The sequence below is a fragment of the Achromobacter sp. genome (assembly GCF_050285565.1).
Taxonomy (GTDB): domain Bacteria; phylum Pseudomonadota; class Gammaproteobacteria; order Burkholderiales; family Burkholderiaceae_B; genus Achromobacter.
Genome location: NZ_JBLZXG010000001.1, coordinates 1 through 114,304 on the forward strand (window position 1 = coordinate 1; position 114,304 = coordinate 114,304).

The 114,304-nt window shown below is 67.1% G+C and carries 97 protein-coding genes and 2 pseudogenes (1 of these 99 cut by a window edge); 63 read left to right on the forward strand and 36 right to left on the reverse strand.

The window, feature by feature from the left end; genetic code table 11:
- Positions 1–53 precede the first annotated feature (53 nt).
- Positions 54–410 (forward strand): phage tail protein, encoded by a 357-nt coding sequence (locus tag ACN6O8_RS00005; RefSeq protein ID WP_427989056.1) that lies wholly within the window; start codon positions 54–56, stop codon positions 408–410.
- 2 nt (positions 411–412) lie between these two features.
- Here ACN6O8_RS00005 and ACN6O8_RS00010 read toward each other — a convergent pair whose 3' ends face one another.
- Positions 413–1,435, reverse strand: a complete 1,023-nt coding sequence (locus tag ACN6O8_RS00010; protein WP_427989057.1) for a tyrosine-type recombinase/integrase — start codon at positions 1,433–1,435, stop codon at positions 413–415.
- Between the two features lie 87 nt (positions 1,436–1,522).
- On the opposite strand from ACN6O8_RS00010, the gene ACN6O8_RS00015 reads away from it, so the two are divergent.
- Genes ACN6O8_RS00015 through ACN6O8_RS00030 form a run of 4 tightly spaced genes read left to right on the forward strand, consistent with a single transcriptional unit; the run spans position 1,523 to position 3,204 of the window.
- Positions 1,523–1,867 (forward strand): putative holin, encoded by a 345-nt coding sequence (locus ACN6O8_RS00015; RefSeq protein ID WP_421427048.1) that lies wholly within the window; start codon positions 1,523–1,525, stop codon positions 1,865–1,867.
- A gap of 1 nt (position 1,868) precedes the next feature.
- On the forward strand, positions 1,869–2,168 hold the full coding sequence (locus ACN6O8_RS00020; RefSeq protein WP_421427049.1) for a phage holin family protein: 300 nt from the start codon (positions 1,869–1,871) through the stop codon (positions 2,166–2,168).
- Positions 2,168–2,659, forward strand: a complete 492-nt coding sequence (locus ACN6O8_RS00025; protein WP_427989578.1) for a hypothetical protein — start codon at positions 2,168–2,170, stop codon at positions 2,657–2,659. Before ACN6O8_RS00020 ends, ACN6O8_RS00025 begins: the two co-directional genes overlap by 1 nt.
- Positions 2,656–3,204: a DUF2514 family protein gene (locus ACN6O8_RS00030; RefSeq protein WP_427989058.1), complete on the forward strand. Its 549-nt coding sequence runs from the start codon at positions 2,656–2,658 to the stop codon at positions 3,202–3,204. The genes ACN6O8_RS00025 and ACN6O8_RS00030 overlap by 4 nt, the downstream gene beginning before the upstream one ends.
- Here the strand turns inward: ACN6O8_RS00030 and ACN6O8_RS00035 are convergent.
- From ACN6O8_RS00035 to ACN6O8_RS00050, 4 genes and pseudogenes are all read right to left on the reverse strand, one after another.
- On the reverse strand, positions 3,168–3,779 hold the full coding sequence (locus tag ACN6O8_RS00035; protein ID WP_427989059.1) for a DUF6988 family protein: 612 nt from the start codon (positions 3,777–3,779) through the stop codon (positions 3,168–3,170). The genes ACN6O8_RS00030 and ACN6O8_RS00035 overlap by 37 nt on opposite strands.
- Positions 3,780–3,811: 32 nt before the next feature.
- Positions 3,812–4,105, reverse strand: a complete 294-nt coding sequence (locus ACN6O8_RS00040; RefSeq protein WP_427989060.1) for a hypothetical protein — start codon at positions 4,103–4,105, stop codon at positions 3,812–3,814.
- Positions 4,106–4,153: 48 nt separating this feature from the next.
- Positions 4,154–4,834, reverse strand: coding sequence for an SOS response-associated peptidase (locus ACN6O8_RS00045; RefSeq protein ID WP_427989061.1), 681 nt, complete (start codon positions 4,832–4,834; stop codon positions 4,154–4,156).
- Between the two features lie 390 nt (positions 4,835–5,224).
- Positions 5,225–5,460: pseudogene (locus ACN6O8_RS00050) on the reverse strand (transposase); the annotation flags it as partial.
- Positions 5,461–6,545: 1,085 nt separating this feature from the next.
- On the opposite strand from ACN6O8_RS00050, the gene ACN6O8_RS00055 reads away from it, so the two are divergent.
- Positions 6,546–7,517 carry a hypothetical protein gene (locus ACN6O8_RS00055; protein ID WP_427989062.1) on the forward strand — a complete coding sequence of 324 codons (972 nt, stop codon included), beginning with the start codon at positions 6,546–6,548 and terminating at the stop codon, positions 7,515–7,517.
- A gap of 270 nt (positions 7,518–7,787) precedes the next feature.
- Here ACN6O8_RS00055 and ACN6O8_RS00060 read toward each other — a convergent pair.
- Positions 7,788–7,961: pseudogene (locus tag ACN6O8_RS00060) on the reverse strand (IS256 family transposase); the annotation flags it as partial.
- 198 nt (positions 7,962–8,159) lie between these two features.
- Here ACN6O8_RS00060 and ACN6O8_RS00065 point away from each other — a divergent pair.
- Entirely contained in the window at positions 8,160–10,262 is a 2,103-nt protein-coding gene (locus ACN6O8_RS00065; RefSeq protein WP_427989063.1) for a PhoX family protein, read from the forward strand.
- Between the two features lie 138 nt (positions 10,263–10,400).
- Here the strand turns inward: ACN6O8_RS00065 and ACN6O8_RS00070 are convergent, their stop codons facing one another.
- Positions 10,401–10,706, reverse strand: a complete 306-nt coding sequence (locus ACN6O8_RS00070) for a hypothetical protein (protein WP_427989064.1) — start codon at positions 10,704–10,706, stop codon at positions 10,401–10,403.
- Positions 10,707–10,928: 222 nt separating this feature from the next.
- Here ACN6O8_RS00070 and ACN6O8_RS00075 point away from each other — a divergent pair, with 222 nt between their 5' ends.
- The 3 genes from ACN6O8_RS00075 to ACN6O8_RS00085 all read left to right on the forward strand — a co-directional run bounded on the left by ACN6O8_RS00075 (position 10,929) and on the right by ACN6O8_RS00085 (position 14,127).
- Positions 10,929–12,611, forward strand: coding sequence for a methyl-accepting chemotaxis protein (locus ACN6O8_RS00075; protein WP_427989065.1), 1,683 nt, complete (start codon positions 10,929–10,931; stop codon positions 12,609–12,611).
- 88 nt (positions 12,612–12,699) lie between these two features.
- The gene (locus ACN6O8_RS00080) at positions 12,700–13,299 is read left to right on the forward strand and encodes a nitroreductase family protein (RefSeq protein WP_427989066.1); all 600 of its coding nucleotides are present in this window, start codon (positions 12,700–12,702) and stop codon (positions 13,297–13,299) included.
- Between the two features lie 213 nt (positions 13,300–13,512).
- Positions 13,513–14,127 (forward strand): hypothetical protein, encoded by a 615-nt coding sequence (locus ACN6O8_RS00085; protein ID WP_427989067.1) that lies wholly within the window; start codon positions 13,513–13,515, stop codon positions 14,125–14,127.
- Positions 14,128–14,221: 94 nt separating this feature from the next.
- Here ACN6O8_RS00085 and ACN6O8_RS00090 read toward each other — a convergent pair whose 3' ends face one another.
- Positions 14,222–15,076: a hypothetical protein gene (locus ACN6O8_RS00090; protein WP_427989068.1), complete on the reverse strand. Its 855-nt coding sequence runs from the start codon at positions 15,074–15,076 to the stop codon at positions 14,222–14,224.
- Between the two features lie 416 nt (positions 15,077–15,492).
- On the opposite strand from ACN6O8_RS00090, the gene ACN6O8_RS00095 reads away from it, so the two are divergent.
- From ACN6O8_RS00095 to ACN6O8_RS00110, 4 genes are all read left to right on the forward strand, one after another.
- Positions 15,493–15,936 carry a CopD family copper resistance protein gene (locus ACN6O8_RS00095; RefSeq protein ID WP_427989069.1) on the forward strand — a complete coding sequence of 148 codons (444 nt, stop codon included), beginning with the start codon at positions 15,493–15,495 and terminating at the stop codon, positions 15,934–15,936.
- Between the two features lie 120 nt (positions 15,937–16,056).
- Positions 16,057–16,584: a sigma-70 family RNA polymerase sigma factor gene (locus ACN6O8_RS00100; protein WP_427989070.1), complete on the forward strand. Its 528-nt coding sequence runs from the start codon at positions 16,057–16,059 to the stop codon at positions 16,582–16,584.
- A gap of 5 nt (positions 16,585–16,589) precedes the next feature.
- Positions 16,590–17,540 carry a FecR domain-containing protein gene (locus tag ACN6O8_RS00105; protein ID WP_427989071.1) on the forward strand — a complete coding sequence of 317 codons (951 nt, stop codon included), beginning with the start codon at positions 16,590–16,592 and terminating at the stop codon, positions 17,538–17,540.
- A gap of 87 nt (positions 17,541–17,627) precedes the next feature.
- Positions 17,628–20,072, forward strand: coding sequence for a TonB-dependent siderophore receptor (locus ACN6O8_RS00110; protein WP_427989072.1), 2,445 nt, complete (start codon positions 17,628–17,630; stop codon positions 20,070–20,072).
- Positions 20,073–20,171: 99 nt separating this feature from the next.
- On the opposite strand, the gene ACN6O8_RS00115 is transcribed toward ACN6O8_RS00110, so the two are convergent.
- Positions 20,172–21,218, reverse strand: coding sequence for a M48 family metallopeptidase (locus tag ACN6O8_RS00115; RefSeq protein ID WP_427989073.1), 1,047 nt, complete (start codon positions 21,216–21,218; stop codon positions 20,172–20,174).
- 31 nt (positions 21,219–21,249) lie between these two features.
- Positions 21,250–22,476, reverse strand: coding sequence for a YjgN family protein (locus tag ACN6O8_RS00120; RefSeq protein WP_427989074.1), 1,227 nt, complete (start codon positions 22,474–22,476; stop codon positions 21,250–21,252).
- Positions 22,477–22,603: 127 nt separating this feature from the next.
- On the opposite strand from ACN6O8_RS00120, the gene ACN6O8_RS00125 reads away from it, so the two are divergent.
- The 4 genes from ACN6O8_RS00125 (at position 22,604) to ACN6O8_RS00140 (ending at position 27,596) form a co-directional block, all read left to right on the forward strand.
- The gene (locus tag ACN6O8_RS00125; protein WP_427989075.1) at positions 22,604–22,756 is read left to right on the forward strand and encodes a hypothetical protein; all 153 of its coding nucleotides are present in this window, start codon (positions 22,604–22,606) and stop codon (positions 22,754–22,756) included.
- A gap of 240 nt (positions 22,757–22,996) precedes the next feature.
- Positions 22,997–23,515, forward strand: a complete 519-nt coding sequence (locus tag ACN6O8_RS00130; RefSeq protein WP_427989076.1) for a sigma-70 family RNA polymerase sigma factor — start codon at positions 22,997–22,999, stop codon at positions 23,513–23,515.
- Between the two features lie 37 nt (positions 23,516–23,552).
- A complete protein-coding gene (locus tag ACN6O8_RS00135) occupies positions 23,553–24,560 on the forward strand; it encodes a FecR family protein (RefSeq protein WP_427989077.1) in 1,008 nt (335 codons plus the stop codon).
- Between the two features lie 126 nt (positions 24,561–24,686).
- Positions 24,687–27,596, forward strand: coding sequence for a TonB-dependent receptor domain-containing protein (locus ACN6O8_RS00140; protein WP_427989078.1), 2,910 nt, complete (start codon positions 24,687–24,689; stop codon positions 27,594–27,596).
- Between the two features lie 56 nt (positions 27,597–27,652).
- Here ACN6O8_RS00140 and ACN6O8_RS00145 read toward each other — a convergent pair whose 3' ends face one another.
- The 3 genes from ACN6O8_RS00145 to ACN6O8_RS00155 are packed head-to-tail and all read right to left on the reverse strand — an operon-like array spanning position 27,653 to position 30,837.
- Positions 27,653–28,738: an ABC transporter substrate-binding protein gene (locus tag ACN6O8_RS00145; protein WP_427989079.1), complete on the reverse strand. Its 1,086-nt coding sequence runs from the start codon at positions 28,736–28,738 to the stop codon at positions 27,653–27,655.
- Positions 28,728–30,134 (reverse strand): sensor histidine kinase, encoded by a 1,407-nt coding sequence (locus ACN6O8_RS00150; protein WP_427989080.1) that lies wholly within the window; start codon positions 30,132–30,134, stop codon positions 28,728–28,730. The genes ACN6O8_RS00145 and ACN6O8_RS00150 overlap by 11 nt, the downstream gene beginning before the upstream one ends.
- A 4-nt stretch (positions 30,135–30,138) precedes the next feature.
- Complete coding sequence (locus tag ACN6O8_RS00155; RefSeq protein ID WP_427989081.1) at positions 30,139–30,837, reverse strand: response regulator; 699 nt, start codon at positions 30,835–30,837, stop codon at positions 30,139–30,141.
- 291 nt (positions 30,838–31,128) lie between these two features.
- Here ACN6O8_RS00155 and ACN6O8_RS00160 point away from each other — a divergent pair, with 291 nt between their 5' ends.
- Both ACN6O8_RS00160 and ACN6O8_RS00165 read left to right on the forward strand, forming a co-directional pair.
- Positions 31,129–32,469 carry a CitMHS family transporter gene (locus tag ACN6O8_RS00160; RefSeq protein WP_427989082.1) on the forward strand — a complete coding sequence of 447 codons (1,341 nt, stop codon included), beginning with the start codon at positions 31,129–31,131 and terminating at the stop codon, positions 32,467–32,469.
- A 41-nt stretch (positions 32,470–32,510) separates the two neighbouring features.
- Positions 32,511–33,251 (forward strand): SDR family oxidoreductase, encoded by a 741-nt coding sequence (locus tag ACN6O8_RS00165; RefSeq protein ID WP_427989083.1) that lies wholly within the window; start codon positions 32,511–32,513, stop codon positions 33,249–33,251.
- Between the two features lie 31 nt (positions 33,252–33,282).
- Here the strand turns inward: ACN6O8_RS00165 and ACN6O8_RS00170 are convergent, their stop codons facing one another.
- On the reverse strand, positions 33,283–34,047 hold the full coding sequence (locus ACN6O8_RS00170; RefSeq protein WP_427989084.1) for an SDR family oxidoreductase: 765 nt from the start codon (positions 34,045–34,047) through the stop codon (positions 33,283–33,285).
- A gap of 327 nt (positions 34,048–34,374) precedes the next feature.
- Positions 34,375–34,833 carry a hypothetical protein gene (locus ACN6O8_RS00175; protein WP_427989579.1) on the reverse strand — a complete coding sequence of 153 codons (459 nt, stop codon included), beginning with the start codon at positions 34,831–34,833 and terminating at the stop codon, positions 34,375–34,377.
- Positions 34,834–35,259: 426 nt separating this feature from the next.
- On the opposite strand from ACN6O8_RS00175, the gene ACN6O8_RS00180 reads away from it, so the two are divergent.
- Together ACN6O8_RS00180 and ACN6O8_RS00185 are read left to right on the forward strand one after the other, a co-directional pair.
- Positions 35,260–35,463, forward strand: coding sequence for a cold-shock protein (locus tag ACN6O8_RS00180; RefSeq protein WP_006223700.1), 204 nt, complete (start codon positions 35,260–35,262; stop codon positions 35,461–35,463).
- A gap of 46 nt (positions 35,464–35,509) precedes the next feature.
- Positions 35,510–35,767, forward strand: a complete 258-nt coding sequence (locus ACN6O8_RS00185) for a hypothetical protein (RefSeq protein WP_427989085.1) — start codon at positions 35,510–35,512, stop codon at positions 35,765–35,767.
- Positions 35,768–35,966: 199 nt separating this feature from the next.
- On the opposite strand, the gene ACN6O8_RS00190 is transcribed toward ACN6O8_RS00185, so the two are convergent.
- Positions 35,967–36,137 carry a hypothetical protein gene (locus ACN6O8_RS00190; RefSeq protein WP_427989086.1) on the reverse strand — a complete coding sequence of 57 codons (171 nt, stop codon included), beginning with the start codon at positions 36,135–36,137 and terminating at the stop codon, positions 35,967–35,969.
- Positions 36,138–36,268: 131 nt separating this feature from the next.
- Entirely contained in the window at positions 36,269–37,789 is a 1,521-nt protein-coding gene (gene norR / locus ACN6O8_RS00195) for a nitric oxide reductase transcriptional regulator NorR (protein WP_427989087.1), read from the reverse strand.
- A 150-nt stretch (positions 37,790–37,939) separates the two neighbouring features.
- Here norR and ytfE point away from each other — a divergent pair, with 150 nt between their 5' ends.
- From ytfE to ACN6O8_RS00210, 3 genes are all read left to right on the forward strand, one after another.
- Positions 37,940–38,620, forward strand: coding sequence for an iron-sulfur cluster repair protein YtfE (gene ytfE / locus ACN6O8_RS00200; protein WP_427989088.1), 681 nt, complete (start codon positions 37,940–37,942; stop codon positions 38,618–38,620).
- Positions 38,621–38,764: 144 nt separating this feature from the next.
- The gene (gene bla / locus ACN6O8_RS00205; RefSeq protein WP_427989089.1) at positions 38,765–39,661 is read left to right on the forward strand and encodes a class A beta-lactamase; all 897 of its coding nucleotides are present in this window, start codon (positions 38,765–38,767) and stop codon (positions 39,659–39,661) included.
- A gap of 145 nt (positions 39,662–39,806) precedes the next feature.
- A complete protein-coding gene (locus ACN6O8_RS00210; protein ID WP_427989090.1) occupies positions 39,807–40,232 on the forward strand; it encodes an Lrp/AsnC family transcriptional regulator in 426 nt (141 codons plus the stop codon).
- A 162-nt stretch (positions 40,233–40,394) separates the two neighbouring features.
- Here ACN6O8_RS00210 and ACN6O8_RS00215 read toward each other — a convergent pair whose 3' ends face one another.
- Genes ACN6O8_RS00215 through ACN6O8_RS00225 form a run of 3 tightly spaced genes read right to left on the reverse strand, consistent with a single transcriptional unit; the run spans position 40,395 to position 46,188 of the window.
- Complete coding sequence (locus ACN6O8_RS00215) at positions 40,395–41,840, reverse strand: efflux transporter outer membrane subunit (protein WP_427989091.1); 1,446 nt, start codon at positions 41,838–41,840, stop codon at positions 40,395–40,397.
- Between the two features lie 2 nt (positions 41,841–41,842).
- Positions 41,843–45,016: an efflux RND transporter permease subunit gene (locus ACN6O8_RS00220; protein ID WP_427989092.1), complete on the reverse strand. Its 3,174-nt coding sequence runs from the start codon at positions 45,014–45,016 to the stop codon at positions 41,843–41,845.
- Positions 45,013–46,188 carry an efflux RND transporter periplasmic adaptor subunit gene (locus ACN6O8_RS00225; protein WP_427989093.1) on the reverse strand — a complete coding sequence of 392 codons (1,176 nt, stop codon included), beginning with the start codon at positions 46,186–46,188 and terminating at the stop codon, positions 45,013–45,015. Before ACN6O8_RS00225 ends, ACN6O8_RS00220 begins: the two co-directional genes overlap by 4 nt.
- 167 nt (positions 46,189–46,355) lie before the next feature.
- Here ACN6O8_RS00225 and ACN6O8_RS00230 point away from each other — a divergent pair, with 167 nt between their 5' ends.
- The 6 genes from ACN6O8_RS00230 to ACN6O8_RS00255 all read left to right on the forward strand — a co-directional run bounded on the left by ACN6O8_RS00230 (position 46,356) and on the right by ACN6O8_RS00255 (position 55,758).
- Positions 46,356–46,982: a TetR/AcrR family transcriptional regulator gene (locus tag ACN6O8_RS00230; RefSeq protein WP_427989094.1), complete on the forward strand. Its 627-nt coding sequence runs from the start codon at positions 46,356–46,358 to the stop codon at positions 46,980–46,982.
- Positions 46,983–47,138: 156 nt separating this feature from the next.
- Positions 47,139–49,109, forward strand: coding sequence for a BCCT family transporter (locus ACN6O8_RS00235; protein WP_427989095.1), 1,971 nt, complete (start codon positions 47,139–47,141; stop codon positions 49,107–49,109).
- A gap of 171 nt (positions 49,110–49,280) precedes the next feature.
- A complete protein-coding gene (locus ACN6O8_RS00240; RefSeq protein ID WP_427989096.1) occupies positions 49,281–50,411 on the forward strand; it encodes an efflux RND transporter periplasmic adaptor subunit in 1,131 nt (376 codons plus the stop codon).
- Between the two features lie 16 nt (positions 50,412–50,427).
- Complete coding sequence (locus ACN6O8_RS00245; RefSeq protein WP_427989097.1) at positions 50,428–53,547, forward strand: MexW/MexI family multidrug efflux RND transporter permease subunit; 3,120 nt, start codon at positions 50,428–50,430, stop codon at positions 53,545–53,547.
- 10 nt (positions 53,548–53,557) lie between these two features.
- The gene (locus ACN6O8_RS00250) at positions 53,558–55,042 is read left to right on the forward strand and encodes an efflux transporter outer membrane subunit (RefSeq protein WP_427989098.1); all 1,485 of its coding nucleotides are present in this window, start codon (positions 53,558–53,560) and stop codon (positions 55,040–55,042) included.
- 53 nt (positions 55,043–55,095) lie between these two features.
- Complete coding sequence (locus ACN6O8_RS00255; protein WP_427989099.1) at positions 55,096–55,758, forward strand: helix-turn-helix transcriptional regulator; 663 nt, start codon at positions 55,096–55,098, stop codon at positions 55,756–55,758.
- A gap of 45 nt (positions 55,759–55,803) precedes the next feature.
- Here the strand turns inward: ACN6O8_RS00255 and oprZ are convergent, their stop codons facing one another.
- From oprZ to ACN6O8_RS00270, 3 genes are read right to left on the reverse strand one after another with little or no spacing between them, the layout of a single operon-like run.
- Positions 55,804–57,195: a multidrug efflux RND transporter outer membrane subunit OprZ gene (gene oprZ, locus ACN6O8_RS00260; RefSeq protein ID WP_427989100.1), complete on the reverse strand. Its 1,392-nt coding sequence runs from the start codon at positions 57,193–57,195 to the stop codon at positions 55,804–55,806.
- Positions 57,192–60,329, reverse strand: a complete 3,138-nt coding sequence (gene axyY, locus ACN6O8_RS00265; protein ID WP_427989101.1) for a multidrug efflux RND transporter permease subunit AxyY — start codon at positions 60,327–60,329, stop codon at positions 57,192–57,194. Before axyY ends, oprZ begins: the two co-directional genes overlap by 4 nt.
- Before the next feature lie 6 nt (positions 60,330–60,335).
- Positions 60,336–61,511, reverse strand: coding sequence for a MexX/AxyX family multidrug efflux RND transporter periplasmic adaptor subunit (locus tag ACN6O8_RS00270; RefSeq protein ID WP_427989102.1), 1,176 nt, complete (start codon positions 61,509–61,511; stop codon positions 60,336–60,338).
- Between the two features lie 234 nt (positions 61,512–61,745).
- Between ACN6O8_RS00270 and axyZ the strand changes: the two genes are divergently transcribed.
- The 7 genes from axyZ (at position 61,746) to ACN6O8_RS00305 (ending at position 69,598) form a co-directional block, all read left to right on the forward strand.
- A complete protein-coding gene (gene axyZ / locus ACN6O8_RS00275) occupies positions 61,746–62,384 on the forward strand; it encodes a multidrug efflux transcriptional repressor AxyZ (RefSeq protein ID WP_427989103.1) in 639 nt (212 codons plus the stop codon).
- A 31-nt stretch (positions 62,385–62,415) separates the two neighbouring features.
- The gene (locus ACN6O8_RS00280; protein ID WP_427989104.1) at positions 62,416–63,312 is read left to right on the forward strand and encodes a LysR family transcriptional regulator; all 897 of its coding nucleotides are present in this window, start codon (positions 62,416–62,418) and stop codon (positions 63,310–63,312) included.
- A gap of 235 nt (positions 63,313–63,547) precedes the next feature.
- Entirely contained in the window at positions 63,548–65,050 is a 1,503-nt protein-coding gene (locus tag ACN6O8_RS00285) for an ABC transporter substrate-binding protein (protein ID WP_427989105.1), read from the forward strand.
- Positions 65,051–65,141: 91 nt separating this feature from the next.
- The gene (locus ACN6O8_RS00290; protein WP_427989106.1) at positions 65,142–66,941 is read left to right on the forward strand and encodes a gamma-glutamyltransferase family protein; all 1,800 of its coding nucleotides are present in this window, start codon (positions 65,142–65,144) and stop codon (positions 66,939–66,941) included.
- 58 nt (positions 66,942–66,999) lie between these two features.
- Complete coding sequence (locus ACN6O8_RS00295) at positions 67,000–67,989, forward strand: diacylglycerol/lipid kinase family protein (protein WP_427989107.1); 990 nt, start codon at positions 67,000–67,002, stop codon at positions 67,987–67,989.
- On the forward strand, positions 67,986–68,780 hold the full coding sequence (locus ACN6O8_RS00300) for a metallophosphoesterase family protein (protein ID WP_427989108.1): 795 nt from the start codon (positions 67,986–67,988) through the stop codon (positions 68,778–68,780). Before ACN6O8_RS00295 ends, ACN6O8_RS00300 begins: the two co-directional genes overlap by 4 nt.
- A 35-nt stretch (positions 68,781–68,815) precedes the next feature.
- Positions 68,816–69,598, forward strand: coding sequence for a phosphatase PAP2 family protein (locus ACN6O8_RS00305; protein ID WP_427989109.1), 783 nt, complete (start codon positions 68,816–68,818; stop codon positions 69,596–69,598).
- Here the strand turns inward: ACN6O8_RS00305 and ACN6O8_RS00310 are convergent.
- Genes ACN6O8_RS00310 through ACN6O8_RS00320 form a run of 3 tightly spaced genes read right to left on the reverse strand, consistent with a single transcriptional unit; the run spans position 69,569 to position 71,057 of the window.
- Positions 69,569–70,003 (reverse strand): NAD(P)-binding domain-containing protein, encoded by a 435-nt coding sequence (locus ACN6O8_RS00310; RefSeq protein ID WP_427989110.1) that lies wholly within the window; start codon positions 70,001–70,003, stop codon positions 69,569–69,571. The genes ACN6O8_RS00305 and ACN6O8_RS00310 overlap by 30 nt on opposite strands.
- Positions 70,000–70,446, reverse strand: coding sequence for a PaaI family thioesterase (locus ACN6O8_RS00315; protein ID WP_427989111.1), 447 nt, complete (start codon positions 70,444–70,446; stop codon positions 70,000–70,002). The genes ACN6O8_RS00310 and ACN6O8_RS00315 overlap by 4 nt, the downstream gene beginning before the upstream one ends.
- Entirely contained in the window at positions 70,443–71,057 is a 615-nt protein-coding gene (locus ACN6O8_RS00320) for a TetR/AcrR family transcriptional regulator (protein WP_427989112.1), read from the reverse strand. Before ACN6O8_RS00320 ends, ACN6O8_RS00315 begins: the two co-directional genes overlap by 4 nt.
- A 444-nt stretch (positions 71,058–71,501) precedes the next feature.
- Here ACN6O8_RS00320 and ACN6O8_RS00325 point away from each other — a divergent pair, with 444 nt between their 5' ends.
- The 17 genes from ACN6O8_RS00325 to ACN6O8_RS00405 all read left to right on the forward strand — a co-directional run bounded on the left by ACN6O8_RS00325 (position 71,502) and on the right by ACN6O8_RS00405 (position 90,500).
- A complete protein-coding gene (locus ACN6O8_RS00325) occupies positions 71,502–72,671 on the forward strand; it encodes a porin (protein WP_427989113.1) in 1,170 nt (389 codons plus the stop codon).
- A gap of 326 nt (positions 72,672–72,997) precedes the next feature.
- Positions 72,998–73,357 carry an NADH-quinone oxidoreductase subunit A gene (locus ACN6O8_RS00330; RefSeq protein ID WP_020924744.1) on the forward strand — a complete coding sequence of 120 codons (360 nt, stop codon included), beginning with the start codon at positions 72,998–73,000 and terminating at the stop codon, positions 73,355–73,357.
- A 52-nt stretch (positions 73,358–73,409) separates the two neighbouring features.
- Positions 73,410–73,886, forward strand: coding sequence for a NuoB/complex I 20 kDa subunit family protein (locus tag ACN6O8_RS00335; RefSeq protein ID WP_006217960.1), 477 nt, complete (start codon positions 73,410–73,412; stop codon positions 73,884–73,886).
- 75 nt (positions 73,887–73,961) lie between these two features.
- Complete coding sequence (locus tag ACN6O8_RS00340; protein ID WP_427989114.1) at positions 73,962–74,588, forward strand: NADH-quinone oxidoreductase subunit C; 627 nt, start codon at positions 73,962–73,964, stop codon at positions 74,586–74,588.
- 3 nt (positions 74,589–74,591) lie between these two features.
- Positions 74,592–75,848, forward strand: a complete 1,257-nt coding sequence (locus ACN6O8_RS00345; RefSeq protein WP_427989115.1) for an NADH-quinone oxidoreductase subunit D — start codon at positions 74,592–74,594, stop codon at positions 75,846–75,848.
- A 47-nt stretch (positions 75,849–75,895) separates the two neighbouring features.
- Complete coding sequence (nuoE, locus tag ACN6O8_RS00350; RefSeq protein WP_006389212.1) at positions 75,896–76,390, forward strand: NADH-quinone oxidoreductase subunit NuoE; 495 nt, start codon at positions 75,896–75,898, stop codon at positions 76,388–76,390.
- Positions 76,387–77,754, forward strand: coding sequence for an NADH-quinone oxidoreductase subunit NuoF (gene nuoF, locus ACN6O8_RS00355; protein WP_427989116.1), 1,368 nt, complete (start codon positions 76,387–76,389; stop codon positions 77,752–77,754). The genes nuoE and nuoF overlap by 4 nt, the downstream gene beginning before the upstream one ends.
- Before the next feature lie 15 nt (positions 77,755–77,769).
- Positions 77,770–80,097 (forward strand): NADH-quinone oxidoreductase subunit NuoG, encoded by a 2,328-nt coding sequence (gene nuoG, locus ACN6O8_RS00360; protein WP_427989117.1) that lies wholly within the window; start codon positions 77,770–77,772, stop codon positions 80,095–80,097.
- A complete protein-coding gene (gene nuoH, locus ACN6O8_RS00365) occupies positions 80,097–81,170 on the forward strand; it encodes an NADH-quinone oxidoreductase subunit NuoH (protein WP_427989118.1) in 1,074 nt (357 codons plus the stop codon). The genes nuoG and nuoH overlap by 1 nt, the downstream gene beginning before the upstream one ends.
- A 21-nt stretch (positions 81,171–81,191) precedes the next feature.
- Positions 81,192–81,680 carry an NADH-quinone oxidoreductase subunit NuoI gene (gene nuoI, locus ACN6O8_RS00370; RefSeq protein WP_427989119.1) on the forward strand — a complete coding sequence of 163 codons (489 nt, stop codon included), beginning with the start codon at positions 81,192–81,194 and terminating at the stop codon, positions 81,678–81,680.
- Between the two features lie 17 nt (positions 81,681–81,697).
- Entirely contained in the window at positions 81,698–82,354 is a 657-nt protein-coding gene (locus ACN6O8_RS00375; RefSeq protein WP_427989120.1) for an NADH-quinone oxidoreductase subunit J, read from the forward strand.
- Positions 82,351–82,659 (forward strand): NADH-quinone oxidoreductase subunit NuoK, encoded by a 309-nt coding sequence (gene nuoK / locus ACN6O8_RS00380; protein ID WP_006217969.1) that lies wholly within the window; start codon positions 82,351–82,353, stop codon positions 82,657–82,659. Before ACN6O8_RS00375 ends, nuoK begins: the two co-directional genes overlap by 4 nt.
- Positions 82,660–82,676: 17 nt before the next feature.
- Entirely contained in the window at positions 82,677–84,713 is a 2,037-nt protein-coding gene (nuoL, locus tag ACN6O8_RS00385; RefSeq protein WP_427989121.1) for an NADH-quinone oxidoreductase subunit L, read from the forward strand.
- Entirely contained in the window at positions 84,710–86,212 is a 1,503-nt protein-coding gene (locus ACN6O8_RS00390) for an NADH-quinone oxidoreductase subunit M (RefSeq protein WP_056321733.1), read from the forward strand. The genes nuoL and ACN6O8_RS00390 overlap by 4 nt, the downstream gene beginning before the upstream one ends.
- Positions 86,213–86,221: 9 nt before the next feature.
- Positions 86,222–87,706 carry an NADH-quinone oxidoreductase subunit NuoN gene (gene nuoN, locus ACN6O8_RS00395; RefSeq protein ID WP_427989122.1) on the forward strand — a complete coding sequence of 495 codons (1,485 nt, stop codon included), beginning with the start codon at positions 86,222–86,224 and terminating at the stop codon, positions 87,704–87,706.
- 13 nt (positions 87,707–87,719) lie between these two features.
- The gene (locus ACN6O8_RS00400; protein ID WP_427989123.1) at positions 87,720–88,049 is read left to right on the forward strand and encodes a DUF2818 family protein; all 330 of its coding nucleotides are present in this window, start codon (positions 87,720–87,722) and stop codon (positions 88,047–88,049) included.
- Positions 88,050–88,283: 234 nt separating this feature from the next.
- The gene (locus ACN6O8_RS00405) at positions 88,284–90,500 is read left to right on the forward strand and encodes a TonB-dependent receptor (protein ID WP_427989124.1); all 2,217 of its coding nucleotides are present in this window, start codon (positions 88,284–88,286) and stop codon (positions 90,498–90,500) included.
- A gap of 112 nt (positions 90,501–90,612) precedes the next feature.
- Here ACN6O8_RS00405 and serB read toward each other — a convergent pair whose 3' ends face one another.
- Both serB and mfd read right to left on the reverse strand, forming a co-directional pair.
- Positions 90,613–91,470: a phosphoserine phosphatase SerB gene (gene serB / locus ACN6O8_RS00410; RefSeq protein WP_427989125.1), complete on the reverse strand. Its 858-nt coding sequence runs from the start codon at positions 91,468–91,470 to the stop codon at positions 90,613–90,615.
- A 23-nt stretch (positions 91,471–91,493) separates the two neighbouring features.
- On the reverse strand, positions 91,494–94,976 hold the full coding sequence (gene mfd, locus ACN6O8_RS00415; protein ID WP_427989126.1) for a transcription-repair coupling factor: 3,483 nt from the start codon (positions 94,974–94,976) through the stop codon (positions 91,494–91,496).
- A 29-nt stretch (positions 94,977–95,005) separates the two neighbouring features.
- Between mfd and ispD the strand changes: the two genes are divergently transcribed.
- The 3 genes from ispD to ACN6O8_RS00430 all read left to right on the forward strand — a co-directional run bounded on the left by ispD (position 95,006) and on the right by ACN6O8_RS00430 (position 98,546).
- Positions 95,006–95,689, forward strand: a complete 684-nt coding sequence (ispD, locus tag ACN6O8_RS00420; RefSeq protein WP_427989127.1) for a 2-C-methyl-D-erythritol 4-phosphate cytidylyltransferase — start codon at positions 95,006–95,008, stop codon at positions 95,687–95,689.
- Entirely contained in the window at positions 95,686–96,171 is a 486-nt protein-coding gene (gene ispF / locus ACN6O8_RS00425; RefSeq protein ID WP_427989128.1) for a 2-C-methyl-D-erythritol 2,4-cyclodiphosphate synthase, read from the forward strand. Before ispD ends, ispF begins: the two co-directional genes overlap by 4 nt.
- A gap of 296 nt (positions 96,172–96,467) precedes the next feature.
- On the forward strand, positions 96,468–98,546 hold the full coding sequence (locus tag ACN6O8_RS00430) for a DUF4344 domain-containing metallopeptidase (protein WP_427989129.1): 2,079 nt from the start codon (positions 96,468–96,470) through the stop codon (positions 98,544–98,546).
- Between the two features lie 58 nt (positions 98,547–98,604).
- Here the strand turns inward: ACN6O8_RS00430 and ACN6O8_RS00435 are convergent, their stop codons facing one another.
- The 6 genes from ACN6O8_RS00435 to ompR all read right to left on the reverse strand — a co-directional run bounded on the left by ACN6O8_RS00435 (position 98,605) and on the right by ompR (position 103,194).
- The gene (locus tag ACN6O8_RS00435) at positions 98,605–99,168 is read right to left on the reverse strand and encodes a hypothetical protein (protein WP_427989130.1); all 564 of its coding nucleotides are present in this window, start codon (positions 99,166–99,168) and stop codon (positions 98,605–98,607) included.
- Between the two features lie 15 nt (positions 99,169–99,183).
- Positions 99,184–99,672 (reverse strand): CesT family type III secretion system chaperone, encoded by a 489-nt coding sequence (locus ACN6O8_RS00440; RefSeq protein WP_427989131.1) that lies wholly within the window; start codon positions 99,670–99,672, stop codon positions 99,184–99,186.
- Positions 99,673–99,829: 157 nt separating this feature from the next.
- Positions 99,830–100,348, reverse strand: coding sequence for a carboxymuconolactone decarboxylase family protein (locus tag ACN6O8_RS00445; RefSeq protein ID WP_427989132.1), 519 nt, complete (start codon positions 100,346–100,348; stop codon positions 99,830–99,832).
- Between the two features lie 74 nt (positions 100,349–100,422).
- Positions 100,423–100,971: a peroxiredoxin gene (locus tag ACN6O8_RS00450; protein WP_006389231.1), complete on the reverse strand. Its 549-nt coding sequence runs from the start codon at positions 100,969–100,971 to the stop codon at positions 100,423–100,425.
- A gap of 59 nt (positions 100,972–101,030) precedes the next feature.
- Complete coding sequence (locus ACN6O8_RS00455; RefSeq protein ID WP_427989133.1) at positions 101,031–102,425, reverse strand: ATP-binding protein; 1,395 nt, start codon at positions 102,423–102,425, stop codon at positions 101,031–101,033.
- Between the two features lie 34 nt (positions 102,426–102,459).
- Complete coding sequence (gene ompR / locus ACN6O8_RS00460) at positions 102,460–103,194, reverse strand: two-component system response regulator OmpR (RefSeq protein ID WP_003813882.1); 735 nt, start codon at positions 103,192–103,194, stop codon at positions 102,460–102,462.
- Between the two features lie 131 nt (positions 103,195–103,325).
- On the opposite strand from ompR, the gene tsaB reads away from it, so the two are divergent.
- The gene (gene tsaB, locus ACN6O8_RS00465) at positions 103,326–104,594 is read left to right on the forward strand and encodes a tRNA (adenosine(37)-N6)-threonylcarbamoyltransferase complex dimerization subunit type 1 TsaB (RefSeq protein ID WP_427989134.1); all 1,269 of its coding nucleotides are present in this window, start codon (positions 103,326–103,328) and stop codon (positions 104,592–104,594) included.
- Positions 104,591–105,529 (forward strand): uracil-DNA glycosylase, encoded by a 939-nt coding sequence (locus tag ACN6O8_RS00470; RefSeq protein ID WP_427989135.1) that lies wholly within the window; start codon positions 104,591–104,593, stop codon positions 105,527–105,529. Before tsaB ends, ACN6O8_RS00470 begins: the two co-directional genes overlap by 4 nt.
- Positions 105,530–105,567: 38 nt before the next feature.
- Here ACN6O8_RS00470 and lplT read toward each other — a convergent pair whose 3' ends face one another.
- On the reverse strand, positions 105,568–106,884 hold the full coding sequence (gene lplT / locus ACN6O8_RS00475) for a lysophospholipid transporter LplT (RefSeq protein WP_427989136.1): 1,317 nt from the start codon (positions 106,882–106,884) through the stop codon (positions 105,568–105,570).
- A 313-nt stretch (positions 106,885–107,197) separates the two neighbouring features.
- Here lplT and smc point away from each other — a divergent pair, with 313 nt between their 5' ends.
- From smc to ligA, 3 genes are read left to right on the forward strand one after another with little or no spacing between them, the layout of a single operon-like run.
- Positions 107,198–110,731, forward strand: a complete 3,534-nt coding sequence (smc, locus tag ACN6O8_RS00480) for a chromosome segregation protein SMC (protein WP_427989137.1) — start codon at positions 107,198–107,200, stop codon at positions 110,729–110,731.
- Between the two features lie 46 nt (positions 110,732–110,777).
- On the forward strand, positions 110,778–111,842 hold the full coding sequence (locus tag ACN6O8_RS00485; RefSeq protein ID WP_427989138.1) for a cell division protein ZipA C-terminal FtsZ-binding domain-containing protein: 1,065 nt from the start codon (positions 110,778–110,780) through the stop codon (positions 111,840–111,842).
- Positions 111,842–113,941, forward strand: a complete 2,100-nt coding sequence (gene ligA, locus ACN6O8_RS00490) for an NAD-dependent DNA ligase LigA (RefSeq protein WP_427989139.1) — start codon at positions 111,842–111,844, stop codon at positions 113,939–113,941. The genes ACN6O8_RS00485 and ligA overlap by 1 nt, the downstream gene beginning before the upstream one ends.
- Positions 113,942–114,016: 75 nt before the next feature.
- Here ligA and ACN6O8_RS00495 read toward each other — a convergent pair whose 3' ends face one another.
- Positions 114,017–114,304, reverse strand: partial view of a foldase protein PrsA gene (locus tag ACN6O8_RS00495; RefSeq protein WP_427989140.1) — the end only. It continues 489 nt past the right edge of the window; only the last 288 of its 777 coding nucleotides appear in the window; its start codon lies off the right edge, out of view; it ends in the stop codon at positions 114,017–114,019.

Sequence of the window (114,304 nt, forward strand, 5' to 3'; positions counted from 1 at the left end):
GCCAGCGCCCGCGCATTTGCAGTGCAAATATCATTTTTCTAGGAGAACGAAGTATGCAGAAAGACGTGTTCCAGACCGATGATGACGGTCTGTACCTGTACAAATCGGTGGCCAACGAGCTGGCGCTCACGCCTGGCGAGTTCAACATCCCTTATGGCGCGTATGAGGATGCGCCGCCTATGCCGCTGACCGGGAAATGGCCGAGGCGCGTGGGCGACGCATGGGTCATGGTCGAGGACTACCGCACCACGCCTCTTTGGGTGGTGGAAACGGGCGCGCCGTATTCGATCGGCGGCGAGCATGACGGCGCAACCGGAAAGGTCAGCTACCTCGGCTGGGGTCCATTACCGGCCTGGCTGACGACGGTAGAGCCGCCTCGCGAGGTCGGCGACGCCGACGCGGAGGGGTAGGGCTACGCGGCCAGCGGCAGGGCCTCCAGTTCGATCTCGCGTTCGCGACGCATTTCTTCAAGTTGCTTTCGGCCAAGTGGGCTGCGGGCCAGTTTCTGCGCGAGTTCGCGTCCGTGTGGATGGTAGTAGCGCAGCAGCATGCGGGTGTCGACGTTGCCGTTGACCTTGGCCAGTTCGTGGATCTGGAACACTGTTGCAAGCTGTGAGGTGCCTTCGTGCCGCAGGTCGTGAAAGCGCAGGTCTCGGAAGTAGGCCGCGTTGGGCCGGCGGCCGTGATGCCGGCAGATTCCCTCATAGCGAAGCCGGGCGCGCCGGCGGGCGCGAATGAAGGCGCGGGTAACGGAGCCAGGTTGCATTGTGAAGATGCGGCCCCGCATCGGTTTGCCTGTGACCCAGCGGCGCAGGGCCTCCCGCGCCCGAGGCGTCAGGGGTACATCGCGGGCACGGCCATTCTTCGTATGCGGCAGATGGACCACGCCGTGCATGAGGTCGAGGTGCTCGCGCTGGATGCCGACGACCTCGGAGCGGCGCATGCCGGTTTCCTTGGCGACGGTCAGGATCGTCGGCAGCTCAGCGGAGCGGGTGGCGCGAATGATCCACTCCAGCTCTTTGCGGGGACATTCGTCGTCGGAGAGGCCTCGCAGCGTGATCCGGTCGAATAGGCGCCGGTCGCGCGCGTCGTCCACCGCTGGCCGGCGCACCAGCTGTACAGGGTTGGCCAACTGGTCGAACCCCCAGTCCTTGCGAATCACCGTGTAGACGTGTGACAGGAAGGCCATGCGCCGCACTACGGTGGCGGGCGCGCGGTCCTTGAGCCATTCGTCGCGCAGTTCAGTCAGGTCCGAGCTGCGGATGCGGTCGACCGGGCGGATGGCCAGGCGCGTCGCGCGCCAGATGCGCGCTATCGACTGTTCGGAGACATGGCCCTTCTTTGTGGCGGAAACCTCGGCCAGATAGCGCGCGAGCGCGTCGGCAAGGGTCGGGGCGGGCTTTCTGCGAGGCTGACGGCGGGACCAGGGTTTCATCGGGGAAAAGCCCCAGGTTGTAACGCAATTCCAAATTTCTTTCATCGCGTCCGCCCTGGCGGGCGGTATCAAGGCTCGGGAGGGCAAATGGCAGAACCTGCAAGCACAGGTGTAGTGGCGGCAGCAGCGACGGGAGTAACGCTCGCTGGGCTGTTGCCGGGGATAGATGGCAATGCACTGATCGGCGCATTCGCCGGCGCGTCGCTGTTCGTAGTCTCGCGGAGAGAGGGCGGCGCGCTGTCACGCTTGGCGTATTGGGCAATCTCTGTCGTGATCGGCTACCTCGCGGCGCCCGATGTGGTGGCGCTGACGCCGATCAAAGAGACCGCGATCGCGGCCTTTGCCGCCGCCGCGCTGGTCGTTACCGTGGCGCTGACCGCGATCGAGAAAGTCAAGGCATTGGACTTTTCGGTATTCAGAAGGGGAGGCTGATATGCAAGCCGCAGCAGCGATCGATTCTGGCCACCAACTGTTGGTGGCCTTTCTTTTTGTCGTGGCGAATGTGGCATCGGCCATTCGCCTTCTGCTCTATCGACGCAACGGCGCGCGGTTCCGGCGGGGTATGTCGTGGCTAGCGTATCTGCTGATCGTCGGCACGGGTGGCCAAGCGCTTGATGTGCTTGTTCAACATGAGCAGGTGACCCTGTGGCAGACCGTAGTGGCTTTATTGCTGGCGGTCCTTGTCTATCGCGCGCAAGGCAATGTCGCGTGCATCGTAAGTGTGAGGCAATGATGGAGTTGAAGATGATCATATCGAGCGCGATCGCGCCGGCGCTGTCGCTGTTGCCGGGGCGCATGGACACGCCGGCGGCGCACGTCATGCTGCTGGCGATCGGCCTGCAGGAAAGTCGCTTCGTCCACCGGCGCCAGATCGGCGGCCCGGCGCGCGGCTTCTGGCAATTCGAGAAGGGCACGCGGGCTAGCCGAGGGGGGGTGTGGGGCGTATATCTGCACACGGCGAGCAGCGGACACCTGGCGGCGCTGTGTAAGGCCCGCAGCGTGACCTGCCACCCGGACGCAATCTATGCGGCGCTGGAGTATGACGACGTGCTGGCGGCCGGCGTGGCGCGGCTACTGCTGTGGACCGATCCGAAGGCGCTGCCGACTATCGGCGACGCTGATGCGGGGTGGGCGCTGTACCTGCGCACCTGGCGGCCGGGCAAGCCCAAGCCGGATACATGGCCGCCCCTCTACCGCCAGGCGGCTGCCGAGGTGCAAGGGTGAGCGCCCTGACTCGCGTCGCGGGCGCGCTTGCCGGTTGGAGGGGCCACGCGGTGGCGGCGCTAGTCGGCGGGGTTGCGCTCGGCGCTGCCGCCTGGATGGCGCAGGGCTGGCGCTACACGGCACAGTTGGCAGACATGCGTGCCGCCCACGCGCAGGAGCGAGATGCCCAGGCGCAGGCTACGGTTGCCGCCGTCGAGGCGATTAGAAATGAAGAAAGGCGGCGCATTGCCGCCGTGGAGTTTGCCCGTGATGATGCCCAAAAACAGGCCGCTGAGGCGGCTGCTGACGCTGTCGCTGCTCGTGGCGAGCGTGACCGCATGCGCGCCCGCGCCGACACGCTGGCTCGCTCCGCAGTCGGCCGAGATCCCACGCTTGCCGAAGGAGGCCCGGCAGGAGCCGCTGCCGCCGATCTGCTTGCCTACATGCTCGGCCGCGCTATCGACCGAGCTGAAGCGCTTGCAGGAATTGCGGACCGTGCCCGCATCGCTGGATTGACGTGCGAGCGCAGCTACGACGGGCTGATGAAACGCTCGAACGCTGACTGAAGGGCGCCGTGAATATTTCGAGCATCCACGATGCGCAGCATTTCTAGGCACGTGAAATATCGTAGCTCCGCGATAATTCTCAGCAGGACTGGAATATTCTCCGGAGTGCCTTGCAAGTCGCCCGTCAATTGATCGATGCTCGAGAGGAGCTGCTCGCGGCCTCCGTGGGTGAAATCGTGCTTGAGGTTGTGGGGCGCGGACTTTGCCAAGAACTCCCAAAAACGTATGTACTCCGGCGCCGTTGAGGAAACCTCGGCGGTCAGATCCCGATAGCCGGGGATGGCGACGCCGTGGTCGTAGAACTGCCGGAGTTGATCCTCCGACGCACAGTGATAGAGCCATATTCCTCGTATTTGGGCATCAATCGCCGGACGCAGCAGAGCAAGGGCGCTATGGTGGTGACCCAGCGCCGCCAGAGCGTGAATTCCATCCTGATGTTCAAGAGCAACGTTTAGCATCCCGAACGCCATATTCGCGCGCCCGCCGGCGATGCCATGGCCGGTACGCATCAATCGGCGGCTCGCGTCGAGCCAGTGTCCTGTAGAACGGAAGATTTCCTGTTGTGGCGCGTCCATGTCTCTCGTAGAGTGAGGGAGCAGGAATGAGCTTACCTCGGCCCCATGCCTTTGCGAAGCTTGCGGGGTTCTTCCAGCAGCTCGGCCGTCATCTGGTCGCGCTCGATCACACAGGGCTCGTCGGTCAGACCGGCCATCAGGTCGTCGTAGATCTGGCCCATCAGGCTGGGCGGCCGCTTCAGGTCGCCGGATACCTGGTGCAGGCGCAGCAGCACCGAGCGCAGGCGCTTGACCTCCCACAGCAGGGCAATCACATCGGGGTTCCAGGGCTGGCGCTCGCGGATGGCGCGCAGCTGTTCGGCGGATAGGGGGGCTTTGAACGGCATGGCGGAAAACACTGGTTGTGCATCCAGTATATTCCGCAATAATCGGGGTCACTTCATAGGGGTTGCCACCAGCCGGTCGGCGGGGAAGGGCACCAGGAAATCTCGTGTCGCATCCGCCGGCGCGGTGAGCCAATCGCCGTAGGCGCCCTCGGGCAGGATGACGACCATCCGCTTCTCCTTGCCTGCCTGGTGGTAGTCGCGGAACAGTGGATCCTCATCCGCGTTGATGGTGAGCATGGTGTAGCTCTCCTGCAGCTGGCCGGCGGTGTCGCGCCAGCGATCCCACAGGCCGGCGATGCCCAGCGGCGCGCCGTCGGTCCGGCTGATCCGGGTAGCGACCGAGGTCTTGCTTCGGCCTTCGTAGACCGGCCGCCAATCGGGCTCAAAGATTGCATCGGCCGGGATGATGCAGTGCTGCGCGCGGCGCCAGGCATGGCCGAAGGTGTAGGACTTGGCCGCCGTCTCGCTGCGCGCGTTGACGGTCGACAGCTTGGCAGCCTTATCCAGGCCGTCCGCCTTGGTCATGGCGCTGATCAGGCCCCAGCGGCCCACGACCGCCTCGCGCTCCGGCACCGCCTCGTCGCCGGCGTCATGCTCGGCCGGACGCCGGATAAACACGCCCGGGTAGCGCGGCCACATGTCGTACTTGCCGCCGGCTGGCTTGTTGGGCGCGCCGAACTTCTTAAGCAGCAGCTCGGCATCCTTTAAGGTCTGGTAGTGACTACACATGAGACGCTCCCATCGAGTTCCTCAGTATAGGATCCGCACGCCTACCCCAATCTCTCAAGCAGTGCAGCCGTCTGCACTTCCTGTTCGGGTCTTGCATGAGGCCCCGTCAAAGCGCCACGCGCAGGCCCCAAAATGGCCCCATATTTATCCGGAAGCCGCATAAACGTTAATGGTACGTTTCCCGCCGTCGGCACCAAGAATTTGTCCCAGGTTGTCCCTGGGAGTGTAAAGAACCCGCATCTCTCCTATGAGGATGCGGGTTTTTTGTTGCCTCCTCAGTCGTTAATCGTTGGCCGCGGCCACGCTGTAAGAGCCGCCGCCCAGACGCAACGTATCACGCTGCGCTGTATACGCAAGTTTGCCGTTCGAACAGGCGATGGTCTCGGCCATGACCTCGTCGGTGACCGGGCCATGCTCGGTCAGCACCGTCTTGCCGCTGGCGCCGTTGCGTTCGTTGGCCTGGCCATCGGGCTTGTCTTTGCCTGGCCGATAGCCCAGATGCAGGTTCCTCTCCGCGGTCATCGTCCGCTCGATCACCGCCTTCTGGAACGACAGGAACAGGTCTTGAACCTCGCTGGGGGGGGCATCGGCCCTATGACCAGAGGATCCAGCAACTCGGCCGGCACTTCAGGTAGCGGCTCGCGGGCCGGCCGTGCGTCTCTTCTTCATTGGCATAACCATGATCTTTAGTCCTCGTGATATGTCCCGCCCACAAAATCACGGATAGGCCCAAGGCCTCGGACGAGAGACCGCCATGCGACGCCGATCCGGCGGTTGACCTCCTTCATCGCCTCGATCTCCCGGCCCCGCGCTGTCAGTGCAGGTCACCGGGCCAAACCTTCGTGGTCAATTCAAAAACCTTGCACGAGAAATTAGAGGCTCGGCTTGCCAGGGTGGTAGATCATGGCTTTGGCTAAATGCAATGCCGATACGACGGTTCGGGGGGCATGAGCGGGATACGAGAGATGCTCTATGAGTCGGACAACTACAGTGTCACATTGCGCTGTGAACGCGTTTGCGGGCGGAACCCCGCGGATGAAGGTTATGGTTTACCGATTACTACAGCCGCGATGAGTTGACGTGGCTGATGTTCGCGACAGTGAAAAGCCAGTTCGATGCGCAATTATATAATGGAAGAAGTTCGGAGCCGGCTATGGATATGCCGCCTAATACGGGCATTGTTAATGGCGAGATTAACTTGACCTACTACGTCCCATACCCGGAGTCGAGGGTCTCTGCGGTAGATTGCGGATCCGACAAAACCGGCGCCGGAAGGGAATTGTTCACGACAGATTGATTACACATTCGGCTGGGCCGGGCCGCCTGCGGTTAAGTATGGCGCGCGCATCTGGGAGGCTCGAGTGGACAGAGCCCAATTCGCGGCGCTTAACGGGTACTGTGCCGGATACCGCGGCGAGTACCTATATATTCATGCAGCCTACTTCTGGCCGATGAACTTGAAGGATTTGGACGGTAACCCAATCACCGCCTCGGACGCGCGCGAATTTCCATTGGGTGAATACGAGGTTTACGCCTATGTGCCCGGAACAATGACAGGCAGAAAATAAACAAAGCCAGACGACATTCAAAGTCGGTAAATGATAGAAGAAGGGATGCTGAGCGTGTGCTCCTTGGATTATCGAAAACGATAGGTTGGTCGGGATCGATTTTCAAGGCGCATCAAATTTCTCACATCTACCGGAGTCTATCTGTGAAAACTCGCGCCGCCTTAGTTCTCGCGTTAGCGATCAGTTCGATCGCCTATGTAGAAACCCTCCCTGCGCAAGATGCTGCAAAAACGGTAATTGCAAAGTCTGCAAGTGTCTCACACCATACCGCTAGCGACATGATGCGGTTGTATGAGGACACTTCGGTGAATTGCGGGGCCGAAAATTCAAAGCCGGGTGATCAGCGTCCCGCTTTTCTCTGTTCCGGAATTATCATCCGTACTGCAGTGCCAGGAAACACCTGGAATGTATGGGATGTTTCTCCGGAAGATGAAAAAAGCGGGGGGGTCTCTTTTTCCTATCTGCGGCGTGACGTGAAGGTTGGCGAGTTGGGAGGGGTCAACGCCAGTGGCTTCACAATCTTTCCTTTGTACGGCGCGTATAACGCCCCAGTGAAAAAGCATGTCATGCAAGTCATGTGTTCATTCGTTGTGGATGGATGGAGCAACTTTAGAGACCTTAACGGGTGCGGGGAAACGTCGGTTGGCATGAGGTCAAGGGAATGCCAAGATCAAGGCATTACTACTGCTGATGAATGGGTGTCCAGTTATATGGCTGCGCCTCAGGGGAGCAACGCGGCGCTTTGGCAATGTGCGTGGGACGTCCACACTCATTCTAAATATCTGACGGGGCAAGCATTTTATGAGAGCATTAAGGCACGCGCCCTGCTTCGTCAGAGATCTGGAGGGTGGGTGTTTAGAGATCGAAATGAACTGCGCGTGGAAAAGTGGTCAGGCGTTGCGCCAGCTGACTTGCCCATTCAGTCGTTCTTTTATGTTGATGCGGAAGGTGGGACAGGAGCCGGCCTATTTTATGCGCAAGTTAGCCAAAAGCGGTATAAGGACTTGACCGGCATTTTTGTCCCCATTGTGCGTGTCCGGGTTCCTCGTGCCGAGAATGAGGATTACGACTTCCATGTGCTTCCTCAGGATCAAGTCATACCTTTCCCCGCGTAGCGAGAGTGCGCGCGAGTGTGGAGAAGCTAAGCCGAGGCGCTGAGATCTGGGTCGAGGATGACAAACCTCGATCCAGTCCGTATTTTTGTGGGCGAGGCATTTTAAAAGTTGTTATCCCCACGCCGCGGTAAACCGTTAGCCGAACAGAATAGCAAACTGGTTCATGGCGACTTTCCAGTCGACGGTCGCTCTAACGGACTTGGCCAGCACGTCGCGCTGGCCGTCGGCTTGCTCGCCCAGCGCCAAGTACATCGCCTTGTTGCTGACCCTGGCGCCGTTGCGTTCGTTGGCCTGGCCTTCGGGCTTGTCCTCGCCTGGCCGATAGCCCAGATGCAGGTTCATCTCCGCGCCTATCGTCCGCTCGATCACCGTCTGCTGGAACGACAGGAACAGGTCTTGATCCTCGCTGGGGGGCATCGGCCCTTTGACCAGAGTCCTCATGATATGCCCCGCCCACAAAATCACGGCTAGGGCCAGCCGATCGCATGGAGCGCCCCTAGGCCAGGTTCGTTTGCATGGTGGTGGAATTTTCTCCAACCTTTCATTTTGCTGTTATTTCCCCGTCATGTTCGGCAACGATCATGCCGTGAGGCTGGCCCGCGGGTGCGCCAGCCAAGAACACCGACAATGACAGGAAAACTGATGAGTGCTTCAGACCAGGACGACATCCCCTCCAACCCCTCCCAGGCACCGCATTTCAACGAAGTGGTGCGCCGCGCGGTGTCGCGCCGCGGCTTTCTCAAGGCCGGCTTGGGGGCTGGCGCGGTCGGCTTCATGGGGGCCGGCCTGACGGCCTGTGGCGGCGATGACGGCGATGATGCGTCTTCCGGCAGCAATTCGGGCACCAATCCCAGCGGCCAGACGCCCGCCAAGCCGGTGGAACTGAATTTCAAGGCCGTGCCCATCAGCACCGCCGATACCGTGGTGGTGCCGGAAGGTTATCAGTTCGCCGTGATCAACCGCTGGGGCGACCCGCTGTTCGCGGGCGCACCGGCCTTCAAGGCCGATGCCAGCAACGGTGGCGACGACCAGGCCCGCCAGCTCGGCTACAACCACGACGGCTTGCACTTCTTCCCGATCGACGGCACCGACAGCGTCAACGGCAGCAGCGTCGAAGGCCTGATGGTCACCAACCACGAATACACCACGCCGGAATATTTCTACCCCGTCGGCGTGCAGCCCGGCAATGCGCAATGGAACCTGGACTGGGTGCGCAAGTCGCAGCACGCGCACGGCGTGTCGGTGCGCCATCTGCGCCTGGCCAACGGCAAGTGGGAGCCGGTGCTGGACTCGCCCTTCAACCGCAGCGTGAATGCCAACGTCGCCATGCAACTGGTGGGACCGGCCGCGGGCAACCGCCTGGTGCGCACCAATGCCGATCCGACGGGTACGCGCTGCTTCGGCACCTTCGGCAACTGTGGCAACGGCTACACGCTGTGGAACACGTATCTGACGTGCGAAGAGAACTTCACCGATTACTTCGGCGTCGGCACGGCCGACCCGGCCACGGTGAACTACCCCGATGCCGAATACCGGGCGCACATGGAGCGCTACAAGGGCTCGGGCAAGACCTCCAGCAGCTCGTACCGCTGGGACCATTACGACAACCGCTTCAACTGGGCGATGGAGCCCAACGAATACAACCGTTGCGGCTGGGTGGTGGAAATCGATCCGTTCGATCCGAACTCCACGCCCAAGAAGCTGACCGCGCTGGGCCGCTTCAAGCACGAGAACGCCGCGCTGACGCTGGCCGACGACAAGCGCGTGGTGGTCTACATGGGCGACGACCAGGCCAGCGAGTACATCTACAAGTTCGTGTCCGACGGCAAGTACGACCCGGCCCGCCCGGCACTGAACCGCCTGCTGCTGGACAAGGGCACGCTGTACGTGGCGCGCTTCCTGGACGGCGCCGCGCAGGGCGACGCCATGGGCATCGGCGAGTGGATCCCGCTCAAGCTCGACACCCCGGCGCTGGCCGGCGGCACGCTGGGCGCGCTGTTCAACCAGGACATGGGCGAACTGCTGGTTAAGACCCGCCAGGCGGCCGACGCGGTGGGCGCGACGCCGATGGACCGGCCCGAGTGGATCACCACCCACCCGACCACCCGCGAAGCCTATGTCACGCTGACCAACAACAGCTCGCGCGGCAACGGCGCCGCGCGCTATCCGGGCGGCCCCAACCATCCGGGCGCCAACGATGCCAACCCCCGTACCGCCAACCAGTACGGCCAGATCGTGCGCTGGCGCGAGAAGAACGGCGACCCCGCTTCGCTCACCTTCGAATGGGACATTTTCGTGCTGGCGGGCAACCCGACGCTGTACCCGCGCACCGACCTGCGCAGCGGCTCGGCCAACGTCACCGCGGACAACACCTTCAACAGCCCGGATGGCCTGGCCTTCGACAAGCGCGGCCTGCTGTGGATTGAGACGGACGGCAACTACTCCAATACCGGCGCGTACGCCGGCCAGGGTAATAACCAGATGCTGGTCGCCAACCCGGCCACCAAGGAAATCCGCCGCTTCATGACCGGCCCGATCGGTTGCGAAGTGACCGGACTGACCTGGACGCCCGACCAGAAGTACCTGTTCATCAACATCCAGCACCCGGGCGAAGGGCCGAGCGTGACGGATGCGCAGAACAATCCGCTGATGGCGTCCAAGTGGCCCGACGATGCCACCGCCAGCCGGCCGCGTCCGGCCACCGTGGTGATCTGGAAGCAGGACGGGAGCGCCGTCGGTACCTGATGAGGCGTGCCGGATGGCGGCGGATGTCGGATCCGTCGCTATGGCGGGCGATCATGCATGGCCGGCACCCTTGGGTGCCGGCTTTTTTTCGCCGGTCGGATTCGCGCCGGAGCGCGGGGCGGCGAGCGGCGTCCGCCTTCAGTGCAGGTGGTGGCCGAAGGCGACGGCCGCGACCACGAAGGTCGCCGCGCCGATGCCCGCCAGCCAGTAGGCGCGCCGCGCCGCCGTGGCCTCATTGCGGCCGAAAGCCACTAGCAGCGCGATCAGCGACCAGAGGCCGCTGAAGCCGAGCAGCGTGAGCGTGTAGACGAACCCGGACAGGTCGTAACCGCCGCCGCCGATGGACGGATGTTCCGGGCGGCGAGGCCAGAGCAGCGCCACCTGCGGCACGACGACCAGCACGAACACGGCCAGCCAGATCTGGAAGCGGCGGTCTTTCAGCATGGGGGAGGTCCGGGTTGGGGAATTCGTAGTCTGCCACCATTTGTGCCGTCCCGGCGGCGTGTCCCGGGTCGCGGCTGCGTGTCGAATCATGCCCGCGCGCACCGGGGAAAAGGGCTGACGTTGCGGTAATAGATATATATAATTGAAATACTATATTTAATAGTTTTAATATATCAATTCGATAGGCATGCCGGCATCGCCCCGGCTGCCGCAGGAGGTTTCATGCAGGACTCCCATTCCCCCTCACGCAGCCTGCGCAGCACGGGCGGCCTGATCATGCTGGGCTTTACCGTCGTGCTGTGTCTGATGGTGCTGCTGACGGTGGTTGGCATCACCCAGGTCAACCGGATGAACGCCGCGCTGACCGCCATCAACGACGTCCATGGCGTCAAGCAGCGCTATGCCATCACCTTCCGCGGCAGTGTGCATGACCGCTCGATCGCGCTGCGCGACGCGGTGCTGGCCCCAGCCTCGGAATTGCGGGCGCTGGTGGCCGATATCGAGCGTCTCAAGCGCCAGTATGACGAGGCGGCGGCGCCGATGGATGCGCTGTTCGTCCAAGGCGCCGAGGTGTCGCAGCAGGAACGCGAAACGCTGGCCGGCATCAAGGACGTGGAGACGCGCACGCTGCCGCTGGTACAGCGGCTGTTGTCGGCGCTGGAGGCGGGCGACAGTGGTCAGGCTCGCCAACTGCTGGATCAGGCCCGGCCGCTGTTCGTGCAGTGGCTGGCCGCGATCAATCGCATGATCGACCTGGAAGAGCGGTTGATGAAGAGCCAGAGCGACATGGCCCGGCGCGTCGGCATCGACTTCCAGCAGTTGATGCTGGCGCTGACCGGCGCGGCCATTCTGCTGGGGGCCGGCCTGGCCTGGCTGATCGCGCGCCGCATCACCCGCGCGTTGGGCGCTGAACCGTCCGCGCTCAAGCATATTGCGCAAACCGTCAGCGCTGGCGATCTGGCCAGCCCGATCGAGGTGCGGTCCGGCGATGCGCACAGCATCCTGGCGACCCTGGCCGGCATGCAGCGCAACCTGGCGGCGGTGGTGGGCGGCGTGCGCCAGCATGCGGACGCGGTTTCGGTGGTCAGCGTGCAACTGGCCGAGGGCAACGCCGACTTGTCCGCGCGCACCCGCGACGAGGCCCGCGCGCTGCGTCAGACGGCGGAGTCGATGCAGGCGTTGACCGACGCGGTCAAGCGCAACGCAAACGAGGCGCGCGAGGCTGGGGGGATGGCGGGCCAGGCAATGGATGCCGCGCGCCAGGGCAGTCAGACCATGCATGCGGTGGTCGATACGATGCAGCATCTGTCGAAGGCGTCGGCGCAGATCTCGGAAATCACGTCCGTGATCGAAGGCATCGCTTTCCAGACCAATATCCTGGCGCTCAATGCGGCAGTCGAGGCGGCGCGCGCGGGCGAGCAGGGCAAGGGCTTCGCCGTGGTGGCCAGCGAGGTGCGCTCGCTGGCGCAACGCTCGGCCACCGCGGCCAAGGAGATCAACACGCTGATCGCACGGTCGGCCGACACGGTGCGGCAGGGCGTGGACCGGGTCGGCGCGGCGGGCCAGAGCATGGATCTGATCCTGGAGGCGATTACGCGCACCACCGCGACCATGGACGGCATCGTGCAGGCATCGGCCGAGCAGACTGGCCGCATCGAGCACGTGACCCAGGTCATCGCGCAGCTGGACGCGGACACGCAGAAGAACGCGCGCCGCGTCGCGGAGGCGTCGGCCGGGGCCGAGGCGTTGCGAGCCCAGGCAGCCGAGTTGCGGCAGGCGGTGGCGGCCTTCCGGGTGGGGGCGTCCGGCCCGGGGATGGGCCCAAATCGGTGCGTTCCTGGGGGTGGCGATTGCCATTCGCTACAAAACTGGAACAGTTTGTTCCGCGAAACGGCGCCGTTTTAGAGCCCGGAAAGGTGGCCGCCCGCGACGTCGGCCAGTAGAATTTGCTCACTCTCTACCCCTCTATCTACCAGTCGAAAGGCATATCCTCATGAGCAACGCATACCTCGACGCACTGAAGAAGCGCCGCACGCAGTATTCGCTGGGCCGTAACCTGTCCGCCTCGAAAGAGGAACTGGCGACCCTGATCCAGGAAGCGATCAAGCACAGCCCCTCGTCGTTCAATTCGCAAAGCTCGCGCGCCGTGATCCTGTTCGGCGCGGAAAGCGACAAGCTGTGGAACCTGGCCATCGAGGAAGTGCGCAAGGTCGCTCCGGCCGAAGGCTTCGACAAGACCGAGGCCAAGCTCAAGAGCTTCGCCGCCGGCGTCGGCACCGTGTTGTTCTTCGAAGATCAGGACGTGGTGCGCAGCCTGCAGGAGAAATTCGCGTTGTACGCCGACAACTTCCCGGTGTGGTCGGAACAGGCCGGCGGCATGGCTCAGTTGTCGGTCTGGACCGCGCTGGCCAACGCCGGCGTGGGCGCCAGCCTGCAGCATTACAACCCGCTGATCGACGCCGCCGTGGCGCGTGAATGGAACGTGCCCGCCAGCTGGAAGCTGCGCGCGCAGATGCCGTTCGGCTCGAACGAGAACGGCTTCGGCGAGAAGGCCTTCATGGACGACGCCGAGCGCTTCCGCGTATTCGGCTGATGTGGCGGGCGTCTGGCGCGTTGCGCCGGACCGCATCGCGAAACCCGCAGGCCCCCGGCATGGGGACTGCGGGTTTTTCATTGGGTGGGCGGGCCGCTACGAGCGCGGCGGCGGGCCGGCCAAGCCGCGCAGGCGGCGCGGCGCGGGAGCGCCTGTGCCGCAGGCAGGCATAATCGTGGGTTTTGTCCGTATATAGAACAGAAAGGCCCCGCCGTGACCGACGCGGTCCCCATCAGCCAAGCCGACTACGACCTGCCCCTCGAGACGCTGGAAGCCCATCTGCTGGCGCAGCGCCAGCGCGCCGCCGACGTGGTCAACGCCGCCACGCGCACTTGGACCTGGATCCGCCACGGGGCGTTCCTGGCGTCCATCGTCATCGTCGGCATCGAGAAGCTGACCACCGGCAAGGTGGGCGCCCATACCGCGGTGTTCGCCAGCGTGATGCTGCTGATGGCGCTGAGCTTCATTGCCGCCGCCAAGACCCGCCGCATCATCAAGGGCCTGGGCAACGGCCAGCCGACGCCCAAATGGGTGCTCAAGCGCATGATCCGCAAGACCATCTTCAAGGGCGCCAGCAGCCTGAAGGGATCGGCGCGTTTCTATCCGGAACGTTTTGTGCTGGATCAGAATGGCAGCCATTTCGAGTCCGGCTACGAAGACGACAAGATTTCGTTGATCGCGCTGACGCCGGATTATCTGCAAATCATCCCGGTGCAGCGCCCGGATGTGGCGGACGAGGTGTATTTCATTCCGCTGGCCCAGGTCAGCCAGCCCGAGGAACTGTTGAAGTTCCTGGGTGGCAAGCCGAATTATGTGGATGCGGCCTGAGCGCCGCGCCGCCGCCAGCGTCTTGGCCTCGCGGCGTTGGCCACCGGCCTGTCGATGATCGGCCACGCGAGCGCGGGCGGCCGTTATTCCCGGTTTATTTGTAGGCCTGTTTTTCCACCGACCACTTGAACGTGCGCTTCCACTTGCCGCCTTGCTGGCGCAATTGCAGGTCGAAGTAGCCGCCGGTCTTGGTCGGCAGGATCACCAGCGAATTGCTGGCGTCGGATTCATCGTGCTCGCGCGTGCCATCGGGGTTCCAGTCGCCGGCGATGGTCTTGACGAACGACATGGGCCGGGCAAACACGACGCGCAGCGCCGCGCCGTCGATGCGGAACAGATACAGGGCTTCGAAGTCGGCGCCGCCGCCCGCGTAGCCTTCGCTCCAACCGGCGCGCAGGCCGAACGCGGTGCTGTCGGGCGCAATTTTGTAGGGCGCGAGATCGAAGCGTTTCCAGCTGGCCGGCGTGGACTGCATGGGGGCGCCGGCGTCCTGCAGCGCCAGGTCGATGGGCGGGTCGATGTCGGTGTCGCTCCAGTCGGTTGGCGTGGTCACGGGGGCGTCGGTGCGCGCCACCAGCTTGGGCGCGGCGCCGGGCACGGCGTCGAAGACGCCGACCCAGATGTCGGTCCTGTCCTCGTCCTGGGACAGGCTGCTGCAGTCGCCATCGCCGAACTTCTTGAGCCGTTCCGCGCGTTCGGCGCTGGCCGCCAGGCACACCAGCGCCACATAGGCGCCGGGGCGCTGCGGCCAGGCCTTGGCGCCGGCCACCAGCAGGCGCTTGGGATTCTGGCCGGGGGCCAGTTGCTGCAGCAGGAAGGCGCTGCTGAAGCCCGCCGGCAATTGCGTGCCCAGGCCATCGGGCCGGGGCGCGCCGCTCATCTGGCTGTCGTACATCTTGCGGGCGTCCTGCGTCTTGATGGCGCCGGGCACCTGGTCCAGGGATTGCACTCGGGTGTCGGCCGGGGCGGGCGGCGCGTGCAAGGCAAGAGCCAACGGGCAAAGCAGCAAAGCGGCGCGGATACGCATCGGCGTGGCCAGGCGGTGAGCCAGGCGGTAGTGGAGTTGCCCGATTATCGCTGAATGCCGCTGACACCTTGCCGTCAGCGCAGCCCGCCTTCCCGCCCCACTCCACCTGCCGAGCCGGCCCTGGACCTGGTGGTCGAGCAGCACGCTTCCGGCAAGCACAAGCAAGCCCTGGCCGCGCCAGGGCGGCCAATCCCCCCTGGATCATGACGCGCTTGATGTGCGTCAGCCGCGCGCCGACAGCGCTGCCGGACAATCACATGCGCGGGTAAATGTTCCCCGCGTGGGCGGGGCGGGCGCGGTCATCGCGCCGTTCGCCCCGCCTTGATCCGGGCGCCGTCATGAACTCCTATCCTTTCCTGTTGATCCTGCATCTGTTGGCCGCCTTCGTCTTCGTGGGCACGGTGGCCTTCGAGGTGCTGTTCCTGGAGCCGGTGCACCGGCGCCTGTCGCCCGAGATGCGCAAGGCGCTCGGCGCGCAGCTCGGCCCGCGCGTGCGCGGCGCGGTGCCGTGGGCGGTGCTGGTGCTGTATCTGGCCGGCCTGGGCCTGGCATGGCAATACCGTGGCGTGCTGGCGCATCCGGCCGGGTCGCCGCTGGGCATTCTGCTGTCGGTCAAGATCGCGCTGGCCGTGAGCGTGGCGTTGCACGTCGTCACCGCGCTGGCGCTGGCCCGCAAGCGGCGGTTGACGCCGGCGCTGCAGCGGCGCGTGCATCTGAGCGTGTTCTGGCACATGGTCGGCATCGTGGTGCTGGCCAAGGCGATGTTTTATGTGACGTGGTGAGGGCGGGGAACCCGTGGGACGACGCGGGCCGAATGGGCGGATCGTAGATCATTGAATGTCCTCATCAATAATGATTACAATTCCCATTCCAAAAATTCCCCTAGCCCAAACGTCACGGCCATGTCGTCCATGGAATCCCTGCAGCACCGCGAGCTCGGCAGGCTGTATCGCGACCACCACGGCTGGCTGCGCGGCTGGCTGCTGCGGCGCCTGAACGTGCCGGCCGAGGCCGCCGACCTGGCCCAGGACACCTTCCTGCGGCTGCTGGCGTCGCCGGCCTCCATGGCGCAATTGCAGGGCGTGCGGCAACCGCGCAGCTTCCTGGCCACGGTGGCGCAGCGCACGCTGGTCGACCACATCCGCCGTCAGGTGCTGGAACGCGCCTGGCTCGAAACCCTGGCGCAGCAGCCCGAGGCCAGCGCCATTTCGCCCGAGACGCAGGCCATCCTGCTCGAAACCCTGCGCGAGATCGACGCCATGCTGCACGGCCTGGGCGACAAGGTGCGGCGCGCCTTCCTGATGTCGCAACTGGAAGGCGCCAGCTATGCCGAGATCGCCGCCCGCCTGGGCGTCACGGTCAGCTCCGTCAAGAAGTACATGGCGCGCGCCACCGAGCATTGTCTGGTGTACGCGCTGGCGCGGCAGTAGCGGCCATGGCGGACAAGACCATCGCCGTGGCGGCGCAATGGTACGCGCGCCTCTGTGCCGACGACGTCAGCGCGGCCGACCTGGCGGCGCATGGCCGCTGGCTGGCCGCCGATCCCGAGCACGCGCGCATCTGGCGCCAGGTCGAGCGGCTGCGCGGCACGCTGCAAGCGGCGCCGGCGCGGTTGGCCGCCGACACGCTGAACCGCGCCGACCAGCACTTCGCGCGGCGCCGCGCCGCGCTGCGCAACGGCCTGGGCGCGGTGGCGCTGTTGGGCGCGGGCGGGCTGATGGCCTGGCGCAGCCTGCCGATGGAGCGGATGCTGGCCGACTACCGCACCGGCGCCGGCGACCGCCGCGAACTGCGGCTGGCGGACGGCACCCTGCTGTGGCTCGACAGCGCCAGCGCGGTTGACGTGGCGGTCGATGGCGGCCAGCGCCGCATCGTCCTGCATGTCGGGGAAATCCTGATCGATACCGCAAACACCCGCCCCGGCCTGCCGCCTTTGCGCGTGGCCACCGTGCATGGCGTGGTGCGTCCCTTGGGCACGCGCTTTCTCGTCACCCGGCAGGGCGATCTGACGCGGGTCGCGGTGCTGCGCCATGCGGTGGCGCTGGAGCCCGCCAACGGCGGCCCGTCCGTGATGCTGAGCGCGGGCGAGCAGGGCACGCTGGGGCCCGCGGGCGCGCACGCGGCCGGCGCCATCATGGGTGAACCCGACGCCTGGACGCGGGGCCTGCTGGTGGTGGACAACTGGCGGCTGGGCGACTTCATTGCTCGTCTCGACCGTTACCGGCCGGGTCTGCTGCGATGTGATGACGCGGTGGCGGCGCTACGGTTGTCGGGGGCGTTTCCGGTCGACGACACCGACCAGGCCCTGGCCGCGGTGGCGCGCGCCTTGCCCGTGCGGGTGTCGCGCTACACCCGTTATTACGTCCGCATCGTCGCCCGCGATTGATTTATTTCCACGGCGCATTGTCCTTTTTCCGCGCTCGTCCGACTTAGCTGGGATTACGTCGGATCTGCCATACGGAAAACTGAGTCCATGCCTTCTGTACCCTTGCTTCGCTCCCGCGCCATGCTGGCGCCCCTGGCACGCGCCGTCCTGGCTGCGCTGACGGCTGCCTGCGCCGCGTCGCCCGCCCTTGCGCAGGCAGCCCCCAGCGCGCAGGCGGCGCGCCATTACGATGTGCCACCCGGTCCGCTGGGACTGGCCTTGAGCCGCTTCGCCGCCCAGGCGGGGGTGGTGCTGGCGTTCGACGCCACGCTGACCGAAGGCCGGCGGAGCGCCGGCCTGCAAGGCGACTATGGCGTGGCCGCCGGCCTGGCGGCGATGCTGTCGGGAACCGGCCTGGAGGCCGTCAACCAGGGCGGCAACCGCTACGGCCTGCGCGTGGCCAACGCGCAGACGCTGGCGCCGGTGCAGGTGCTGGGCGCGCGTGAACCCGGGCCCAGCGAAGGCACCGATTCCTACACGGTCGGCGTCTCGAACACCGCCACCCGGTTGCCGCTGACATTGCGCGAGACGCCGCAATCGGTCTCGGTGATGACGCGCCAGCGCCTCACCGACCAGGGCCTGAACACCCTGGAGGACGCCATCGTCAATACGCCGGGCCTGACCTTCAAGAAGAAGGGTTCGGCCGACGACAACGAAAAAGGGCTGTATGCCCGCGGCATGGAAATCACCAACATGCAGGTCGACGGCGTGCCGACCCACAAGGATTTCAACGCCCTGGGGCTGGATACCGCGCTGTATGACCGCATCGAGGTGGTGCGCGGCGCCACCGGCCTGCTCAGCGGCGCGGGCAACCCCGCCGCCTCCATCAACCTGGTGCGCAAGCGGCCGACGCGCGAGTTCGAGGCAGGCGTCGGCGCCAGCGTCGGGTCATGGGATTACAAACGCACCGAGTTCGATCTGGGCAGCCCATTGGATGCGTCCGGCAAGTTGCGCGGACGGCTGGTGGGCGCCTGGCAGGAGGGCGGGTCCTTCATCGACCGCGTCAAGCAGGATTCGCAACTGTTGTACGGTGTCATCGAGGCGGACCTGACCGAACGCACCCTGCTGACGCTGGGCGCGGAGTACCAGCGCAAGAAATGCACGGCCTGCTCGTACTTCGGTTTCCCGGCCTATTACGCGGACGGCTCGCAGACCGATTTTCGCCAGCGCTTCAATTCCGCCACCAACTGGAGCCGCCAGGAACGCACGCGCTACAACGTCTTCGCCACGCTCGACCACGAATTCGCGCCGTCATGGAAAGGCTCGCTGACACTGTCGCGCACCGGCGACGACAACGACCGCACTTACGGCTGGTTCAGCAGCAACGGCTGGGCCGATCCGCAGACCGGGCAGGGCGCGTCCGTGTGGGTCGCCAAGTGGCCGATCCCGAAAACCCAGAATGCGCTCGATGCCAGCCTGAGCGGCGCCTTCGACGCGCTGGGGCGTCGTCATGACCTGGTGCTGGGCGTGAGCCTTTCGCGCACCAAGGGCGACTACGACACCTATCCGCTGTGGACGGTCCCTGGCTACGACCCGGCCATCCCGGACGTGCGCGCCTGGGATGGCGACATGCCGCAGCCGCAGTGGCAGGCCACGGGCAAGCGCTACTACACCGAGAAGCAGAACGCGATCTATGGCGCGCTGCGCCTGCGTCCGACCGACGCGCTGTCGCTGGTGCTGGGCTCGCGGGTCACCTGGTGGGACCAGCAGGCGTCCTACACCTACAACGACGGCTCGGCCTATCCGGACGACATGCGCGAGCAAGGCGTGTACACGCCGTATGCCGGCGTGGTCTACGACCTGACGCCAACGCTGTCCGCCTACGCCAGCTACACCAGCATCTTTCTGCCGCAGCAGGCGCAGACCGTGTCGGGCAGCGGCATCGCGCCGATCAAGGGCGATACCTATGAGATCGGCCTGAAGTCCGCCTGGCTGGACGGCCGATTGAACGGCGCGCTGGCGCTGTTCCGCACCCGCCAGGACAACTACGCCATGCTGGACGGCGACAGGCTGGCGCCCAATGGCGACAGCGCCTACGTCGCCGCCAACGGCGCCGTGCTGCGCGGCGTTGAAGCCGAGCTCAGCGGCGAACTCATGCCCGGCTGGCAGATGCAGCTGTCGTATGCCTATGTGGATCGCCGCCTGCCCGCGGGCTTCTCGACCCAGGTCGGCCTGCCGCGTCACATCGCCAAGCTCTACACCACCTACCGACTGCCCGGCGACTGGAGCGCCCTGACTGTGGGGGGCGGGGTGCGCTGGGAAAGCGCCAGCGGCTTCACCAGCGGCGGCCCGGGCGGCCGGCAGTTGGAATCGTCGCAGGGCAGCTACGCCTTGCTCGACCTGATGGCGCGCTATCAGTTCAACCGCCAGTGGTCGGCCACGCTGAACCTGAACAACGTGCTGGACAAGAAGTACTACGCCAGCACCAATGTCTATAGCAACTACTACGGCGCGCCGTTCAGTGCGATGCTGGGGGTGAACTACCGCTATTGAGCGGCTTGCGGTGCTCGCCGAAGCGGCCGATCCGCGTGGCGCTGGCCTGGTTCAGCCCACGCCCCCGACCCGCACGCCGGCGCGCCGCGCCGGCTTTCGCTAGCGTCCTTCGAGGATGAAGCGCGTCCGCGCCTGCGTCGACGGATGGCTGGACAGCCAGTTCGGCATGGCGCCCGCCATCGCGGACTGCGCGCTCAGGCGTTGCAGTAATGCCGCCAGCAGCGCCGGATCCTTGCCCGCCTTGCGCAGGAGCGCGACCGCGGTGGCGTCGGCCTCGTGTTCGAAGGCGCGCGAGTAGGACAGATCCAGCAGTCCCGTGCCCAGCACGCTGGCCTCGTGCAGCAGACTGGATGCGTCGCCGCTGAAAAGAATCGTCACGGTCGACAGGCCAGCCAGGCGTCCCAGGCGTCTTATACCGTGGCGATGCTGTATGTGGCCGATTTCATGGGCCAGTACACCGGCCAGCATGTCGGGCGTTTCGGCCTGGCGCGCCAGTTCGTCCGTGACGATGACGCTGCCCCCCGGTAATGCCATGGCGTTGGCGCCGACCAGTGGACCTCCCTGGCGGAATAACAGCCGTGGCCGTTGCGGCGCCGCCTCGGCATTGGCCACCAATGCCTCGAACACCGCCTGGATGGCACGCTGGCGGTCGGGCGAGAGTTGGCTGGGCCGCAATACGGCCTGATCCAGCGTTCGCAGGACGTGGTTGCCAAGGCGGGTCTCGACAGTGGAGGGAACCGTTCGGGCGATGGCGTCCCCCAGCCACGGGATCGTCCAGCGCAGGCTGACGAGGAACGCCAGAGTGACCAGCGCCGCCAGCGCCAGTCCGGGCATGTTGAGACGTTCCAGACGGTGCAGCAGATGGCTGCGGCGGCCATGCAGGCGTTCCAGCCGGTCGACCTGATCGTTATCAGCGGTTTCGAAGGTGCTTTCGCCGGGCAACGCGGCACGCCGGGCGGCCGTACCGATACGGCTGGACCACCGCACGCTGCCGGCCGGCAGCGCCCGTTCCCGCTGACCGTACCGCAGGAGCAGACTGCCGTCCTCGCGCCAATGCAGGGTCGCGGGTTGGCTGGCCGCCGAGCGGGCTTCGAACAGTCGCCCATGGATCGCATGGCGCGCCGCGGTGTCCGCGGCGCTGGGCATGCCGCTGGCGCCTCCTGTGGGCCGGGCGCGGTCAGAGAGACGAGACAACGGCAAAGCCTTCAAGCTGGCTGAGTTCGGCGCCGAAGGCGCCGGGGGCGCGTGCCGGTTGCTGCGATACGAATTCGTCCAGGCCCGGCGCGGCCAGAACAATGATGCATTGCGCCACGTAGCGGTATCGGCGCACGCGCGCCCAAGGGTAGGCCAGGCCCACGCTGAACAGGCTGGCCGCGAGCCCGGACAGCGTGATCCAGATATAGCGCAGCGGCGCCATGTCGCTGCGCAGGCGATGACCGCCCGCCAGCGCGCAGCGGTTGATGATTTCGTTATGGGCGCAGGCGCTGTAGTACATGGCCGCAACCAACAGGGCGGCGTATAGCGTTGCGAGCATGACGGGCAGCACGGCCAGGAACATGCGCAGTCCGGGCGAGAGCGGGCGATGGCGGTTCGGCAGCGGCCCGAACAGTCCTCGCAGCATTTCTGGAAACGAGAATTCGGGGATCATCGCCGTTCCGACCAGTTGGGTGACCAACAGGCCAAGCAGGCAGACCGCGAGCAGCAGCGCCGCGCTGCGCAGCAACACGGCATACAGCGTTCTCAGGCGCGGCGCGCAGGTGAAGGCGGCGGCGCCAAAGCGGTAGCTCGCCGCCGCGTAGCGCGCCAGACGCTGTGTGGCCAAGGGCGCGAGCAGTCCGAGCGTGAAGACCGCAACCAGCGGGATGAGCACGAAGACCAGCAGTGCGCGCCCATAGCGGCCCTGGAAATCGAAGCGCACATTGCTCCAGGACGTCATGCAGGCGTTGAACCGCAGGCCGGCATTGATGGCCCAGGGCATGCCAGCCAGGAACAGAAGGGTGACCACTTTCTCGGCCAGCGGCCACAAGGCGCTGATGACCGAGATGCCGACGATCAGGACGATGGCGAGCAGGCGGCCTTTCAGTATCTGGCCCCCGGTGGCGTGATAGTCGAACCCGGCGCCCGCCAGGCGGGTATGGCCATAGAACCAGCGCTTCGTCCTGACCTTTGCCCAGGCCGACCAGATCCCCAGGGTGCACAGCGTCAACAGGACGTTGACGAGCCAGACGCCGAAGTAATCGCGCGCGGCGCCGTCGAACTGAAGGGGCAGCGCTTGCGGCGCGGTATTGCGGGAGAACCGTGGGGGGGATGCATCCCCGGCATCCGGAACCGCTTGGACTGGCAACTGTGGCATCTGACTATCTCGGGAGCGACGAACGGACGGATTCGCAAATCCTAGCAACACGCGAGCGGCGCAGATATGGGATAGGTCTGGTAACTGGTCGGGATCCCGCGCGCACCGACGCCAGCCTCGCGTTCCGTGCCGGGCTGTTGCGTGGCTGGCGTCGCGCATCAGCTACGAAGATGAGCGGGTGCTGCTGCTGCCCGCCTCGGGCACGGCCTTCGTGGCGCGGGCGCATGGCATCAACAACAATTTCCATGCTTTTACGCTGTTGCAGAACCTGATGCGCGACCACGTCCAGGCCTTGGGCGTGCGCCGCGAGATCGCCTGGCGCGATCCATGACGCGCGGCAACCGTCGATCACGTTCACGCGCTATCTGACGCCGGGCCAGGTGGCGGCCTACCTGGCTTGATCTGATGGGGGCGGGGCCTTGCGCGGGCAGACCGCCGCGCGTTGCAACAGATGAACCTCGTATGTTTCTCTTGTCTTGCCCGGCCGTTTCAGCCGACCTAGTATCGAGTCTCATTTTTATTTGGTTCATCGAGACGCCGGCTCGCGGGTCGCGTCCGCATGACATGGATCGTGACTGCAGCTCATCCCCTGGTGTCGGCCGTCAAGGCGCTCTACGTCGATCATCACGGCTGGCTCACGGCATGGCTGCGGCGCCGGCTGGGCTGCCCCGAGCAGGCGGCGGACCTGGCCCATGACACGTTCCTGCGGCTGCTCACGGCCAAGGTGCCGCCGGCCGAACTGGCGCAACCGCGGGCCTACCTGGTCACGGCCGCGCGCCGCCTGATGCTCGACCGCCTGCGGCGCCAGCGCGTCGAGCAGGCCTATCTCGACGCCATGGCGCAGGCGGCGGCGGCCTTGCCGCAACGGGCGCCTTCACCCGAGGCGCTGATGAGCGCGATTCAGGCGGTGGAGCAGTTGGCGGCGGCGCTGGCGACGCTGGCCCCGAAAGGCCGCGAGGCGTTCCTGTTGCATTACCTGGAAGACCTGAGCCAGCCGGTGGTGGCGGCGCGCCTGGGCATTTCCGTGCGGATGGTGCAGAAGTATCTGGCGCAGGGGCTGCTGCGCTGCCATCTGGTGCTGGCTCCATGATGACGGGGGGAGGCTCGTGGGGCCGGGAGCCGCCGGCATGACGCAGGCGCCGATCCCCGATGCCATCGCCGAGCAGGCGGCCCTGTGGGTCGTGCGCCTGAGCGCGGCCGATGTGACCGAGCGCGAGGCCGCGCGGCGGGAGCTGGCGGCCTGGGCGCGGCAAAGCCCGGCGCACGCGGCCGCGGCGCGGGGCATGCGGCGGGTGGTCGCGCAGATGCGCGAGCTGCGTGGCGCGGCGGCGCATGCGGCGGGGCCGGCGCGGGCAGGGTTCGACGCCGCCTTCGCGCATGCGGGCAAGCGCCGCGCGCACCGGTTGCGCGTCGCGATCGGCGCCTTGCTGTTCGCGGCGGTGGCGGGGTGGCCTGTCTTGCAGGCCTATCCCGTGGCCTATCTGCTGGCGGATGCGCGCAGCGCGCCGGGGCAGTGGCGCAGCCGCGTTCTGGAGGATGGCTCGCGGATCACGCTGGCCGGCAGCAGCGCGGTGAACCTGGCGTTCGATCCGCGGCGCCGGGAACTCGAACTGGTGCAGGGCCAGGTGCTGGTCGAGGTGGCCAAGGACGCCGCGCGTCCCTTCGTGGTGCGTACCGGCGAGGCGCGCCTGACCGCGCTGGGCACGCGGTACGTCGTCGCGCGGCACGACGCGGTGACCACCCTGACCATGATCGAGTCCCAGGTACGGGTCGACGCCGTCCATGGCTCCCAGACTCAACCCGTGGTGGTGCGGGCCGGGCAACGCGTGTCCGTGTCGGCGCAAGGCGTGGGGCCGGTCACGACGGTCGACGCCCGCGAGGTGGCGCAGGCCTGGCGCTTGCATCAACTGGTGGCGCACGACCGGCCGCTGACGGACGTGCTGGACGAACTGAATCGTCACCGGCCCGGCTGGATTCTCTATGACGGGGCCGCCTTGGCCGGTATCCGCATGGCGGTGGTGCTGCCGCTGGACGATCCTGACCGGGCGCTGCGCCTGCTGGCGGAAAGCGTGCCCGGGCTGACGTTGCGATTCGCATCGTCCTATCTGGTGTGGGTTGGGCGGACGGTGAATTGATCCGCGATTCCACGCGGTTTCGCCCGCGCGGTTCGTGTTCCGCGTGCTGACACGTCATGGCTTTTGAAAGGCGATGACCCGGCGCGTATCGATCGACCCCGGGCGCCCCATCCGAGGACCACGATCATGCACCAGATTCACGCGGCAAGCCCGCGCCGCCGTTCTCCGTTTTCCGCCCCGCGCGCCATCGCCGGCCTGGCTTTGCTGTCGCGCCTGATGCTGGCCGGGCTGGGCGTATCCGCCGCGCCCCCGACCCTGGCGCAGCAGGCCGACCCGCAGTACGACATTCCCGCCGGGCCGCTGGCGGATGCCTTGAGCCGCTATGCGCAGCAGTCCAACGCCGCGCTGTCGCTCGTTGCCGGCCAGGTGGCCGGTCTCCAGAGCCCGGGCCTGCATGGCCGCTACGGGCTGGACGATGGCTTCGCCGCGCTGTTGCGCGGCACCGGCCTGCAGGCCCGGCGGGGCGCGTCCGGGTATGTGCTGGTGACGGCGCCGGGAGTCACGGCGCTGGCGCCCGTCGTGGTCAAGGCCGACGCGCTGGCCGAAAAAGAGGTCTACCGCGCGCCCCGTTCATCGGTGCACCTGTCCAGCCAGGACCTCGACCGGTTCGGCCGGGTGTCGGCGGGTGATCTGCTTGCCGGCATTCCCGGCGTGCAGGTTGGCGACAGCCGCAATGGCGGCGGCCTGGATGTCAATATCCGCGGTATCCAGGGGCAGAGCCGGGTGGCCGTGCGGGTCGACGGTTCGGAGCAGGCGCTGGACGTGTACCGGGGCTACGCGGGCACGCAGCAGCGCAGCTACATCGACCCCGACCTCATCAGCACCGTGACGGTCAACAAGGGCCCGTCGGTGACATCCGGCGCCATCGGCGGTTCGGTGGAAATGCGCACCCTGGGGGTGCAGGATATCCTGCCGGAAGGCCGCCACATCGGCCTGCGCCTGAAGGGCGAAGCGTGGGACAACGGCGTGGCGCCAGCGCACCGGACCGGCAAGGCGCCCGCCGCCGTGGGGGACGCCGAGGAAAGCCTGAACGCGGTGCCCCATGATGACCAGGGCAGCCTGTCCGGCTCGCGCGCCAGATCGGGCAGTGCGGCGTTTGCCTACACCAACGCGCATCTCGACATCGTGGCGGCCTACGCCCACCGCAGGCAGGGCAATTATTTCTCGGGCAGGAAAGGGCGCGAGCGCTATCGCACCTACTACTCGAACGGCTACGAGCGCAACAGCGTGGCCAAGGTCTACAACCCGGGTGACGAGGTGCTGAACTCCTCCGCCGAAACCGAGTCGACGCTGTTCAAGCTGATCCTGCGGCCGGCGCAGGGCCACACGCTGGAGCTGGGCTATCGCCGCTACGGCGGCACCCTCGGCGAGATCATGCCATCGGATATCTTCCGGTCGGGCACGGCGGGTATCAGCCAGTATCCGCTGGGCCAGACCGACATCGACACCTACACCGCGCGCTACCAGTTCGAACCGGCGGACAACCCGCTGGTGGACCTGAGCGCCAGCCTGTGGCTGACCGACGCCAAGACCAGCCAGTTGACCTCGGTGTGGGCGCCCGCTACCCAGGCCTATCGGACGGACCGCAACTGGACGCGCCAGGCCGACCGCCGCATCGGTGGCGACCTGTCCAATTCCTCGCGCTGGCGGACGGCGCGCGGTGACTTCAAGCTCGACCTGGGCGGCTCGTTCCAGATCGAGGACATCCGCCCGCAGCGCGGCGTCGTGACGACGCAGCAGGACGTCGACGGCAACCGCACGCTGCGGGATGCCTCGCGCCAGGAGTTCAGCCTGAACGGCAAGCTGCAATACCAGCCGGTGCAGGCGCTGACGCTGTGGGGCGGGGCCCGCTACAGCCATTTCAGTGTCAGGGACAATGGCGTGTATTCCACCGCGCGCCGCGAAGCGCGCAACTTCCGTCACATCATGCTGTTCAAGCCGGGGGACGCGGCGTGGGTGCCGGGCGGTATCGGCTACCTGATGTGGTTCCCCGACGCGAGCGGCCGCTATACCGATGGCACCGACCCGCGCCTGCACGGCGGCACCGTTTTCTTCGACAGCAATCGCCCGGAGGTCGGCGTGCCCTACGACGGCTTCGGCGCGGACGAAACCCGCACGCGGGTATTTCCCGAGGATGAAGTGGAGATCGTCACCGGCTACGACCACGCGCCCCAGCAGCGCAGCGGCGGGGGCGCGTTCTCGCCGTCGCTCGGCTTGAACCTGGAGCTGGTGGCGGATACCTTCGTCTATGCCTCGTACACCCAGGGCTTGCGCCTGCCGTCGCTGTTCGAGACCAGCCTGGGCACGCTGCAGCTCACGCCCGGGCGCGGGCTCAAGCCGGAACGCTCCAACAGTTGGGAGGCCGGCGCCAGCACGCTGCGCGGCAACCTGTTCGTGGACGGCGATTCGATCGCGGCCAAGGTGGCGTATTTCAACAACCACATCAAGCACTACATTACGCGCTATTACGACCAGGGAGTGATGCAGTTCCGCAATACCGACAGCTACCAGACCAGCGGGTTGGAATTCCAATCCCACTACGATGCCGGGCGCGTGTTCGCGGATCTGGCGGCCACGTACTACCTGAAGACCGAAACGTGCGATGCGGCCTTCGCGCGGAAACTGCGCGACAACGCCGGGCCCTATCAGCGCACGGAGAACACGCCCGAGTGCACGCCGGGCAGCTTCATGGGGTCGTACGCCAACACGCAGAACCCGCCGCGACTGGCGGTGAGCCTGACATCCGGCCTGCGCCTCTTCAACGAAACCCTTACCCTGGGCGGGCGCATGACCTACACGTCGGGGCCCACCGCCACCGCCGACCGGCCGTGGCAGACCGCGCCGACCACGCCGCAACTGGTCTATCAGCAAGTCACCTTGTTCGACCTGTTCATGGCCTATGCGCTACGCCCGCAGACGCTGATCAGCCTGTCGGTGCAGAACCTCACGAACCGCTACTACCTGGATCCGCTGGCGTCGAGTTTCATGCCGGCGCCCGGCCGCACCCTGCGCGTGGGCTTGCAGGCGCGCTTCTGACAAGGCCGCCCTGCCATGTGCCCGGGGCCGCCCCGCCCGGCGGCGGCCCCGGGGATTCAATTCCGCTGCGGGCCCGGCGGGCGCGCGGCCGCGCGCCACAGGTCGAGGAAGTGGCGCTTCTTGAGTGGGTCCAGATACACCAGCAGCCCCACCCCCAGCGCCACCGGGCGCACGCCCGCGGCCGGGACCACCGACGCGCCGACCGGCCGCATGCCGGACTGGCGCGCGATCATCTCCTGGCCGCGCGCTGACAACAGGTAGTCCAGAAAGCGGCCGCCCAGGTCCGGGCGCGGCGCCTGCCGTGGAATGATCGCCGAGCGCGACAGCATCAAGGTGTAGTCCTGCGGATAGACAATCGCCAGCGGCGCGCCGCGCTCGATGCGATGGCGCGTATACGACTCCAGCAGGTTGTGGGCCAGCGTGATCTCGCCGCGCTCGAGCTTGTCCAGCGCCTGCTCGGTCGATTCGTGCACGCTGGCGCGGTTGCGGCCGAACGCGGCCAGCAGCGCGCCGGCCAGGCTGTCCAGGCGCGCGTCCTGGGTGGCGGCCAGGTAGCCGATGCCGCTGCCCTCGACGTCGTAAGTCGAGATGCGGCCGGCCAGCGGCTGGTCGGCGGCCTGCAGCAGCGCCAACAGTTCGCGCCGGGTGCGCGGCGCACGCGGGGGGGCGAGCCGGCGGGTGTCGTAGACCATCACGATCGGATCGGTGCCGATGCTGAAGACCTCGTCGCGCCAGTTGGCCCAGGCGGGCAGGGCGCGGGTCTCGGGCGACACGTGCGGCTGCGCGTGGCCGTCGTTGACCAGCTTGGTCTGCAAGTCCATGGCGCTGCTGATGATGAGGTCGGGGCCGGCCGGCGCGCCCGGCGCGCGGCGGGCGCGATCGATCACATCGCTATAGAGCGCCTGGGTCGACAGCTCCGTGTACTCCAGCCGGACGCCGGGATTGAGCCGGCTGAAGTCCTCCAGCACACCGCGAAATACCTGCACGCTGTTGGACGCATGCAGCACCAGCACATTCTTGCTGTCCGCCGGGCCCAGCGTCAGGCCAGCGGCGCGGGTCTCGGCGCAATGGCCGATGGGGCCCGACAGCAGGGCCGCGCCGGCGATGAGCAGGCGCGCGAGCAAGGCGCGTCTAGTCGTCATGGTCGTAGGCCGGCAGGCGCATGACGGCTTGCAGGCCGCCGCCAGGCCGGTTGCTCAGGTTGAGGTCGCCGCCGTGGCTGTCGGCCACGCGCTTGACGATCGACAACCCCAGGCCGGCGCCGGGCGTGCGCGGATTGGGGCCGCGCGAGAAACGCTCGAAGGCGCTTTGCGCCAGCGCCGGCGCGATGCCGGGGCCATGGTCGGCCACCGTGACGCGCCAGCGGCTTTCTTCACGGTCGAGGAGGATATCGATGGGGCCGCCCTTCGAGGCGCCATGGCGCAGGGCGTTGTCGATCAGGTTCTTGAAGGCCTCGCGCAGCATCAGGCTGTCGCCCGCAATGCGGCAGGGGCCGCCGTGACCGCTGTCGGGCAGGTGCAGGCGGACATCCGGCCGCGGCTCGGCCTGGGGCACGGTGTCGTAGACGGCCTGGCCGAGCAACTCCGCCAGATCCACCGGCTCGAACCTGCGCAGGTTGCTGCGGTGGATGACGCTGGCGTCGCTGAGCAGTTGGTTCACCAGGCGCGACAGTTTTTCGGCGTTGCGCAGCACCGCCAGCAGGCTGCGGCGCTGTTCGGAGGGATCGTCCTCGTCCAGCGCCACTTCCATCTGCGCGTGCAGCGCCGCCAGCGGTGTGCGCAACTGGTGCGCGGCCTCGGCGATGAACAGGCGCAGCGTGTCCAGGTTTTCCGACAGCCGCGCCATGAAGCCGTCGAGCGTCTGCACCAGGGTGTCGAGTTCCTCCGGTACCGGCGCGCCAATGGGATGCAGGTCGGACGCGCTGCGCGCGGCCAGCTCGCGCTCGATGCGCTGGATCGGCGCCAACGAGCGTTGCAGGCCCCAATACGCCAGCGCCAGCGCCGCGGCGGTGAAACCGATCAGCGTCAGGGTGCCGCGCCACAGGATGCTCGCGGCCAGCGCATTGCGCGCCTCGCGCGTCTGTGCCACCTGGATCCGCGCGGCTTCCGTGGCGCGCGGGCCGGCGATCTTGCGTTCCATCCAGGCCACCCGCACCGGCTGGCCCTGGTAAGTGGCGGTGAATAGCTGCGTTTCGGCGCTGGCCTCGGTGTTGCGGCCGGGCGGCGCGGGCAGGTCGGCGTAGCCGGAAATCAGCGCGCCATCGGCCGCCGTCACGCGGTAGAACACGCGGTCGCGCGGTGCCTGTTCCAGCAGCGCCAGGGCAGCGTAGGGCATGTCCATCTGCCATTCGCCCTGCACCAGTTGCAGGCTGTCGGCCAGCGACAGCACCGAGGCGCGCAGCAGTTGGTCGTAGGTGGTGTCGGCGGTCTGCTGCGCATAGCCGCGCACCAGCAGATAGAGCGCGCCCAGCCCCGCCACGAACAGCGCCAGCAACATCGCCAGCAGGCGCCGGCGCACGGAAATGCGGCGGGGCGACACCGGCTCAGTCCCGTGTCGGCGCGGCCGCGTCGGGCTCCCCGGCCGCCGTCAGCAGATAGCCGGTGCCGCGCTGCGTCTCGATGCGCAGCGGCGACCCTTCCAGTTTCTTGCGCAACCGCGCGATATAGACCTCGATCGCATTGGGCGCGGCCTCGTCATCGAACGCGAACAGCTTGTTGGCGATCTCGGCCTTGCTGACCGCGCGGTTCATGCCGGCCAGCAGGATCTCTAGCAGGCTGTACTCCCGCTTGGGCAAGTCGATGCGCCGCCCCGCCAGGCTGACCTGCCGCGCCGCGCTGTCGATCACCAAGTCGCCAAACCGCAGCACCCCCGCCGCCTGCACGCTGGGCCGCCGCAGCAACGCCCGGCAGCGCGCCTCCAGCTCGCGAAAGTCGAACGGCTTGGCCAGGTAATCATCGGCCCCCGTATCCAGCGCATGCACCCGATCCTCGATATCGATCCGCGCCGTCAACGCCAGCACCGGCGTCTTGCTGCCCCGATCCCGCAACCGGTGCAGGATCTCGAACCCCGACAGGCGCGGCAGCCCGATATCCAGAATCACCAGGTCAAAGGTCTCGTACTGCAACACCCCATCCGCGCTCAACCCATCATTCTGGCAATCGACGGCATGACCGAGACGACGCAGTCGGCGTACGAGCGCGTCGGCCAGGTCCTCATCATCTTCGATCACCAGAATCCGCATGCGCGAATTGTCGCATAGCGCCCCGCGCCACCAGTGTGCCCCCCGCCGCCACATCCGTCCCCGTGTAACGCCCTGTCATAGCGCCCCGCTACTCCCACCAGCGCGCAGCGCACACCGCCACGCAATCCCCCACCCCGCCCCGGACGGCCTACATCCCTTCGTTGCTCAACGATCAATCCCCCACCCGACCCCGGCCCCCAAAAAACGACAGGTTCCAGACAGCTTTTATTCCTAGTCTTGCGCCCCAGCGCCCCCCAAGCGCACATAACAACGAGTCCGGAGATACCCCTCATGCTATTGACCCTGCTTGGCTTCGGCATGGTGATCACGTTCATGACGCTGATCATGACCAAGCGCCTGTCGCCGCTGGTGGCGCTGATTCTCGTGCCCATCCTCTTCGCCCTGCTCGGCGGCTTCGGTGGCGGCATCGACAAGATGATGCTCGACGGCATCCGCAAGATCGCGCCCACCGGCGTCATGCTGATGTTCGCCATCCTCTACTTCGGCGTCATGATCGACGCCGGCCTGTTCGACCCCATCGTCGGCCGCATTCTGCGCGCGGTGAAAGGCGACCCGCTCAAGATCGTGATCGGCACTACCGTGCTGGCGCTGGTGATTTCGCTGGACGGCGACGGCTCCACCACCTACATGATCGTGGTGGCCTCGATGCTGCCGCTGTACCGTCGCCTGAAGATGAACGCGCTGTCCATGACCTGTCTGGCGATGCTGGCCAGCGGCGTCATGAACCTGACGCCGTGGGGCGGGCCGACCGCGCGCGCCGCCAGCGCCCTGCACGTGGACGCCGGCGACATCTTCGTGCCGCTGGTGCCGGTGATGGGCGTGGCTATCGTCGCGATCCTGGTGCTGGCCTTCTTCCTGGGCCTGCGCGAACGCCGCCGCCTGGGTGTGCTGTCGCTGCCCGACGGCGCCGCGCTGCACGCCGGCTATGACGAGGACGGCCCCAAGAACCTGCCCGAGATCGAGGTCGACCACGACCTGCGCCGCCCCAGGCTGCTGTGGGTCAACGCCGGCCTGACGCTGGCGCTGATGGTGAGCCTGGTGATGGGCGTGCTGCCGCTGCCGGTGCTGTTCATGATCGCTTTCGCGGTGGCGCTGATCATCAACTATCCGAACCTGGCCGAGCAGCGCCGCCGGGTGGCGCAGCATGCCGGCAACGTGCTGTCGGTGGTGTCGCTGATCTTCGCCGCCGGCATCTTCACCGGCATCCTGTCGGGCACCGGCATGGTGGAAGCCATGTCGCGCAGCCTGCTGGCGGTGATCCCCGACGCGCTCGGGCCCTACCTGGCCGGCATCACCGCGCTGGTCAGCCTGCCGTTCACCTTCTTCATGTCGAACGATGCCTTCTACTTTGGCGTGCTGCCGATCCTGAGCGAAGCCGCGCAGGGCTATGGCATTTCGCCGGTGGAAATGGCGCGCGCCTCGCTGATCGGCCAGCCGGTGCACCTGCTCAGTCCGCTGGTGCCGTCGACCTACCTGCTGGTGGGCCTGGCCGGCGTCGAGTTCGGCGACCACCAGCGCTATTCGCTCAAGTGGGCGACGATGGTATGCCTGGTGATGCTGGCGGCCGCGCTGGCGTTCGGTCTGTTCCCCCTGGTCGGTGCCGTCGCCTGACGGCGGCGCTTTCCCCGACATTACTTGAAAGGAGCACGTTCATGGCTTTGCGCATTGCTTACGTCACCAGCGGCATGGGCCACACCGGCACCGCGATCTGCCAGGCGCTGCACCACGCGGGCCACCGCGTCATTGCCGGCTGCGGGCCGCGCTCGTCGCGCAAGGACCACTGGTTGAAGGAACAGAAGTCGCTGGGGTACGACTTCATCGCCTCGGAAGGCGACGCCACCGATTGGGCCTCGACCGAGGCGGCTTTTGCCAAGGTGCGGCGCGAGGTCGGCGAGATCGACGTGCTGGTCAACAACGCCGGCGCCATGCTCGACATGCGCTTTCGCCAGATGAGCCATGCCGATTGGTCGGCGGTGCTGCGCAGCAACCTGGACACGCTGTTCAACAGCACCAAGCAGGTGGTCGACAGCATGGCCGAGCGCGGCTGGGGCCGCATCATCAACATCGGCTCGGTCGCTGCCGAGAAAGGCCAGATCGGCCAGATCAACTACGCCACCGCCAAGGGCGCGGTGATCGGCTTCACGCGCTCGCTGGCGCAGGAAGTGGCGGCGCGCGGCGTCACCGTCAACCTGGTGTCGCCGGGCTTCATCGCCGACGACACCGTCAAGGCCTTCCCGCCCGCGCTGCTCGACCGCATCATCGAAAGCGTGCCGGTGGGCCGCCTGGGCACCGCTCAGGACCTGGCCGGGCTGTGCGCCTGGCTGGCATCGGACCAGGCGGCGTTCGTGACCGGCGCCAACTACGCCATCAACGGCGGGGTGTACATGAGCTGAGTCGGCGGCGCGCATGGCGTGCCGCGCCGGTTCAGCCGCGATGGATCGACACGCCGCCATCCACCAGCAACGCCGTGCCGGTGGTGAAGCTGGAGGCGTCCGAGGCCAGGTACAGCGCCGATCGGGCGATCTCTTGCGGCGCGGCCAGGCGCTTGAGCGCATGCAGGTTTTCGACGTAGCGGCGCGCCTCGGGCGAGGGCATGGAGGCGCGCCCCATCGGCGTGTCGGTGCCGCCGGGCAGCAGCGCGTTGGCGCGGATGCCTTGCGCGCCATACTCCGAGGCGATGGCCTGGGTCAGGCCGATCAGGCCGGCCTTGCTGGCGGCGTAGGCGCCCATGCCGGCAAAGGCCGCGGTATGGCCCACGAAGGTGGCGGTGAAAATCAGCGACCCGCCGCCGCGCCGCAGCAGGGCCGGGATCTGGTGGCGCGCGCCGAGGAAGGCACTGCCCAGGTTGGTGTCCAGGATCTGGCGCCAGGCCTCGGGCGAGACCTGGTGCAGGGGCTGGGCGTCGCCGGTCATGCCGGCGTTGTTGAAAGCGATGTCCAGGCCCCCGTAGCGCGTTTCGGCCAGGCTGACGGCGGCCTCGGCCAGGGCGTCGTCGCGCACATCGCCGGCCAGCGCCACGGCCCGGCCGCCAGCGGCTTCGATCTGGGCGACCTGTTTTTCCAGTTCGGCCTGGCGCCGCGCCACCAGCACGAGGCTGGCGCCCTCGCGGGCGAACAGTTTGGCCGCTTCATAGCCGATTCCCGAGCTGGCGCCGGTGATGATGGCGACTTTGCCGGTCAGTTGCTGCATGATCGTTCCTGTGGGTGAATGACGCGGCCACGATAGGCAGATCCGGCCGGCCCGGCTATCCGTTTCTTGCCGTGGCCGTGGCCGTGGCCTGCCGGCCGCCATTCCCGCCAGCGAGGTGGCAAGCAAGTCCAAGGGCTATTGCCAGTGCGTGCGGGACGGCCTGCAATCGAAAGTGCCCGAAAAGGACTTCCTGCGCTACGACCCGTCGCTGGCCGCCCACGCCACCGGCGTCGAGGCCGACAGACCGCGCGATCAGGTGATGGGCGTGGGGAACGTCTGCCTGCGGCGGATGCCGGACTTACAGCCGCGACGCGCTAAGGTTGGCGATCAGCGCGCCAGTTTCATTGATACGTCGGTGTGCGAGCCGCGATCCAGATCGGCGCCCAGGGGCATGCTGCTTGCGGGCAGCGAGAGCAACTCGCGTCCGACTTCCCCTGTTTCGATCCGGCGCGCGATATCGTCGAGCAATTGGGTGCGGGAGACGAATCCCTGGCCCTTGAGGTTCTTGGCATAGAGGCGGTAGCTGAGATTGGGCTCGCTGCCTTTCATGACGCCAAGTTCGTGGATCTCGCCCTGCTCGTTGCGGATCAACAGGTGGCCCGGGCGGGCATAGATACGGTAGATGCGCCAGGGGGAGGAAATCGCCGCATGGCCCGGACGAACCGCGCCGGCGCCGCCGCGCGATGCGTCGCGCGGCAAGGGGCTGGCGGGCGGCCCGGACGGCCGGGGCAGCAGCTTGACGCAGGCGTTGGCAAAACGCGCGATCGACCGCTTGAACGCGCTCACGCGCGCGCTGCCGAAAGCCCGTGGCAAGGGCGGGTGGTGTGGAGATGATGCGAGGTCATGGCCGTGCTCCTGTGCATGGCGATGCGGCGAGGATCGCGCGGTCAAGCACCATCCGGACAGCATACGCGCTTTGGCGTGCCGACGCGGGAAAACACACCTGGTGTTACGCGCAAGCGCCGCTTTTCGTGGAAATCAGCCGGTTTCCCGGCCGGAAAGGCGCCGTCCGGCGTGCAGCGGCGACCAAGGTGCTATTTGGAAACGGTGGTTGACTTTGCCGTGTCTTGCACCCATAGTGGGATTGAAGCTTTTCGAGCATCGTGATCATCGTCCGGTATTGCTCCTCTTTCGGGGAGCCTCATTGTTCGCCGTCCTTTCCTTGACTGGCTCACTTCGCGGGCAGTGCCCGCTATCTACAAGGAAAGAATCATGGAAACCGGAATCGTCAAATGGTTCAACGACGCCAAGGGCTTTGGCTTCATCATGCCCGAGAACGGCGGCAAGGATCTGTTCGCCCATTTTTCCGAAATCGTCAGCGACGGTCACAAGGTGCTGCTGGAAAATCAGCGCGTCAGTTACGTCACGGCGCAGGGCGCGAAAGGGCCGCACGCGACCCAGATCCGCGCATTGTGATGAAAGGCCCGCGCAAGCGGGCTTTTTGCTTATTGACGGAGGGCTTATGCTTCACAACAACATGGTTTACAAGGGCTACCGGCTGACCGCGAGCGTATCGCGCGTTGCCGTGGGCGGATCGAGTCGTCCCGCCTTCACGGCGACGGTCGCGGTGGAACTGGCTGGCGACCAGGACCGGCTCGGCGAACCCTATGCCGTGCCGCTGTTCGCCTCGGGCGGATTCGTGTCCAGTCCCAGCATGGCGGTGGACGCGGCGATCCATCACGGCCGCATCGTGGTCGATGCGCATGCCAGGCCCGCTTGAACGCCGGACCCGGCGACGGGTCCGCGCGGTAATCGCCAGCACAAACAACATGGCCGCCCAGGGCAACCGGGCGGCCTTCTTGTTTTCAGCGGTGCCTGGGCCAGGCCAAGTCTGTTGGCGGGAAGGCATCGGGCGCTGTGGGCGATTTGCCCGTCATGCTAAGGAAAAACCGGGATCGCGACAGAGGCCGCGGACCGTGTCAGGTGCGTTGCGGGTCGGAGGTGGAGGGCTTCTTGTCCTTTTCCGTTTGCGCTTGTTTGCGCGCGGCGTCTTCCTTCTGCTGCTGGGTTTGCTGTTCCTGCTGCTTGTTCGGCGACTGATTCTGGTCGGGTTGGCTGGACGATGCCTGGTAGCGTGTGGGGAAAGCCATGATAGGTACCTCTTGGTTGGACGCGGCGAGATGCCACCAACCCACGGTAGTCCGTTGTGGCCTCATTCCCTAACCTTCATTTGAAACAAAGAAAACGGCGCACCAATAACGTCCTGAACGCCCCGGCCGTCTCAATCCTTCAAGCCGAGCCGCCGCGCCAGCTTGTGCAGGTTACTGGAGTCGACTTCCAGCGCGCGCGCGGCGGCGGCCCAACTACCCTGGTGCGCGTCCAGCGCCTGGCGGATCGCCTGGCGCTGGCAGGCATCGACCGCGGCGCGCAGCGTCGGCGCGCCGCCCGCTGCCAGTACCGCGGCCGTGGGCGGCGGCGCGGGCAGGGCGCCGTCCTCCAGGTCGAGCAGGCCGGCGCCGAGCGTGACGATCTCGTTGCGATGCGCGCCGTGGCTGACGGCCTTGATGGCGGCGCGGCTGATGACGTGTTCCAGTTCGCGCACATTGCCGGGCCAGCGGTAGCGGCTCAGCATGTCTTCGGCCTCGGGTGACAGGCGCAGGCTGCGCAGCCCCAGCCGCGCGCGGTTCTGTTCCAGGTAGCGGCCCGCCAGCAGCAGCACGTCGCGGCCACGCTCGCGCAGCGGCGGAATGGGCACCGGATACACCGAGAGCCGGTGATACAGGTCGGCGCGGAAATCGCCCTGGCGCACCCGGTCGCGCAGGTCGCGGTTGGTGGCGGCGACGATACGCACGTCCACGGTGCGCGGGCGATCGTCGCCGAGCCGCTGGATTTCGCCATTTTGCAGGGTGCGCAACAGCTTGGCCTGCACCGCCAATGGCAATTCGCCGACCTCGTCCAGGAACAGCGTGCCGCCGTTGGCGGCATCGAAGCGGCCGGGCCGCTCGGTCAGCGCGCCCGAGAACGCGCCCTTGGCGTGGCCGAACAACTCGCTTTCGGCCAGCGATTCGGGCAGGGCCGCGCAGTTCACGTGCACCAGCGGCTTGCCGCGCCGGCGCGACTGGCGGTGCACGCGGTGCGCGAACAACTCCTTGCCCACCCCTGTCTCGCCCAGCAGCAGGATCGGCAGTTCGGAATCGGCCACCACCTCGATCTCATGCAACAGGCGCGCGATGGCCTCGCTCTGGCCCAGGATTTCGCTGTCGTCGGCCACCGCGCTGTCGGCCGGCGCCGGGCCGCGCGCCAGCCGCAGCGCGCGGATCTCGGTTTCCAGCCGGGTCACGCGCAGGGCCGCCTCGACCAGCGCGATCATGTCGCGCAGGTCGGACTGCGCCTCGCTGTCGAAGGTGCCGACCTCGAGCGCGTCCAGCGTCAGCACGCCCCAGGGGCGGCCCTCGAGATGCAGGCTGGTGCCCATGCAGTCGTGCACCGGCAGCGGCGCGCCCGCCATGCCGTTGATCAGGCCGTCGTACGGATCGGGCAGGGTGCTGTCGTGATGGAAACAGGTGACGCCGCGGCGCGCCAGGATGGCCGCCAGGCGCGGATGCTGTTGCACCGCGAAGCGCCGGCCCAGCGCGTCCTGGGTCAGGCCGTCCACGGCCACCGGCCGCAGGTGGTCGGCTTCCAGTTGCAGCAGGGCCACCGCGCCGCAGCGGAAATGGGTGCGCAGGCCGGCCGCCAGGCGTTGCAGGCGGACAGCGGCGGGCAGGTCGACCACCAGGTCGGTCAGGAGCAGGTTTTGCATGGGTCGATCGTACCCTTGCGGGTGATTAATACCGCGCATCGTCCGGGTGGTTCTTACCCTTTAATTTCCAAGTTATTGATTTGACGCAAGCTTTTCCTGGCACGGATCTCGCTTTGTCTTTCTTGCCCTCATCCCGCATGGAGAAACGCAATGAGCATGGTTGAGCAATCCCTGGGCCAGTTGGCCCGCAGCATTCCGGGCGCCACCGAGGTGTTCCACGAGTACCAACTGGATTTCTGCTGTGGCGGCAAGAAAAGCCTGGCGCAAGCCGCCGCCCAGCGCTCGCTGGACGCGGCCCAGATCGAAGCGCGGCTGCTGGCCCTGGCGGGCGCGGCGTCGGACGAGCGCGACTGGAACCAGGCCAGCCCGGCCGACCTGATCGACCACATCCTGGCGCGCTACCACGAGGTGCATCGGCGGCAATTGCCCGAACTGATCCGGCTGGCGTTGAAGGTGGAACAGGTGCATGCCGACAGCCCCGCTTGCCCCGCCGGCCTGGCCGACCACCTGCGCGAGATGAGCCAGGAACTGGAAAGCCATATGCAGAAAGAGGAACAGGTGCTGTTCCCGATGCTGGCGCGCGGCCATGGCGCGATCGCGGTCATGCCCATCACCATGATGCGCATGGAGCATGACGACCATGGCGTGGCGCTGGAGCGGCTGATGGCGCTGACCCATGACTTGACGCTGCCGCGCGCGGCCTGCAACACCTGGCGCGCGTTGTACCTGGGCCTCGGCACCTTCAAGCAGGACCTGATGGCCCACATCCACCTGGAGAACAACATCCTGTTCGAAAACGCCGAGACCGAAGCGATCCGGCCACGCGGTTAAGGGCGCGCTCCGCGCTGCCGCCGCCGGGCGGTACGCGGCCGCCTGGTTCGGCCGGCGCATCGCGGCGGCCGCGGCCGGCAGTGGCTTGTTGCCGGCGCGCTCGTCCAGCCTTTAGCATGCAAGCGTTTTTTCGAGGAGAACGCCTTGCTGACGAGAAGAACCTTCATGGCTTCGGCGGTGCTGGCCGGATCGATGCCCCTTCTGGCACACGCCCGGACTGATAAGAAAATCCGATGGACGCGCGAACGTCTCGCAACCTTCCAACAAGGCCTGGCCACGTTGGAGGCGGCCAGCCGCGGACGGCTCGGGGTGGCCGTGCTCGACACGGCCAGCGGCCAGGTCGCCGGCTATCGCGCCGACGAACGCTTCCTGATGCTCAGTTCCTTCAAGACACTGGCGGCGGCCTATGTGTTGGCGCGCGCCGACCGTGGCGAGGAGCCGTTGTCGCGCCGCATCGCCATCGCCGCCGCCGATCTCCAGGAACACGCTCCGGTCACGCGGCGGCATGTCGGGGCGCAGGGCATGACGCTGGCCGAGCTCTGCGAAGCCACCATCACCACCAGCGACAATGCGGCGGTCAACCTTATGCACAAGAACTACGGCGGCCCGCAGGCCTTGACCCGCTACGTGCGCAGCCTGGGCGATACCGTCACGCGCCACGACCGCTACGAACCCGAATTGAACCGTCCGCATCCGAGCGAGCCGCAGGACACCACCACACCGCAGGCCATGGCGCGCACGCTGGGACTGCTGCTGTTCGGCGACGCGCTCAAGCCGCAATCGCGGCAGCGGCTGCAAGCCTGGCTGCTGGCCAACACGACGGGCGACAAGCGCCTGCGCGCCGGCATTCCCGCGGATTGGAAAATCGGCGAGAAGACCGGCACCGACTCGAAGGTGGGCAGCAACGACGCCGGCTTCGCCCAGGCGCCGGGCAAGGCGCCGGTCATCATCGCGGCCTATCTCGAAACCACCGCGGTGCCGATGGCGGCACGCGACCACATCCTGGCGGAGGTCGGCAGGCGGGTGGCGGCATTGGGCTAGTGACGGGCGGTAAACGCGGTAAATTGGGGCCGTGAACAAAACACGCCACGGCCGGGCAAGGCGCAGCGCGCCCGCGGGCGCGCCAGCCACGCACCGAATCCGTATAAGATTTGAAAGTGCCGCCAATTTTCAGGCGGGAACCACCATGGACACACTCGATCAACAATTGCTGGGCCTGTTGCGCGCCGACGCGCGCGCAACCGTCGCGACCCTGGCCAAGAAGCTCGACGTATCGCGGGGCACCATCCACAACCGCATCGCGCGCATGGAAGACGAGGGCATCATCGTCGGCTACACCGTCAGGCTGCGCCCAGAATCCCAGCCCGATCAGATCGGCGCCTGGATGAACATCGCCGTCGACGGCAACGAAACCCGCCGCGTCGTCAGCATCCTGCTGGGCGACCCTGCCGTCGTCGCGCTGCACGACACCAATGGCCGCTGGGACCTGCTGGCCGAACTGCGCGTCGCCAACATCGAGGAAATGTCCCGCGTCCTGGATCGCGTCCGCCTCATCAAGGCCATCTCCGCCACCGAAACCAGCATTCACCTGAAAAGCTACAAGCTCGACTGATCCGGGCGCAGCCTCTCCCGCTTTCCCCCCGGTGCGGCAGATTCCCGCGTCCCCTCCCTGTTGACGACGCCTTCAACGTCCTCACGCCCGAACGTCTCTCCAGCACCACCGCACGCCCAAAACGGCCGCCCGTGAACTGACCCCAGGAAGTGGGACTGCAGATCAGCGCGCCGGCGACCCCATCGCCTGGAACAGCGCCGCCGTCTCGGTCAGGCGGGCATTGGCATATTCCACTTCGCGCACCCGCGCCGCGACGTAATGCTGTTCGCTGGCGTAGGCCGTGTCGGGCGCCAGCGCACCCAGCCGCACGCGGTTGGCGGTATTGCGGTACGACTGCTCGGCGGCGCGGCGCGAGGCCTCGGCCGAGGCCAGCGCCTGGCCATCCGCCTCCAGCCGCGCCAGCGTGTCGGCGACGTCGCGCAGCGCGGTCAGCACGGTCTGCTTGTATTGCAGCACCGCGGCTTCGTAGCGCTGCTTGGCGGCGCTGCGTTCGGCCAGCAGCGCGCCGCCATGGAAGATGGGTTGCGTCAGCGACGCGCCGACCGCCCAGATCGACCCCGCGCCGGACAGCGCCTGGGCCCAGCCAAAGCCGCCTTTGCCCATCGAGGCCGACAGCGACAGGCTGGGGAACAACTGCGCGGTGGCCACGCCCACGTCGGCCGCCGCCGCGCGCAGCACGGCTTCCGCCATGTGGATGTCGGGCCGCGCCGCCAGCAGTTCGGACGGCACCAGCACCGGCACTTCCGCGGGCACCGCCAGCGTGGCGAAGGCCAGGTCGGGCGGCGCCTGGTCGGGACTGCGGCCCATCAGCACCGCCAGCGCGTGGCGCGTGGCCTGCCACTGGGCGCGCAGGCCCGGCAGCGCGGCTGCCAGTGTGGCGGCGTCCTGATCGGCCTGCAGCGCGTCGTTCTGCGAAGCCGATCCCAGTTCGTAGCGGCGCTGCGTGTCGCGCGCCACCTGGCGCGCCAGCACCACCTGCTTTTCGGTCAGCGCCACGCGTTCGGCCAGGGAGGCCGAGGTGATGGCGCCAGTGACGATGTTGCCCGCCAGCGAACGGCGCGCCGACTCCAACTGGAACGCTTGCCGCTCCACCTGCGCCGCGCGCGACGCGTTCTCGAAGCGCGCCGCGCCGAACAGGTCCAGGTCGTAGCGGGCCTGCACCTGTCCGGTGAAGACGTTGTAGAGCGCCGTCGGCTCGGGCAGGTTGGGCATGGTCAGCGCGCGCTTGCGCGACACGTCGGCGCCGGCATCGACCGACGGCAGCAGCGAGGAATTGACCTGCCCGCGCAGTTGCTCGCGGGCGGCGGCCAGGTTGCGCTCGGCCGCCGCCAGGTCGGGGCTGTTGGCCAGACCTTCCTCCACCATGGCATTGAGCGCATCCGAGCCGTAGCGTTTCCACCATTCGGGCACGGCACGGGCATCGCGCGCATAGCGTTGCGCCACGCCCTGCGCGGCGGGGCCGGCAGCCGGTAACGGTTCGACGCCGTATTGCGCCGGCTGCGCCATGGCCGGCGGCTTGCTGTCGGGGGCGAAGGCGCAGGCGCCCAGCGCCAGCAGCAGCGGCAGGGTGGCCAGGCGCCAGGCCGGGGGCGGGAGACGGAGGGACATTGTCAGGCTCCTCGTTCGACGTTGTCGCCAGCGTGGGCGCCGGGCGGCACGCCTTCGGGTTCTTCACGCTCGTCATGGCGCACGCGGAACCAGGCGGCGTACAGCGCGGGCAGGAAGAACAGTGTCAGCACCGTGGCGCTGGTGATGCCGCCCATCAGGGCGGTGGCCATGGGGCCGAAGAAGTTGCTGCGCAACAGCGGGATCAGCGCCAGCACCGCGGCCGCGGCTGTCAGGGTGATGGGGCGGAAGCGCCGCACGGTGGCGCCGACGATGGCGTCGACGCGCTTGTGCCCGGCGCCGATGTCCTGCTCGATCTGGTCGACCAGGATCACCGAGTTGCGCATGATGATGCCGAACATCGCGATCACGCCCAGCATGGCGACGAAGCCGAACGGCTTGCCGAACAGCAGCAGCGCGGCCACCACGCCGATCAGGCCGAGCGGCGCGGTCAGCACCACCATCAGCACGCGGGCGAAGCTCTGCAGCTGCACCATCAGCAGCGTCAGCACCGCCACGATCATGATGGGCATTTGCGCGTTGATGGACGACTGGCCCTTGGCGCTTTCCTCCACCGGGCCGCCGACCTCGATGCGGTAGCCCACCGGCAGCTCGGCGCGCAACGCGTCCAGCTTCTTGTCGATGGCATGGGTGACGTCGATGCCCTGGGCGCCGGCCTTGACGTCGGCCTGCACGGTGATGGTGGGCTGGCGGTCGCGTTCCCAGATCACGCCGTATTCCAGGCCGTAGCGCACCTGGCCCAGGCTGCCCAGCGGCACCGGGCCGTTGGGCGTGGGCATGGCCAGGGTCGCCAGGCGGCCCGGATCCACGCGTTCGTTCGCGGGCGCGCGCAGGCTGACGTTGATTAGCTTGTCGCGCTCGCGGTACTGCGTCACGGTGTAGCCCGACAGCGTCATCGCCAGGAAGCTGGAGATGTCGTTCGAGCTCACGCCCACTTCGCGCGCCTTCTGCTGGTCGATGTCAAAGCGCACCGAGCGCTCGGACGGTTCGTCCCAGTCGAATTGCACGTTGACCGAGCGGCTGTCGGCGCGCACCTCGGCGGCGACTTTCTCGGCCACCTGGCGCACCTCGGGGATCTTGTCGCCGCTGACGCGGAACTGCACCTGAAAGCCCACCGGCGGGCCGTTCTCCAGCCGCGACAGGCGGCTGCGGATCGCCGGGAACTGCTCGCGCAATACCGGCGCGAGCCAGTGCGCCAGCTTCTCGCGGTCGTCCACCGAATTGGCGGTGATGACGATCTGCGCGAAGTTGGGCGTGGCCAGTTGCTGATCCAGCGGCAGGTAGAAGCGCGGCGCGCCGGTGCCGACGAAGCTCACCGAATGGGCGATCTCGGGCCGGCCGTCCAGCACCTTCTCGAGGCGTTCGACCTGGCGCAGCGTGGCGGCGAACGAGGCGCCTTCCGGCAGCCGCACGTCCACCAGCAACTCGGTGCGGTCGGAACTGGGGAAGAACTGCTGCGGCACCAGGCGGAAACCCGCCATCGCCACCACGAACAGCGCCACGGTCGACAGCAGCACGCGCCAGCGGCGGTCCACGCACCACGCCACCCAGCCGCGCAGGCGCTGGTAGAAGCGGGTGTTGTAGATGTCGTGTTCGTGGTCATCGGGCAGGTGCGCCGCGCGCTTGCGCTCGGGCAGCATGCGGTAGCCCAGCAGCGGGATTAACACCACCGCGGCGAACCACGAGGTGATCAGCGCGATCGCCGACACCTGGAAGATGGAGCGGGTGTATTCGCCGGTGCTGGATTCGGCCAGCGCGATCGGCAGGAAGCCGGCCACCGTCACCAGCGTGCCGGTCAGCATCGGGAAGGCGGTGCTGGTGTAGGCGAAGGCGGCGGCGCGCGCGCGGCTCCAGCCCTGTTCCAGCTTCACCGCCATCATCTCGACCGCGATGATGGCGTCGTCCACCAGCAGGCCCAGCGCCAGCACCAGCGTGCCCAGCGAGACCTTGTGCAGGCCGATGCCGAAAATCTCCATGAACAGCGCGGTTACGGCCAGCACCACCGGAATCGAGATCACCACCACCATGCCGGTGCGCAGGCCCAGCGACACCAGGCTGACGATCAGTACGATGGCCACGGCTTCGGCCACCGAGCGCAGGAACTCGTCCACCGAGAACGACACCGCCTTGGGCATGCTCGACACTTCGGTCAGCGTCAGGCCGGCCGGCAGGCGCGCCTTGAGTTCCGCGAACTTGGCCTCCAGCGCCTTGCCCAGGTGCACCACGTCCCGGCCCGGCTGCATGGTGATGCCGATGCCCAGCACCGGCTGGCCGCGCGCGCGCATCTGCTCGGCGGGGGGATCGTCGTAGCCGCGGTGGATGGTGGCGATGTCGCCCAGGCGGATCGACTTGCCGTTGACGCGGATCAGCGTCTCGGCCAGCGCGCGGGTGTCCTGGAACTGGCCGCTGGGGCGCACGAACACGCGGTCGTCGGCCGTGGTCAGGGTGCCGGCGCTGGCGACCGCGTTCTGACTGTTGATGGCCTCGGCGATCTGCTGCGGCGTCACGCCCAGGCGCGTCAGCTGGGTATTGCCGATCTCGATGTAGACGTGCTCGGGCTGCTCGCCGAAGTAGTCGACCTTGGCCACGCCCGGCACCCGCAGCAGCACGGTGCGCAGGTTGTCGGCGTAGTCGCGCAATTGCGCCGGCGAGAAGCCGTCGCCCGCCAGGGTGTAGATGTTGGTATAGACATCGCCGAATTCGTCGTTGAAGAATGGCCCCTGTACGCCCTGCGGCAGGGTGGCGCGGATGTCGCCGACCTTCTTGCGCACCTGGTACCACTCGTCGGCCACTTCGCTGGCCGGCGCCGAGTCCTTCATCGTAAAGAAGATCATCGATTCGCCGGGGCGCGAGTAACTGCGCAGGAAGTCCGTGGACGGCGTTTCCTGCAGCTTCTTGGCGATGCGGTCGGTGACTTGTTCCTGCACCTGCTGCGCGGTCGCGCCGGGCCACCGGGTCTGGATGACCATCACGCGGAAGGTGAAGGGCGGGTCTTCCGACTGCGCCAGACGCGAATACGACAGCACCCCGAACAGCGTCACCAGCGTGATCAGGAAGATCACCAGCGGCTGGTGCCGCAGGGCCCAGGCCGACAGGTTGAACTTGCCTTCCTCGTGCCGCTGCGACGCGCCTTGATTCTCCGGAACCGGCGCGCTCATGATGCGAAGTCCTCGGGGTGCAGCGGCGGCACCGCGCGGACTTTCTCGCCGGCCGACACAGCGTGCACGCCCTGCCAGACCACGCGCTCGCCGGCCTGCACGCCCTGCGACAGGGTGACGCTGCGGGCGTCGTAGCGCAGCACCTGCACGCGCCGCAGTTCCAGCGTGTCTTCCCGCGGCTTGACGATCCAGACGGCCGGTTCCTTGCCGTCATGGAACAGCGCGGTCGCCGGCACCGTGTAGGTGGTGGCGCCGTTGGCCTGGCGGTTGTCAAAGCTGATGTTGGCCGTCATGCCCAGCCGCACCTCGGGCGGGGGCGATTCCAGCGTCAGCTTGGCGCGGTAGGTGCGGCTCTGCGGATCGGCCGCTGGCGCGATCTCGCGCAGCACCGCGTTGACGGTCTTGCCGGGCAGCGGCGCCAGCGTCACGGTGGCGCGCTGGCCGATGGCCAGGCCCGCCAGCACGCTCTCGGGCACGTCGCACAGGGCGTCGACGTCGCCCGACCAGGCCAGGTTGTAAACCGCCTGGCCGGCCGCCACGTTCTGGCCGGTGTCGGCCTGTTCGGCGGTGATGACGCCGGCATGGTCGGCGACGAGCGTGGTGTAGTTGAGCTGGTCGGCCGACAGGGCGGCCTGTTGCGCCGCCTGGTCGCGTTGCGCGAGCGCCGAAGCGTAGGCGTTGCGGGTCTGTTCGAGCTGGTTGGCGGCGATCAGGTTTTCCCTGGCCTGGGCGCGGTCGCGTTCCAATTGCTGCCTGGCGTAGTCCAGTTGGTGCTGGGCGGCCGACAGTTGGGCGCGGGCGGCGGCGGCGTTCTTGGTGGCGTCGGCGGGATCGAGCCGGGCGAGCACCTGGCCGGGCTGGACCGTGTCGCCCAGGCGCACGCGGCGCTCGATGATCTTGCCGCCCACCCGGAACGACAGCGGCGTGCTGTAGCGCGCCTGAACTTCGCCGGGCAGGGTCCAGGCCGGCAGCACGGCGTCGGCCTTGGCGGGCATGGCCACCACAGGGCGCGGCGGCGGCGCGTCGGCTTCCTTGCTGCCGCAGCCGGCCAGCGCCAGCGTCAGGGCCAGCGCCAGGGCCGGCCAGGGACGAGTCGGGAGGAGACGGGACGAGACCGCGGCGGCGGCGGGATTGCGCGCGGCGGCGGGCGCGCAAGAACCAGGAGAATTCACGAAACACCTCGCGACGCGGGCTGGAGGAGGGAGGCGGGATGCGCGCCGCGCGGCCGTGGCCGGCCGGCGCGGCAACCGCGTAATCCGATACGGGATGGATTCTAATTCGCGAATGTATTCAAATACAAGTATGAATTTGGAATTGCCGGCGGTGCTAGAATCGCCGCATGTCAAAAGTCCGCCTTACCCGAGAGCAAAGCCGTGACCAGACGCGCCAGCGTCTGCTCGACGCCGCGCAATCGATCTTCCTGACCAAGGGCTTCGCGGCCGCCAGTGTCGAGGACATCGCCGAACTGGCCGGCTACACCCGGGGCGCCTTCTATTCCAATTTCGCCAGCAAGTCCGAACTGTTCCTGCAACTGCTCAAGCGCGACCACGCGAACGTGATGGGCGACATGCGCGCCATCTTCGAGGCCGGGGAAACCCGCCAGCAGATGGAAGACAGTGTGCTGCGCTACTACAGCACCCATTTCCGCGACAACGAGTGCTTCCTGCTGTGGATGGAAGCCAAGCTGCAGGCCGCCCGCGACCCGGAGTTCCGGGTCGGCTTCATGGCCTGCATGGGCGAACTGCGCGACGCCACCACCGAATACATCCGCCAGTTTTCCGAGCGCGTCGGCACGCCGTTGCCGCTGCCGGCGCGCGAACTGGCCATCGGCCTGCTGGCGCTGTCCGACGGCATGCAGTTCAGCTTCGCCTTCGATCCGCAAAACGTCAGCGCCGCGACCACCGAGGCAGTCCTGGCGGGATTCTTCCGCCGCGTGGTGTTCGGCGAACGCGAGCCCGGCCAGTAACGATCGGCCAGGGGGAGCGGCCGTCCGTCCCGGCAGGCGGAGACGCGCCCTGTCGCGGCAGCCGGCGGCATGATAGTAATAACGGCGGCGCGCCGGCTGGACTGAGGGGGCCAGCGCCGCGGCCTTCGACATCCCTCGGGCGAAAGGAGCGGCAGCATGTCTTCAGAAACCCGACCATCCACCATCAATCGCCCGGTCTTCTATCCGGCGGCGGTGTTCACGCTGCTGCTGGTGGGCTTGGCCATCGCGGCGCCCAAGGCCGCCCAGGGCCTGTTCGAGACCGTCCAGTCCTGGATCCTGGGCCACGCCAGCTGGTTCTACATCCTGGTGGTCGCCATCATCCTGTTGTCAGTGGTGTTCCTGGCCGTCAGCCGCTACGGCGACATCAAGCTGGGCCCGGATCACAGCGAACCGGACTACCGCAATTTCACCTGGTTCGCCATGCTGTTCTCGGCCGGCATGGGCATCGGCCTGATGTTCTTCGGCGTGGCCGAGCCGGTCATGCACTTCATGGCGCCGCCGGTGGGCGCGGGCGGCAATGCCGCCGCCGCCCGCGAGGCCATGAAGATCACCTTCTTCCACTGGGGGCTGCACGCCTGGGCGATCTATGCCATTGTCGCGTTGATCCTGGCCTTCTTCAGCTATCGCCATGGCCTGCCGCTGACGCTGCGGTCCGCCCTGTATCCATTGATCGGCAACCGCATCTACGGGCCGGTGGGGCATGCGGTCGACATCTTCGCGATCCTCGGCACCGTGCTGGGCGTGGCCACTTCCTTGGGGCTGGGCGTGGCCCAGATCAATAGCGGCCTGAACCATCTGTTCGGCGTGCCGGTGGGCGTGCCGACCCAGATCATCCTGATCATCATCACCTGCGGCCTGGCGACGTTGTCGGTGGCAAGCGGGCTGGACAAGGGCATCCGCATCCTGTCGGAGACCAACCTGGTGCTGGCGGCGGTGTTGCTGGTGTTCGTGCTGGTCGCCGGGCCCACCGTGTTCCTGCTGCAAACCTTCGTGCAGAATACCGGCGCCTACCTGTCGGACATCGTCAACAAGACCTTCAATCTCTACGCCTACGAGCCGACCGACTGGATCGGCGGCTGGACCCTGTTCTATTGGGGCTGGTGGATTGCCTGGTCGCCGTTCGTCGGCCTGTTCATTGCCCGCATCTCGCGCGGGCGCACCATCCGCGAATTCGTCAGCGGCGTGCTGCTGGTGCCGGCCGGCTTCACGCTGTTCTGGATGACCGTGTTCGGCGACACCGCCATCCACCTCATCCTGGTCGACGGGGTCAAGGACTTCGCGCAGACGGTGCAAGCCGACAGTTCGCTGGCCTTGTTCGCTTTCTTTGAGCAATTGCCCTGGAGCGGCGTCGTGTCGCTGGTGGCGATCGCCATGGTGGCGGTGTTCTTCGTCACGTCGGCCGACTCCGGCGCGCTGGTGGTGGACTTGCTGGCCTCGGGCGGCAGCGACCGCACGCCGGTGTGGCAGCGCATCTTCTGGTCATTGTTGATGGGCGCCGTGGCCATTGCGCTGTTGCTGGCCGACGGGTTGACCGCCTTGCAGACCGCCACCATCGCCAGCGCCCTGCCATTTTCCGTGATCCTGTTGTTGTCGCTGTGGGGGCTGTTCAAGGCCTTGAAGCTGGATGCGACCAAGCGCGGCATCCGCTACCAGTCTTTGACGCTGTCGCGCCCGGCGCGCGGCGGCCAGTCATGGGAGCGGCGCCTGCGCAACATGGTGATGATGCCGCGCCGCGCGCATGTGATGCGGTTCATCGCGGACGTGGTAAAGCCGGCGCTGGAGGACGTGGCCGACGAATTGCGCAAGCAGGGCTACGCGGTCGCGGTCAAGGAAGACGAGGGCGAGGGCGGCGTGGTGCTGGAGGTGAACCATGGCGAGCACCTGGACTTTTTCTATTCGGTGCAGCCGCAGGCCTTTGTGCGGCCCAGCCTGACGCCGGAGGAGGCCGCCGACGAAGAGGAACGCAAGTACTTCCGCGCCGAGGTCCACCTGCGCGAGGGCGGGCAGGACTACGACATCATGGGCTGGAGCCGCGATGCCGTCATCGGCGACATCCTCGACCAGTACGAACGCCATCGCCACTACCTGCACATGGTGCGCACCTAGCGGGCGCGAGCCTGTTTTCCCCGCAAACCGCCGGCCGTTGCCGGCGTTTTTTTTACCTGTGGGGCGTCGATAGCTTCGTTCAATCCTCGACATTACTTTAGGTTTTTTGACTTCGTCCGATTTTTCGATGATTATCCAAGCTGTTGCTTTGATAAATAGCGAGAGAGAATCATGAAGGCGAAATCGGGCGCATGGGCCGCCGGGGTGCTGGTGCTGGCGGTGGTGGCGGGGGGCGGGCTGTACGGCAAATGGCGTGGCGCGCGGCAGCCCGGCGGCTGGGCCATGGCGCCGGTCAAGGTGGCGGTGGCGCCGGTGTTGCAAGCGGACTTCCCGGCGGCGCTGGCGGGCATCGCCTCGCTCGAAGCGACACGCCAGGTGCTGGTGCCGGCCGAAGTCGACGGGCGCGTGGCGCAGATCCTGTTCACCCCTGGCGAGCGGGTACGCGCGGGACAACCACTGGTGCAGTTGAATGACGCGCCGGAGCAGGGCGAACTGGCGCGCGTGCAGGCCCAGGCCCGCAATGCCCGGGCGCTGCTGGAGCGCACCCGCCGCCTGGTGCCGCAGCAGGCCGCCACCCGCGAACAGTTGGACCAGGCCCAGGCCGACTACGACCAGGCCGCCGGTGAGATCAAGCGCATCCAGGCGCTGATCGAGCAGAAGCGCATCAAGGCGCCGTTCGACGGCGTGCTGGGCGTGCGCCGCGTCAATCTTGGCCAGTTCGCCCGCGCCGGCGAGCCACTGGTGTCGTTGACCGACGCGGCCAGCGTCTTTGCCAACATCACCTTGCCGGAACAGGCGCTGGGCGCGCTGCGGGCCGGCCAGCCGGTGACCGTGACGGTCGACGCCCACCCCGGCCGGGTGTTCGAGGGCGCCGTCACCACCATCGAGCCGCAAGTCGATCCGGGCTCGCGCACGGTGCGGGTGCAGGCCACGCTGGCCAATGCCGACGGCGCGCTGGCGGCGGGCATGTTCGCGCGCGGCCAGGTCGTGCTGCCGCCACGGCCGGGCGTGCTCACCGTGCCGGAGACCGCGATCAGTTACAGCGCCTATGGCGATTCGGTCTTTGTCGTGACGCCACCCAAGGCGGGCGACGCCTCGGCCCCGCCGACGGTGACCCAGGCCTACGTGCAAACCGCCGAGCGCGTGCGCGGCCGGGTGGTGGTGACCAAGGGCCTCAAGCCCGGTGACCGCGTGGTGACGTCGGGCCAACTGCGCCTGCACAACGGCGCGCCCGTCCAGATCAGCGCCCAGGACACCGTGGCGCTGGACGCGGCGCCACAATCCGTGGCGCAAGCCCGCTGAGCCCGCGGAGCCGATCATGAAGTTCACCGATCTGTTCGTGCGCCGGCCGGTGCTGGCGCTGGTGGTCAGCACGCTGCTGCTGTTGCTGGGGCTGCGCGCCCTGAGCGGCCTGCCGATCCGCCAATACCCGCTGACCGAAAGCACCACCATCACCATCACCACGCAATACCCGGGCGCCTCGCCCGACCTGATGCAGGGCTTCGTCACCCAGCCCATCGCGCAGTCCGTCGCCACCGTCGAAGGCATCGATTATCTGTCGTCGTCCTCGACCCAGGGGCGCAGCGTGATCACGGTGCGCATGAAGCTCAACGCCGATTCCAACAAGGCCATGACCGAGGTCATGGCCAAGGTCAACGAAGTCAAATACCGCCTGCCGCGGGACGCCTACGACCCGGTGCTGGTCAAGTCGGCCGGCGAGGCGACGGCCGTGGCCTACGTGGGTTTCTCCAGCTCGACCATGTCGCTGCCGGCGCTGACCGACTACCTGTCGCGCGTGGTGCAGCCGCAACTGTCGTCGATCGACGGCGTGGCCAGCGTGGAACTGTACGGCGGCCAGAAGCTGGCGATGCGGGTCTGGCTCGATCCCGACCGGTTGGCCGCGCGCGGCATTTCGGCCGGCGAACTGGCCGAGGCCCTGCGCCAGAACAACGTGCAGGCCGCGCCCGGCCAGGCCAAGGGGATGTATGTGGTGTCCAACATCAAGGTCAACACCGACCTGGTCAACGTGGCCGAATTCCGCGACATGGTGGTCAAGCGCGAAGGCGACGCCATCGTGCGCCTGGGCGACGTGGCCACTGTCGAACTGGGCGCGGCCTCGGCCGATTCCAGCGGCCTGATGGACGGCGAGCCGGCCGTGTACTTCGGCCTGAACGCCACGCCTGCCGGCAACCCGCTGGTGATCGTCAAGCGCCTGAACGAACTGCTGCCCGACATCAAGCGGAACCTGCCGCCCGGCACCCGCGTGCAGGTGCCGTTCGAGCTGGCGCGTTTCATCAGCGCCTCGATCGACGGCGTGGTGCACACGCTGATGGAGGCCGTCGTCATCGTGGTGGCGGTGATCTTCCTATGCCTGGGGTCGCTGCGCGCGGTGCTGATTCCGGTGGTGACGATTCCGCTGTCGATGCTGGGCGGCACCGCCATCATGGCGCTGTTCGGCTTCAGCGTGAACCTGCTGACGCTGCTGGCCATGGTGCTGGCCATCGGCCTGGTGGTGGACGACGCCATCGTGGTGGTGGAGAACGTGCACCGCCATATCGAGGAAGGCAAGTCGCCGGTGCGCGCGGCCCTGATCGGCGCGCGTGAAGTGGCCGGCCCGGTCATCGCCATGACCATCACGCTGGCGGCGGTGTACGCGCCGATCGGCCTGATGGGCGGCCTGACCGGCTCGCTGTTCAAGGAATTCGCCTTCACGCTGGCGGGGGCGGTGGTGGTGTCGGGCGTGATCGCGCTGACGCTGTCGCCGGTGATGAGCTCGTTCCTGCTCAATAGCCAGGTGTCCGAGGGCTGGATGGCGCGCCACGCCGAACATTTCTTCGGCCGCCTGGGCCAGGCCTACGGCCGGCTGCTGGATGTGTCGCTGCATCACCGCTGGGTCACCGGCCTGCTGGCGGTGGCGGTGATGGCCAGCCTGCCGTTCCTGTACAACGCCGCCCAGCGCGAATTGGCGCCGGTCGAGGACCAGTCCACCGTGCTTACCGCGATCAAGTCGCCGCAGCACGCCAACATCGACTACGTCGAGAAGTTCGGCAAGAAGTGGGACGAGGTGATGGCGACGCTGCCCGAGCAGAAGGGCCGCTGGCTCATCAATGGCTCGGACGGCGTGTCCAACAGCATCGGCGGCGTCGACTTCGTCGACTGGCACGCGCGCCAGCGCTCGGCCGACCAGATCCAGGCCGACATGCAATCCATGGTCAACCAGATCGAGGGCAGCAATATCTTCGCCTTCCAGTTGCCGCCGCTGCCGGGCTCGACCGGCGGCCTGCCGGTGCAGATGGTCATCATGAGCGCGGCCGACTACCCGGTGGTGTACGAGGCCATGGAGAACCTGAAGCAGGCGGCGCGCGCCAGCGGTCTGTTCATGGTGGTCGACAGCGACCTGGACTACAACAACCCGGTGGTGCAACTGAAGGTGGACCGCGCCAAGGCCAACAGCCTGGGCATCACCATGAAAGCGGTGGGCGACACGCTGGCGGTGCTGGTGGGCGAGAACTACGTCAACCGCTTCGGCATGGACGGCCGCTCGTACGACGTGATTCCGCAGAGCCTGCGCGGGCAGCGCATCTCGCCCGAGTCGCTGGCGCGGTATTACGTCAAGAGCGCCAGCGGCGCGCAGGTGCCGCTGGCGAACATCGTGTCGGTGTCGATGGGCGTGGAGCCCAACAAGCTGACCCAGTTCAACCAGCTCAACGCCGCTACCTTCCAGGCCATCCCCATGCCGGGCGTGACCATGGGCGACGCGGTGCAGTTCCTGACGCGCCAGGCGCGGCAGTTGCCGGCCGGCTTCAGCTACGACTGGCAATCGGACGCGCGCCAGTTCAGTCAGGAAGGCGCGGCGCTGATGATCACCTTCCTCTTTGCCATCATCGTCATCTATCTGGTGCTGGCGGCGCAGTACGAAAGCCTGCGCGATACGTTCATCATCCTGGTGAGTGTGCCGCTGTCGATCTGCGGCGCGCTGATCCCGCTGGCGCTGGGCATGGCGACCATCAACATCTACACCCAGATCGGGCTGGTGACGCTGATCGGGCTGATCAGCAAGCACGGCATCCTGATGGTGGAATTCGCCAACGAGATGCAGGTCAGCCACGGCCTGGACCGGCGCGGCGCGATCGAGCACGCCGCCCGCATCCGCCTGCGCCCGATCCTGATGACCACCGCCGCCATGGTGATGGGCCTGATCCCGCTGCTGTTCGCCAGCGGCGCCGGCGCCCACAGCCGCTACAGCCTGGGCCTGGTGATCGTGGTCGGCATGCTGGTCGGCACGCTCTTCACGCTGTTCGTGCTGCCCACCGTCTACACCGTGCTGGCGCGCGACCACCGCGCCGCCAACGACACGCCGCGCGCCCGCGAACTGGCGCAGGCGCGGGCCGAGGACGCGCCGCCGGCAACCGCGCCGCGCCCCGCCGCATCGCATTGAGGAACCGATCATGAAACACCCCGACCTGACCCTGCGCCTGCGCCTGCGCCGCGGCGCCACGGTGCTGCTGGCCGCGCTGGCCACCGCCGGCTGCGCCGTCGGCCCCGACTACCGCAAGCCGCGGGCCGCGCCGGTGGCGCTTGCCAGCCCCGAGCAGGCGCTGTTTTCCTCCGACCGGGTGCAGCAGGATTGGTGGACGCAGTTGCGGGATCCGCAACTGGATCGCCTGATCACGCTGGCGCTGCGACGCAACCCCGACATCCGCATCGCTCAGGCGCGCCTGGCCGAATCGCGCGCGGTGCTCGACGAGAAGGAACTCGACCAATTCCCCACCGTGACGCTTGGCGCGCGCTTCGAGCGCAGCCTGTCGCAGGCCAATCCCGGCGTGGCGGGCGAGCGCAACCTGGCCAAGAGCTACCGCGCGGGCTTTGACGCCACCTGGGAAATCGACCTGTTCGGCCGCCTGCGTCGCGCCGCCGAAGGCGCGGCGGCGCGCAGCGAAGCCCAGGCCGCCGACCTGGCGCAGGCCCGCATCGTGGTGGTGGCCGAAGTGGCGCGCAACTACTTCGAACTGCGCGGCGCCGAGCAGCGCCTGGCGGTGGCGCGCGCCAACCTGGACAGCCAGCGCGACAGCCTGCGCGTGATCCAGGCCATGGTGGCGGCCGGCCGTGGCGATGAAGGCGACCTGGCCAGCGCCCGCGCCGACCTGGAAACGGTGCAGGCCAGCGTGCCGCTGCGGGAAACCGCCCGGCGCCTGGCGCTGTACCGGCTGGCGGTGCTGGCCGGGCTGCGGCCGGTGGAACTGGGCGAACTGGACGCGGCCACGCCGCAGCCGCCGCTGGCCGCGCGCCTGCCGATCGGCGACGTCGGCGCCTTGCTGGCGCGCCGTCCCGACGTGCTGGCGGCCGAGCGCAACATGGCAGCGGCCAATGCCGACGTGGGCGTGGCCACCGCCGAGCTGTATCCGCGCATCGACCTGGGCGGCTTCCTCGGTTTCGTGGCCTTGCGCGGGGCCGACGTCGGCAACGCGGCGAGCCGCGCCTTCAGCGTGGCGCCCGGCGCCAACTGGCCGGCCTTGCACCTGCCGACCGCGCTGGCGCGCAAGCGCGCGGCGCAGGCCCGTTCGCAGGGCGAGATGGCGCGCTACGAGCAGACCGTGCTGCAGGCGGTCGAGGAATTGGAAGGCGCGCTGACGCAGTATGGCCAGACCCAGCAGCAGCTTGGCAACCTGGCGCAGGCGGCCGCCCACAGCGGCCGCGCGGCGGAACTGGCGCGCCTGCGCTACCGCGAAGGCAGCGCGTCGTACCTGACGGTGCTGGACGCGCAGCGCACGCAGCTGCGGGCGCAGGACGCGGTGGCGCAGGCCGAAACGGCGTCCTACACCAGCCTGGTCGCGCTCTACAAGGCGCTGGGCGGCGGCTGGGAGGCGCCTGCGGAAGCGGGCGCATCGCCCGCGGCATCGCCTTCGGCCGCCGCGTCCGCGCCGGCCGGCTGACCGATGGACGCGGTTCGTGGCACCATAAGGGCTTAGCGCCCATCCGACCTTCCATGTCCGAAGACAGCCTGTTCCATCCCATTTCCTGGCAACCGCACCAGCCGGCGGACCGCGTGCTCATGACGCTCAAGACGCGCGGCCCGCAGTCGGTCGCGGTCATCGCCAAGGCGCTCGACGTCACGGCCGAGGCGGTGCGCCAGCAGATGGCGCGCCTGCACGCGGACGGCCTGGTCGATTCGGAAAGCCGCAGCGCCGGGCGCGGCCGGCCCACGCAGATCTGGTTCCTGACCGAGGCCGGCCACCGCCGTTTCCCCGACACGCACGCCGACATGACGGTGCAGATGATCAACGCCGCGCGCCAGGTGTTCGGCGACGACGGTGTCGACAAGCTGATTTCGGCGCGCGAGGCCGCCATGCTGGCCACCTACCAGCAGGCGCTGGCGGACGCCGGCGATCTGCCGCAGCGGCTCGAAAGCCTGGCGCGGGTGCGCTCGGCCGAAGGCTACATGGCTGAGATGCGCCGCGACGGCGACGACTTCCTGTTCATCGAGAACCACTGTCCCATCTGCGCGGCGGCCCAGGCCTGTATGGGCTTTTGCCGCAGCGAGCTGGAACTGTTCCGGCAGGTGCTGGGCCCGCAGGTGCGGGTCGAGCGCGAAGAGCACATCCTGCAGGGCGCGCGCCGCTGCGCCTACCGCGTCAGCGCGCGCGCCTGACCTGCCCGGGCGGCGCGTCCCGCATGACCCCGGACGGGCCTTGCGTCAGGACGCCGGCGACGAACCGTCGTCCCAGCCGCCCAGCGCCTTGTACAGATCCACCGCGTTGACCAGCCGGCGCTGCTGCAGCCGGATGAATTCCTGTTCCGACTCGAACAGGCTGCGCTGCGCCTCCAGCATCTCCAGGTAGTTCGCCACCCCGCGCGCATAGCGCCGCTCGGCCAGCCGTTGGCGTTCGCGGTCGGCGTCGCGCACCTTGCGCTGGGCCTCGATCTGGTCGCGCAGCGCGTCGCGCGCCGCCAGGGCGTCGGCCACGTCGCGGAACGCCGCCTGGATGCTGCCTTCATACTGGGCCACCGCGATGTGCTTGCGGGTCTCGGCCAGCGACAGGTTGGCGCGGTTGCGGCCGGCGTTGAAGATCGGCAGCGTCAGGCGCGGCGCGAAGCTCCAGCCGCCGGTGCCGCCGCTGAACAGATCCGAGACGCGGTCGGCGGTGGTGCCGAGGTCGGTGGTCAACTGCACCGACGGGAAGAACGCCGCGCGCGCCGCGCCGATGTCGGCGTTGGCCGCCCGCAGCGCCTGCTCGGCCTGGCGCAGGTCGGGGCGCCGCGTCAGCAGTTCGGATGGCAGGCCGGCCGCCAGCGGCGTCAGGGCCTGGCTTTCCAGCGGCGCCGGGTCGACGCCCAGCGGCAGCGCGAAATCGCCCGCCAGCAGGCCCAGCGCATGCCGCGCCAGGCTGGCCTCGCGGGTCAGCTCGGCGCGCGTGGCGCGCGAGCTTTCCACCAGCATCTGCGCGGTGCGCAGGCCGATGGCGGTCTCCAGCCCCGCGTCGTAGCGGCGTTGGGTCAGCTTGAGCGAGGTCTCGCGCAGCGCCAGCGTATCGTCGGTCAGGCGCAGTTGCTCGGCCAGCGAACGGTGGTTGAAGTAGGCGGTCGCCGTTTCCGCCACCAGCGCCAGTGTGGCGGCGCGGTGCGCTTCCTCGCTGGCCAGGTAGCGCGCCAGCGCGGCGTCCGACAGGCTCCTGACGCGGCCGAAGAAGTCCAGCTCGAAGGCGGTGATGCCGACAGCGGCGCGGTAGCGGTTGGACACCGGAGGGCGCGGCTGGCCCGGTTCGATCGCGCGGCCGCGGCTGACTTCGCCGCTGGCGTCGACCGTCGGCAGACGCTCGGATTGCTGCACGCCGTACAGCGCGCGCGCCTCCTCGATGCGCAGCGCCGCCACCCGCAGGTCGCGGTTGTTGGCCAGCGCGGCCGAGATCCAGGCCTGTAGCGCGGGGTCGTTGAAATAGGCGCGCCAGTCCTGCGGCGCCGCCGCCTGGCCGGGTTGCGCCGGCGTGTCATACTGTGCCGGCACCGGCGCGGCGGGGCGCTCGTGGATGGGCGCCAGCGAGCAGCCGGACAGCGCCAGTGTCAGCAGGGTGATTGCCATAGGCTTCATGGCGTCGTCTCCAGCGGTACGCGGCCCTCGGGGCGCGCAGGGCGGGCGCGCATGCCGACCATGCGCCCCACGATAAGGAAGAACAGCGGCACCAGGAACACCGCCAGCACGGTGGCGGTGATGATTCCGCCCAGCACGCCGGTGCCGATGGCGGCCTGCGCGCCGGAGGCAGCGCCGCCGGCCAGCGCCAGCGGCAGCACACCCACGCCGAAGGCCAGCGAGGTCATCACGATCGGCCGCAGCCGCAGCCGTGCCGCCTCCAGCGTGGCCGCCAGGATGCCGTGGCCGTCGCGCACCAGGTCCTTGGCCACTTCCACGATCAGGATCGCATTCTTGGCCGACAGGCCGATGGTGGCGATCAGGCCGACCTTGAAGTAGATGTCGTTGGGCATGCCGCGCACGGTCACCCCCAGCAGCGCGCCGATCACGCCCAGCGGCACCACCAGGATCACCGCCAGCGGAATCGACCAGCTTTCATACAGCGCCGCCAGCGCCAGGAACACGATCAGCACCGACAGCGCGAACAGCACCGGGGCCTGGTTGCCGGACAGCCGCTCTTCGTACGACTGGCCCGACCAGTCGAAGCCGATGCCGCGCGGCAGCTCTGCCGCCAGCGCTTCCATGGCGCGCATGGCTTCGCCGCTGCTGCGTCCCGGCGCCGCCGAGCCGTTGATGGTGAAGGAAGGGAAGCCGTTGTAGCGGTTCAACTGCGGCGGTCCCATCGACCATTTCAACGTGGCGAAGGCCGACAGCGGCACCATCTGGCCCTGCAAGTTGCGCACGTGCAGGCGCGAGATGTCGTCCAGGTCCACGCGGCGCTTGCCGTCGGCCTGCACCATCACGCGCCGCACCTGGCCGTTGAGCATGAAGTCGCCGATGTAGTCCGAGCCGTACATCACCGCCAGCGCGGTGTTGATCTCGTCGATCGGCACGCCCATCGCCTGCGCCTTGTCGCGGTCGACGCGCAGTTGCAGTTGCGGCGCTTCCTCCTGGCCGGCGAACACCACGTCCGTCAGCGCCGGATGGTCGGCGGCCTTGGCCAGCAGTTGCTGGCGCGCCCGCGTCAGCGCTTCGTGGCCGACGCCGCCGCGGTCCTGCAGCCGGAAATCGAAGCCCGAGGTCGAGCCCAGGTCCGGCAATGGCGGCGAGTTGAGCGCGAACACCATCAGGTTCTTGCGCGCGGCAAAAGCCTGGTTGATGCGCTTGACCACCGCGTCCACGTGCAGCGCGGGGTCGCGCCGCTCCTTCCAGTCCTTGAGCGTGACGAAGAACATGGCCGAGTTCGGGCCGCTGCCGTACTGGCTGAAGCCATTGACCGAGTACACATACTGCACCGGCTCGTGTTCCATCATGTAGCGCTCGACATCCTTGACCACCGCCATGGTCTCGGCCTGCGGCGAGCCCTGCGGCAGAATCACCATGGCCATGAAACTGCCCTGGTCCTCGTCCGGCAGGAACGACGACGGCAAGCGCGCGAACAGCAGCGCGGCCACGCCGATGACCAGCGCGTAGGCCAGGCCAAAGCGCACCGGCCGCGCCAGCACCGCCGCCACGCGCGCGGTATAGCGCGTGGTCAGGCGCGCGAAGGCGCGGTTGAACCAGCCGAAGAAGCCGCGCTTTTCGTGGTGGCCGGCCGGGACCGGCTTGAGCATGCTGGCGCACAGCGCCGGCGTCAGCGACAACGCCAGGAAGGCCGAGAAGGCGATCGACACCGCCAGCGTCACGGCGAACTGGCGGTAGATGTTGCCCACCGCGCCGTCGAAGAACGCCATCGGCACGAACACCGACACCAGCACCACCGTGATGCCGACGATGGCGCCGCTGATCTGGCCCATGGCCTTGACCGTGGCGTCATGCGGCGACAGGCCTTCCTCGGCCATGATGCGTTCGACGTTCTCGACCACCACGATGGCATCGTCCACCAGGATGCCGATGGCCAGCACCATGCCGAACATCGTCAGCACGTTGATCGAGTAGCCCAGCCCCAGCATCACCCCCAGCGTGCCCAGCAGCGCCACCGGCACCACCAGCGTCGGGATCAGCGTGGCGCGCAGGTTCTGCATGAACAGGTACATCACGCAGAACACCAGCGCCACGGCCTCCAGCAGGGTCATCAGCACCTTCTTGATCGAAATCTCGACGAAGGTGGAGGTTTCGTACGGAATGTCCCAGCTCACGCCCGGCGGGAAGTATTGCGCCAGCTCGCGCATGGTCTCGCGGATGCGGCGGGTGGTCTCGACCGCGTTCGAGCCTGGCGCCAGCTTGATGCCCAGGCCGGTGCCGGTCATGCCGTTGACACGCGACAGGTACATATAGTCGGTGCCGCCCAGTTCCACCCGCGCCACGTCCTTCAGGCGCAGCGTGGCGCCATCGGGTTGCGCGCGCAGCGGGATGTTGGCGAACTGTTCCGGTGTATGCAGCGATTCGCCCGCCACGATGCTGGCGTTCAGCGGCGCGTCCTGGGGCACGGCCTGGTTGCCCAGCTCGCCGATGGTGACGCGCGCATTGTGGCTGCGCAGGGCCGAGACGATGTCGCCCGGCGTCAGCGACAGGGCGGTGAGCTTGGCCGGATCCGGCCAGATGCGCATCGCCGCTTCGGCGCCGAACGACTGCACCTTGCCCACGCCTTCGACCCGCCGCAGCGCCTGCAGCACGTTGGAGGCCGCCAGCTCGCCCAGTTGCATGTCGTCCAGGCTGCCGTCCGACTTCAGCGACACCACCAATTGGATGTTGTCGGCCGCCTTTTCCACCCGCACGCCGTCGCGCCGCACCGATTCGGGCAGGCGCGGCTCGACCGCCTTCAGGCGGTTCTGCACTTCCACCGCCGCGATGTCGGGGTTGGTGCCCTGCTTGAAGGTCAGGTTGATGCTGGCCCAGCCGGTCGAATCGCTGCTGGACGAGGTGTACATCAGGCCCGGCGCGCCGTTCATCTCGCGTTCGATGATGGCGGTGACGGCTTCCTCGACCACCTTGGCCGAGGCGCCGGGATAGCTGGCGCCGATGTTGACGACGGGCGGCGCGATGTCCGGATACTGCGCCACCGGCAGCGCGCGGATCGACAGCAGGCCGACCAGCGCGATCAGCAGGGAGATCACCCACGCGAAGACGGGGCGATCGATAAAGAAACGCGCCATGGCGGTTTACCTTTTTGCTTGATTTCCCACGGCCGCCACGGGCGCGCTCGGCGCGGCCCGCTCGACCGGTTTGATTTTCTGGCCGGGGGCCAACTGCGCGGCGTTTTCCACCACCACGCGTTCGCCGCCTTGCAGTCCCTCGGTGACGACCCAGTTCGGGCCCAGCAGGCGGTGCGCGGTGACCGGCACGCTGCGCAGTGCGCCATCGTCGCCGGCCACCAGCAGATGGGCGCCGTCGGCATTGCGCAACAGGGCATCGCGCGGCACCAGATAGGCGTCGCGGTTGACGGCCTGCTCCAGGCGCACCCGCACGTACATGCCCGGCAGCAGCGCGCGGTCGGGGTTGGCGAACAGCGCGCGCATGGTCACGTTGTCGGTGCCCGGGTCGACCGCCAGGTCGGCGAACGACAGCGTGCCGCCCTGGCCGTACTCCGAGCCGTCCGGCAGCAGCAGGCGCACCCGCATTTTGTCGGGCGCGACGCCTTCCAGCGCGCCGGCGCGGATCTGCTTTTGCAACTGCATGACCTCGGCCGCGGGCTGCGCGAAGTTGACGTAGATCGGGTCGAGCTGCTGCACCACCGTCAGTGGCGTGGCCTGGCCTTCGCCCACCAGCGCGCCCTCGGTGACCAGGGCGCGCCGCGCGCGGCCGTCGATCGGCGAGGTGACGCGGGCATATTCCAGCCGCAGTCTGGCGCTTTGCAGATTGGCCTTGGCCAGGGCCACCTCGGCGCGCGCCTGGCGCTCCTCGGCCACGCTTTCGGCGTGGTCGCGTTCGCTGATGGCGCGGTCCGACACCAGATCGGCATAGCGGCGCAGCTTGTCGGCCGCGGCTGCCAGGTTGGCCTGGGCGCGGGCCAGCGCGGCGGCCTCGGAATCGTAGGCCGCCTGCAGCGGCGCCGGGTCGATCTGGAACAGCGGCGCGCCGCGCGCCACCTCCTGGCCTTCTTCATACAGACGCCGGGTGACGATGCCGGCCACGCGGGCGCGGACCTCGGCCTCGCGGTAGGGCTCCAGCCGGCCGGGCAGTTCGCTGGCCACGGCGGTGGGCGTGGCCCGGGCCACGATGACGCCGATTTCGGCGGGCGCCTTGACGGTCTCGGTGGCTTCCGGCTTGGAACAAGCTGAAACAAGAAGCAATACAGATACGGATGCGAGCGTTCTGAGGGGGACTCGGTGCGACATTTTTTAGAAATTATTGTGGGGTGCCCGGAGCGGGCGAGAAGGGAACGTGCGCGGGTTTTCCCTGTGGGGTTCGCAGTCTATCATTTAATCCGTCATGCTTGATTAATTGTTTTGTTCAAAAGTATGCTGCGGACTGCATACTTTTTCACAGTGCGCAGACGGCGGCTTCCGCGAGACGGGGCCGCCGTTTTCTCGTTCCCCCGTTCAACCCATTTTCCACAAGGAGATCTTGGTATGGCCCGCAAGACGAAAGAAGAATCCCAACGCACCCGCGATCGCATCCTGGACGCCGCCGAGCACGTGTTCCTGTCCAAAGGGGTGGCCAGCACCACCATGAGCGATATCGCCGATTTCGCGGGTGTGTCGCGGGGCGCCGTCTACGGCCACTACAAGAACAAGATCGACGTCTGTATCGCCATGTGCGACCGGGCCCTGGGCGAGGCGGTGTCGCTGACCCGGGTCTCCACCGATGGCCAAGCGCTGGAATCGCTTTACGCCTCGATGCGCCAGTACGTGCAGATCTACGCCGAGGAAGGTTCGGTGCAGCGCGTGCTGGAAATCCTGTACCTCAAATGCGAGCGCAGCGACGAGAACGCGCCGCTGCTGCGCCGCCGCGACCTGTGGGAACGCCACGCCCTGCGCACCTCCGAGAAACTGCTGCGCGCCGCCGTCAGCCGCGAAGACCTGCCGCCGGCCCTGGACGTGCGTCTGTCCAATGTCTACCTGCACTCCCTGATCGAGGGTGTGTTCGGTACCATCTGTTGGTCGGATCGCCTCAAGGGCGATATCTGGCCGCGCGTCGAGCGCATGCTCCGCGCCGCCATCGACACGCTGCGGCTGTCGCCGCAACTGAGGATGCCGCAGTCCGCGTAGCGCGCCACGGCCATGCCCCTACAATCCGGGCATGACCCTCAAGCAACTCGAAGCCTTCTACTGGGCCGCTACCTGCGCCAGTTTCGCCGTGGCGGCCGAGCGCCTGCACCTGTCGGTATCGTCACTGTCCAAGCGCATCGTCGAACTCGAAGAGGCCCTGGGTCAACGGCTGTTCGACCGTAGCGGCCACAAGGCGGTGCTGACCGATGCCGGCCAGCGCTTGCTGCCGCAGGCCCGCGCGCTGCTGGCCGCTGCCGACCAGATCCGCGCGTCCCTCGCCGCAACCCCCGGCCTGCGCGGCCGCTGCCGTTTCGGCGTGGGCGAACTGACCGCGCTTACCTGGCTGCCGCGCCTGATCGGCGTGGTGCGCGCCGCCTATCCCGACCTGGTGCTGGAACCTTACGTCGATATCGGCCAGGTGTTGGAGCAGCGGGTCGCGGACGGCGAACTGGACTTCGCCGTCATCGCCGGGCGTTCGTCGCGTCCCGGCATCGCCTCCACGCCGATCGGCGAAGCCGCGTTCGCCTGGGTCGCGGCGCCGGCCGTGCTCGATGGCGACACCGGCCTGTCGCCCGCGCTGCTGGCGCGGCTGCCCTTGGTGACCCTGCCGGCGGGCGCCGGCACCACCCGCATCGTCGACGATTGGCTGGCCGGACGCGACGTGGCCGGCGAACGCCTGTGCTGCAACAACTGGGGCGCCATCGCCGGTTTGCTGATCGAGGGTACCGGCGTCGGCCTGCTGCCCCGCCATTGGGCGCAGGCGCTGCAGGCCGAGGGCAGCCTGCGCGTGCTGCACTGCGATCCCGAGCCGGCGGCGTTGCCGTATTCCTTCCAGTACCGGCGCGACGACACCCGGCCGTTGGTGGCCCGGTTGCGCGAATCGGTGCTGGCGGCGGTGGACTTCTCGGCGCCTTGCCGGCTGCCCTGAGGTCTGGAACGCGCCGCACCGTCCGCGAGGCGGTCGCCCCGGGGCGCGGCGCGGGCGCCCGATGGCCGCTGCTCTATACAATCGCCGCGCGCCTGGCGCAGAATCCAACAAGAACGTGCGCAACGGGGGGATGGGCCCGGCGATGCAGCACGGCTCCGGGTCTGTTCCCTCATTGCCGGGCGGCGCGCCGCTGGCGCGCGGGGAAGCCGACCCCCTGAATCGACGGAGATCATTCATGCGTAAACTCTGCCTCGCCATGGCCATGGCGGGAATGCTGGCCAGCGGGCTGGCCCACGCCCAATCGACCCTGCGGGTCGGTTTGCAGGACGACCCGGACGTGCTCGATCCGACCCGCGCCCGCACCTTTGTCGGCCGCATCGTGTTCGCCTCGCTGTGCGACAAGCTGGTCGACATCACCCCGGACCTGAAGTTCGTGCCGCAGTTGGCGCAATCCTGGAGCACCAGCCCGGACAACAAGACGCTGACCTTCAAGCTGCGCCCCGACGCCGTGTTCCATGACGGCACGCCGATCGACGCCGCCGCGGTCAAGGCCAACCTCGATCGCGCCCGCACGCTGCCCGACAGCAACCGCAAGAGCGAACTGGCCACCGTGGCCAGCGTCGACGCGCCGGACGCCAGCACGGTCGTGCTGCACCTGTCCGAACCCGACGCCTCGCTGCTGTCGCAACTGTCCGACCGGGCCGGCATGATGATTTCGCCCGCCTCGTTCGACAAGGACCCCGGCGGCAAGCCGGTGTGCTCCGGCCCGTACCAGTTCAAGGAACGGGTGCAGAACGACCGCATCGTGCTGGAGAAGTTTCCCAAGTATTGGGACGCCGCCAACTATCACTTCGACCGCGTGGTGTTCACGCCGATCCCCGACAACACCGTGCGCCTGAACAATCTGCGTGCCGGCGACCTCGACATCATCGAGCGCGTGGCGCCCAGCGATGCCAAGGCGGTCAAGGACGACGCCAACCTGCGCCTGGCGCCGGTCACCGGCCTGGGCTTCCAATCGATCTCGGTCAACCTGGGCAACGGCGCGCGCGCCAACAACCCGTTGGCCAAGGACAAGCGCGTGCGCCAGGCGTTCGACCTGGCGATCGACCGCGACGTGCTCAACCAGGTCATCGGCGAAGGCCAGTACCAGCCGGCCTACCAACCGTTCCCGCCGGCCAGCTTCGCCTACAACAAGTCGTTCGAGCACGCTGGCCGCGATCCCAAGAAGGCCCAGGCCTTGCTCAAGGAAGCGGGTTTCGACCGCGTCAAGTTCGAGATCACCTTCGGCAACAACACCACCATGCAGCAGGTGTTCGAACTGGTGCAGGCCATGGGCGCCGAAGCCGGCTTCGACATCACCCTGCGTCCGGTCGAATTCGCCTCGCTGCAATCGTCGCTGGCCCGCGGCGATTTCGAAGTGGGCCAGAGCGGCTGGTCCGGCCGGGTCGATCCCAGCGGCAACATCCACCAGTACCTGAGCTGCAAGGGCAACCTGAACGACGGCAAGTTCTGCGATCCGCAGGCCGACAAGCTGCTCAACGATGCCCGCGCCGAGCCGGATCCCGCCAAGCGTCGGGCCATGTATGACCAGGTGCTGACGGTGATGCAGGAACAGCGCCCCATCATCTACCTGTTCTACCTGCCCTGGACTTTCGGCACGCAGAAGAAGCTGGAAGGCTTCGTGCCGTATCCCGACGGCCTGATCCGCCTGAAGGGCGTCAGCCTCGCCCGGAAGTAGGCGCCAAGCCAGACGCGGGACCCGCTTGCGGGTCCCGTTTTACTTGTTCTTGCGGCCACCGGCCCCGCGCCGTCCGCGACAGGATCGCATCATGTTTACGACTCGCCCGGAAATCCTCGGCACCTTCGGTGTCGTGACCTCCACCCATTGGCTGGCCAGTTCGGCCGGCATGTCGCTGCTCGAGCGCGGCGGCAACGCCTTCGACGCCTGTGTCGCCTCGGCCTTCGTGCTGCAGGTGGTCGAGCCCCACCTGGTCGGCCCGGCCGGCGAGGTGCCGGCGGTGTTCTATTCCGCCCGCACCGGCCGCGTCGAAGTGCTGTGCGGCCAGGGCGCCACGCCCGCCGCCGCCACGCTCGAGCGCTACCGCGCCGAAGGCCTGAAGCTGATCCCCGGCAATGGCCTGCTGGCCACCGTCATCCCCGGCGCCTTCGACGCCTGGATGCAGTTGCTGCGCGACCACGGCACGATGCGCGTGCGCGATGTGCTGGAACCCGCCATCTACTACGCCGAGCACGGCCACGCGCTGATGCCGCGCATCGCCAACACCATCGCCGGCCTGAAGGACTTCTTCCAGACCCACTGGCCCACCACGGCCCAGGTCTACCTGCCCGGCGGCAACGTGCCCGAGGCCCGCAAGCTGTTCCGCAACCCGGCGCTGGCCGCCACCTGGACCCGCGTGCTGCAGGCCGCCGAGCAGGCCGGCGGCGACCGCGAGCGCCAGATCGAGGCGGCCCGCGACGCCTTCTACCGCGGCTTCGTGGCCGAGGCCATCGACAAGTTCGCGCGCGGCACCGAGGTCATGGACGAAAGCGGCGAGCGCCATCGCGGCGTGATCACCGCCGACGACCTGGCGGGCTGGTCGGCAAGCTACGACCAGCCCGCCACCTATGACTACCACGGCTACACCGTGGCCAAGGCGGGCGCCTGGAGCCAGGGGCCGGTGTTCCTGCAGACCCTGGCGCTGCTCAAGGACATGGATCTGGCCGGCGTCGGCCCGACCAGCGCCGCGTTCGTGCACCGCGTCACCGAGGCCATGAAGCTGGCCTTCGCCGACCGCGAGGCCTACTACGGCGATCCCGCCTTCGTCGACGTGCCGCTGGCGCAACTGCTGTCCGACGAGTACAACGACGCGCGCCGCGCCCTCATCGGCGAACAGGCCTCGCAGGAGCTGCGGCCCGGCGGTATCCCGGGTTTCGAGGCGCAGGTGGCGCGGGTGATGGACACCCTGCAACGCCTGTCCAAGGTGTCGGCCCCCGGCAGCGTGACCAACGAGCCGACCCTGGCCGACATGCGCGCCTCGGTCAAGCGCGGCGACACCACCCATGTCGATGTCATCGACCGTTGGGGCAACATGATCTCGGCCACGCCGTCGGGCGGCTGGTTCCAGTCCTCGCCGGTGATTCCCGAACTGGGCTTCGGCCTGAACACCCGCGCGCAGATGTTCTGGCTGGAAGCGGGCCTGCCGGGCACGCTGGCGCCGGGCAAGCGTCCGCGCACCACGTTGACGCCGTCGCTGGCGCTGCGCGAGGGCCGGCCCTACCTGGCCTTCGGCACGCCGGGCGGCGACCAGCAGGAACAATGGCAACTGCTGTTCTTCCTGCGGCATGTTCACCACGGCCTGAACCTGCAGGAAGCCATCGACCTGCCAATGTCGCACACGATGCACTTCCCCTCGTCGTTCTACCCGCGCGACCGCAAGCCGGGGCACCTGGCGGTGGAAAGCGGCTTTGGCGCCGAGACCATCGCCGCCCTGCGCGCCCGCGGCCACCAGATCGAGGAAGTGCCGCAGTGGTCGGTCGGCCGCCTGACGGCCGCGTCGCGCGACGCCGACGGCCTGCTGCACGCGGCTGCCACGCCGCGCCTGATGCAGGCTTACGCGGTCGGCCGCTAACGCGGCTGCCGGCGCGCCGGCCACGCGCGCGCCGGCCCGGTTGCGGCGATTTGCCGCCATGGGCTATCTTTTGTCCATGACGCTCATCCAGCAGAGCCCGGCGACCGGGGCTCGTCCCCTCGCGGGACACGAACCTCTCTTCATCGTCCTGAACACAGGCTCCGGGCGCGGCGACGCGCAAGTGCTGCAGGACATCATCCGTCGCGTGCTCGACGAGGCTGGCCGGCGCTACCAGTTGATGCCGGTCGACGATCCCGCGCGCCTGGTGAGCAACGCCCGCGAGGCGGTGGCGCAGGCGCGCGCGGCCGGCGGCATCGTGGTCGCCGCCGGCGGCGACGGCACACTCAACGCCGTCGCCGGCCAGGTGTTGGGGCAGGGCGTGCCGTTCGGCATCCTGCCACAGGGCACGTTCAATTATTTCGGCCGGCGCTACGGCATCTCCCAGAACACCGAGTCCGCGCTGCGCGGCCTGTTGGGCGGCGAGGTGCGGCCGGTGCAGGTCGGCCTGCTCAACGGCCGCCTGTTCCTGGTCAACGCCAGCCTCGGCCTCTATCCGCAATTGCTAGAAGACCGCGAAGCCTACAAACAACGCTTCGGCCGCAGCCGCCTGGTGGCGCTGTGGTCCGGGCTGGTGACGCTGCTGCGCGCGCCGCGCCAGCTCAGCCTGCGGCTCGATCACGAAGGCCGTCCGCGCGACCTGCGCACGCCCACCCTGGTTGTCGGCAACAACCGCCTGCAGTTGGAACACATCGGCATCGACCCCACCGGCCTCGACCGCAGCCGCCTGGTGGCCATGGCGACCAGGCCGGTCGGCACGCTGGCGCTGTATGGCCTGCTGCTGCGCGGCCTGTTCAGCCGCCTGGGCGATGCGGAACATGTCGTCAGTTTCGCCTTCGACCGGCTGATGGTCTCGATCCGGGGGCGGCGCCGCGTCAAGGTCGCCATGGACGGCGAAATCTCCTGGATGGATACCCCGCTGGAGTTCAAGGTATCCGACACGCCCCTGCCCCTGGTGGTGCCGGTCGACGCCGACGAGGAGCGCCCATGACGCGCATCCTGCAGTTCTCGGACACGCACTTCGGCACCGAGCGCAAGCCGGTGGTCGAAGCCGCGCTGGATCTGGCGCGCACGCTGGCGCCGGATTTGGTCGTGATCAGCGGCGACATCACCCAGCGCGCCCGTCGCGGCCAGTTCGCCGCCGCCCGCAAGTTCATCGAGCGCCTGGCGCTGCCGGTGCTGGCGGTGCCGGGCAACCATGACATTCCGCTGTTCAACCTGTTCGCGCGCGCGCTCAATCCCTATGGCAACTACAAGCGCGCGCTGGGCGCCGTGCTCGAACCCGTCTACGAAACCCGCGGCTTGCTAGCCATCGGCGTCAACACCACGCGGCCGCGCCGCCGCAAGGATGGCGAGATCTCCGACGCGCAGATCGCGCGGGTGGCGCAGCGCCTGCGCCAGGCCAGGCCCGGCCAGTTGCGGGTGGTGGTGGCGCACCATCCGGTGCGCGCCAAGGTCGAATCCGACCGTCTCAACTTGCTGATCGGCCGCGAGCGCGCCCTGGCGGCATGGGCCGACGCCGGGGTCGATCTGATCCTGGGCGGTCACATCCACCTGCCCTATGTGCTGCCGGCCAGCGCCGATCCGGCCCTGGCGGCCGGCTGGGTGGTTCAGGCGGGCACCACCTGCTCGCGCCGGGTGCGCGGCCACATTCCCAATTCGGTCAACGTGATCACGCGCGAAGGCGAAGGCCAGACCCGGGTCTGCCATGTCGAGCGCTGGGACTACGCCGCCGCGGCCCATGCCTTCGCGCCGGTCGACAAGACCCTGGTGGCGGGGTAGGGCGTGGCCGTGTTGACCGTGATGGAGCCCGCGCGATGATCGACACCGCTGCGGCCTGGGTCTCGTCCCACGCGCTGCTGTTGTTCCTGTTGTTGCCGCTGGGCGCGGCCGCCTTGGCGGTCGCCGTGGCGGTCGCCGTGGCGTGCGCCGGCGAGCGGTTCACGCCCGCCGGGCGCCTGGCCGGCGGCGCCGCGATGGCGGGGCTGGCCGGCGCGCTGTTCCTGGCGCTGGCCGCCGCGGTGGGGCGGCCGGGGGCGGTGGTCGAATTCGACAGCGCCCTGGCCGGCGCGCTCGGCATGTCGATGGGCGATTCCCTGTTGTGGCTGTTGTCCTGGTTCACCACGCTGGGCAATCGCGGCTTCCTGACCGTGATCGCGGTGCTCATGACTGCCGCGCTGCTGGCGCGGCGCCAATGGCGGCTGGCGGTTTTCTGCGCGGCCGCCACCGCGGGCGGTGGCCTGCTCAACCGCTTGCTCAAGCACACCTTCGAACGCGTCCGGCCCGAGCACGACCACGGTTTCGTCACGGCCTTGGGCTGGAGTTTTCCCAGCGGCCATGCCTCGGCCGCGATGGCGGTGTACGGCGCCGCCTGCTATCTGGCCTGGCGCCTGGCGCCGAAGCCCTGGCGATTGCCGGGCGTGGCGCTGGCGGCGGCGCTGGTGATGGCGATCGGCCTGAGCCGCGTCTTGTTGCAGGTGCATTTCGCCAGCGACGTGGTGGCCGGTTTTGCCATCAGTTTCGCCTGGCTGGTGCTGTGTGTCGCGGCGGTCGAACGCGCGGGCGGCGGTTCAGCGCGGCCCGATCAGGGCGTTCAATAGCCGGGCCTCGGGCCCGCCGGACGCGGCCGGCCGCAATGGCGCGCAGGCGTAGCGACCGCCGGCGGTGGCGATCGCCTGATCCAGCCGGCGCGCCCGGTCGGGCGGTGGCGGTTCCAGGTCCACGATCAGCTTGCCGGCCACGGGCGCGCTGACCTCGCCGTCGCTGAAGCGCTCCAGGGTCCGGTCGATTTCGCGTTCGCGCGGCAGCGCCAGCACGATGGTGTCCGACTCCGCCAGCGCTTCGCGCGCCGAGGTCGCCAGGGTGGCGCTGCCGCGAAAATCCTCGCACCGGCCCGGGTCGATGTCGTAGACCGTCAGGGCGATGTCCGGCTCGGCCGCGAGCAGCCGCCGCGCTGCCTGGGTGCCGGTGCGGCCCATGCCGACGACGCTGATGCGCAGGCTCATGACTTGGGCACTGACCAGGTGCTGACGATATGGGCCAGCGGTTCATCGGAACCTTCGGCGGTCAGAATGACCTCGCCTGCCGACAGGCGCCCGACCTTGAGCAGCCGCGCGTCGGCGTGGATCGCGCCGGCGGGGCTCTTGCGCAGGAAGTTGATGGTCAGGCTGGCGGTCACCGCGTGCGCCTGGCCCGTGGCGCCGACCACCGCGGCGTACATGGCGAGGTCGGCCAGCCCCATCAGCATCGGCCCGGCCACGATGCCGCCCAGCCGCTGGTGGCTGTCGCGCGCGGGCAGCACGGCCAGCGCGGTGCCGCGGCCGATGCGCCGCACCTCGATGCCCAGCAGCAGCGAAAAGGGATGCTGCTCGGCCAGCAGTTGCCGGAAGTCGTCCAGGCTGATCAGCGGCGCGCCGGGGACGGCGCAGGGCAGGGTCGTGGCGGTCATCGTTGTTCCAGCGCGTGGCAGTAGTGGTCCAGCAGGACATCGGCCTGCTGGCCCAGCGATTTCAGGCGGCGGGTGTGCAGCAACAGCAACAGGCCGATGAGGTAGGTGAAAACGTTCATTTGTTCGACCCGCACCGTCGCTTCCGGCCAGGATGTGGTTCGGGCCAGGGCGTGCCCCAGCAGATCCACGCACTGCCGCAGCCGGCCGTTGAGCCGCTCGTCCATGTCGCGGCCCAGCCCGCGCGGCCCCAGCCCCTGGAACAGGTACAGCCCCAGCGAGAAATCGGTGCGGCGCTCGGCGTAGTAGCCGAAAAATGCCTGGATGGCCTGGCGCGCCGCCGTGGCGGCGGCCCCGCCGGAGGTCGCGGCCAGCAGGTGGGTATGCAGGCGTTGCAGCGACGCGTCCAGCAGGGCGCCGTACAGCGCCTCCTTGCCCGCGAACCACGGATAGATCGCGCCCGTGGTGCAGCCGGCTTCCTTGGCGATGGCGCGCAGGGTGGTCTTTTCCAGCCCGTCGCGCTCGAACACCCGCTGGGCGGCGTCCAGGATCATCTGCCGGCGCAGGGCGCTCAAGCGTTCATTGCGATCGGTGCGAGGGGGGACGGCCGGCATGGGGCGAGACCAAAGGATGACCCAGGGAGCATGCATGTGTTGCGGAATAATATCGCTGCTTTATTTTAATAACAACGTTATCGGGCTGGCATCCACGAACCGGGCGCGCGCCTCGCCATGCCCCCGCCGCTGGGCGGTGATTTGGTCTTGAAAGCCGTATGGAAGAAACCCCGGCTGCGTCAGCGAATTATTGGGGCCAGGGCTGAAAGTCGCATGGATACGTGGTCATTTGTAAAACGCCGGGTTAGCCCTATGGGGAGTTGGTCTGATGTTGCAATATCCCAACAAGGCTGTCGCAAACCTGCACTTTTCTGGTGTCGACCATAGCCAGCCCCCCCGATTTTTGATGCAATAGCGTCAACTTCCCTTCGCGGAGTTAGGGGGGCGGCAGGCTGGTTTGCTGGATTGCTGCTCTTGTCACTCAAATCAACGGAGATTTCTTAAATGAAAAAGACTCTGCTCGCTGCCGCCCTGCTCGCCGGTTTCGCCGGTGTCGCCCAGGCAGAAACGTCTGTCACCCTGTACGGCATCATCGACACGGGCCTCGGCTACAACAAGATCAGCGGTGCTCCCGACGCGGCCAACAAGAATGGCAGCAAGATCGGCATGATCAACGGCGTGCAAAACGGTTCGCGCTGGGGTCTGCGCGGTTCGGAAGATCTGGGTGACGGCCTGCGCGCTGTTTTCCAGCTGGAATCGGGTTTCGACTCGGGTAACGGCAAGTCGGGCCAAAACGGCCGTCTGTTCGGTCGTCAAGCCACCGTCGGTCTGGCCAGCGACAGCTGGGGTCAACTGGACTTCGGCCGCCAAACCAACATCGCGTCGAAGTACTTCGGCTCGATCGATCCGTTCGGCGCCGGCTTCAACGTTGCCAACATCGGTACCGGCATGAGCGCTGCCAATACGCAACGCTACGACAACATGGTCATGTACCAAACCCCGTCGTTCAGCGGCTTCCAGTTCGGCGTTGGCTACTCGTTCAGCGCTGACGAAGGCAATGCCGACAGCTCGACCAAGGCTGACCCGGCTCGCGTTGGCTTCAAGACCGCCGACAACGTCCGTGCCATCACGACCGGTCTGCGTTACGTCAATGGTCCCCTGAACGTCGCTCTGTCGTACGACCAGCTGAACGCTTCGCACAACCAAGCCCAAGGCGAAGTCGACGCGACGCCCCGTTCGTACATGATCGGCGGTTCGTATGACTTCGAAGTGGTCAAGCTGGCCCTGGCCTATGCTCGCACCACCGACGGCTGGTTCGCCACGTCCAACCCGGCTGGCGCTTCGGGCTCGATTACCGTTGACGGTACGTCGCGCAAGCTCGGCTTCGGTGCCAACCAGTTCGCTGATGGCTTCAAGGCCAACTCGTACCTGCTGGGTCTGTCGGCTCCGATCGGCGGCGCTTCGAGCCTGTTCGGTTCGTGGCAGCGCGTTGATCCGTCGAACAACAAGCTGACTGGCGACGATGCCACGATGAACGTGTTCTCGGCCGGCTACACCTACGACCTGTCCAAGCGTACCAACCTGTACGCCTACGGTTCGTACTCGAAGAACTACGCGTTCAACGACGGCGTCAAGGCGACCGCTGTTGGCGTGGGCCTGCGTCACCGCTTCTAATCGAAAGCGGGGCGCAAGTCCTGCCTAGATTCGTAGTGCATGAGCGGGCTTTGGCCCGCTCATATGAAGCCACCCTTTTGGGTGGCTTTTTTGTTTGCGGTGAGTCTGCTTTTTTACGGAATTCGCGACCGCTGTGCGGGCGTTTTGCCTTGCAGGCGCCAAATATTGACGCGCGTGGCGGTAAGCTTGCGCGTCCATCTTGAAAGCTGCGATTGTTCCGCCAGAGAAATGCAGTCTTTCACCCGCTGTTCACGCTACAGAGTTCAGCCGGAAGTAACCGCGCGAATGCTACAATCCTAAGGTTTGCGCATTTGACGGACGCCTGAATGAACCTGCAACAGTATTTCCCCGTCCTGCTGTTTATCGTAGTGGCCACCCTTATCGGGTTCGCGCTTCTGACGGCCGGCTCCCTCCTTGGCCCGCGGCGTCCCTACGCCGAGAAGCTATCCCCCTATGAGTGCGGCTTCGAAGCCTTCGAAGACGCGCGCATGAAGTTTGACGTGCGCTACTACCTGGTGGCGATTCTGTTCATTCTTTTCGACCTGGAAATCGCGTTCCTGTTCCCGTGGGCCATCGCTCAGGGTACGGTGGGAATCGTCGGCTTCTGGACGGTCATGGTTTTCCTCGCCGTGTTGACCGTCGGCTTCATCTACGAATGGAAAAAGGGCGCGCTGGACTGGGAATGACCCGCCGCCGGGTTATTTCACTGCATTTCACCGCACGCTATCAGAGACGAATATGGCTATAGACGGCATTCTCAAGCAAGGGTTCATCACAACCAGCGCCGACAAGTTCCTTAATTGGGCGAAAACCGGCTCCATGTGGCCCATGACCTTCGGCCTGGCCTGTTGCGCGGTCGAGATGATGCACGCGGGCGCGGCCCGCTACGACCTGGACCAGTTCGGCATCATCTTCCGCCCCAGCCCGCGTCAGTCCGACCTGATGATCGTCGCCGGCACGCTGTGCAACAAGATGGCGCCGGCGCTGCGCAAGGTCTACGACCAGATGCCCGAACCGCGTTGGGTGGTGTCGATGGGTTCCTGTGCCAATGGTGGCGGTTACTACCACTACTCGTATTCCGTGGTGCGCGGCTGCGATCGCATCGTACCGGTAGACGTCTACGTGCCGGGCTGCCCGCCCACGGCCGAGGCGCTGGTCTACGGCTTGCTGCAAATGCAGAACAAGATCCGCCTGACCAACACGATTGCGCGCTGATTCTTCGCCTCGCCCGCGGCGCATTCCGCCGCCGGCCTCGCGAAGCCAGCGTATCGGTTCACCTAAGCGTACAAGATGATGACCAGGCTCGAAACCCTGAAAAACAATTTGCAGACCACCCTCGGCGCGGACATCGCGCTGACCGAGGCGCTGGGCGAGCTGACGCTCGAAGTGCCCGCGCAGCAGTGGTTCTCCGTCTGCAACAAGCTGCGCACCGAAGCCGGCCTGCGCTTTGAAATCTGTATCGACCTCTGTGGCGTCGACTACCTGACCTGGGGCAACGGCACGCGCCAGCTGCCCGAGGAAACCAACGCCAAGGTGCACCGCGCGCGTTTCGCCGTGGTCGCGCACCTGCTGTCGGTCGAGCACAACTGGCGCCTGCGCGTGCGCACCTGGGCCCCGGACGACGAATTCCCGATGGTTGCCTCGCTGATGGAATGCTGGCCGGCCGTGGGCTGGTTCGAGCGCGAGGCGTTCGACCTGTACGGCATCGTCTTCGAAGGCCACCCCGACCTGCGCCGCATCCTGACCGACTACGGCTTCATCGGCCACCCGTTCCGCAAGGACTTCCCGCTCTCCGGCACCGTCGAAATGCGCTACGACCCGGAACAGAAGCGCGTCATTTACCAGCCCGTCACGATCGACCCGCGCGAGATCACGCCGCGCGTGGTGCGCGAAGACACCTACGGCTTGGGACGTTGAATCATGGCAGAAATCAAGAACTACACGCTCAACTTCGGTCCGCAGCACCCGGCCGCCCACGGTGTGCTGCGCCTGGTGCTCGAACTGGACGGCGAAGTCATCCAGCGCGCCGATCCGCACATCGGTCTGCTGCACCGCGCCACTGAAAAGCTGGCCGAGCACAAGACCTACATCCAGGCGCTGCCCTACATGGACCGCCTGGATTACGTGTCCATGATGTGCAACGAGCACGCCTACGTCATGGCCATCGAGAAGCTGCTGGGCGTCGAGGCCCCGCTGCGCGCGCAGTACATCCGTGTGATGTTCGACGAGATCACGCGCCTCCTGAACCACCTGATGTCGCTGGGTTCGCACGCGCTGGACGTGGGCGCCATGGCGGTGTTCCTGTACGCCTTCCGTGAACGCGAAGACCTGATGGACTGCTACGAAGCGGTCTCGGGCGCGCGCATGCACGCGGCCTACTATCGTCCGGGTGGCGTCTACCGTGATCTGCCGGACACGATGCCGCAGTACGGCGACACCAGCAAGTATCGCGGCGACAAGGAGCTGCGCGCCATGAACGACGCGCGTTCGGGCTCGCTGCTGGACTTCATCGAAGACTTCACCAACCGCTTCCCCGCCTGCGTCGACGAGTACGAAACCCTGCTCACCGACAACCGCATCTGGAAGCAGCGCTTGGTCGGCATCGGCGTGGTCGATCCCGACCGCGCCAAGGCGCTGGGCTTCACCGGCCCGATGCTGCGTGGCTCGGGCGTGGCCTGGGACCTGCGCAAGATGCAGCCCTACGAGGTCTACGACCTGCTCGATTTCGACATCCCCGTCGGCGTCAACGGCGACTGCTACGACCGCTACCTGGTCCGCATCGCCGAAATGCGCGAGAGCAACCGCATCATCCGCCAGTGCGTGGAATGGCTGCGCAACAATCCGGGCCCGGTCATGATCGAGAACCACAAGATCGCCCCGCCCAAGCGCACCGCCATGAAGACCAACATGGAAGAGCTGATCCATCACTTCAAGCTCTTCACCGAAGGTTTCCACGTTCCTCCCGGTGAAGCGTTCGCCTCGGTGGAACACCCCAAGGGCGAATTCGGCATCTACGCGGTGTCCGACGGCGCCAACAAGCCTTACCGCCTGAAGATTCGGGCCCCCGGCTTTGTCCACCTGCAATCGCTGGATGAAATGTCGCGCGGTCACATGATCGCCGACGCCGTCACCATCATTGGTACGCAGGACATCGTTTTCGGCGAGATCGATCGCTGATCCGCCCAGACAGTCACGAGCACGCCCGCATAACCCGGATTCAAACTATGCTGCTTTCCGAACAGGCCTACCAGAAAATCGACCGAGAACTCGCCAAGTTCCCGGCCGACCAGCGGCAGTCCGCCATCATGGCCTCTCTTGCCATCGCGCAGGAAGAGAAGGGCTGGTTGGCTACCGACATCATCGAAGACGTGGCCAACTACATCGGCGTCCCGCCCATCGCGGTCCAGGAAGTCGCCACCTTCTACAACATGTTCGACGTCAAGCCCGTCGGCAAGACCAAGATCGCGGTCTGCACCAACTTGCCCTGTGCCTTGCGCGACGGCGAACGTGCGGGCGACTACCTCAAGCGCAAGCTGGGCGTGGATTACCGCGAAACCACCGCTGACGGCCAGTTCACCCTGGTCGAGGGCGAGTGCATGGGCGCCTGCGGCGATTCCCCCGTGCTGATCGTGAACAACAAGCATATGTGCGTGCGCATGACCGAAGAGAAGTTGGACGCGCTGGTCGCGGCCCTCAAGGCGCAAGGAGAGTCGGCATGAACGCGCCCGACATCTACAAGCAGTTCGCGCAGGGCCTGGAGCCCAACCCGCTGAACGACCTGTCCAATTCGATGTGCCTGCACGGCCGTCACATCAAGCCGCAGATCCTGGCCGACGTCGATGGCGCCAACTGGCGCCTGGCCGACTACGTCAAGCGCGGCGGCTACGAAGCCCTGCGCAAGATCCTCACCACCGGCATGAAGCCGGAAGACGTGATCGCCGAGGTCAAGGCCTCGGGTCTGCGCGGCCGCGGCGGCGCGGGCTTCCCGACCGGCCTGAAGTGGAGCTTCATGCCGCGCGCGTTCCCGGGCCAGAAGTACCTCGTCTGCAACTCGGACGAAGGCGAGCCGGGCACGTTCAAGGATCGCGACATCCTGCGCTTCAACCCGCACATCGTGATCGAAGGCATGGCGATCGCGGCCTACGCCATGGGCATCAGCGTCGGCTACAACTACATCCACGGTGAAATCTTCGAAGTCTACGAGCGCTTCGAAGAGGCCCTGGAAGAGGCGCGCGCCGCCGGCTTCCTGGGTGACAAGATCCTGGGTTCGGAATTCAACTTCCAGCTGCATGCGTTCCACGGCTATGGCGCCTACATCTGTGGCGAGGAAACCGCGCTGCTCGAGTCGCTGGAAGGCAAGAAGGGCCAGCCGCGCTTCAAGCCGCCGTTCCCGGCCAGCTTCGGCCTGTACGGCAAGCCCACCACCATCAACAACACCGAGACCTTCGCGGCGGTGCCCTGGATCATCCGCAACAGCGGCCAGGCCTATCTCGAAGTCGGCAAGCCCAACAACGGCGGCACCAAGCTGTTCTCGATCACCGGCGACGTCGAGCGTCCCGGCAACTACGAGATCCCGCTGGGCACCCCGTTCTCGACCCTGCTGGAACTGGCGGGCGGCATGCGCGGCGGCAAGAAGCTCAAGGCCGTGATTCCCGGCGGCTCGAGCGCCCCGGTGCTGCCGGCCGACATCATGATGGCAACCACGATGGACTACGACGCCATCGCCAAGGCCGGCTCCATGCTGGGTTCGGGCGCCGTGATCGTCATGGACGAGACGCGCTGCATGGTCAAGTCGCTGCTGCGCCTGTCGTATTTCTATTTCGAGGAAAGCTGCGGCCAGTGCACGCCGTGCCGCGAAGGCACCGGCTGGCTCTACCGCATGGTGCATCGCATCGAACACGGCCACGGCCGTCCGGAAGATCTGGACATGCTGGACAACGTGGCCGGCAACATCATGGGCCGCACCATCTGCGCCCTGGGTGACGCCGCCGCCATGCCCGTGCGTGGCTTCCTCAAGCATTTTCGCGACGAATTCGCGCACCACATCGAGCACAAGTCGTGTGTGGTTCCGCAATATCTGTAGGTCTCAGGAACAGCAATGGTTGAACTAACCGTCGACGGCAATACGGTAGAAGTGCCCGAGGGCAGCATGGTGATGCATGCGGCCCAGAAGGTCGGGCTTTACGTGCCGCATTTCTGCTACCACAAGAAACTGTCCATCGCGGCCAACTGCCGCATGTGCCTGGTCGAAGTGGAAAAGGCGCCCAAGGCGCTGCCCGCCTGCGCCACCCCCGTGACGAACGGCATGGTCGTGCACACCTGCTCCGAGAAGGCCCGCGCCGCTCAGAAGTCGGTGATGGAATTCTTGCTCATCAATCACCCGCTCGACTGCCCGATCTGCGATCAGGGCGGCGAATGCCAACTGCAGGACCTGGCCGTGGGCTACGGCGGTTCTTCCTCGCGTTACCAGGAAGAAAAGCGCGTGGTGTTCCACAAGGACCTGGGCCCGCTGGTCTCCGCCGAGGAAATGAGCCGCTGCATCCACTGCACCCGCTGCGTGCGCTTCGGTCAGGAAATCGCCGGCGTCATGGAACTGGGCATGCTGGGCCGGGGCGAGCACTCTGAAATCACCTCGTTCGTGGGCCGCTCGATCGAGTCCGAACTGTCGGGCAACATGATCGACATCTGTCCGGTGGGCGCGCTGACCTCCAAGCCCTTCCGCTACAGCGCCCGCACCTGGGAACTGGCCCGTCGCCGTTCGGTCAGCCCGCACGACAGCCTGGGCGCCAACCTGGTAGTCCAGGTCAAGGGCGACCGTGTCATGCGCGTGGTGCCGTTCGAAGACGAAGCCATCAACGAATGCTGGATCAGCGACCGCGACCGCTTCTCGTACGAAGGCCTGAACAGCGAAGACCGCCTGGCCGCGCCGATGATCAAGGGCGCCGACGGCAAGTGGCAGGAAGCCTCCTGGGCCGACGCCCTGGCCGCCGTGGCCCAAGGCCTGTCGCGCGTGCGTGACAGCTTCGGCGCCGGCCAGATCGGCGCCTTGGCGTCCGAATACGCCACCACCGAGGAATACGCGCTGCTGGGCCGCCTGGTGCGCGCGCTGGGTTCCGAGAACATCGACTTCCGCCTGCGTCAGACCGATCCGGCCTTCGACGCCGCGCTGACCGGCGCGCCGTGGCTGGGCATGCCCATCGCCGAACTCGACAACCTGGACCGCGTCCTGGTCGTCGGCTCGTTCCTGCGCAAGGACCACCCGCTGATGGCCCAGCGTCTGCGCCAGGCCGCCAAGCGCGGCACGCAGATCCTGATGGTCGACAGCGCCGCCGACGATCCCCTGATGCCGGTCGCCGGCCGCGTGACGGTGGCCCCGTCCGAGCTGCCGCGGGCCCTGGCCGAAGTGGCCGTGGCCCTGGCGCAAGCCAAGCAGGCCGCGGTGCCGGCCGAGTTCGCCGCGGTCACGCCGGGCGAGAACGCCAAGATCATCGCCGCCAGCCTGGCTTCCGGCGTCAACACCGCCGTGCTGATGGGTAATATGGCCGTGGCCAGCGCCCAAGCCTCGACCCTGGCCGCCAACGGCCGCGCCGTGGCCGACCTGGCCGGTGCCAAGTTCGGTTTCCTGACCTCGGGCGGCAACACCGTCGGTGGTTACCTGGCCGGCGCCATCCCGGGCAAGGGCGGCAAGAACGCCGCCGCCATGCTGGCCGAGCCGCTCAAGGCCTACGTGGTGCTGCATGCCGAGCCGCTGCTGGATGCCGACAACGGCCCGCAGGCCATCGCCGCGCTGCGCGGCGCGCAGTTCGCCGTGGCCCTGACGCCGTACCGCTCGGCCGCCGCCGAATGGGCCGACGTCATGCTGCCGGTGGCGCCGTTCACCGAAACCTCGGGCACGTTCGTCAATGCCCAGGGCCTGGCCCAGAGCTTCAAGGGCACGGTCGCGCCGTTCGGCCAGACCCGTCCGGCCTGGAAGGTTCTGCGCGTGCTGGGCAACGTCCTGCATCTGGCCGGCTTCGATGACGAAACCTCCGAGTCCGTGCGCGACGCCGCGCTGGCCGGTGGCGTCGAAGGCCGCCTGTCCAACGACATCAAGGCGCCGCTGGGCCTGGGCCAGGTCCTGACCGGCCTGGAACGCGTGGCCGATGTGCCGATCTACCGCAGTGACGCCATGGTGCGCCGCTCGGAGCCGCTGCAGGCCGCGCCGGCTTCCAAGCCGCCCGCCGCTCGCATGAACGGCAACACGCTCACCCGCCTCGGCCTGACCGCCGGCGTCAAGGTGCGCGTGACGGGCGCGCAAGGCGCTGTCGAGCTCGAAACCGTGCAGGACGACGCCGTGGCCGACCGCGCCGTGCGCATCGCCGCAGCCTTTGAAAATACCGCAGCCCTGGGTGGCGCATTTGGTCAACTCAGCGTGGAGCGTGCCTGATGGAATGGCTCAATGTTCTTGAAAGCCAGGGAACGGCATTGCTGGGCCCGACGGTCTGGATGGTTCTCTGGACGATCATCAAGATCGTGGTCATCGCCGTGCCCATCATCCTGTGCGTCGCCTACCTGACGTACTGGGAGCGCAAGATGATCGGCGCCATGCACGTGCGCATGGGCCCGAACCGGGTCGGTTTCAAGGGGCTGTTGCAGCCGTTCGCCGACGTCTTCAAGCTGCTGACCAAGGAAGTCGTGGTTCCCAGCCAGGCCAACAAGGTGCTGTTCATCGTGGCCCCCGTGGTCACGCTGATGCCGGCCCTGGCGGCCTGGGCGGTGGTGCCGTTCGGACCCGATGTGGTGCTGGCCAACGTCAACGCCGGCCTGCTGTACATCATGGCCATCACCTCGATCGGCGTGTACGGGGTGATCGTTGCCGGCTGGGCCTCGAACTCCAAGTACGCCTTCCTGGGCGCGCTGCGCGCCTCGGCCCAGATGCTGTCGTATGAACTGGCCATCGGCTTCGTGCTGGTGACGGTGCTGCTGGTGTCCGGCAGCCTGAACATGTCCGAGATCGTGCATGTGCAGAACCGCGGCTGGTTCGCCGACAAGGGCCTGACGTTCCTGTCCTGGAACTGGCTGCCGCTCTTGCCGCTGTTCGTGATCTACGTGATCTCGGCCGTGGCCGAAACCAACCGCCACCCGTTCGACGTGGTGGAAGGCGAATCGGAAATCGTGGCCGGCCACATGGTCGAATACTCGGGCATGGCCTTCGCCCTGTTCTTCCTGGGCGAATACGCCAACATGATCCTGCTGTCGTGCATGGCGTCGATCATGTTCCTGGGCGGTTGGGCTTCGCCGATCGACATCGCGCCGCTGACCTGGATCCCGGGTTGGATCTGGCTCGGTCTGAAGACGTTCGTCGTGGTTTCGTTGTTCGTGTGGTTCCGGGCGTCGTTCCCGCGTTACCGCTACGACCAGATCATGCGTTTGGGTTGGAAGATCTTCATCCCGCTGACCGGCGTTTGGCTGGTCGTTGTGGCGATCTGGATGCAGACGCCCTGGAACATTTGGCGCTAAGCCGCCAGGCAGAGGCAGGATATGGAAGCGATCAAAGATTTCTTCGGCAGCCTGATGCTGACCGAACTGCTCAAGGGCATGCGCCTGACGGGCAAGTATTTCTTCAAACGCAAGGTCACCTTGCGCTACCCGCAGGAAAAGACGCCGACCTCGGCGCGTTTCCGCGGCCTGCACGCGCTGCGTCGCTACTCCAACGGGGAAGAGCGCTGCATCGCGTGCAAACTGTGTGAAGCCGTGTGCCCCGCGCTGGCCATCACCATCGAGTCGGACCAGCGTGACGACGGCACCCGCCGCACCACGCGCTACGACATCGACCTGACCAAGTGCATTTTCTGCGGCTTCTGTGAGGAAAGCTGCCCCGTGGACTCGATCGTGGAAACGCATATCCACGAATACCACGGCGAAAAGCGCGGCGACCTGTATTTCACCAAAGACATGCTGCTCGCCGTGGGCGACCGCTACGAAGCCGAAATCGCCCGCCGCCGGGCCGAAGACGCTCCCTACCGTTGAGCCCAGGGTCCTGATCCATGACTTTTACCACTGTCCTGTTTTACATACTGGCCGCCGTGCTGGTGATCGCGGCGTTCCGCGTGATCACCGCGCGCAGCCCGGTCACCGCCGTCCTGCATCTGATCCTGGCGTTCGCCAACGCGGCCATGCTGTGGATGCTGCTGGGCGCCGAATTCCTCGCGCTGCTGCTGGTGCTGGTGTACGTCGGCGCCGTGATGGTGCTGTTCCTGTTTGTCGTCATGATGCTGGACATCCGCATGGATGCCCTGCGCCAGGGCATGAAGACCTACCTGCCGCTGGGCCTGGTGATCGGCCTGGTGATGGTGCTGGAAATGGCCTTCGTGCTGGGTTCGACCTGGTACGGCGCGGGCCCGCAAGCCCCGGTCGCCGGCGACTACAACAACGCCCGCGCCCTTGGCGAAGCGATGTACACGCACTACATCTACGCCATCGAAGTCGGCGCCGCGCTGCTGCTGGTCGGCATGGTCGCCGCGATTGCGCTGACCCTGCGCCGCCGCCGTGACGTCAAATACAACGACCCGGTCGCCGCCGTCCGCGTGCGCTCGAAGGACCGCTTCCGCATGGTGAGCATGCCCGCCCAGAGCGAGCGCGCCCAGGCCCGGAACGGCGCCGATGCGTCGGCTGCCGCCGCGCCCCAAGGAGAAAAACAATGACGCTGACGCTGGCCCATTATCTGATCCTGGGGGCGATCCTGTTCGCCATCGGGATCTTCGGCATCTTCCTGAACCGCCGCAACCTGATCATTCTGCTGATGTCCATCGAGCTGGTGCTCCTGGCCGTCAACATGAACTTCGTGGCGTTCTCCAGCTGGTTCGGCGATACCGCCGGCCAGGTGTTCGTGTTCTTCATCCTGACCGTGGCCGCCGCCGAGGCGGCGATCGGCCTGGCCATTTTGGTGCTGCTGTTCCGCAACCTGAACACGATCAACGTTGACGAACTCGATCGCCTGAAGGGCTGACGGGGTATTGGAAGAAAATGTCTAGCTCACCCAATCTCTACCTGCTCATCGCGCTGGCGCCGCTGGCCGGAGCAATTCTCGCGGGCCTTTTCGGCACCGGGTTCCTTGGCCGCCCCATCGGCCGCCGCGCCTCGCACGTCATCACCATCCTGGGCGTGCTCATCTCCGCCATCGGTTCGGTGGTGGTGCTGGGCGACGTGCTGAACGGCCTGCGCTTTGACGGCGCGGTCTACACCTGGAGCCTGATCGGCCAGACCAAGCTGGAAATCGGCTTCCTGATCGATCCGCTGTCGGCCATGATGATGGTCGTGGTGACCTCGGTGTCGCTGATGGTGCACATCTACACCATCGGCTACATGGCCGACGATCCCGGCTACCAGCGCTTCTTCTCGTACATCTCGCTGTTCACGTTCTCCATGCTGATGCTGGTGATGTCGAACAACATGGTGCAGCTGTTCTTCGGCTGGGAAGCGGTGGGCCTGGTGTCGTACCTGCTGATCGGCTTCTGGTACACGCGCCCCACGGCGATCTTCGCCAACATGAAGGCGTTCCTGATCAACCGCGTCGGCGACTTCGGCTTCGTGCTGGGCATCGGCCTGCTGTTCGCGTACGCCGGCACCATGCACTACGGCGAAGTGTTCGCCCAGGCCGACAAGCTGGCCACGCTGACGCTGCCCGGTTCCGACTGGATGCTGCTGACCGTCGCCTGCATCTGCCTGTTCATCGGCGCCATGGGCAAATCGGCCCAGGTTCCGCTGCACGCCTGGCTGCCCGACTCGATGGAAGGCCCGACCCCGATCTCCGCGCTGATCCACGCCGCCACCATGGTGACGGCCGGCATCTTCATGGTCGCGCGTTTCTCGCCGCTGTTCGAACTGTCGGACACCGCGCTGTCGTTCATCATCGTGATCGGCGCCATCGGCGCGCTGTTCCTGGGCATCCTGGGCATCATCCAGAACGACATCAAGCGCGTGGTCGCGTACTCCACGCTGTCGCAGCTGGGCTACATGACCGTCGCGCTGGGCGCGTCGGCCTACTCGGTCGCGATCTTCCACCTGATGACGCACGCGTTCTTCAAGGCGCTGCTGTTCCTGGGCGCGGGTTCGGTCATCATCGGCATGCACCACGACCAGGACATCCGCAACATGGGCGGCCTGCGCAAGTACATGCCCATCACCTGGATCACCTTCCTGCTGGGCACGCTGGCCCTGGTCGGCACGCCGTTCTTCTCGGGTTTCTACTCGAAGGAACACATCATCGAGGCCGCCGGCGCCGCCCACGTCTGGGGCGCCAGCTTCGCCTACTACGCCACGCTGATCGGCGTGTTCGTGACCTCGCTGTACTCGTTCCGCGTGTACTTCCTGGTCTTCCACGGCAAGGAACGTTTCGATACCAGCGACCACGGCCACGGCCACGGCCACGACGCGCATGGCCATGACGACCACGGCCATGACGACCACGGCCACCACGGCGGCAAGCCGCACGAGTCGCCCTGGGTCGTGACCCTGCCGCTGATCCTGCTGGCGATCCCGTCGGTGCTGATCGGCGCCTGGGCGGTGGATCCGATGCTGTTCGGCAAGTTCTTCAACGGCGTGATCACGGTGCTGCCGCAGCATCCCGCCATGCACGAACTGCGCGAGGAATGGCACGGCTGGGTCGCCTTCGGCCTGCACGCCTTCCAGACCCTGCCGTTCTGGCTGGTCGTGGCCGGCGCGGTCATCGCCTGGTACTGCTACCTGATCAACCCGAAGGTCCCGGCCGCGATCAAGTCGAGCCTGTCGGGCGTGAACAAGGTGCTTGAGAACAAGTACTACGTGGACTGGGTCAACGAGCAGATCATCGCCCGCGGCCTGCGCTGCCTGGGCCGTGGCCTGTGGCAGACCGGCGACCGCGGCATCATCGACGGCCTGCTGATCAACGGCAGCGCCCGCGTGGTGGGCTGGGTCGCGGCCATCAGCCGTCACCTGCAGTCCGGCTTCATCTATCACTACGCGTTCGCAATGATCATCGGCATCATGGCGCTGGTGACTTTCTTTGTGCTGATTCCCCAATGATGGCAAGCGAGATGGCATCCAACACTTTCCCCTGGCTCACGCTTGCGATCTTTGTCCCGATCGTATTCGGCCTGCTGGTGCTGGCGGTGGGCCGTGACGACCGTCCCGGCCTGACGCGCGGCCTGTCGCTCGTCGGCGCGATCGCCGGCTTCCTGGTCACGATTCCGCTCTACACCGGGTTCGATTCCTCCACGGCCGCCATGCAGTTCGTGGAGAAGACCTCCTGGATCGAGGCCTTCAACGTCAATTACCACCTGGGCATCGACGGCATCTCGATGTGGTTCGTGCTCCTGACCGCGTTCATCACCATCATCGTGGTGCTGGCCGGCTGGGAAGTCATCACGAGCCGCGTCGCGCAATACATGGCCGCCTTCCTGATCCTGTCGGGTCTGATGGTGGGCGTGTTCTGCGCGCTGGACGGCATGCTGTTCTACGTGTTCTTCGAAGCCACGCTGATCCCGATGTACATCATCATCGGTGTCTGGGGCGGACCGAACCGCGTGTATGCGGCGTTCAAGTTCTTCCTGTACACCCTGATGGGTTCGCTGCTGACGCTGGTCGCGTTCGTCTACCTCTGGAATGTCTCGGGCGGTTCGTTCGACATCCTGACCTGGCAGCAGACCAAGCTGGGCTACACCCCGCAGATCCTGATCTTCGTGGCGCTGCTGGCGGCGTTCGCCGTCAAGGTGCCGATGTGGCCGGTGCACACCTGGCTGCCGGATGCCCACGTCGAGGCGCCCACGGGCGGCTCCATCGTGCTGGCCGCGATCATGCTGAAGCTGGGCGCCTACGGTTTCCTGCGCTTCTCGCTGCCGATCGCGCCTGACGCCTCGCACAGCCTGGCCGGCCTGATGATCACGCTGTCGCTGATTGCCGTGATCTACATCGGCCTGGTCGCGATCGTGCAGGACGACATGAAGAAGCTGGTGGCCTATTCGTCGGTCGCTCACATGGGCTTTGTCACGCTGGGCTTTTTCATCTTCAACACGGCCGGCGTCGAAGGCGCCATCGTGCAGATGATCTCGCACGGCTTCGTGTCGGGCGCCATGTTCATGTGTATCGGCGTGCTCTATGACCGCATGCACTCGCGCCGCATCGCCGACTACGGCGGCGTGGTCAACGTGATGCCGCGCTTTGCCACGTTCTTCATCCTGTTCTCGATGGCCAACAGCGGCCTGCCGGCCACCAGCGGCTTCGTCGGCGAATTCATGGTGATCATGGGCGCGGTCGAGCACAACTTCTGGATCGGCCTGCTGGCAGCCACCGCCCTGATCCTGGGCGCGGCGTATTCGCTGTGGATGGTCAAGCGCGTCGTCCTGGGCGATGTCGCCAACGACCACGTGCGCGAGCTGACCGATATCAACCGCCGCGAATTCGTGATTCTTGGCGTGATGGCGATCGCCGTGTTGTACATGGGGATCTATCCCAAGCCCTTTACCGACGTGATGCACGTGTCGGTCGAGGCCCTGCTGCAACACGTTGCCGTCTCGAAACTGTAAGACAAGACAATGATGCAATCCCAAATCGATTTCGCCCTGGCGACACCGGAAATCCTCCTGCTGGTTTTCGGCCTGGCTATCCTGCTCGTCGACGCGGTCAGCAATCACCCCGAGCGCAAGCCGACGTTCCTGCTGACCATGCTGGCGCTGGGCGTGCTGACCGTGGTGTCCGCATTGCAGTGGAAGAACGGCGTCACGGGCTCGACCTTCAACGGCCTGTACGTCACCGACGAGCTGTCGCACCTGCTCAAGATCGCCTCGTATATCGCGGTGGCGGTGACGCTGGTCTATGGTCGCGTCTACGCCCAGTTGCGCGACATGATGCGCGGCGGCGAGCTGTACGTGCTGACGCTGTTCGCCCTGCTGGGTCAGATGGTGATGATCTCGTCGGGCAACCTGATCTCGATCTACCTGGGCCTGGAACTGATGTCGCTGGCGCTGTACGCGCTGATCGCGCTGCGCCGCGACAATGTCGTGGCCACCGAAGCCGCCATGAAGTACTTCGTGCTGGGCGCGCTGGCCTCGGGCTTCCTGCTGTACGGCATGTCGATGGTCTACGGCGCCACCGGTCACCTCGACCTGGCCGAAGTCTCCAAGGTCATCGCCGCCGGCAAGGCCGAGAAGATGGCGCTGGTGTTCGGCATCGTGTTCCTGGTCTCGGGCCTGGCGTTCAAGCTCGGTGCCGTGCCGTTCCACATGTGGGTGCCGGACGTCTACCAAGGCTCGCCGACCGCGGTCACGTTGATCCTGGGCGGCGCGCCCAAGCTGGCGGCCTTCGCCATCACGCTGCGCCTGCTGGTCGACGGCCTGCACGGCCTGGCGGCCGACTGGCAGCCGATGCTGATGATCCTGGCGGTGCTGTCGCTGGCCATCGGCAACCTGACCGCGATCGCCCAGACCAACTTCAAGCGCATGCTGGCCTACTCGACCATCTCGCACATGGGCTTCGTGCTGCTGGGCCTGATGTCGGGCTCGGTGGTCGGCAAGCCGGAGCTGGCCTCGGCCGCCTACGGCGCCTCGCTGTTCTACATGCTGACCTATGTGCTGACCACGCTGGCCAGCTTCGGCATCGTGCTGCTGTTGTCGCGCCAGGGTTTCGAGTGCGAGCACATCGACGACCTGAAGGGCCTGAACCGCCGCAGCCCGTGGCATGCCGCCATCGTGCTGCTGCTGATGTTCTCGCTGGCCGGCATCCCGCCGCTGGTGGGCTTCTACGCCAAGCTGGCGGTGCTGCAGGCGCTGGTCAGCGCCGGCCACGTCACCCTGGCGGTGGTCGCGGTGCTGTTCTCGCTGATCGGCGCGTTCTACTACCTGCGTGTGGTCAAGGTGGTGTACTTCGACGAACCGGCGGCCGATGCCGCCCCGATGTCGGCCACCTTTGGCCAGCGCGGCGTGCTGTCGGTCAACGGCCTGCTGATCCTGGTGCTCGGCCTGCTGCCCGGCGGCCTGATGGCCTTGTGCGTGCAGGCCATCCGCAGCTCGCTCAGCCTGTGACCGGAACGGAGCCATGAACCAGACCCTGGCGGTATGGCTCCTGATCGCGCTGGCCCTGGTCAGCGCGAACCTGCCGTTCCTCACCGAGCGGGTGTTCGCCGTGCTGCCGTGCAAGCGCGGCGGGGCCGAAGTGGTCAAGCCGTTCTGGCTGCGCCTGATCGAAGTGTTGGTGTTCTACCTGATGGTGGGCGCCCTGGGCTTCGCGTTCGAGTCCGTGCTGGGTAACCGCTTCACGCAGACCTGGGAGTTCTACGCCATTACCTTGAGCCTGTACCTGGTGTTGGCCTATCCCGGATTCGTGTATCGCTATTTGTTCAAGCGCCATCCACGGCTGCGCACCTGAACTGGCCGCGCCGCGCGCGCAGTCTTCGTAGACGCCCCGCAAGGGGCGTTTTTGTTTTGGTGGCGTGTTGGCGCCGATTGCGGTTTTCGTGGCGAAAAGCCATCAAGTCGCGCCATGCCCACGTTACTGTGTCCGATTTTCCCGGCCGCACCGGGTCCGCGTCGCTTTCCCGTAGAGAATCGCAATCTTTCACAAACAGGAATGGTTGTCATTTCTGTATGAGAGAGATGGATCGTGAAACTCGAAGATTCTTACGCCTTGAATTCATTGGCCGGCTCGCTGGCCGCCGCGGTGGCGGTACCCGCGCTGTTCGTCAGTCCCTATGCGATGGCGCAGTCCGGCGCCGGCCACGTCCCGCAACTGGCGCCGGTCCAGGTCGAGGGCGAAGCCTCGCCTTACCAGCCGGACAGCGTCCAGTCATCCAAGATGACCGCGCCGCTGCTGGACACGCCGCGCTCGGTGCAGGTGGTGCCCAAGCAGGTCATGTCTGACCAGGCCGCGGCCTCCCTGCAGGATGTCTTGCAGAATTCGCCGGGGATTACCTTCGCCGCCGGCGAGGGGGGCCGCGCGGGCGGCGACCTGCCCATCATCCGCGGCCAGAACGCCGCCAGCAGTCTGTTCCTCGATGGCGTGCGCGACGTCAGCATGCAGGCGCGCGACACCTTCAACCTGGAACAGGTCGAGATCATCAAGGGCCCCGACTCGGTCTATGCCGGCCGTGGCGGCGCGGGCGGCAGCATCAACATGGTCAGCAAGGCGCCCAAGGCCAAGGACGCCATCGAAGCCACGGGCCAGATCGGCACCGATCACAACTACCGCGCAACGCTCGACAGCAACTGGCGGCTGGGCGAAAAGTCGGCCTTCCGCCTGAACGTCATGGGCGCCAAGGGCGATGTCCCGGGCCGTGACAAGGCGGTGAACTTCGAGCGTTGGGGAATGGCGCCGTCGCTGACGCTGGGCATGGGCACGCCGACCCGCATCACGCTCAGCTACTACCACTACCAGAACGACAGCATGCCGGACTACTCCATCCCGTATGACCCGCAAGTGGGTCTGCCGGTCACGGAGACGCTCGGGATCAGCCGCAAGAATTTCTATGGCCTGGCCGGGCGCGATTTCATGAAGACGCGCGACGACATGGCCACCGTTGACTTCCAGCACGATTTCTCCGATCAGCTCAAGCTGCGCAACCTGTTGCGATACGGCCACGAAATCGCCGACTATCTCGCCACCCAGCCCAACCTCACGCTCGCGAACCTGCCGGCCGGAATCGTGGACCGGCCGGCATACGGCAGGTACTACACCACCAAGGCATTCTCGAACCAGACCGACTTGAGCGGCGCGTTCCACACCGGCGCGGTCAAGCACGCTTTCGACCTGGGTTTCGAGTACACCTCCGTCAAGCAAACCATGGCCAGGAACAACGATCAGGTTCTGGTGTCGGACGGGATCACGGCATGCCCGGACACACTGGCCCACACCTCGTTGCGCAATCCCGACCCGAACGTGTCCTACCCGTGCCGTACCGCCCGCGGTTTGGCGGCACCCTACGCGACCGACACCTTGGCCTTGTACGCCTTCGACACCATCAAGTTCGACGCGCAGTGGCAGGCCAGCGCCGGCCTGCGCTGGGATAACTACCGCACCAGCGGCCGTCCCTCGGCGACGGAGCATTACAGCCGCACCGACAATCTGCTGAACTATCAGTTGGGCCTGGTCTACAAGCCCGTGCCGGACGGCACGATCTACGCGACCTACGGCACTGCGTCCACGCCGTCCTCCGTGGCGGGCACCACGGCTTCCGACATCCTGAGGCGAGGCCGCGATGAGGCGGCGGCTCCGGAAAAGAGCCGCTCGGTGGAGGCAGGCGTCAAATGGCAGATGTTCGATGAACGCTTGACGCTCTCGGGCGCGGTGTTTCAGGACACGCGCAAGAACACCAACGTCGAGGTGTTGCCGAACGAGTACGAACAGGTGGGCCAGACCCGCGTGCGCGGTATCGAATTGGGCTTCTCGGGAGGCATCACGCCGGCCTGGAATGTCTATGGCGGCTATATCTTCATGGATAGCAAGCTGATTCGCGGCGGTCGCCGAGACATCGGCGCCGAGGGCCAGGACCTGCCGAATACGCCGCGCAACGCGTTCAGCCTGTGGTCTTCCTACAAGGTGCTGCCTGAACTGACGCTGGGCGGCGGCGCTTACTATGTCGCCAAGGCCTATGGCAACGCGGACGCGAGCGTCGCGGCCAACGGTGCCCCCAGGGCGCGCTGGGTGCCGTCGTACTGGCGCTTCGACGCGATGGCCAAGTACAAGGTCAATCCCAACCTGTCGGTACAACTGAACGTGATGAACCTGTTCGACCAGACGTTCTACACGCGGGCCCGCCCGAGCAACCACGCCGCGCTCGGCACGGGGCGGGCGGCCATGCTGTCGGTGCGGCTGCGCTACTGAGCGGCCCGCACGATAGACGAATGCCGTTCATCCTGGCGGATGAACGGCATTTTTCATGACCCGTTCGGGCGTGGTTGAGCGCTCCGCGCTCAACGTGCAAACCGCTCCGTGCTCAGCTTTCGAACCAGTTCAGCACGCCGTCCAGGCCGGACACGTTCAGCGCGTAACGCGTCTGCTGCCGCACCAGCGGCTTGGCGTGGTACGCCACCGGAAAGCCCGCGGCAGCCAGCATCTTCAGGTCATTGGCGCCGTCGCCCATGGCGATGACCTGTTCCTTGGTCGCGCCGTGAGCGCGGGCGAACTCGCGCAGGTAGACGGCCTTGGCGTCGGCGTCCAGGATATCGCCCAGCACGCGGCCGGTCAGCACGCCGTTGTCGATCTCCAGCGTATTGGCGTGCGCGCTGTCCAGCTTCAGGCGTTCGCGCAGGCGGTCGGTGAAGAAGGTGAAGCCGCCCGACACCAGCAGTACCTTGATGCCGGCCGCCTGCGCGGTGGTGATCAGGCGCTCGGCGCCCGGGTTCAGGCGCAGTTTGTCGGTATAGACCTGCTCCAGCGCTTGGGCCGGCACGTCCTTGAGCAGCGCCACGCGCCGGCGCAGGCTTTCGGCGAAGTCCTTGATCTCGCCACGCATGGCCGCTTCGGTGATTTCCGAGACCTTGTCCTTGACGCCTGCCACGCCGGCGATCTCGTCGATGCACTCGATGTTGATGAGGGTCGAATCCATGTCCATCGCCAGCACCTTGCAGTGCGCCAGCTTCAGACCGGCCGGCACGAAGGCGGTGTCGACGCCATGCCGCTCGGCCCATGCCACGACGTCGGCGCGGGTGGCGTCGTCGTGCTGCACGTCGAGCAGCCGGGCGGCCGTGGCGCTGATGCGGGCCACGCCCTGGGCCTGGGCCAGGGCGGCGATCTGCTCGGCATGTTCGACCGTCAGGCCGGGAGATTGGACGACAAGGTGATGGGTGGTCATAAGAAGGCGAAAGTCGGGGCGGGTTACTTCAAGGCGCGCAGCACGGCGCGCACGGCGTCGGCGCGGGCCGGGATCTGCGCGGCCTTGATCTCAACCCGCAATTTATCCTGTCCGGCGAGTTTGATGTGGCGTTGCCGTTGCACCAGCTCGATGATTCTGGCCGGGTCGACGCTGGTCTTGGGGCCGAACTGCAACAGCGCCTGGGTTTCGCTGGCGTCGATCTTGACGATGCCCAGCGGTTGCGCGGCCAGGCGCAGGCGGTGGGTGGTAAGCAGCGTCTGCGCCGCTTCCGGCAGCTTGCCAAAGCGGTCGATCAGCTCTTCCTGGATGTGGATCAGATCGTCCTCGTCGGCGGCGTGGGCCAGGCGCTTGTAGACGCCCAGGCGCGCGTGGACGTCGGCACAGTAGTCGGACGGCAGCAGCGCGGGCGCGTGCAGGTTGACTTCGCAGGCCAGGTTGAAGGGCGCGTCCAGATCCGGCTCTTCGCCCGCGCGCAAGGCGCGCACCGCTTCGTTGAGCATCTCGTTGTACATCGAGAAGCCCACTTCCTGGATGTTGCCGGATTGCGAATCGCCCAGCACCTCGCCGGTGCCGCGGATCTCCAGGTCGTGCATCGCCAGGTAGAAGCCGGAGCCCAGCTCTTCCATGGCCTGGATCGCTTCCAGCCGCTTCTTGGCGTTGCTGGTGATGGCGTCCTCGCCGGGCGTCAACAGGTAGGCGTAGGCCTGGTGGTGCGAGCGGCCGACGCGGCCGCGCAGTTGGTGCAGTTGCGCCAGGCCGAAGCGGTCGGCGCGGTGGATCACGATGGTGTTGGCGCTGGGCACGTCGATGCCGGTCTCGATGATGGTGGTGCACAGCAGCACGTTGTAGCGCTGCTGGTAGAAGCCTTTCATCACCTGTTCCAGGTCGCGCTCGGGCATCTGGCCGTGGGCCACCGCGATGCGGGCCTCGGGCACCAGCTCTTCGAGGCGGGCGCGGCGGTTGTGGATGGTCTCGACCTCGTTGTGCAGGAAGTAGCACTGGCCGCCGCGCTTGAGTTCGCGCAGCAGCGCCTCGCGCAGCGTGCTGCCGTCTTCGCGCCGCACGAAGGTCTTGATCGCCAGCCGCTTCTGCGGCGCGGTGGCGATGACCGAGAAGTCGCGGATGCCTTCCAGCGACATGCCGAGCGTGCGCGGGATCGGCGTGGCGGTCAGGGTCAGCACGTCGACCTCGGCGCGCAGCGCCTTGAGCGCTTCTTTCTGGCGCACGCCGAAGCGGTGTTCTTCATCGATGATGACCAGTCCGAGGCGCTTGAACTGCACGTCCTTGGACAGGATCTTGTGGGTGCCGATGACGATGTCGACGCGGCCGTCGTTGATGCCTTCGATGGCGGCGGCCACTTCCTTGGCCGAGCGGAAACGCGACAGCTCCACCACCCGCACCGGCCAGTCGGCGAAGCGGTCGGAGAAGGTCTGCGCGTGCTGCTCGGCCAGCAGCGTGGTGGGGCACAGTAGCGCCACCTGCTTGCCGTTGGCCACCGCCAGGAACGCGGCGCGCAGCGCCACTTCGGTCTTGCCGAAGCCGACATCGCCGCACACCAGGCGGTCCATCGGCCGGCCCGAGGTCATGTCGGCGAGCACGGCCTCGATGGCGGCGGCCTGGTCGGCGGTTTCCTCGAAGCCGAAACCCTCGGCGAAGGCCTGGTAGTCGTTGAGCGGCAGGTTGAAGGCGAAGCCCTCGCGCGCAGCGCGCTGGGCGTACAGCGCCAGCAGCTCGGCGGCGGTGTCGCGTACCTGCTTGGCGGCCTTGCGGCGCGCCTTGTCCCACTGGCCCGAGCCGAGCTGGTGCAGCGGCGCGGCTTCCGGATCGGCGCCGCTGTAGCGGGCGATCACGTGCAGTTGCGACACCGGCACGTACAGCGTGCTGCCGTTGGCGTATTCGAGATGCAGGAATTCCATCTCGCCTTCGCCCATGTCCATGTTGACCAGGCCGTGGTAGCGGCCGATGCCGTGCTGCGCGTGCACCACGGGGTCGCCGGCGCGCAGCTCGGACAGGTCGCGCACCATCGCTTCGACGTTGCTGGCGCGTTCCTGGTCGCGCTTGCCGCGCCTGCCGGTGCTGGCCAGCCCCGGGTAGAGGTCGTTCTCGGTCAGGAAGGCGAGGTTGGCCTGCGGCAATTCGAAGCCGGTGGCCAGTGGCGCGGCGACGATGCCGAAGTGCGCGTCGGAGGCGAGGAAGGCCTCGATGCTGTCAGGCTGTGCGTCCGGCGTGACGCCGAACTCGTTGAGCATCTGCACCAGCGTTTCGCGGCGGCCGGCCGAATCGGCGCACAGCAGCACGCGGCCTTGCGGCTTGCCGACATGCGTGCGCAGCTTGGCGATCGGGTCTTCAGCACGGCGCGCCACGCTGACGTCGGGCGCGGCGCGGAAGTCCGGGTGCGGCTGGCCGGCGCCCAGCGCCAGGCGGCGGAAGTCCTTCAGGCGGGCGTACAGCGTCTGCTCGTCCAGGAACAGCGCCGCTGGCGGCAGCACCGGGCGTTCGCGGTCGCTTTTCAGGAAGCTGTAGCGGCTGCCGGTGTCCTGGTGAAAGCGCAGCATCGCGTCGTCGATGTCGCCGACGGTGACGGTGATGACGTCGTCGGCCAGGTAGTCGAACAGCGTCGCGGTCTCGTCGAAGAACAGCGGCAGGTAGTACTCGACCCCGGCGAAGGGGATGCCGTTGCCGATGTCCTTGTAGGGCAGGGCGCGCGACGGGTCGCCCTCGAACACTTCGCGAAAGCGCGCGCGGAAACGGTTGCGCGAGTCTTCGTCCATGGGGAACTCGCGCCCCGGCAGCAACTGCACCTCGCGCACCGGATACAGGCTGCGCTGGGTGTCCACGTCGAAGCTGCGGATGGTCTCGATCTCGTCGTCGAACAGGTCGAGCCGGTAGGGCAGGGCCGATCCCATCGGGAACAGGTCGATCAGGCCGCCGCGCAGACAGAACTCGCCGGGCGCGGTGACCTGGGTGACGTGGTTGTAGTTGGCCAGCGTCAGTTGCGCGCGCAGCGCCGCTTCGTTGAGCTTGTCCTTCTGCTTGAAGGAAAAGGTGTAGGCCGCCAGGAAGGAGGGCGGCGCCAGCCGGTACAGGGCGGTGGTGACCGGCACCGTCAGCACGTCCACCGTCTTCATCATCAGCGAGTGCAGGGTGTGCAGGCGCTCGGAGATCAGGTCTTGGTGCGGCGAGAAGGCGTCGTACGGCAGCGTTTCCCAGTCGGGCAACTGGCGCACCCGCAGGCCGGGCGCGAACAGCGCGATTTCCTCGGCGAGGCGCTGGGCCTCCAGGGGCTCGGCGGTCAGCACCACCAGGGGCGTCCCGGCCTGCCGCGCCAGGTCGGCCAGCAACCAGGCGTCACCCGAGCCCGGCGGGCGGGGTTGCGCGTAGCGCGTGCCGGGCTTGAGCGCGGCGAGAGTGGGGGCGGTCGCGGGCAGGGGCGGCGCTGCCGGGGCGGGGGAGGTGGGAGCGGGCATCAGGCTGGGAGCAGGCATCAAGCGGAAGATTATAAAATCACCGCACCATGTCTGACTCAATCATTGCAATCGTTCCCGCCGCCGGCGTCGGCGCCCGCGCCAGCCACCCCGGCGGGCAGAGCGTGCCTAAGCAATACCGTCCGTTGGCCGGACAGCCCATGCTGCGCCATGCCGTGACCGCGCTGCTTGCCGACGCGCGCGTGGCGCAGGTGCGCGTGGCGGTGACGCCCGGCGACGGTTGGGTCGACCAGGCGCTGGCGGGGCTGCCGCGCACCGTTTGGCGCGCCTGCGGCGGCGCCACCCGCGCCGACACCGTGGCCGGCGCCCTGGCCGAGAGCGGCGTGGCCGACGACACCTGGGTGCTGGTGCATGACGCGGCCCGTCCCGGCCTGCCGGCATCGGCCCTGGCGCGCTTGATCGACGCCTGCCTCGCGGATCCGGTCGGCGGCTTGCTGGCGCTGCCCGTGGCCGACACCGTCAAGGCTGGCCATGAGCGGGTCGAGCGCACTCTGGACCGCAACGGCCTGTGGCTGGCGCAGACGCCGCAGATGTTCCGCGCCGGGGTGCTGCGCGATGCGCTGACGGCGGCCGCGGTCAACGGCGTTGCCGTCACCGACGAAGCCTCGGCGCTGGAGGCCGCGGGCTACGCGCCCCTGCTGGTGCCCGGCGCCCTGCGCAATTTCAAGGTGACCTGGCCGGACGATTTCGAACTGATGGAAAAATGGCTATGAGCATTCCTTTCCGCGTCGGGCAGGGTTTCGACGTGCACGCCCTGGTCGAGGGCCGGCCGCTGATCATCGGCGGCGTGACCATCCCCCACAGCCACGGCCTGCTGGGCCATTCGGATGCCGACGTGCTACTGCACGCGATCACGGACGCGCTGCTTGGGGCCGCCGGCCTGGGCGACATCGGCCGCCATTTTCCCGATACTGATCCGGCCTTCAAGGGCGCCGACAGCCGGGTGCTGCTGCGCGAGGCCATGGCGCGCGTGCGCCAGGCCGGCTGGGTACCCGTCAACATCGACGCCACCGTGCACGCGCAGGCCCCCAAGATCGGCCCGCATGCGCCGGCCATGGTCAGCAACATCGCCGCCGATACCGGCCTGGCCGAGACCGAAGTCAACATCAAGGCCAAGACCAACGAAGGCCTCGGATACCTGGGCCGCAAGGAAGGCATCTCGGCCACGGTCGTGGCGCTGCTGGCGCGGCGCTGACCCCGCCGGCCGGCTTTCCGTTGGCAGCGATGGCGCGGTATTTACCGCGCCATTTTCTTGGTGTGCAGGCGTTGTTTTATCCACCCGGATACATGTCAACAACAAATTAACAAAGCGCAAAAAAGTGCGCGGGCCGCATGGCTGCTGCGGTTCGGGGCAAATCCCGCGTCAATCGTCGTGTGCGGGCCGAAAACACCTGGTGATTTCGTCTTGCAGGGGCATTTGAACTGGAATATTCTGCCGCTACTTAACGTCTGGATAATAGGGACACTAGGATGCATGTACGTGGCGCTGCCTTGTTTCTGGCTCTCGTCGCCGTTGGTTCGCCTGCACATGCAGAATTCGAGCAACAGCTCGGCCCGCTTGCGGGCGCTGTCCGCACGCAGTTGCTGCAAGGCTGGACCGCGGGTGTCGAAGACGGTTGGTTCACGCTGCGCAACAAGGCCACGGCCGGCAGTGAGCAGACGCTTTATCTGAACGTCGGGCAAGCGCCGGAAGGCGGCCGCATCACCGACGTGAACGTGGTGCTGAATTCGAAGAATCCCAAGGCATCCATCGGCCTGGCGCTGACCAACCGGGCGCGCAAGGGACTGTGCCTGCTCGAACTCACCGCCGCCAAGCAGACCATTCTTTTCTGTCTGGACGGCGACAAGCGCCGCGACATCGCCAACGTGCCCAATGTGGCGAAGCTGGACGGTTCCGACCGCATCAAGGTGGTCGAGGTGCCCGGGGCGGCGCGCTTCATCGTCAACGGCCAGAAGATCGGCGATATCGAGAACGAACCCGCGCTGGGTTCCGAGCTCGGCATCATGGCCTATGAGGTCGGCACTTTCGGGATCGCGGACTTCACCATCAACTCCAATGTCAATGCGAATCCTGGCCAGGGCGGCGGGCAGCCGGCCAAGGGGGGAGGCGGCCAACAGGCGCCGACGCGCGCGCCGCAGGCCGCGCCGGATTCCGGCGCCAGCAGCGGCCTGGCGGGTTCGGGCCCGTATCCGCGTTTCGGCGGCGATTCGCTGCGCATCGTGGCGGTCTATATCGGCATCATGCGTAGCATCTTCATGCATGAGTTCGGCCACGCCCTGATTGGTGAACTGGAGCTGCCCTCGACCGGCGCCGAGGAGGACGCGGTCGATATCTATTCGGCGCTGCAGATCGTCGAGCCGACTATGTATCCGTCCAGCGACAAGGACACCAACGCCATGGCCCAGGGCGCCGCCAAGTACGCGGCCCTGCAGTGGTACTACAGCGGCAAGCTGGCCGAGGCCCAGGGCGCCGGCAATTCGCCCTGGCAGGACGAGCACACCGGCGATCTCAAGCGCTTTCGCAACATGCTGTGCATCATGTACGGCGGCAATCCGGGCGTGTTCGAATCGCTGGTCGAGCAGGTCGGTTTCGAAGACCGCACCAAGGCGCGCTGCGCGGATGAATTCACCAAGCAGAACCGTGCCTGGCGCCGCATTTTGGCGCCGCACACCCGCGTCGGCGCCTGGTCGCCCGACGGCCAGCAGCCGGCGAACGCGCCCGGCGCGCCGGTGAACGTGACCTTCGAGCCGTCATCGCGCCGCATCGGCAACCTGTTCGCCAACAACCTGTCCGAAGCCATCGCCAACAACATCAAGCTGCTGGGCCAGACCTACGTGCTGCCGCGGCCCGTGAACGTGGTCTTCAAGGACTGCGGCAAGCTCAATGCCTGGTACAGCCCGCGCGAAGGCTCGATCACGATGTGCTACGAGCTGATCGAGAACATCGCGGTGATGATCTCCGATATCGAGATGGGCACCGTCGGCGGCGAGCCCAAGCAGGGTGGGGCGGCGCCGCGGCAAGCCCCGCAACAGGCGCCACAGCCGCCGCAGCGCCAGCAGCCGCCTGCCGGCCAGCCGCAACGCGCACCCGGCAACGGCGGCTTCGACGAACTTCAGGATGCTGGCGTGCCGCCGACGACCCTGCTGTTCTCGGCGCCTTACAAGGGCCCGACGCCGAACACCCATCCGCGCGCCAAGGTGGTCACCACCAAGGACGTGGTGGCCCTGCTGACCGATGAGAAGAACAAGAACTTCCTGGTGATCGACACCAGCGGCCTGCGCGAGACCATTCCCGGCGCCTTCCCGCTGAGCGACGCGGGCTCGGACGGCAGTGTCACGGATCAGATGCAGGAGGCGTTCGATGGCTGGCTGCACAAAAAGACCGGCACCGAGAAAGAGCACAACGTGCCCTTGATCATCGTCGGCGCCGGCATGAACGACCGTTCCTCCTATAACGCCGCGCTGCGCGCCGGCATGATGGGCTGGCCGGTGTACTGGTACCGTGGCGGCATGGAAGCCTGGGTCGCCAATGGCCTGCCGACCAACGCGGTCAAGTCCCAGGGTCAGTAGGAAAAGCGCCGGGGCGGCGCGAGCGTCGCCCCGGCGTGTTTCGGACTGTCGGCGCCGGTCAGGCGTCGGCCTGAGGGTCGTCCATGCCGGCCCGCATCAGACGCTGCGTTTCGTGATTGTGCTGCTGGAAGCCCGCGGGGTTGTTCTTGATCGCGTCGACGGCGAGCTCGCCCGCGCCGATCACCAGCATGCCGGGCGCCGATCCGCTGGCCGCCAGGTTCAGGCACAGCTTCGCGCCGGCGGCGAAGGTTTTCTGCAGGTCGCCTTGATCCAGCCCCTTGGCCAGATCCACGCCATTGCCGATGCCATCGGCGAAATTGGCCAGCCGGCCCGCGCCCATCGCGCCGACGATCCTGGCGCCGCCGGCCACCATGGCGCTGGTGTCGCCTTCCTGACAGGCCCTGGTGGTGCTCACGAGGTTGCCGACGATACCCAGCTTGCCCAGGAACAGGCCGGTGGTCGTTTTCGGAATGCCCTCTTGCATGAAGGTGTCGGCCACCTTGGCGGTGGCGTCCAGGGCCGCATCCATCTTTTTCAGCGTGCCGTCGGCCTCCTGCAGGGCCGGCGTGGCGGTGCCCGTGGGGCGGAACAGGTTGCGGATATTGTCGAAAGGCGTGCTCATGGGGTCGCTTCCTGTTCAGGCGAAATGGGCCGGCCCCGGGCCTGGCGCCGTATCCGGATGGGGGGTCTTGGCGGGAAGCAGCCGCTCGATGTCATGGCTGGCGATGGCGGCGGCCAGGGCATCCACCTGCTCGCCGAAGGCGCCGAGGACGCTGAAAAAGCCCTCGCCCGTCCAGCCGGCTTGCGACGGCGTCCACAGCAGGCGCAACAGCAGCGCGCGCTCCTCGGGTTGCCAGCCGACGCTGGCCGGCGCGACTATGCCGGGCACCAGATTCGCGGCAAGCAGGGCGAGCAGCAGGGTGGGGGAGGCGGTTTCGTCGGCCGTGCCGATCTGACCCGACAGCACGAGCCCCGATTGCCCGGCGATGGGCTCGACGACGACGGGGGCGCCGCCCTTGGTGCGCAGCGCAAACGCGCCCTCGTCGGTGGCGCCGATGACGATCCCGAGGGCGGCCTCCAACCTGGCAATCCATGCTTTCACGGTGGCTGACGTATCGGCGTCCATAGACCCTCCTGGTGACAAGTAAGGTCTTAGTAACCGGGGCGGGCGGGCGGTTCCGATGCGCCCCCTATTGCCCGGGCCAGCCCGGGCACAAGAAAAAGGCCCCGTCGCTTTGACGGAGCCTGTCTTCCCTGCTGCCGCGGGGCGCGTCGCGCCAGGCTTACTTGCCCTGGGCGGCCAGCGCCAGGGCGGCGGCGTTGACTACCGAGGCGATGCGCCCGGCGTCGCGCAGTTGCTCCGTCGACAGACCATCCTTCTTCAGGTTCTCATAGTGCGAACCGACGCAGAAGTGGCACTTGCCGATGATGGAGGCGACCAGCGCGAACAGCTCGAAGCGCTTTTTCTCGACGCCGCCATGGGTGGCGTAGGCGTTCATGCGCAGTTGCGCCGGCAGGCTTTTGAGCTGGGCGTCGCCGCTCATTTCGACGTACGGGTACCAGGTGTTGTTCATGCCCATGAGCGCCGAGGCGGTCAGCGCGGCATTGGCGTCGACTTCGGACAGGCCGCTCTTGAAGGCTTCGATCAGCACCGGGCTGCGCGCGGCGTAGGCGGCCGACAGGGCGGCGCCGATGGCATCTTCGGGGGCCAGGGTCGAACGGGCGATCACGGCGTCCAGATTCAGGCGGATGTCCTTGGCCCAATCCGGCAGTTGTTCCTTAATGGTCGTCAGAAATTCCATAGTTTTTACCTATAATCTAGCGCAGTTAAAGCCCGGCGAAGAACCTGCGGACAGGTCCCCGGCCGGGCTGGAAATTACAGCGTGGCGCCGCCAACCGTACGGTTGCACGGGCACAGCTCGTCGGTTTGCAGGCCGTCGAGCAGACGCAGCACTTCTTCCGGGTTACGGCCGACGTTCAGGTTATTCACCGAAACGTGCTGGATCGTGTTGTCCGGGTCGACGATGAAGGTGGCGCGCAGGGCAACGCCAGCACCCTTTTCACGCACGCCCAGTTGGTCGATCAGGGCGCCGGTGGTGTCGCCGAACTGGTAGTGACCCAGCTTGTTCAGGTCCGGGTGCTCACGGCGCCAGGCCAGCTTGACGAATTCGTTGTCGCTCGAGCCACCCAGCAGGACGGCGTCGCGGTCTTCGAAATCCTTGGCCAGCTTGTTGAAGCCGACGATTTCGGTGGGGCACACGAACGTGAAGTCCTTGGGGTAGAAGTAGATCACCTTCCACTTGCCGGGGAACGAGCTCTCGGTGATGTCTTCGAAAGCCGAGACGCCGTTTTCTTCGTGCTGGTTGAAGCCGGGCTTGACGCCGGTAACCTTGAAGGGCTCGAGTTTGTCGCCAACAGTTTTCATGTTTACTCCCAGTAGTTGTTGGTGGAATTAAGGCGGTGCCTCAAACCATAAATTCTACGCTATGGATTATCGTTGTCTAATTGATAATTCCTAAACTTCGCTTTGGGCAACTCTATGCGGGCGGTCAGGCCGCCGCCCTCGCGGGGCAGCATGCGCAGGGCGCCGCCGACATGCTTGAGCAGGCGCTCGACAATGGCCAGGCCAAGGCCGGCGCCGCTGACGCCGGTACGCGCGGCCTCGCCGCGCGAGAACGGCCGCAACAGCCGGTCGACATCCTCGGGGGCGATGCCGGGGCCGCGGTCGGACACCTCGATGACGATCATGCCGCCCTCAGCTTGCAGTGTCATGACCAGGTGCGCCATGCCGTCGGGCGAACGGCCATAGCGGCGCGCGTTCTCGATCAGGTTGCTGACGATGCGCTTGAGGTCCAGCGCCGTGATGCGCGCGCGCAGCCCGGGTTCGAGCGTGGCTTCCAGTTCGCCGCCGAGTGACGAGGTATGGCTGCGCTCGCGTTCGTACAGCTCGGCCAGCACCGCCGAGATGTCCGTGGCAAGCTGCGGCAGGGTACCGGCGGGCCGGGCGTATTCCATGAGCTGGCCGATGCTGTGGTCGATCTGGCCCAGGTCTTCGTCGATGGCCTGGCGGGCGTCCTCCGAGACGCCGCTCAGCTCGATTTCCAGGCGCATGCGCGCCAGCGGCGTGCGCAGGTCGTGCGAAATACCCGCCAGCATCAGCTCGCGGTCGGCCTCGGCCTGCCGCAGATCCTTGGCCATGCGGTTGAACGAGGCGTTCAGGTCGCGGATTTCCAGCGGGCCCTGTTCGGGCAGGGGCGCCGGCGTTTCGCCGCGCGACAGCACCTGGGCCGCGCGCGCCAGCCGCGACAGCGGCCGGTTGACGAAGCCGACGCTGACCGCCGCGCCCACCAGTGACAGCAGCAGCGCGGTGGCGCCCCATCCCAGCCATTCGATGCCGCCGGTCAGCCCGATCTGTTCGCGTTCGAACACCAGCCAATAGAGGTCTTTCTCGATCTGGAAACTGACCCAGAAGCCGGGCACCTGGTTCACGCCCCAGGCGATCTGCGTCTCGGGGCCAAAGCGTGTGCGGATATGCTGGGCCACGCGCTGCCAGTAATCGTCGTCAGGGAGGGCTTCGGCGAAGTCGGTGACTTCGCGCGGATAGACCTGGATGCCTTCATTGGTGGCCAGGTCGAGCAGGAGCTTGCTGCGTTCGCCGTTGTGCGAGTAGATCAGCGCGGTGCGCGTGATATTGACGGCCGTAATCACCCGCTGCGCCATCTGATTGGCGCGCGGTCCCAGCTCCATGCTGAAGAAGACTTGTAGCCACGCCCCCAGGCTGACCAGCATCAAGGCGGCCAGCAGCAGGAACGTGCGGCCGAACAAGCCGAGCCGCAGACGTGAAGTCAGGTTCCTGAAGGTTTTGCGCAAGCGGGGCACGAGGCTGCGCTCCTGCCCGGGGCGGGCGTATCGGTCAACTGCCACCGTCCGGCACAAACACGTATCCGAGGCCCCAGACGGTCTGGATGAATACGGGTTTGGACGGGTTCGGCTCGATCAGCTTGCGCAGGCGCGAGATCTGCACATCGAGGCTGCGGTCGAAGGCTTCGTATTCGCGGCCGCGGGCCAGTTCCATGAGCTTGTCGCGCGACAGCGGAATCTTCGGGTGGCGCGCAAACACCTTGAGCACCGAGAATTCGCCGGTGGTGATGGGCACCTGTTCGCCGTTGCGCGTGAGCGTGCGGGTCGACAGGTTCAGCACGTAGGGGCCGAAGGCGATGGATTCGTTTTCCTGGCTGGGGGCGCCGGGATGTTCCTCGGTGCCGCGGCGGCGCAGGATCGCGTTGATCCGGGCCAGCAGCTCGCGAGGATTGAATGGTTTGGACAGGTAGTCGTCCGCGCCCATCTCGAGGCCGACGATGCGGTCGATTTCTTCCGCCTTGGCCGTCAGCATGATGATGGGGGTATTGTCGTGGCCACCGCGCAGCCGGCGACAGATGGACAGGCCATCTTCGCCGGGCAGCATCAGATCCAGCACGAGCAGATCAAAGTGCTCGCGTTGCCAGAGTTTGCCCATCTCTTTGGCGTCTTCGGCAACGAAAACGTTGAATCCCTGCTCGGACAGATACCGGCGCAGCAGATCGCGCAAGCGCGGATCGTCGTCGACGACGAGGATCTTTCGGGTGGGGGTGGTGTTTTGCGTATTCATGGCCGGAAATGTAACAGTGACAAGAACCAGCGGCTAGTGGGCGTTCACAAGATATTACACATTGCGAACCATGGTTGAAATCCCCCTTACATACGGGGGCAATCCCCCGGTATTTCGTACAATCTGCATCTATGGAACTAAACCTGCTGGCTTTGGAAACTTCTTCGTCGCGCTGCGGCGTGGCCCTTTTGCGCGCCACGGGCGGGCGGCTGGAGGTTGCCATCCGTGAACACGAGGGCTCCCAGGAGCACGCGGAACGACTCTTGCCGATGGCCAATGAACTGCTGGCCGAGGCCGGCCTGGCGCCCGGCGCGCTGCAGGCGGTGGCTTTCGGCCAGGGGCCGGGCGGCTTTACCGGCCTGCGGGTGGCCTGCGGCGTGGCCCAGGGCATGGCCATGGGCCTGGGTATTGCGGTGCTGCCGGTGGTCTCGCACCAGGCCGTGGCTGCCCAGGCGGGCGGCACGGCGGACGAGGCCATCGTGGTGGCGCTGGATGCCCGCATGAATGAAGTCTATCTGGCGGTCTATCGCCAGGGCGAAGACGGCAAGGGCGAGCCGGCCTGGGACACGCTGCAGGCGCCGCTGCTGATCGCGGCGGCCGAGGTGCTGCCCTGGACGGCGCATCATCTGGCCTCGTGGTCGCGCGCCGCCGGCCGTCCGCTGACCCCGCTGCTGGCCGGCGATGCCTGGGACGCGTATGCCGCCGACATGCCTGTTCCCGCCGACTGGCGCCGCGCCGCCCAGGCGCAGCGGCCCGAGGCGGCCAGCGTGGCGCGCCTGGCCAGCCAGGCCTGGCTGCGGGGCGAGTCCCTGCCGCCCGAGCAGGCGGCGCCGCTCTACGTGCGCGACAAGGTCGCTTTCACCACCGCCGAACGCCTGCGCGGCGAGGGCGGCAATCCCAAGGCCCGCTCGACGCTGGCGCCGCTGGTGCCGCAGGCGTTGACCGACGCCGATCTGGACGAGGTGGTGGCGCTGGAAGCCAACGTCCAGGCCTTTCCCTGGACGCGCGGCAATTTCGCCGACGCGCTGGCGGCCGGTTATGGCGCCTGGACGCTGCGGCGCGATGGCCGGCTGGCCGGATTCTGTATCTTGATGTTTGCGCCCGACGTGGCCCATCTGCTGGTGATCGCCGTGACGCGCGACCTGCATCGCCAGGGCCTGGGCACGCTGCTGTTGGACTGGTGCGAACAGCAGGCGCGCGAACGCAGCCTGGATGGCGTGCTGCTCGAGGTGCGCCCGTCCAATACCTCGGCGGTCGCGTTCTACAAGGCGCGTGGCTATCTCCAGATCGGCCTGCGGCGCGGCTACTATCCGGCCGAAAAAGGTGGCCGCGAGGATGCGCTGGTGATGCAGAAGCGTCTGGATCCGCCCGTGGCCGCGCCCCAGGGAGCGGCGGCGTGACGGCGCCCCCCGCCACGCCGGCATCGGCCGCGCCGCGCGTCAATCCGCTGCAGCGCCTGTGGTTGCGCGAGCTGGGCATGGAGCGCCTGTGGCTGCGGCCGGCGCCGCAGGCCCTGGTCGCGCCCGTCTCCACGCCCCAAGCGCCGGTTTCCGAACCGGATTCTCCGATGCCGGCGGCGCCCGTGAGGGTGGCGCCGGCGCCCGCCCGCGAGGTCGTGGCCGCGTCTGCGGCACCGGCCGGGCCCGCCGCCGCGGCGCGTGCAACGGGCGCCGCGGCGGGGCTGCGCAACGGCCCCCCGCCCAAGCCGGCGCCCAAGGCCGAGGTCGCGCTGGACGCCGCCCCGGCGCCGGTTCCGGTGGCCGCAGCGGTCAAGCATGCCACCCTGGACGAATTGCGCGAACAGGTGGTGGCCTGCACCGCCTGCGGCCTGTGTGGCGGGCGCCGTCACGCGGTCTTCGGCCATGGCGGACAGCCCACGCGCTGGCTGGTGGTCGGCGAGGCGCCCGGCGAACAGGAAGACCGGCAGGGCCAGCCTTTCGTCGGCCGCTCCGGGCAGTTGCTCGATGCGATGCTGTCGGCGGTGGGCATGAGCCGCGAGCGCGATGTGTTTATCGCCAACGTCATCAAGTGCCGGCCGCCTGGCAACCGGAATCCCAAGCCCGAGGAAATCGCGGCGTGCAGTCCCTACCTGATGCGCCAGATCGCGCTGCTCCAGCCCGAACGCATCCTGGTGCTGGGCCGGTTCGCAGCCCAGACCCTGCTAGGCACGGACGCGACCATCGGCAGCCTGCGCGGCCGGGTACACCAGATGAAGACGGAAGCGGGGCGCGAGATTCCGGTGATCGTGAGTTATCACCCGGCCTATCTGCTGCGCAGTCCGGCCGAAAAGGCGCGCGCCTGGCAGGACCTGAAGTTGGCGGCCCGGCAGTTGTAGGCCGGGACGGGGCCGCCCGCGCGGCCCCTCCGGGCGGGTCAGCGGTTGTGCGAGTCCAGCGCGTGACCGTGGCCTTCCTGGCCGATCTGGTCGTGCAGTTCGGGATTGTCCGCCAGGTTGCGCTTGCTCCAGCGCATGAACACCACCATCAGCACGGCCACCACGGTGCCGAAGATCACGATGATGATGTTGATCGGCAGTTGCAGCCACAGCAGCAGCGTGTACATGGCCACCATCAGCAGGATGTTGAGCTGCTCATTGAAATTCTGCACGGCGATCGAATGGCCGGCCGACAGCAGCACGTGGCCGCGGTGTTGCAGCAGGGCGTTCATGGGCACCACGAAGAAGCCCGCCAGCCCGCCGGTGAGCAGCAGCAGCAGGTAGACGCTCCAGGGCGAATAGACCAGCGGCATCAGCAGCACCACCAGACCCATGGCCGCCCCGACCGGCAGCACCGCCAGGGCGCGGCGCAGCGGAATGCGGCCGGCCAGGATCGAGCCGACCACCGTGCCCAGCGCGGCCACGCCCATCAGCATCGAGGCCTTGTCCAACTGGTAGCCCAGATGGCTGCGGCCCCACTCGATGACGATCAGTTGCAGCGTCGCGCCGGCGCCCCAGAACAGGGTGGTGACGGCCAGCGAGATCTGCCCCAGCTTGTCATTCCAGAGCACGCGCACGTAGCCCCAGAAGGTGCGCATCAGCTTGAGCGGGTTTTTCTGCTGCGGCGGATAGCGCACGTGGGTGTGCGGGATCAGCAGGTTGCACAGCGCCGCCAGCAGGTAGACGAAGGCAATGACCAGGATGGCGGCCTCGGCCGGCGTATGCACCAGCTTGCCGATGAAGGAATGTTGCAGCAGCGCGGTGGAGACCGTGGTCGAGATCAGCAGGCCGCCCAGCACGGTACCCAGGATGATGGAGAAGACGGTCAGGCCCTCGATCCAGCTATTGCCCTTGACCAGCATGGTCGGCGGCAGCATTTCCGTGACGATGCCGTATTTGGCCGGCGAATAGGCGGCGGCGCCGATGCCCACCACGCCGTAGGCGGCGCAGACCAGATAGGTCTGGTATTGCGGGGCGACGCCGAGGCTGGCGTACGAGAACATCAGCAGACAGCCGGCGACCTTCAGGGCATTGGTCGAGAACATCACGCGGCCCTTGGGGTAGGAGTCGGCGATGGCGCCGACGAAGGCGGCCAGCACCACGTAGGCCAGGGCGAAGGACCATTTCATGATCGGGGCCAGCCAGTCGGGGCCATGCAGCTCCTGGATCAGGGCGATCGCGGCGATGAAGAGCGCGTTGTCCGCCAATGACGAGAAGGCCTGCGCGGCCATGACCAGATAGAAACCTCGTTTCAAGAATGTCCCCGTACTTTGACCTGAGCCCGGTCTGTCTGCGTGAAAATGAAGCGTCTTGCGAAAAAGTGTCAGCGAGTATAGCCCGTGGCGCGGGTAGGGCTATTCAGCGTTTGCCCGTGGGTTGCGGCAGGTCAGCCGGACGGCCTGCGAGGGGGCGGGCCGTCCCCGGCTTGACCGTTGTTCACGTTTGGGGACAGACTGCCTGCGGTATCATACGACCCATCCGTGAGCCGGCCCTCCAGGGGCCGGTTTGCAATGTGTGCGGCAGGTCTGTTAACGCCTTTCGTTCAACCCACCCCGTCGTCATCGTACTGTGCGTCTCACTCAGCTCAAACTCGCCGGCTTCAAGTCCTTCGTCGACCCCACCGTGATTCCCGTGCCCAGCCAACTGGTGGGCGTGGTGGGGCCCAATGGCTGCGGCAAATCGAACATCATCGACGCGGTGCGCTGGGTGCTGGGCGAGGCCAAGGCCTCGGAACTGCGTGGCGAGTCCATGCAGGACGTCATCTTCAACGGTTCCGGCAACCGCAAGCCGGCGGCCCGCGCCTCGGTCGAAATGGTGTTCGACAACAGCGAAGGCCGCGCCGCCGGGCAATGGAGTTCCTACGCCGAGATCGCGGTGCGCCGCGTGCTGACGCGCGACGGCACCAGCAGCTACTTCGTCAATAACCAACAGGTCCGGCGCCGCGACATCCACGACATCTTCCTGGGCACCGGCCTGGGCGCGCGCGGCTACGCCATCATCGGCCAGGGCATGATCAACCGGCTGATCGAGGCCCGCCCCGAAGAACTGCGGGTGTTCCTGGAAGAGGCCGCCGGCGTGTCGCGCTATAAAGAACGCCGCCGCGAGACCGAAAACCGCCTGTCCGACACGCGCGAGAACCTGACCCGCGTCGAAGACATCCTGCGCGAATTGAACAGCCAGTTGGAAAAGCTGGAGGCCCAGGCCGAGGTCGCCACGCGCTACCGCGAGTTGCAGGCCGACGGCGAAAAGAAGCAGCATGCGCTGTGGTTCCTGAAGGAAACTGGCGCGCGCGAAGAGCGCGCCAGGAAAGCCCAGGAAATGGCCCAGGCCCAGAACGAACTGGAAGCCGCCATCGCCGGCCTGCGGGCCGGCGAGGCCGCGCTCGAATCGCGGCGCCAGGCCCATTACGCCGCCAGCGACGCGGTCCATGCCGCCCAGGGCGCCCTGTACGAGGCCAATGCCCAGGTCAGCCGCCTCGAGGCCGAGATCCGCCACGTGGTGGATTCGCGCAACCGCCTGCAGGCGCGTCGCGACCAGTTGCAGCAGCAGATCGCCGAATGGAACAGCCAGCGCGAGCACTGCGCCGAGCAGATCGCGCAGGCCGAGGAAGACCTGGCCGCCGGCGCCGCCCGCACCGAAGAGGCGCGCGCCGCCGCCGAGGATGCGCAGTCCGCGCTGCCGGCCGTCGAGCAACGCGTGCGTGAAGCCGCCTCTGGCCGCGACGAGATGCGCGCCGCGCTGGCGCGGGTGGAACAGAACCTGGCCCTGGTGGCGCAGAGCCAGCGCGACGCCGACCGCCAGATGCAGGCCCTGGAGCAGCGCCGCGAGCGCCTGCAGCAGGAACTGCGTGAATTACACAGCCCCGACCCGGAGCGCCTGGAGCAGCTGGCCGGCGACCGCGTCGCCGGCGAGGAACAGCTCGAAGAGGCCCAGGCGGAACTGGCCACCCTCGAAGGCAGGGTGCCGGACGCCGACGCCGAGCGTAGCCGCGCCCAGGCGGCCGCTCAGACCGACGCGCAGAACCTGGCGCGCCTGGAGGCCCGCCTGTCGGCCCTGGTGAAGCTGCAGGAGGACGTGCAGAAGCAGGGCGCCCTGGAGCCGTGGCTCGCCAAGCACGAGCTGGCCGGCCTGACGCGCCTGTGGCAGAAGCTGCACATCGAGCCGGGCTGGGAAACCGCCCTGGAAGCCGCCTTGCGCGAGCGCATGGCCTCGCTCGAAGTGCGCAGCCTGGACTGGGCCCGCGCCTTCTCCGACGACGCGCCGCCCGCCCGCCTGGCCTTCTACCAACTGCCGCCCGCCGCGCCCGCCCCGGCGGCGCCGGCGGGCCTGACGCCGCTGGCCAGCCTGCTGCGCATCACTGATCCGGACCTGCGCACGCTGCTCAACGAGTGGCTGGGCGGCATCTATACCGCCACCGATCTGGCCCAGGCCCTGGCCACCCGCGCCACCCTGCCGGCTGGCGCCGCCTGCGTGGTCAAGGCCGGCCACCTGGTGGATGCGCATAGCGTGCGCTTCTACGCGCCGGATTCCGAACAGGCCGGCCTGTTGGCGCGCCAGCAGGAAATCGAGAACCTGCAACGCGAGATCAAGGCCCAGCAACTGATCACGGATCAGGCCCGTGCCGCCGTGGCCCGCGCCGAAGTCGCCTGGCAGCAGGTGACCCAGGCCATCGCGCCGGCCCGCCAGCGGGTCGCCGAAGTGACCCGCCGGGTGCACGACATCCAGCTCGAACATTCGCGCCTGCAGCAGCAGGCCGAGCAGTCAGGCCAGCACGCCGCGCGCCTGCGCCAGGATCTCGAAGAGATCGCGGCGCACGAGGAAGACCTGCGTGCCGCTCGCGAAGAGGCCGAGGCCCGCTTCGAGGCGCTGGACGAAGAACTGGCCGAACACCAATCGCGTTTCTCCGACGCCGAAATGGACGGCGAGACCCTGGCCGCACAGGCCGAGGCCGCCCGCGCCCGTCTGCGCGAGCTCGAGCGCGCCGCCCAGGAAGCCGAGTTCGCCGAACGCGGCATTCAGGTCCGCATCACCGACCTGCAGCGCAACCAGCAATTGGCGGCCGATCAGAGCCAGCGCGGCAGCGTTGAGCTCGAACAGGTGTTGGCCGACCTGGTCGACCTGGACGCCTCGGCCTCCCAGGCCGGCTTGCAGGACGCCCTGGAACTGCGCGCCGAGCGCGAAGAGGCGCTGTCGCGGGCGCGCCAGGAAATGGAAAACCTGGCGGCGCTGCTGCGCGGCGCCGACGAAGACCGCCTGCAACAAGAGCGCACGCTGGAACCGCGCCGCGCCCGCATCACCGAGCTGCAATTGCAGGAACAGGCCGCGCGCCTGGCCGAGGAACAATTCACCGAGCAGCTCAATGCCCGCGAGGTCGACCGCGAAGCCCTGGCCCAGGATCTGGCCAATCAGCCCGACGAATGGCGCCGCGCCAGTTGGCTGCAATCCGAAGTCACCCGCATTTCGCGCCAGATCGAGTCGCTCGGCTCGGTCAACCTGGCCGCGCTGGACGAACTGAACACCTCGCGCGAACGCAAGGGCTTCCTGGACGACCAGCACCAGGATCTGATGACCGCCATCGAGACCCTGGAAGACGCGATCCGCAAGATCGACCGCGAAACCCGCGACCTGCTGCAAGAGACCTTCAACGTCGTCAACGGCCACTTCGGCGAGCTGTTCCCCAAACTGTTCGGCGGCGGCGAGGCCAAGCTGACCATGACCGGCGAGGAAATCCTCGACGCCGGCGTGCAGGTCATGGCGCAGCCGCCAGGCAAGCGCAACAGCACCATCCACTTGCTGTCAGGCGGCGAAAAGGCGCTGACGGCCACCGCGCTGGTGTTCGCGCTGTTCAAGCTGAACCCCGCGCCGTTCTGCCTGCTGGACGAGGTGGACGCGCCGCTGGACGACGCCAACACCGAGCGCTACGCCAATCTGGTCGCCAACATGAGCGAGCAGACCCAGTTCCTGTTCATCTCGCACAACAAGATCGCGATGCAGATGGCCAAGCAACTGATCGGCGTCACCATGCAAGAGCAGGGGGTTTCGCGTATCGTTGCGGTAGATATAGATTCGGCCGTCCAGATGATGGCCTCCGAAGCGGCATAAACCCAATATTCAGAATGGCGCCGGCTTCATGGCGCGGGATTTACACATGAGTGATTTGCAGATCGGGCTGATTGCCCTGGGCGTCTTGCTGATACTGCTGGTGCTGGGCTTTAACTGGTGGCAGGATCGCCGCGTCCGCCGCAAGATGCAAAGCCATTTCCCCACCTCCGAGCAGGATCCGCTGCTGGGGGCGGGCGCGGCCGCCGCGGCAGGCGGCGCGGCCATGCGGCGCGAGCCGGGCATCGGCGACGCGCCCAAGGCGCATCCGGAACAACCCAAACCGGTCGATCCGGGCAGCGATGCCGACGATGCCGAGGAACCCGATCCCGCCTGCGAAGTGGTCATCGAGATCAACTTCGCCGAGCCGGTGCGCGGCGCCGACCTGCTGCCCTACATGCAGAGCCTGCGCCAGGTGGGCCGCAAGCCGATGCGCGTGTTCGCCGAAACCGACCAGCGCCGCCACCGCGCGCGGGTGCATGGCGGCGAGTCGTACGCCTCGATGCAGTTGGCGGTACTGCTGGCCAACCGCAGCGGCCCGCTGACCGCCATCGAATGGTCGCAGGCCTGGGCTCGCGCCCAGGACATGGCCGAGCGCTTCGACGCCACCATCGAAGGGCCCGACCAGCAGGCCGTCCTGGAGCAGGCCGCGCGCCTGGATGACACCTGCGCCGCCCTCGATACCCAGGTCGGCCTGACCCTGTTGCTGGGCGCCGCCCAGCCGGCCGCCGAAGTGCTCAACGTGGCCCGCGACGCCGGCTTCGTCGCCGACGGCAACCGCCTGGCCTGGCCGGCCGAGAACGGCGTGGCCCGCTTCACCCTGGCGCGCGCCGACGGCGCCGCCTTCGATGCCGGCATGGGGGGCATCGAACGCCTGTACCTGCTGCTGGACGTGCCTTGCAGTCCGGCCGACAGCCGCGCCTTCGGCCGCATGGTCGACGTGGGCCGCGAACTGGCCGCGCGCCTGCGCGCCGACCTGGTCGACGACCAGGGCAAGCCGCTGGCCGATGGCTCCGAAAGTGTCATCGACGAACGGCTGCAGGTTTTGTTCGGCCAGCTCGAGCAAGCCGGCCTGCCCGCCGGCAGCGAGCGCGCCCAGCGGGTGTTTGCATAATGAGCAAGGCCGGAGGGACACCCGCGGCGGAAACCGCGGCGCGCCTGCGCGCGGAAATCGAGCAGCACAACGTCCGCTACTACGTCTACGACGCCCCCTCGATCTCGGACGCCGAATATGACCGGCTGATGCGCGAGCTGCAGGACCTGGAAGCCGCGCATCCTGAACTGGTCACGCCCGAGTCGCCCACGCAGCGCGTCGGCGCCGCGCCGGTCTCGGCCTTCGGCAGTGTGCGCCACGCGGTGCCGATGCTGTCGCTGGGCAATGCCTTCGACGAGCAAGACGTGGTGGCGTTCGACCGGCGCGTCACCGACACGCTGCGCGGCGCGGGCCTGTTGGGCCCGGCGCAGCAGGCCGAGTACTTCTGTGAACTGAAGCTTGACGGCCTGGCGATCAGCCTGCGCTATGAAGACGGCCGGCTGGTTCAGGCCGCCACCCGTGGCGACGGCCAGACCGGCGAGGACGTCACCTCCAATATCCGCACCATCAAGGCGATTCCGCTGCAACTGAGCGGCCCGGCGCCCAAGGTGCTGGAGGTGCGCGGCGAGGTGCTGATGAACCGCGCCGATTTCGAGAAACTCAACGCGGCCCAGGCCAAGCGCGACGAGAAAGTCTTCGTCAACCCGCGCAACGCCGCCGCCGGCAGCCTGCGCCAGCTCGATCCGCGCATCACCGCCAAGCGGCCCTTGCGCTTTTTCGCGTATGGCTGGGGCGAGGTGCGGGGGCTGCCGGGCACGCAGAGCGGTCTGTTCGACGAAGCATCGGCTGGCGCGGCCGACGCCTCGACCCTGCCTGAGAAATCGCATGGCGCCATGCTCGACTGGCTGGCCTCGCTGGGATTGCCGGTCAACGTCCGGCACAATCAGCGCGCCACCGGCGCCGAAGGCCTGATGGCCTTCTACGCCAAGGTCGGTGCCGTGCGCCCCGAGTTGCCTTACGACATCGACGGTGTGGTCTACAAGGTGGATTCGCTGCCGGCGCAGAAGCTGCTGGGCTTCGTGGCGCGCGCGCCGCGCTTCGCCCTGGCGCACAAGTTCCCGGCCGAAGAGGCCACCACCACGCTGCTGGACATCGAGGTGCAGGTCGGCCGTACCGGCGCCATCACCCCGGTCGCCCGGCTCAAGCCGGTCTTCGTGGGCGGCGTGACCGTCACCAACGCCACGCTGCACAACGAAGACGAGATCCGCCGCAAGGACGTGCGCATCGGCGACACGGTCATCGTGCGCCGGGCCGGCGACGTGATCCCGGAAGTGGTGAGCGCCGTGCTCGAAAAGCGTCCTGCCGACGCGCGTGAATTCGTCATGCCCAAGGCCTGTCCGGTCTGTGGCTCGGCGATCGAGCGCCTCGAAGACGAAACCATCGCCCGCTGCACCGGCGGCCTGTTCTGCGCGGCGCAGCGCAAGCAGACGCTGTGGCATGCCGCGAGCCGCAAGGCGCTCGACATCGAGGGCCTGGGCGAGAAACTGGTGGAGCAACTGGTGGACAGCGGCCGCGTCAAAACGCTGGCCGACCTGTTCAGCCTGCGCCCGCTCGAACTGGTCGGGCTGGAGCGCATGGGCCAGAAGTCGGCCGACAACCTGGTCGAGGCCATCGACAAGGCGCGCGCGCCGGCGCTCGGGCGCCTGCTGTTCGCGCTCGGCATCCGCCACGTGGGCGAGACCACGGCACGTGATGTCGCGCGGCACTTTGGCAGCATCGAGGCCATCATGGACGCCGACGAGGATGCGCTGTCTTCGGTGCCGGACGTGGGGCCGGTGGTGGCGGGCTCGATCCGCCGCTTCTTCGCCGAACAGCACAACCGCGACGTGATCGGGCATCTCAAGGCGCAGGGGGTGCACCCGGTAGCCGAGGCCGTGCCGCAGGACACCACGCTGGCGGGCAAGACCTTCGTGCTGACCGGCACGTTGCCCAACTGGACGCGCGAGGAAGCGTCCATGCGCATCCAGGCCGCGGGCGGCAAGGTCAGCGGCTCGGTATCCAAGAAGACCGCCTACCTGGTGGCCGGCGAGGATGCCGGCAGCAAGCTCACCAAGGCCCAGGAACTGGGCGTCACGGTGCTGGACGAGGACGGGCTCAAGGAACTGCTGGGTTCGTCCTGATCGAACGGGCCGCCTGGCCCGCGCAAAAAAAACTGCCCGCGCATGGCGGGCAGTTTCTGTGGAAAGACGCCGGCTTTACTGGATCTTGGCCTTTTCGCGCAGTTCCTTCTGGTAGTCGGCCAGGGTTTGCTGGCGCAGCATTTCTTCCAGTTGGGTGCGAACCTGATCCAGCGGCGGGAATTCGACCGGACGGGTGTCGTCGACCATGATGATGTGCCAGCCGAACTGGGTTTGCACCGGCTTGTCGACCAGTTGCCCCTTCTTGAGCTGGGTCACGGCCTGGGCGAACGGCTGCACGTAGTTGGTGGGAGGCGCCCAACCGAGGTCGCCACCCTTTTCGGCGCTGCCGGGGTCCTTCGAGTT

Bases quoted from the DNA above. Each gene is read 5' to 3' on its own strand.
- ACN6O8_RS00005 (WP_427989056.1), top strand. From the start codon at position 54: ATGCAGAAAGACGTGTTCCAGACCGATGATGACGGTCTGTACCTGTAC.
- ACN6O8_RS00010 (WP_427989057.1), bottom strand. From the start codon at position 1,435: ATGAAACCCTGGTCCCGCCGTCAGCCTCGCAGAAAGCCCGCCCCGACC.
- ACN6O8_RS00015 (WP_421427048.1), top strand. From the start codon at position 1,523: ATGGCAGAACCTGCAAGCACAGGTGTAGTGGCGGCAGCAGCGACGGGA.
- ACN6O8_RS00020 (WP_421427049.1), top strand. From the start codon at position 1,869: ATGCAAGCCGCAGCAGCGATCGATTCTGGCCACCAACTGTTGGTGGCC.
- ACN6O8_RS00025 (WP_427989578.1), top strand. From the start codon at position 2,168: ATGGAGTTGAAGATGATCATATCGAGCGCGATCGCGCCGGCGCTGTCG.
- ACN6O8_RS00035 (WP_427989059.1), bottom strand. From the start codon at position 3,779: ATGGACGCGCCACAACAGGAAATCTTCCGTTCTACAGGACACTGGCTC.
- ACN6O8_RS00040 (WP_427989060.1), bottom strand. From the start codon at position 4,105: ATGCCGTTCAAAGCCCCCCTATCCGCCGAACAGCTGCGCGCCATCCGC.
- ACN6O8_RS00045 (WP_427989061.1), bottom strand. From the start codon at position 4,834: ATGTGTAGTCACTACCAGACCTTAAAGGATGCCGAGCTGCTGCTTAAG.
- ACN6O8_RS00065 (WP_427989063.1), top strand. From the start codon at position 8,160: ATGAGTGCTTCAGACCAGGACGACATCCCCTCCAACCCCTCCCAGGCA.
- ACN6O8_RS00070 (WP_427989064.1), bottom strand. From the start codon at position 10,706: ATGCTGAAAGACCGCCGCTTCCAGATCTGGCTGGCCGTGTTCGTGCTG.
- ACN6O8_RS00075 (WP_427989065.1), top strand. From the start codon at position 10,929: ATGCAGGACTCCCATTCCCCCTCACGCAGCCTGCGCAGCACGGGCGGC.
- ACN6O8_RS00080 (WP_427989066.1), top strand. From the start codon at position 12,700: ATGAGCAACGCATACCTCGACGCACTGAAGAAGCGCCGCACGCAGTAT.
- ACN6O8_RS00095 (WP_427989069.1), top strand. From the start codon at position 15,493: ATGAACTCCTATCCTTTCCTGTTGATCCTGCATCTGTTGGCCGCCTTC.
- ACN6O8_RS00100 (WP_427989070.1), top strand. From the start codon at position 16,057: ATGTCGTCCATGGAATCCCTGCAGCACCGCGAGCTCGGCAGGCTGTAT.
- ACN6O8_RS00105 (WP_427989071.1), top strand. From the start codon at position 16,590: ATGGCGGACAAGACCATCGCCGTGGCGGCGCAATGGTACGCGCGCCTC.
- ACN6O8_RS00110 (WP_427989072.1), top strand. From the start codon at position 17,628: ATGCCTTCTGTACCCTTGCTTCGCTCCCGCGCCATGCTGGCGCCCCTG.
- ACN6O8_RS00115 (WP_427989073.1), bottom strand. From the start codon at position 21,218: ATGCCCAGCGCCGCGGACACCGCGGCGCGCCATGCGATCCATGGGCGA.
- ACN6O8_RS00135 (WP_427989077.1), top strand. From the start codon at position 23,553: ATGACGCAGGCGCCGATCCCCGATGCCATCGCCGAGCAGGCGGCCCTG.
- ACN6O8_RS00140 (WP_427989078.1), top strand. From the start codon at position 24,687: ATGCACCAGATTCACGCGGCAAGCCCGCGCCGCCGTTCTCCGTTTTCC.
- ACN6O8_RS00145 (WP_427989079.1), bottom strand. From the start codon at position 28,738: ATGACGACTAGACGCGCCTTGCTCGCGCGCCTGCTCATCGCCGGCGCG.
- ACN6O8_RS00155 (WP_427989081.1), bottom strand. From the start codon at position 30,837: ATGCGGATTCTGGTGATCGAAGATGATGAGGACCTGGCCGACGCGCTC.
- ACN6O8_RS00160 (WP_427989082.1), top strand. From the start codon at position 31,129: ATGCTATTGACCCTGCTTGGCTTCGGCATGGTGATCACGTTCATGACG.
- ACN6O8_RS00165 (WP_427989083.1), top strand. From the start codon at position 32,511: ATGGCTTTGCGCATTGCTTACGTCACCAGCGGCATGGGCCACACCGGC.
- ACN6O8_RS00170 (WP_427989084.1), bottom strand. From the start codon at position 34,047: ATGCAGCAACTGACCGGCAAAGTCGCCATCATCACCGGCGCCAGCTCG.
- ACN6O8_RS00180 (WP_006223700.1), top strand. From the start codon at position 35,260: ATGGAAACCGGAATCGTCAAATGGTTCAACGACGCCAAGGGCTTTGGC.
- ACN6O8_RS00185 (WP_427989085.1), top strand. From the start codon at position 35,510: ATGCTTCACAACAACATGGTTTACAAGGGCTACCGGCTGACCGCGAGC.
- ACN6O8_RS00190 (WP_427989086.1), bottom strand. From the start codon at position 36,137: ATGGCTTTCCCCACACGCTACCAGGCATCGTCCAGCCAACCCGACCAG.
- norR (WP_427989087.1), bottom strand. From the start codon at position 37,789: ATGCAAAACCTGCTCCTGACCGACCTGGTGGTCGACCTGCCCGCCGCT.
- ytfE (WP_427989088.1), top strand. From the start codon at position 37,940: ATGAGCATGGTTGAGCAATCCCTGGGCCAGTTGGCCCGCAGCATTCCG.
- ACN6O8_RS00210 (WP_427989090.1), top strand. From the start codon at position 39,807: ATGGACACACTCGATCAACAATTGCTGGGCCTGTTGCGCGCCGACGCG.
- ACN6O8_RS00215 (WP_427989091.1), bottom strand. From the start codon at position 41,840: ATGTCCCTCCGTCTCCCGCCCCCGGCCTGGCGCCTGGCCACCCTGCCG.
- ACN6O8_RS00220 (WP_427989092.1), bottom strand. From the start codon at position 45,016: ATGAGCGCGCCGGTTCCGGAGAATCAAGGCGCGTCGCAGCGGCACGAG.
- ACN6O8_RS00230 (WP_427989094.1), top strand. From the start codon at position 46,356: ATGTCAAAAGTCCGCCTTACCCGAGAGCAAAGCCGTGACCAGACGCGC.
- ACN6O8_RS00235 (WP_427989095.1), top strand. From the start codon at position 47,139: ATGTCTTCAGAAACCCGACCATCCACCATCAATCGCCCGGTCTTCTAT.
- ACN6O8_RS00240 (WP_427989096.1), top strand. From the start codon at position 49,281: ATGAAGGCGAAATCGGGCGCATGGGCCGCCGGGGTGCTGGTGCTGGCG.
- ACN6O8_RS00245 (WP_427989097.1), top strand. From the start codon at position 50,428: ATGAAGTTCACCGATCTGTTCGTGCGCCGGCCGGTGCTGGCGCTGGTG.
- ACN6O8_RS00250 (WP_427989098.1), top strand. From the start codon at position 53,558: ATGAAACACCCCGACCTGACCCTGCGCCTGCGCCTGCGCCGCGGCGCC.
- ACN6O8_RS00255 (WP_427989099.1), top strand. From the start codon at position 55,096: ATGTCCGAAGACAGCCTGTTCCATCCCATTTCCTGGCAACCGCACCAG.
- oprZ (WP_427989100.1), bottom strand. From the start codon at position 57,195: ATGAAGCCTATGGCAATCACCCTGCTGACACTGGCGCTGTCCGGCTGC.
- axyY (WP_427989101.1), bottom strand. From the start codon at position 60,329: ATGGCGCGTTTCTTTATCGATCGCCCCGTCTTCGCGTGGGTGATCTCC.
- ACN6O8_RS00270 (WP_427989102.1), bottom strand. From the start codon at position 61,511: ATGTCGCACCGAGTCCCCCTCAGAACGCTCGCATCCGTATCTGTATTG.
- axyZ (WP_427989103.1), top strand. From the start codon at position 61,746: ATGGCCCGCAAGACGAAAGAAGAATCCCAACGCACCCGCGATCGCATC.
- ACN6O8_RS00280 (WP_427989104.1), top strand. From the start codon at position 62,416: ATGACCCTCAAGCAACTCGAAGCCTTCTACTGGGCCGCTACCTGCGCC.
- ACN6O8_RS00285 (WP_427989105.1), top strand. From the start codon at position 63,548: ATGCGTAAACTCTGCCTCGCCATGGCCATGGCGGGAATGCTGGCCAGC.
- ACN6O8_RS00290 (WP_427989106.1), top strand. From the start codon at position 65,142: ATGTTTACGACTCGCCCGGAAATCCTCGGCACCTTCGGTGTCGTGACC.
- ACN6O8_RS00295 (WP_427989107.1), top strand. From the start codon at position 67,000: ATGGGCTATCTTTTGTCCATGACGCTCATCCAGCAGAGCCCGGCGACC.
- ACN6O8_RS00300 (WP_427989108.1), top strand. From the start codon at position 67,986: ATGACGCGCATCCTGCAGTTCTCGGACACGCACTTCGGCACCGAGCGC.
- ACN6O8_RS00305 (WP_427989109.1), top strand. From the start codon at position 68,816: ATGATCGACACCGCTGCGGCCTGGGTCTCGTCCCACGCGCTGCTGTTG.
- ACN6O8_RS00310 (WP_427989110.1), bottom strand. From the start codon at position 70,003: ATGAGCCTGCGCATCAGCGTCGTCGGCATGGGCCGCACCGGCACCCAG.
- ACN6O8_RS00315 (WP_427989111.1), bottom strand. From the start codon at position 70,446: ATGACCGCCACGACCCTGCCCTGCGCCGTCCCCGGCGCGCCGCTGATC.
- ACN6O8_RS00320 (WP_427989112.1), bottom strand. From the start codon at position 71,057: ATGCCGGCCGTCCCCCCTCGCACCGATCGCAATGAACGCTTGAGCGCC.
- ACN6O8_RS00325 (WP_427989113.1), top strand. From the start codon at position 71,502: ATGAAAAAGACTCTGCTCGCTGCCGCCCTGCTCGCCGGTTTCGCCGGT.
- ACN6O8_RS00330 (WP_020924744.1), top strand. From the start codon at position 72,998: ATGAACCTGCAACAGTATTTCCCCGTCCTGCTGTTTATCGTAGTGGCC.
- ACN6O8_RS00335 (WP_006217960.1), top strand. From the start codon at position 73,410: ATGGCTATAGACGGCATTCTCAAGCAAGGGTTCATCACAACCAGCGCC.
- ACN6O8_RS00340 (WP_427989114.1), top strand. From the start codon at position 73,962: ATGATGACCAGGCTCGAAACCCTGAAAAACAATTTGCAGACCACCCTC.
- ACN6O8_RS00345 (WP_427989115.1), top strand. From the start codon at position 74,592: ATGGCAGAAATCAAGAACTACACGCTCAACTTCGGTCCGCAGCACCCG.
- nuoE (WP_006389212.1), top strand. From the start codon at position 75,896: ATGCTGCTTTCCGAACAGGCCTACCAGAAAATCGACCGAGAACTCGCC.
- nuoF (WP_427989116.1), top strand. From the start codon at position 76,387: ATGAACGCGCCCGACATCTACAAGCAGTTCGCGCAGGGCCTGGAGCCC.
- nuoG (WP_427989117.1), top strand. From the start codon at position 77,770: ATGGTTGAACTAACCGTCGACGGCAATACGGTAGAAGTGCCCGAGGGC.
- nuoH (WP_427989118.1), top strand. From the start codon at position 80,097: ATGGAATGGCTCAATGTTCTTGAAAGCCAGGGAACGGCATTGCTGGGC.
- nuoI (WP_427989119.1), top strand. From the start codon at position 81,192: ATGGAAGCGATCAAAGATTTCTTCGGCAGCCTGATGCTGACCGAACTG.
- ACN6O8_RS00375 (WP_427989120.1), top strand. From the start codon at position 81,698: ATGACTTTTACCACTGTCCTGTTTTACATACTGGCCGCCGTGCTGGTG.
- nuoK (WP_006217969.1), top strand. From the start codon at position 82,351: ATGACGCTGACGCTGGCCCATTATCTGATCCTGGGGGCGATCCTGTTC.
- nuoL (WP_427989121.1), top strand. From the start codon at position 82,677: ATGTCTAGCTCACCCAATCTCTACCTGCTCATCGCGCTGGCGCCGCTG.
- ACN6O8_RS00390 (WP_056321733.1), top strand. From the start codon at position 84,710: ATGATGGCAAGCGAGATGGCATCCAACACTTTCCCCTGGCTCACGCTT.
- nuoN (WP_427989122.1), top strand. From the start codon at position 86,222: ATGATGCAATCCCAAATCGATTTCGCCCTGGCGACACCGGAAATCCTC.
- ACN6O8_RS00400 (WP_427989123.1), top strand. From the start codon at position 87,720: ATGAACCAGACCCTGGCGGTATGGCTCCTGATCGCGCTGGCCCTGGTC.
- serB (WP_427989125.1), bottom strand. From the start codon at position 91,470: ATGACCACCCATCACCTTGTCGTCCAATCTCCCGGCCTGACGGTCGAA.
- mfd (WP_427989126.1), bottom strand. From the start codon at position 94,976: ATGCCTGCTCCCAGCCTGATGCCCGCTCCCACCTCCCCCGCCCCGGCA.
- ispD (WP_427989127.1), top strand. From the start codon at position 95,006: ATGTCTGACTCAATCATTGCAATCGTTCCCGCCGCCGGCGTCGGCGCC.
- ispF (WP_427989128.1), top strand. From the start codon at position 95,686: ATGAGCATTCCTTTCCGCGTCGGGCAGGGTTTCGACGTGCACGCCCTG.
- ACN6O8_RS00435 (WP_427989130.1), bottom strand. From the start codon at position 99,168: ATGAGCACGCCTTTCGACAATATCCGCAACCTGTTCCGCCCCACGGGC.
- ACN6O8_RS00440 (WP_427989131.1), bottom strand. From the start codon at position 99,672: ATGGACGCCGATACGTCAGCCACCGTGAAAGCATGGATTGCCAGGTTG.
- ACN6O8_RS00445 (WP_427989132.1), bottom strand. From the start codon at position 100,348: ATGGAATTTCTGACGACCATTAAGGAACAACTGCCGGATTGGGCCAAG.
- ACN6O8_RS00450 (WP_006389231.1), bottom strand. From the start codon at position 100,971: ATGAAAACTGTTGGCGACAAACTCGAGCCCTTCAAGGTTACCGGCGTC.
- ompR (WP_003813882.1), bottom strand. From the start codon at position 103,194: ATGAATACGCAAAACACCACCCCCACCCGAAAGATCCTCGTCGTCGAC.
- tsaB (WP_427989134.1), top strand. From the start codon at position 103,326: ATGGAACTAAACCTGCTGGCTTTGGAAACTTCTTCGTCGCGCTGCGGC.
- ACN6O8_RS00485 (WP_427989138.1), top strand. From the start codon at position 110,778: ATGAGTGATTTGCAGATCGGGCTGATTGCCCTGGGCGTCTTGCTGATA.
- ligA (WP_427989139.1), top strand. From the start codon at position 111,842: ATGAGCAAGGCCGGAGGGACACCCGCGGCGGAAACCGCGGCGCGCCTG.